This is a genomic window from Microcoleus sp. PH2017_34_RAT_O_A, assembly GCF_020737885.1.
Classification (GTDB): domain Bacteria; phylum Cyanobacteriota; class Cyanobacteriia; order Cyanobacteriales; family Microcoleaceae; genus Microcoleus.
The window spans coordinates 1-89,554 of record NZ_JAEQDD010000008.1; the positions used below are offsets into that span (position 1 = coordinate 1).

70 protein-coding genes, 2 tRNA genes and 1 pseudogene are annotated in these 89,554 nt (G+C 45.6%); 47 read left to right on the forward strand and 26 right to left on the reverse strand.

Features of this window, described 5'->3' with window-relative positions; all coding sequences use genetic code 11:
- Nucleotides 1-289: 289 nt before the first annotated feature.
- The 4 genes from JGK11_RS04740 to rfbB all read right to left on the reverse strand — a co-directional run bounded on the left by JGK11_RS04740 (nt 290) and on the right by rfbB (nt 4,017).
- Nucleotides 290-967: an HpsJ family protein gene (locus JGK11_RS04740; protein ID WP_293181666.1), complete on the reverse strand. Its 678-nt coding sequence runs from the start codon at nt 965-967 to the stop codon at nt 290-292.
- Nucleotides 968-1,135: 168 nt separating this feature from the next.
- On the reverse strand, nt 1,136-1,804 hold the full coding sequence (locus JGK11_RS04745; RefSeq protein WP_293181664.1) for a cyanoexosortase A system-associated protein: 669 nt from the start codon (nt 1,802-1,804) through the stop codon (nt 1,136-1,138).
- A gap of 8 nt (nt 1,805-1,812) precedes the next feature.
- Entirely contained in the window at nt 1,813-2,655 is an 843-nt protein-coding gene (crtA, locus tag JGK11_RS04750) for a cyanoexosortase A (protein ID WP_293181662.1), read from the reverse strand.
- A gap of 255 nt (nt 2,656-2,910) precedes the next feature.
- On the reverse strand, nt 2,911-4,017 hold the full coding sequence (gene rfbB, locus JGK11_RS04755) for a dTDP-glucose 4,6-dehydratase (protein ID WP_293210800.1): 1,107 nt from the start codon (nt 4,015-4,017) through the stop codon (nt 2,911-2,913).
- 494 nt (nt 4,018-4,511) lie between these two features.
- Here rfbB and JGK11_RS04760 point away from each other — a divergent pair, with 494 nt between their 5' ends.
- From JGK11_RS04760 to JGK11_RS04780, 6 genes and pseudogenes are all read left to right on the forward strand, one after another.
- Complete coding sequence (locus JGK11_RS04760) at nt 4,512-5,000, forward strand: hypothetical protein (protein ID WP_293181658.1); 489 nt, start codon at nt 4,512-4,514, stop codon at nt 4,998-5,000.
- Nucleotides 5,001-5,099: 99 nt separating this feature from the next.
- Nucleotides 5,100-5,297, forward strand: coding sequence for a hypothetical protein (locus JGK11_RS04765; RefSeq protein ID WP_293181656.1), 198 nt, complete (start codon nt 5,100-5,102; stop codon nt 5,295-5,297).
- 27 nt (nt 5,298-5,324) lie between these two features.
- On the forward strand, nt 5,325-5,930 hold the full coding sequence (locus tag JGK11_RS04770) for a DUF1517 domain-containing protein (protein ID WP_293181654.1): 606 nt from the start codon (nt 5,325-5,327) through the stop codon (nt 5,928-5,930).
- 123 nt (nt 5,931-6,053) lie between these two features.
- Nucleotides 6,054-6,917 (forward strand): hypothetical protein, encoded by an 864-nt coding sequence (locus tag JGK11_RS04775; protein ID WP_366053408.1) that lies wholly within the window; start codon nt 6,054-6,056, stop codon nt 6,915-6,917.
- A 224-nt stretch (nt 6,918-7,141) separates the two neighbouring features.
- Nucleotides 7,142-7,201: pseudogene (locus tag JGK11_RS32815) on the forward strand (DUF3370 family protein); the annotation flags it as partial.
- 92 nt (nt 7,202-7,293) lie between these two features.
- On the forward strand, nt 7,294-8,310 hold the full coding sequence (locus JGK11_RS04780; RefSeq protein ID WP_293181650.1) for an S-layer homology domain-containing protein: 1,017 nt from the start codon (nt 7,294-7,296) through the stop codon (nt 8,308-8,310).
- A gap of 386 nt (nt 8,311-8,696) precedes the next feature.
- On the opposite strand, the gene JGK11_RS04785 is transcribed toward JGK11_RS04780, so the two are convergent.
- On the reverse strand, nt 8,697-10,289 hold the full coding sequence (locus tag JGK11_RS04785) for a peptidoglycan-binding protein (RefSeq protein WP_293181648.1): 1,593 nt from the start codon (nt 10,287-10,289) through the stop codon (nt 8,697-8,699).
- A 246-nt stretch (nt 10,290-10,535) separates the two neighbouring features.
- Between JGK11_RS04785 and alr the strand changes: the two genes are divergently transcribed.
- The 4 genes from alr to JGK11_RS04805 all read left to right on the forward strand — a co-directional run bounded on the left by alr (nt 10,536) and on the right by JGK11_RS04805 (nt 14,319).
- On the forward strand, nt 10,536-11,738 hold the full coding sequence (gene alr / locus JGK11_RS04790) for an alanine racemase (protein WP_293181646.1): 1,203 nt from the start codon (nt 10,536-10,538) through the stop codon (nt 11,736-11,738).
- Nucleotides 11,739-11,789: 51 nt separating this feature from the next.
- The gene (locus JGK11_RS04795) at nt 11,790-12,812 is read left to right on the forward strand and encodes a mechanosensitive ion channel family protein (protein ID WP_293210802.1); all 1,023 of its coding nucleotides are present in this window, start codon (nt 11,790-11,792) and stop codon (nt 12,810-12,812) included.
- Nucleotides 12,813-12,971: 159 nt separating this feature from the next.
- A complete protein-coding gene (locus JGK11_RS04800) occupies nt 12,972-14,099 on the forward strand; it encodes a patatin-like phospholipase family protein (RefSeq protein ID WP_293181642.1) in 1,128 nt (375 codons plus the stop codon).
- A 131-nt stretch (nt 14,100-14,230) separates the two neighbouring features.
- Nucleotides 14,231-14,319, forward strand: a tRNA-Ser gene (locus JGK11_RS04805).
- Between the two features lie 594 nt (nt 14,320-14,913).
- Here JGK11_RS04805 and JGK11_RS04810 read toward each other — a convergent pair.
- Nucleotides 14,914-15,852, reverse strand: coding sequence for a serine hydrolase (locus tag JGK11_RS04810; RefSeq protein WP_293210848.1), 939 nt, complete (start codon nt 15,850-15,852; stop codon nt 14,914-14,916).
- Between the two features lie 102 nt (nt 15,853-15,954).
- Here JGK11_RS04810 and JGK11_RS04815 point away from each other — a divergent pair, with 102 nt between their 5' ends.
- Both JGK11_RS04815 and JGK11_RS04820 read left to right on the forward strand, forming a co-directional pair.
- Entirely contained in the window at nt 15,955-16,710 is a 756-nt protein-coding gene (locus JGK11_RS04815) for a C40 family peptidase (protein WP_293181640.1), read from the forward strand.
- Nucleotides 16,711-16,839: 129 nt separating this feature from the next.
- Nucleotides 16,840-17,844 (forward strand): glycosyltransferase family 2 protein, encoded by a 1,005-nt coding sequence (locus JGK11_RS04820; protein WP_293181638.1) that lies wholly within the window; start codon nt 16,840-16,842, stop codon nt 17,842-17,844.
- 209 nt (nt 17,845-18,053) lie between these two features.
- On the opposite strand, the gene JGK11_RS04825 is transcribed toward JGK11_RS04820, so the two are convergent.
- Nucleotides 18,054-19,223: an IscS subfamily cysteine desulfurase gene (locus JGK11_RS04825; protein WP_293181636.1), complete on the reverse strand. Its 1,170-nt coding sequence runs from the start codon at nt 19,221-19,223 to the stop codon at nt 18,054-18,056.
- Between the two features lie 95 nt (nt 19,224-19,318).
- Here JGK11_RS04825 and JGK11_RS04830 point away from each other — a divergent pair, with 95 nt between their 5' ends.
- From JGK11_RS04830 to cheB, 12 genes are all read left to right on the forward strand, one after another.
- Entirely contained in the window at nt 19,319-19,966 is a 648-nt protein-coding gene (locus JGK11_RS04830; protein WP_293210804.1) for a hypothetical protein, read from the forward strand.
- A 630-nt stretch (nt 19,967-20,596) separates the two neighbouring features.
- Nucleotides 20,597-21,928, forward strand: a complete 1,332-nt coding sequence (locus JGK11_RS04835; RefSeq protein ID WP_293210806.1) for a four-carbon acid sugar kinase family protein — start codon at nt 20,597-20,599, stop codon at nt 21,926-21,928.
- Between the two features lie 639 nt (nt 21,929-22,567).
- Nucleotides 22,568-23,734 carry a circadian clock protein LdpA gene (gene ldpA / locus JGK11_RS04840; RefSeq protein ID WP_293210808.1) on the forward strand — a complete coding sequence of 389 codons (1,167 nt, stop codon included), beginning with the start codon at nt 22,568-22,570 and terminating at the stop codon, nt 23,732-23,734.
- A 362-nt stretch (nt 23,735-24,096) separates the two neighbouring features.
- Entirely contained in the window at nt 24,097-25,884 is a 1,788-nt protein-coding gene (locus tag JGK11_RS04845; protein WP_293181626.1) for a R3H domain-containing nucleic acid-binding protein, read from the forward strand.
- Between the two features lie 459 nt (nt 25,885-26,343).
- Nucleotides 26,344-26,559 carry a hypothetical protein gene (locus tag JGK11_RS04850; RefSeq protein WP_293210810.1) on the forward strand — a complete coding sequence of 72 codons (216 nt, stop codon included), beginning with the start codon at nt 26,344-26,346 and terminating at the stop codon, nt 26,557-26,559.
- 26 nt (nt 26,560-26,585) lie between these two features.
- Nucleotides 26,586-28,262 carry a CheR family methyltransferase gene (locus tag JGK11_RS04855; protein ID WP_293210812.1) on the forward strand — a complete coding sequence of 559 codons (1,677 nt, stop codon included), beginning with the start codon at nt 26,586-26,588 and terminating at the stop codon, nt 28,260-28,262.
- Between the two features lie 248 nt (nt 28,263-28,510).
- On the forward strand, nt 28,511-29,629 hold the full coding sequence (locus JGK11_RS04860) for a chemotaxis protein CheW (RefSeq protein ID WP_293181622.1): 1,119 nt from the start codon (nt 28,511-28,513) through the stop codon (nt 29,627-29,629).
- 376 nt (nt 29,630-30,005) lie between these two features.
- Nucleotides 30,006-31,466 carry a methyl-accepting chemotaxis protein gene (locus JGK11_RS04865; RefSeq protein ID WP_293181620.1) on the forward strand — a complete coding sequence of 487 codons (1,461 nt, stop codon included), beginning with the start codon at nt 30,006-30,008 and terminating at the stop codon, nt 31,464-31,466.
- 293 nt (nt 31,467-31,759) lie between these two features.
- Complete coding sequence (locus tag JGK11_RS04870) at nt 31,760-33,541, forward strand: methyl-accepting chemotaxis protein (protein WP_293210814.1); 1,782 nt, start codon at nt 31,760-31,762, stop codon at nt 33,539-33,541.
- Between the two features lie 71 nt (nt 33,542-33,612).
- Nucleotides 33,613-35,496 (forward strand): methyl-accepting chemotaxis protein, encoded by a 1,884-nt coding sequence (locus JGK11_RS04875; RefSeq protein ID WP_293196758.1) that lies wholly within the window; start codon nt 33,613-33,615, stop codon nt 35,494-35,496.
- A gap of 59 nt (nt 35,497-35,555) precedes the next feature.
- The gene (locus tag JGK11_RS04880; RefSeq protein WP_293210816.1) at nt 35,556-38,516 is read left to right on the forward strand and encodes a response regulator; all 2,961 of its coding nucleotides are present in this window, start codon (nt 35,556-35,558) and stop codon (nt 38,514-38,516) included.
- Nucleotides 38,517-38,675: 159 nt separating this feature from the next.
- Nucleotides 38,676-39,767 carry a chemotaxis-specific protein-glutamate methyltransferase CheB gene (gene cheB, locus JGK11_RS04885; RefSeq protein ID WP_293181668.1) on the forward strand — a complete coding sequence of 364 codons (1,092 nt, stop codon included), beginning with the start codon at nt 38,676-38,678 and terminating at the stop codon, nt 39,765-39,767.
- Nucleotides 39,768-39,945: 178 nt separating this feature from the next.
- On the opposite strand, the gene JGK11_RS04890 is transcribed toward cheB, so the two are convergent.
- Complete coding sequence (locus JGK11_RS04890) at nt 39,946-40,335, reverse strand: response regulator (RefSeq protein ID WP_293157809.1); 390 nt, start codon at nt 40,333-40,335, stop codon at nt 39,946-39,948.
- 622 nt (nt 40,336-40,957) lie between these two features.
- Complete coding sequence (locus JGK11_RS04895) at nt 40,958-41,140, reverse strand: hypothetical protein (RefSeq protein ID WP_293181608.1); 183 nt, start codon at nt 41,138-41,140, stop codon at nt 40,958-40,960.
- Nucleotides 41,141-41,206: 66 nt separating this feature from the next.
- Here JGK11_RS04895 and JGK11_RS04900 point away from each other — a divergent pair, with 66 nt between their 5' ends.
- Together JGK11_RS04900 and JGK11_RS04905 are read left to right on the forward strand one after the other, a co-directional pair.
- Nucleotides 41,207-43,990 carry a GAF domain-containing protein gene (locus JGK11_RS04900; RefSeq protein ID WP_293210818.1) on the forward strand — a complete coding sequence of 928 codons (2,784 nt, stop codon included), beginning with the start codon at nt 41,207-41,209 and terminating at the stop codon, nt 43,988-43,990.
- Between the two features lie 101 nt (nt 43,991-44,091).
- Nucleotides 44,092-44,163, forward strand: a tRNA-Gln gene (locus JGK11_RS04905).
- 171 nt (nt 44,164-44,334) lie between these two features.
- On the opposite strand, the gene JGK11_RS04910 is transcribed toward JGK11_RS04905, so the two are convergent.
- Entirely contained in the window at nt 44,335-45,456 is a 1,122-nt protein-coding gene (locus JGK11_RS04910) for a serine hydrolase (RefSeq protein WP_293210820.1), read from the reverse strand.
- Between the two features lie 81 nt (nt 45,457-45,537).
- On the opposite strand from JGK11_RS04910, the gene JGK11_RS04915 reads away from it, so the two are divergent.
- The 4 genes from JGK11_RS04915 (at nt 45,538) to JGK11_RS04930 (ending at nt 48,707) form a co-directional block, all read left to right on the forward strand.
- Complete coding sequence (locus JGK11_RS04915) at nt 45,538-45,723, forward strand: hypothetical protein (RefSeq protein WP_293210822.1); 186 nt, start codon at nt 45,538-45,540, stop codon at nt 45,721-45,723.
- A 57-nt stretch (nt 45,724-45,780) separates the two neighbouring features.
- Nucleotides 45,781-46,059, forward strand: coding sequence for a hypothetical protein (locus JGK11_RS04920; RefSeq protein WP_293210824.1), 279 nt, complete (start codon nt 45,781-45,783; stop codon nt 46,057-46,059).
- An 85-nt stretch (nt 46,060-46,144) separates the two neighbouring features.
- Nucleotides 46,145-47,323, forward strand: a complete 1,179-nt coding sequence (locus JGK11_RS04925) for a transposase (RefSeq protein ID WP_293205213.1) — start codon at nt 46,145-46,147, stop codon at nt 47,321-47,323.
- Between the two features lie 268 nt (nt 47,324-47,591).
- Nucleotides 47,592-48,707, forward strand: a complete 1,116-nt coding sequence (locus JGK11_RS04930) for an N-acetylmuramoyl-L-alanine amidase-like domain-containing protein (protein WP_293205211.1) — start codon at nt 47,592-47,594, stop codon at nt 48,705-48,707.
- A 76-nt stretch (nt 48,708-48,783) separates the two neighbouring features.
- Here the strand turns inward: JGK11_RS04930 and JGK11_RS04935 are convergent, their stop codons facing one another.
- The 3 genes from JGK11_RS04935 to JGK11_RS04945 form a co-directional block, all read right to left on the reverse strand.
- Nucleotides 48,784-49,200 carry a DUF2809 domain-containing protein gene (locus JGK11_RS04935; protein WP_293210826.1) on the reverse strand — a complete coding sequence of 139 codons (417 nt, stop codon included), beginning with the start codon at nt 49,198-49,200 and terminating at the stop codon, nt 48,784-48,786.
- 133 nt (nt 49,201-49,333) lie between these two features.
- Nucleotides 49,334-50,689, reverse strand: a complete 1,356-nt coding sequence (locus JGK11_RS04940) for a D-alanyl-D-alanine carboxypeptidase (protein WP_366038647.1) — start codon at nt 50,687-50,689, stop codon at nt 49,334-49,336.
- Between the two features lie 190 nt (nt 50,690-50,879).
- A complete protein-coding gene (locus tag JGK11_RS04945; RefSeq protein ID WP_293181586.1) occupies nt 50,880-51,224 on the reverse strand; it encodes a ribbon-helix-helix domain-containing protein in 345 nt (114 codons plus the stop codon).
- Nucleotides 51,225-51,795: 571 nt separating this feature from the next.
- On the opposite strand from JGK11_RS04945, the gene JGK11_RS04950 reads away from it, so the two are divergent.
- On the forward strand, nt 51,796-52,311 hold the full coding sequence (locus JGK11_RS04950; protein ID WP_293210828.1) for an HNH endonuclease: 516 nt from the start codon (nt 51,796-51,798) through the stop codon (nt 52,309-52,311).
- Between the two features lie 238 nt (nt 52,312-52,549).
- Complete coding sequence (locus tag JGK11_RS04955) at nt 52,550-52,948, forward strand: alr0857 family protein (protein WP_293181580.1); 399 nt, start codon at nt 52,550-52,552, stop codon at nt 52,946-52,948.
- Between the two features lie 162 nt (nt 52,949-53,110).
- Here JGK11_RS04955 and JGK11_RS04960 read toward each other — a convergent pair whose 3' ends face one another.
- Both JGK11_RS04960 and JGK11_RS04965 read right to left on the reverse strand, forming a co-directional pair.
- On the reverse strand, nt 53,111-55,147 hold the full coding sequence (locus JGK11_RS04960; RefSeq protein ID WP_293210830.1) for a ShlB/FhaC/HecB family hemolysin secretion/activation protein: 2,037 nt from the start codon (nt 55,145-55,147) through the stop codon (nt 53,111-53,113).
- A 438-nt stretch (nt 55,148-55,585) separates the two neighbouring features.
- Entirely contained in the window at nt 55,586-56,449 is an 864-nt protein-coding gene (locus JGK11_RS04965) for a DUF928 domain-containing protein (RefSeq protein ID WP_293196753.1), read from the reverse strand.
- 427 nt (nt 56,450-56,876) lie between these two features.
- Here JGK11_RS04965 and JGK11_RS04970 point away from each other — a divergent pair, with 427 nt between their 5' ends.
- Nucleotides 56,877-58,562 carry a transglutaminase domain-containing protein gene (locus JGK11_RS04970; RefSeq protein ID WP_293196752.1) on the forward strand — a complete coding sequence of 562 codons (1,686 nt, stop codon included), beginning with the start codon at nt 56,877-56,879 and terminating at the stop codon, nt 58,560-58,562.
- Between the two features lie 436 nt (nt 58,563-58,998).
- Nucleotides 58,999-59,136 (forward strand): hypothetical protein, encoded by a 138-nt coding sequence (locus tag JGK11_RS04975; protein ID WP_293147539.1) that lies wholly within the window; start codon nt 58,999-59,001, stop codon nt 59,134-59,136.
- Nucleotides 59,137-59,590: 454 nt separating this feature from the next.
- Here JGK11_RS04975 and JGK11_RS04980 read toward each other — a convergent pair whose 3' ends face one another.
- The gene (locus JGK11_RS04980) at nt 59,591-60,481 is read right to left on the reverse strand and encodes an alpha/beta fold hydrolase (protein WP_293181566.1); all 891 of its coding nucleotides are present in this window, start codon (nt 60,479-60,481) and stop codon (nt 59,591-59,593) included.
- 261 nt (nt 60,482-60,742) lie between these two features.
- On the opposite strand from JGK11_RS04980, the gene JGK11_RS04985 reads away from it, so the two are divergent.
- Nucleotides 60,743-60,982 (forward strand): hypothetical protein, encoded by a 240-nt coding sequence (locus tag JGK11_RS04985; RefSeq protein ID WP_293181563.1) that lies wholly within the window; start codon nt 60,743-60,745, stop codon nt 60,980-60,982.
- Between the two features lie 195 nt (nt 60,983-61,177).
- Nucleotides 61,178-61,669 carry an anti-sigma regulatory factor gene (locus JGK11_RS04990; RefSeq protein WP_293205209.1) on the forward strand — a complete coding sequence of 164 codons (492 nt, stop codon included), beginning with the start codon at nt 61,178-61,180 and terminating at the stop codon, nt 61,667-61,669.
- Nucleotides 61,670-61,908: 239 nt separating this feature from the next.
- Here JGK11_RS04990 and JGK11_RS04995 read toward each other — a convergent pair whose 3' ends face one another.
- On the reverse strand, nt 61,909-62,184 hold the full coding sequence (locus JGK11_RS04995) for a DUF6439 family protein (RefSeq protein WP_293181557.1): 276 nt from the start codon (nt 62,182-62,184) through the stop codon (nt 61,909-61,911).
- A 114-nt stretch (nt 62,185-62,298) separates the two neighbouring features.
- On the opposite strand from JGK11_RS04995, the gene JGK11_RS05000 reads away from it, so the two are divergent.
- The 3 genes from JGK11_RS05000 to JGK11_RS05010 all read left to right on the forward strand — a co-directional run bounded on the left by JGK11_RS05000 (nt 62,299) and on the right by JGK11_RS05010 (nt 65,137).
- Nucleotides 62,299-62,664, forward strand: a complete 366-nt coding sequence (locus tag JGK11_RS05000; protein WP_293181554.1) for a DUF2203 domain-containing protein — start codon at nt 62,299-62,301, stop codon at nt 62,662-62,664.
- A gap of 106 nt (nt 62,665-62,770) precedes the next feature.
- The gene (gene asnS / locus JGK11_RS05005; protein WP_293190183.1) at nt 62,771-64,162 is read left to right on the forward strand and encodes an asparagine--tRNA ligase; all 1,392 of its coding nucleotides are present in this window, start codon (nt 62,771-62,773) and stop codon (nt 64,160-64,162) included.
- Between the two features lie 189 nt (nt 64,163-64,351).
- The gene (locus tag JGK11_RS05010) at nt 64,352-65,137 is read left to right on the forward strand and encodes a Uma2 family endonuclease (RefSeq protein ID WP_293210832.1); all 786 of its coding nucleotides are present in this window, start codon (nt 64,352-64,354) and stop codon (nt 65,135-65,137) included.
- A 193-nt stretch (nt 65,138-65,330) separates the two neighbouring features.
- On the opposite strand, the gene JGK11_RS05015 is transcribed toward JGK11_RS05010, so the two are convergent.
- From JGK11_RS05015 to JGK11_RS05025, 3 genes are all read right to left on the reverse strand, one after another.
- Nucleotides 65,331-66,581: an SAM-dependent methyltransferase gene (locus tag JGK11_RS05015; RefSeq protein WP_293196751.1), complete on the reverse strand. Its 1,251-nt coding sequence runs from the start codon at nt 66,579-66,581 to the stop codon at nt 65,331-65,333.
- Nucleotides 66,582-66,693: 112 nt separating this feature from the next.
- The gene (locus JGK11_RS05020) at nt 66,694-68,175 is read right to left on the reverse strand and encodes a pitrilysin family protein (RefSeq protein ID WP_293210834.1); all 1,482 of its coding nucleotides are present in this window, start codon (nt 68,173-68,175) and stop codon (nt 66,694-66,696) included.
- A gap of 305 nt (nt 68,176-68,480) precedes the next feature.
- Nucleotides 68,481-70,076, reverse strand: a complete 1,596-nt coding sequence (locus JGK11_RS05025) for a pitrilysin family protein (protein WP_293181533.1) — start codon at nt 70,074-70,076, stop codon at nt 68,481-68,483.
- Nucleotides 70,077-70,563: 487 nt separating this feature from the next.
- On the opposite strand from JGK11_RS05025, the gene JGK11_RS05030 reads away from it, so the two are divergent.
- Both JGK11_RS05030 and JGK11_RS05035 read left to right on the forward strand, forming a co-directional pair.
- Entirely contained in the window at nt 70,564-71,178 is a 615-nt protein-coding gene (locus tag JGK11_RS05030) for a TetR/AcrR family transcriptional regulator (RefSeq protein WP_293181530.1), read from the forward strand.
- A 282-nt stretch (nt 71,179-71,460) separates the two neighbouring features.
- Nucleotides 71,461-71,982, forward strand: coding sequence for a GNAT family N-acetyltransferase (locus JGK11_RS05035; protein WP_293210836.1), 522 nt, complete (start codon nt 71,461-71,463; stop codon nt 71,980-71,982).
- 8 nt (nt 71,983-71,990) lie between these two features.
- Here JGK11_RS05035 and JGK11_RS05040 read toward each other — a convergent pair whose 3' ends face one another.
- Complete coding sequence (locus JGK11_RS05040; protein ID WP_293181524.1) at nt 71,991-72,356, reverse strand: hypothetical protein; 366 nt, start codon at nt 72,354-72,356, stop codon at nt 71,991-71,993.
- Between the two features lie 236 nt (nt 72,357-72,592).
- On the opposite strand from JGK11_RS05040, the gene JGK11_RS05045 reads away from it, so the two are divergent.
- A complete protein-coding gene (locus tag JGK11_RS05045) occupies nt 72,593-73,426 on the forward strand; it encodes a cobalamin biosynthesis protein (RefSeq protein WP_293210838.1) in 834 nt (277 codons plus the stop codon).
- Between the two features lie 4 nt (nt 73,427-73,430).
- On the opposite strand, the gene JGK11_RS05050 is transcribed toward JGK11_RS05045, so the two are convergent.
- Complete coding sequence (locus JGK11_RS05050) at nt 73,431-73,796, reverse strand: phage holin family protein (RefSeq protein ID WP_293190171.1); 366 nt, start codon at nt 73,794-73,796, stop codon at nt 73,431-73,433.
- Between the two features lie 107 nt (nt 73,797-73,903).
- On the opposite strand from JGK11_RS05050, the gene JGK11_RS05055 reads away from it, so the two are divergent.
- Nucleotides 73,904-74,401, forward strand: a complete 498-nt coding sequence (locus JGK11_RS05055) for a pentapeptide repeat-containing protein (protein WP_293181516.1) — start codon at nt 73,904-73,906, stop codon at nt 74,399-74,401.
- A gap of 336 nt (nt 74,402-74,737) precedes the next feature.
- Here the strand turns inward: JGK11_RS05055 and JGK11_RS05060 are convergent, their stop codons facing one another.
- Nucleotides 74,738-76,939: a transglycosylase SLT domain-containing protein gene (locus tag JGK11_RS05060; protein WP_293210840.1), complete on the reverse strand. Its 2,202-nt coding sequence runs from the start codon at nt 76,937-76,939 to the stop codon at nt 74,738-74,740.
- 190 nt (nt 76,940-77,129) lie between these two features.
- Between JGK11_RS05060 and JGK11_RS05065 the strand changes: the two genes are divergently transcribed.
- Together JGK11_RS05065 and JGK11_RS05070 are read left to right on the forward strand one after the other, a co-directional pair.
- Nucleotides 77,130-78,608: a leucyl aminopeptidase gene (locus JGK11_RS05065; protein ID WP_293181510.1), complete on the forward strand. Its 1,479-nt coding sequence runs from the start codon at nt 77,130-77,132 to the stop codon at nt 78,606-78,608.
- A gap of 993 nt (nt 78,609-79,601) precedes the next feature.
- Complete coding sequence (locus JGK11_RS05070) at nt 79,602-81,824, forward strand: PAS domain S-box protein (protein WP_293210842.1); 2,223 nt, start codon at nt 79,602-79,604, stop codon at nt 81,822-81,824.
- A 17-nt stretch (nt 81,825-81,841) separates the two neighbouring features.
- On the opposite strand, the gene JGK11_RS05075 is transcribed toward JGK11_RS05070, so the two are convergent.
- The 3 genes from JGK11_RS05075 to JGK11_RS05085 all read right to left on the reverse strand — a co-directional run bounded on the left by JGK11_RS05075 (nt 81,842) and on the right by JGK11_RS05085 (nt 88,180).
- On the reverse strand, nt 81,842-85,246 hold the full coding sequence (locus tag JGK11_RS05075; protein WP_293210844.1) for a PAS domain S-box protein: 3,405 nt from the start codon (nt 85,244-85,246) through the stop codon (nt 81,842-81,844).
- A gap of 469 nt (nt 85,247-85,715) precedes the next feature.
- Nucleotides 85,716-86,729, reverse strand: a complete 1,014-nt coding sequence (gene cydB / locus JGK11_RS05080) for a cytochrome d ubiquinol oxidase subunit II (RefSeq protein ID WP_293181501.1) — start codon at nt 86,727-86,729, stop codon at nt 85,716-85,718.
- Between the two features lie 8 nt (nt 86,730-86,737).
- Nucleotides 86,738-88,180: a cytochrome ubiquinol oxidase subunit I gene (locus JGK11_RS05085; RefSeq protein ID WP_293181498.1), complete on the reverse strand. Its 1,443-nt coding sequence runs from the start codon at nt 88,178-88,180 to the stop codon at nt 86,738-86,740.
- Between the two features lie 756 nt (nt 88,181-88,936).
- Here JGK11_RS05085 and JGK11_RS05090 point away from each other — a divergent pair.
- The gene (locus JGK11_RS05090; protein ID WP_293210846.1) at nt 88,937-89,125 is read left to right on the forward strand and encodes a hypothetical protein; all 189 of its coding nucleotides are present in this window, start codon (nt 88,937-88,939) and stop codon (nt 89,123-89,125) included.
- Nucleotides 89,126-89,146: 21 nt separating this feature from the next.
- A partial coding sequence (locus JGK11_RS05095; protein WP_293210850.1) for a transposase occupies nt 89,147-89,554 on the forward strand: 408 nt, incomplete at its 3' end.

The following is an 89,554-nucleotide window of genomic DNA, read 5'->3' on the forward strand; positions in this document are numbered from 1 at the left end:
TATTCCAACCTTAGCAGAACTTGCGAGTGAAAAAGCTACCCACAATTGAGCAACAATGGGTAGATTTGTCCAAGAATCAAGTTACAGTTTCTAGCCCCCTTAAAAAAGGTGGGGACAAGTATCCGAGCAAAGTCCCCCTTCTTAAACGGGATTTAGCAGGGTCAAAGAGTGGCTCGCGTCTGGGACAATAAAACTACCCTGCTTCAGAAGGGGGATGCGAGGGGAATGTGGACTCGGATAAAAGCGAGATGATTCAATCGTTTCAGACTTAAGTTGAGACCAATACTTACTACCTAGCCCAGTCAGTACCGCGCCATATCGTGAAAAACAAGACGCTAGAAATCAACGCGCCCAGCAGCCACTTAACAGCATTTTTAAATAACCCCATGCGCTGATTTGACTGCACCGTGGCCCTTTGCGCCTGCAAGCGTTCCTTAGCCGGAGTAATTCTCGAAAGAATTTGGCTTTTCAATTCCTGCGGGTTTTGCGTATTCGCTTGCACTCCCAAACGGCTAAGTTCCCCAGCCAAAGTCTTTAAATCTTCAGGAGTACCCTTATTCAGCCGTTCTTCTACTTGCTGCAATTGAGCTAATTGTTGGTCGGCTTGAGTAGTAATTTGCTTGTCGTTTTGGTTGTTGACATAGATAGTGCCAAAAATTCCCAAGGGCATCATCAACAGAAAAATCACCGCCAGCAGCAGACAAACCCAAGACAAAACTTTCAAAAGAATGTTTTCCAAACTTCTGCGGTCATATCCTTCGCCAAAAAATATCAGCGCCATTGCCAATAGAGGAACTGGCACCCGTTCCACTACAGCGCCAATTGTCTGCAATTCCCAGACGCGATTGCCAAAATTTGCTGGTATCAAAACTGCGATCGTATCTAATAAAGATAGAATTAATAGACCGTAGCCAATCCAACGCAACCTGTAGATAGAAAAACCTTGCTCGCCTTGTACGTCATTCATAACATCATCACAGTTGTTGTTAACAAAAACAATCTCTCTCGATCCGCTAAAAAACGGATACAAGCTACAGATTGAAGTAGTCGAGTCTCCACATTTTAGACCAAAGTTAGAGTTCCTAGATTCATCTGCTATTGTAAATCTAAAATCTAAAATCTAAAATCGACTGACTTAAGGTTCGGGAAATCGCGGCTGCCACCACCCATACCAAGAAACCCAAGCATTTTCTAGCAGTTTTTGGGCATTTTCTGGAGTTGTTTTATCCAAAGGCACAGACATCTGAGTCCACAAACATCGCTTGTCTTGAATATTTCCCCTACCCAACAGCCAAAACAAAACCCGGTTTGGCTGCCAATCGCGAGTGTTGCGATTGTATCTAAACTGTTCGGCAGTGACTGTAGCACTGCCGCGAGGATTGATACACGAACTCAAATACAATCGATTTTGCTGTTGCAAAATTCCGTGAAACCCCGCGCCTTGAGTGTTTGCTAATGTTAGTTTACCAGGAGACGACTTCAGAATAGTATGTCCCTTCATCATACTTTCCACATCCCCGATGGTGCCTACCACATAGCGCATCTCTATTTCTAGAGCAATGTTACTTTTTTGATATTCATACTTTCTGGCAGCCTTGACTTCTGAAGTATCGCTAATTTTCAGCGGCGCGCTGTTTTGTAGTTTCCACTCTGCTAGAGGCACCGTAGAGGGAAAGTCAAACTGGGTTGCAGAATTATTGCCTTTCGAGGGATAGAATGTCAATTTGCCTGCGACTAATAAAACCCCTGCAAGAGTAACAGCCAAAAGAGAAATCCTAACTGGTTTCCAATAGGTAATAGCCATTATTAATTTTATTGCTCCTGATTTTGTGGTTCGTTTTTTAAGATGGCAAACCAGCAGAATAACCCGAAAATTAATACAGCAATCATCGAAAAGACTACCGAACCATTTCCTTCGTGCCAGTATTTAAATGCTTGGGGTTGAGATAACGATACTAGCACTGCCATGAGAGAAACTCGGGCGGCATTAACTACAAATGCAATCAGGACTGCAACGATCGGCACTAGAATTTTCTGCCCCACAGTTGTCGGAAACATCAGCAAGAAAACCAGGGCTAGTCCTAACAATTGTAGAATTGCATTCACCCCCGAACAGCCGTGATATACTTCGACGCTGCCCTTTTCTAGGATGAGAAAAACTCCTTTGCGTTGAACTTCAAATCCTATATAGTGCAGGATAAAAGTTGAAACTTTTGCTGTGTATAGAGCTACATCAACAAATACTCCGATTAATCCGGGAGGAATAGCTGTATAGGCAAGAATTAGCAGTTCCTGCGAATATTGTTTCAGTCCTTTTGTGCCGGAAGCTAGCAAGGCCAGACTTATTCCTGTCAAGAAAGGCGAAGCCCTGATAAAAAAGTCGTATCCAAATATCGAAGAACTTTTGAGCAAGATGAAAGCAATTAACGATGCCCCAAAGAAACTGGCGAAAATTCCACTTTCAAAGGTTAAGGATTCGTGCCTTTCCCAAATGAGAAATGCTACAACTCCCCAAAACAGTAACATTGTGCCAAATAGGTCTGTGTCGTTGGTTCTGGAAGTCAGAGTCAGTTGCACGGCAATCAAACCGGAGGCGATGCCTAACAGCCAGTATTTCGGTTCTTGGATGTGTTTTAGCCAGTTGATTTCGGTCATTGCTGCTTTCTGTTTTTACTAAAAACTTTTAAAATGCTTAATTCGATCGCTCTTTTGAAATTATCAGCTACAAACAGTTGGTTTTATGGGCTATGGATGAAGTTTAACTAAATCTTCACATACATTGACAATTGTCAATGTATGTGATAAATGCAAAAGTCATTGTTGGTCGTTATTTGTTAGTTGTTAAGTATTAGGTGTTAATTACTGGTTTTAATAACTAATAACGAATAACCAATAACGAATAACCAATAACTAATTAGCGTATATCTTGCTGTAGTAAGTTTGATATTCCTCGGAAAGCAGGGGTTCCCACCACTCGCGATGGGCTAAGTACCATTCCACGGTCTGCCGCAAACCTTCTTCAACTGTGACTGAGGGAGTCCAACCTAACTCTGTTTTAATTTTGTTGGCATCAATAGCATAACGCCGATCGTGCCCAGCTCGATCTTTGACAAATGAGATCAGTTGTTCGCAAGGACGCGCGGGCAAATCAGCAGCTAATTCGTCCATTAGTTGGCAGAGCATTTTGACTAAATCGAGATTTTTTACCTCGTTATTGCCACCAACATTGTAGGTTTCTCCGGGCTGGCCGCGGTTGATAACGGCATCTAAGGCGCGGCAGTGGTCGAGCACGAACAGCCAATCTCGCACGTTTTGACCGTCGCCGTATACTGGCAGCGGTTTGCCCAATAGCATATTGATGCACATTAATGGAATCAGCTTTTCGGGGAAGTGATAGGGGCCGTAATTGTTGGAACAGTTGGTGATAATTGTCGGCAGCCCGTAGGTGTGGAAATAGGCGCGGGCGAGGTGGTCGCTGCCAGCTTTGGAGGCTGAGTAGGGACTGTTGGGGGAGTAGGCGGTTGTTTCGGTAAATGCTGGGTCGTCGGGGCCGAGACTGCCGTAAACTTCGTCGGTAGAAACGTGGAGGAAGCGCATTTGTGATTTCACAGACGAATCATCAATTGCTTCCCAATGCTTGCGGAAGGCTTCTAAGAGTGTGAAGGTGCCGACTACGTTGGTTTGAACGAAGGCGCCAGGCCCGATAATCGATCGGTCAACGTGAGATTCTGCGGCAAAGTGAGCGACTGTGTTGATGTTTTCTTCTTTCAGCAAGGTATCGACTAGGGTACGATCGCAAATATCTCCCTGCACAAACCGAAAATTTTCTCCGCCTTCCAAACTTGCCAGGGTTTGTCTGTTGCCGGCGTAGGTTAAAGCGTCGAGCACGACTACTCGATCGCCCGGATAGCTGCTGCACCAGTGATGCACAAAATTCGAGCCGATAAATCCAGCCCCGCCCGTCACCAACAATCGATGAGGATCTCGCTCCATGCCTTGATTCCCGCTGTTTGTCATAAAAATAAAAGTTTTTCCAATAACTAAGCCTTTTCAAAAGTAGCCTTAAAAGTAGTTTTTCATCAAGTGTGGGTCGCCCTGTGATTAAAATTTCTATGGTCTCATATCATTTCCGGTTGCACTCCTTATGATATAGAGGAGACGGCAGTGCCGTGTCCCTACCGTGATTAATCGTAGGGAGACGGCAGTGCCGTGTCCTAATTTCCGTTAATAATTCCGATGCAACCGGAAACGATATCACTTCAGATTTTCTAATTTGGGCGCGATCGCAATATTGACTCGGTTGACTTTAATTTATAACGGTTTGTTTGTCAAAACGCTTGCTAAACAGTGGTTTCAGCTTTTTTACCTGGCAACTTTAAATTTCAATGGCGATGGGGAGATGTTGGCAGTTGCGATCGATCTGTGATTTTGGTGGCGATCGCCTGTTGATAGATTTGTAAAGAGCTGTTACCATTTATTTTTTAATTATCCTTTACAATCTCCAGAGCACCATGAAGAAGTTTCAAGTGTTAGCTGGCATTGCTTCCACCGTTGCGATCGCGAGCAGCATCGCCATAGGTGACCCTGCATCTGCTTTCCCCTGTTCCTACAAAAAATCTGGGGCTGCTCAATCTGGTTCTGGGCCAACAATCGTGGGTTCCGGCGGCTCGGATCGAATGAATCCGTGGAAATCCAACAAAACAGTAGCTCTCGGTTTCCTAGGCTTGGCTGGGATTTTGGGTGGAGGTGCGGCCTACATGAGCTACCGCGCCGGTCAGCGCGCCTCTGCTGCTTGCGATGCGATGAGCGATAATTTTGAAGTTTTTGAAGAGTCGCTAGATCCGATCGCAGATACAGGTGTAGCTGAGCCAGCAGATGCGGTTGCAGGCGTTCGCGAACACCCGGAAGCTCCGGGCGGCGAGCTGGATTTGCCCGTAGCGCAAGTTGCCGAGGTGAGTTCGGAAAGTGCGATCGAACCAGTCGAAAGTGCGATCGTCTAATAGTTATCTCCAACCAAAGTATTCGCTCAGCAAGCCTCCAATTTTGCCAGATTGGAGGTTTTTTGATTTTAAATTATCGACGGCTACAATTTGCTTTGATTGCGATCGAAACACAGCTTTCCGATCGCAGATCGATCGAGAGCGCGCAATTCGATCGTCGGATTCAAAAATGCTATAAATTTAGATGACTCAAAGCAAGACAGCACGCTACCTTTGGCGATCGCTAAAAATACTCTTCAGATCAATCTGAGGGTAGACGGCAAAAGTTCCAATCGCCTGCTACGGTTTAAAATATAGCCCTACAGATGACAACTATAGGTTTTTATGAATGCTTGGCGCGATCGATTCAATCAATTTACAGGTAAAACTAGACTGGCAGTTTGCCGCGTGTTCGTTCAGCTAACAGGCGAAGAAGTTGCACCGCTGTTAGGAGTTCTCAACCGCACCGCCAGAGAAGGAATTAATGGCGATGGTGACTTAGCAATTTTAGGAGAAGGTCTTGTAGAAATTTGCAATCACCTGTTACAGTACGATAACTACTGGCAAGCCGCCGCTAATGAAGGCGATGTTTTTTGGGATGAAGGCGAAGCTGGCGATTATGTGGATGAAATTTTCACTGATTCAGCCGATCGCTATCTCAGCGAGCCTCAATACAGCACTTCTGTTTCCGATAAAAATTCCCCCTTGTCTTTGCCAGTAACTAGAAATGTGGTGGTGATGCTGACAGTCGCCTATGAAGGCGAAGTTCCGGCTCTCGAAACTGACCTCGCTGATATCGGCGCCCTGAAAGTCGGTTTAAAAGCACTGATTAATTTACATTACCAAGAAAGGCTGCGAGCTGTGCAAGTTCACTTTTCTCCCGCGCAGTTGGGAGACGAACTTACTAACGACCAAGTTTTGGTAAATTTCCCCGAACTCATTCCCCTTTAAGGAAGTCATTAGTCATTAGTTATTAGTCAGTGGTTATTTGTTGGTTATTATAATAATCCATGCCCATGCCCAATTACCAATTACCAAATATTATTTATGCTGCGAAAACTGACAATTTATTTAATGACTTTAACTTTCTTGTGGACGGCAACTGCCTGCGGTTCTCCTACGCCAGAAACTCCTGTAAATGCTCCTGCAAATCCTGCTGCAAATAGGAATGTAAACACGGTGCGTCCTGCACCAAACAATAACTTGGCTCAAGGTCAATATCCCGTACAGCAAGCTACCTACGACGATTCGGATGGCGAATACAGTTTGATGTTGCTAAATACTCCCCCCGGCAGTACCCCAGTTTACCGCACTACCGATTTGCAAATGGCTCGATTAACGGAGGAAGAAATATCGGCAGGGAAGAAAAGTTATCTAAGTCTGGATAACAATAAAGCGAGCTTGCATTTGACAGAAGATTTTAAAATTGAGTACGTTCACAACGTGACTGAAACTGTCAATAACCCTCAAACCAATCAGCCACAAACAGTGGTAGTGAGACAACAATCAGGCTTCTGGGCGCCGTTTGCTGGGGCGATCGCCGGTCAGGCGATCGGCAGTTTGTTATTTACACCGCGATATTATATGCCGCCTCTGTATCAGCCGGGGATTATGACAGGATATGGCGGGTATGGCAATACTTACGTCCAAGCTGTTAACCAATATCAAACTCGCTACCAAGCCCCGCCTGCTGCGGTGAGAAACCGTGAAGTTTTAAGGACGACCGGCCGCTTGCGATCGCCCACATCGAACGTACCAGCAAGACGCCCAGCACAGCCAGGAGCCAATCGATCGACTGGTTCTGGTTACGGCGGCAGCGATTTGAGGCGATCGCAGCCCGGTCAAAATCAAAACAGGCGCAGTCCTAGTTTTGGTAGCGGGAGGAGTTCTCGCCAACCGAGTCGCAATCGTTCTTTCGGAAGTGGCAGAAGGCGCTGATCAAAGAGATTGCAAAATAGCTGGCGATCGCACAATTGCTGAATCATTCCTGCACCTTAAAAAAGGTATGTAGTTGCGCTTGGGCGCTCTTTAAATCTCGGAAAGAGCGCCCAAGCGCAACTACATACCTAAAAAATCTTTAACTATTGTGATAGTTGCGTCCAGAAATATGAATAACTTAGATTGAGACTGTAGCCAAATTTTAGTTTAGCTTGTAGCCAACTTTTATCTATCCTCCCGATGCTACGCCACCGCAGGTGTTGACGGTGAAAACTTTGGAATAGTTGTTTGGAATAGTTGATGGGAGCGATCTCTGCCTCTGGCAGACTCAAAAAATATGTGATTTAATTGCTTTATTGATATGTAGGTGACAAGTATGTCTTCTTCACAACCCCCGTCAGGGAAAAGAAAACCTTTAGGATTTGATGAATTAATTGCGATAGTCGTTGCTTTCGGCACGATGGGAGCAATTTTCTTTTGGGTAACAGGCAGAAATCCCGATCGATTGAATGCCAGAAGTTGGCAATTTCCAGCCGTTTTTTCTCAACCTGCTGCTGAGCCTGGGAACTCTACAATATTAACGCCACCGGAGGCGATTCCCGAAGTGCGATCGCCCGCTAGAACGATCCTTCCCTCGCAACCTGATGTCGTCCCTGTGGCACCTGTAGGGCCACTTTTTCCAGTAGTTCCTCCTATGGGGACGGTTGTTGTTCCCGAAACGCCAAGTGAGCGCGAGGCTGTCCCTCCAGTCATTACCAAACCGAAAGCGGCTAAACCAAAAGCCGGGCCCGTTAAATTCTCCGATGTTCCTGACAAATATTGGGCGCGTCCATTCATTGTAGCTTTAGCCGATCGGCAATTTTTTGCTGATTTCACGGACAACAAGTTTCGGCCAGACGAACCGATTACGCGATCGGAACTAGCGCGCTTAATTCAGGGAATGTCGGACAAAGAACCGCGCCGCAAACCGATTAATTTTAAAGACGTGAAGAATAACAGTCCGATCGCTGGGGCGATCGACCACAGCGTCAAAACTGGATATCTTAAAGGATACCCAGACAATGCCTTCCGTCCCGATAAAGAAGTCCCGCGCGTGGAAGTCATCGCAGCTTTAGCTAGCGGTTTAAACCTGAAACCGTCAGCGAAAGCCAGCAGAACATTACAAGTTTATACAGACAGGAAAAAAGTGCCGAAATGGGCAGTCAACAAAGTAGCAGCAGCCACGGAAGCTGGCATTGTTGTCAACAATCCGAAACCCACTCTTTTGCAGCCTAATAAAATAGCAACTCGTGCGGAAGTAGCAGCCATGATTTACGAAGCGATGGCGAAACAAGGTAAGGTTCCTGTTAAGCCTTCTGACTATGTTATGAAGCCTGTAAAGCCATCGAAATAAGATTTTTGGGTGCAGTCGAACCAACGCCCCAGAATCGGATTTAATCGTTATTGTTTGTAGTAAGGACTTCAGTCCTTTTTTTTGTCTTTCCCGAGGACTGAAGTCCTCACTACGAAACTGGTTTGTAGTAGGGAATGCAAGTCCTTTTTCCAGATTTTCCGGGAGCATCTCAGTTTTGCATTTGTAGTGCTGTCCCCGCTCGCGTATTGTACAATACGCGAGCTCTTAAGCTCGCATTCAAAGAAAAAATGCTTTTTACCAGAATGATATGCTCCCGATTTCCTGCGGACTGAAGTCCTCACTACGAACCTGGTTTGTAGTAGGGAATGCAAGTCCTTTTTCCAGATTTTTCTGCGGACTGAAGTCCTCACTACGAACCTGGTAGATTAATCTTGGAACACCATAATGCTGCCAGAATAACAAGCCACCCAAACCTGATTAGTTTCCGGATCGTAAGTAATCCCGATCGGACTTGAATTAACATTAACTGTTTGCAGCACTTTCAGGTCGCTAGTCCTCACTTTGCTAACAGTATTCGATGAATAGTTAACCACATAAATCAGTTTGCCGTCACCAGAAATCGTCATGCTGCGAGGTGCATTTCCAGTCGAAACCTTATCTATCACTTCACCAGTTGCCAAATCGATCTTTGCCACATTCCCTTCACCGTTCAAAGTGGCATACATATACTTGCCATTGGGATCTATCGTCAAATGACGCGGCGCATTACCAATATTTCTCAACCATTCTACCGAAAAGTCTAGGAGATTTACTTTCGCAATATCGGAAGAACCCATGACGGCAATATAGGCATTTTTTGAATCGGGAGTAACCACAATACCCCGAGGATATGCACCCAGTTTTACCCGCTCGACTTCGCGATTTTTATTGATATCAACTACGCTCAAATCCCAAGTACACCAATTGCTCGCGAGTACGAAGCGATTGTCAGGCGAAACAGCATTAAATTTCGGAACCGCACCTACAGGAATTATCTTTTCTATTTTCAACGTTTGGGTGTTGATGCGGTACAGGAAACTTTGGTCGTGTTTGGCTGATGGAGAACACCTATCGCTCCCGGGATTGTCAAACCCAGAACCGTACATTTGATAGTTCGATACATAGCCATATTTACCATCTGTTGAAAAGGCGGCTTCTACGGGAGAACCTTTGTAATTGCCTTTGAATTTAGAAAAGCCAAATTTTGACAAGTTTACTGTATCGGAAATAGTCTTGACTAATTTAAATTTCCTATTGTAAACGGTGATGCTGTGGCTGTACATCATGTTTTGAGCAAAAAATAAACCGTCTCCCGAATAAACTATTGATTTCGGCGATATTTTGCCGTAAATAGTTTTTTTCAAAGTCATTTTTCCTTCGGTGTTTGCAAGCCTTTTGCCGGGTAATTCATTTTCTTTTTTGTCGGAGGTTGGCGCAGCAGTTTCTGTTTTAAATGGTGGTAAAAATGGTTCTTCAAAAAGAGGCTGTTTGGGCTGATTTTTAGTTGGATCTTCGAGTTGGTTGCTGTTTTCTGTGGGGGTAGGAGATGGCGAAGGTCGATCGACTTTTGACGCTGTTTTTTCCGCAGATTCCTTGTCAGCGCTGGCGGCTGGCGACTTGCCTTTGAGGGCTGACAAGGTTTGAGGGCCGATTATTCCGTCAACTTTCAGCTTGTTGTCTGCTTGGAACTTTTTCACCGCAGCCTGGGTTACGGAACCGTAAAATCCTGTAGCCCTACCGCCAAAATGTCCTGATGCTTGCAGAGTTTTCTGTATTTCGACAACTTCCGGGCCTGAATCGCCTTTTGTCATTCTGATGGCGAGGGCGGGATAGACTAAATTTAAAATTGCGAGAGAGATTGTAAAGAAGAGTAAAGGAGTTGCAGCTAAATTTAGGTGCGTTTTGGAGTTGGGCGATCGAGTTTGAGTTGGGGGCGTTTCCCAAGTTTCAGCTAAATGCAGGTAAGCCAATCCGTCCATAGTTTTTACGGGTATTTTTGATGCTATGATACACCAGCTAATACCATTTTAGATTTTAGATTTTAGATTTTGGATTTGAGATTTGGCAATCACTGATGATATAACGGTTTGGCTCTGGTCTAGTGTTGCAGGATTTTTGTTAACCGGTATAACACATTGATTAAAACGAAAATTTAATTATAATTACACCGAGGGTGCAATCTCCAAGCAGTTTTTAATGGTGCCAGCAAGTAGGAGCGATCGACAATGTTGAGTGAGGAACAAACGGCCGCAGGATCGACAACCCAAAAATCCCGCCAGACGGTGCTGTGGGACGGTGACGGCGGACTTTGCCAGCGGGCTTGGGTAGAAATAGATTTAGCAGCTTTAACTCACAATGTAAAACAGCTTAAGCATCTATTATCTCCCAACACAGAACTGATGGCAGTTGTGAAAGCGGATGCTTACGGACACGGTGCGATCGCAGTTAGTCAAACTGCATTGCAAGCAGGCGCTAGTTGGCTGGGAGTGGCGACAATTCCCGAAGGCATAGAATTGCGGGAAGCTGGGATAGAAGCACCGATTTTGCTGTTGGGGGCAACCAATACACCGGCACAGGTAAAGGCGATCGCCCAATGGCACTTGCAACCCACTATTTGTACTGCCAAACAAGCCCTAATTTTTTCGGAAGTTCTCGTCAGTCTCAACCAATCTTTGCCCGTTCACGCTAAGTTAGATACGGGAATGTCTCGCTTGGGTACTTCTTGGCAAGACGCAACAGAATTTGTGCAATTAGTCAATGGTTTGCCAAATTTAAAATTAGCCAGCATTTACTCTCACTTGGCGACAGCCGACAGTCCCGATCGCGCCGTGATGAGAGAGCAACAGCAACGGTTCAAAAAGGCGATCGCCCAAATCCAAGCAGCAGGAATTAACCCCTGTCACCTGCACTTGGCAAACTCTGCTGCCGCCCTCACAGACCCCGATTTGCACTACGATTTAGTACGAGCGGGTTTGGCTACCTACGGTCTTTATCCTGCTCCTCACTTGCAGGCGATCGCTTCTTTGCAGCCCGCAATGCAGGTCAAAGCCCGAGTAACGCAGGTGAAAACAATTGCAGCAGGCACCGGCGTCAGTTATGGCTATAAATTTATTGCTGGGCGCGAGACACAGATTGCCGTAGTTGGTATCGGTTATGCAGACGGGATTCCGCGCAATCTTTCTACTAAAATGCAGGTTTTAGTTAGGGGTAAATTTGTGCCGCAAGTCGGGGCCGTGACGATGGATCAATTAATGCTGGATGTGACCGATATTCCCGATTTAGAAGTCGGTGAAGTGGTGACGTTGTTGGGGAATGATGGAGAAAATAAAATTACTGCTGACGATTGGGCAGAAATCTTAGGGACTATTTCCTGGGAAATTTTGTGCGGTTTTAAACACCGATTGCCCCGCGTTACAGTAAACTGTTAACTAGCGGGAATACCGATCGCAGAGGTTGATGGCGAGGGAGCATCTCAATGAATGCAAAAAAGCAATTTCTTTACAGTGCTGTCCCCGCTCGCGAGTATAGATCGCGAGCGGGGACAGCACTATAAAATCAAAACATCACAACTGAGATGCTCCCAATGGCGATCGGGACTATATTATAAGTTATACCAATTACCAATTACCAATTACCAATTACCAATTACTAATATGACAACGCTCCGCACAGTAAAACTAATATCTCAAACCTTCACCGCGCAGCTAGATGCAGAGAGAATACAGGCGATGCAAGTAGCTCAAGAATTCTCCAAAAAATTCGTAGAATTGGGGTTTCAGATTGTACCTCAAGTGCTGTGGGCGATCGGCATTTTGTTAATTACGCGATTTGCGATCGGGTTTGCGAGTAACGTGACTCGTCGAGCTCTGGGCCGCACCGAGCCCACGCTGCGGAAATTCTTAGTTCAAGCTGCCGAAATTGCGATTTTGATTGTCGGCGCAGTCGCGGCTTTGAGTCAGTTGGGAATTCAAACTACTAGCGTGGTGGCGGTAGTGGGTGCGGCGGGTTTGGCGATTGGTTTGGCGTGGCAAAATACTCTATCGCACTTTGCTGCTGGGGTAATGTTGATTAGTTTACGGCCTTTTGAGGTCGGAGATGCGATCGAAGCTACGGATGTGAAGGGAGTTGTCGATAGCATCGGGATTTTTTCAACAACCGTCGTGACGGACGATCGCATAAAAATTATTGTTCCGAATAATAATTTATTTAACGGTACACTGAAAAATACCACAGCGATGGGTACGAGGCGGGTAGACTTAAAAATTGATATTGGCGATCGGCCGATTCGTCCGATGATGGCCGAGTTACTAGAAATTGCCCATTCTCACCCGCTGGTGTTGGAAAATCCGCCCCCAACTTGTTTGGTAATCGAGATCTCTCCTGATACAACTATTCTATCTCTGCGACCCTGGTGCGCGTCGGTGGCCTACGAACAAGTGCGATCGCAAATTCAAGAACACGTCAAAGAAGCCATGAATGCCCACAAAAATCAACAACAATAAATAACTCTTTTCAAACAAACGCAGTACAAAAAAACGATTTTCGTAGAGCACTGCCCCCGTGCTGGCACTTCCAGGTTTCTGATATATAGCTGATTAAGCTGGCATCTCCTGTATTAATCAAAAATCCCAAATCCCAAATCTAAAAATCCCAAATCTAAAATGAGTAATTGGTCTCCCCAGCAAATTTTGCAAGAACCCGGTGTCAGGATGTCCGCCACCGAGAAAGAAACAATTCTCAAAAAATTTCCGCCTCCCGACGAAAAAAAACAAATCTATGCCGACGCCATTTTTGAAGGCGGCGGCGTGCGCGGACTTGCATTTTTAGGCGCACTCAGATGCTGCCACGATTTGGGCATCCGCTGGCGAAAATTGGCCGGTACTTCTGCGGGTGCAATTACTGCGGCAGTATTGGCAACAGACTTGTCAATGGACGACTTGGAGGAGTTGTTAGGACAGCTCGATTATAGCCTATTTTTAACTCAAAAAAACAGTCCTCTAATTTTAAATGGCGACCCCGCCGACGACTTGCAATCCCCAGCTTGGACGCTACTTTTCCTCACAATTAGCCGCCAGATGGGAGAATATTCTGCACAACCTTTTCGGCAGTGGTTGGAAGCAACACTTGGTAAAGGTCACTTGCACACTTTTGCCGATGTCAAACAACTGGTAAAAGAGCGGGAATTAAAAGTAGTAATATCCAACCTAACTCGCGGTGAAATGTTGGTGCTTCCCGATGACTTGCGGCGGCAAGACTCTGCCGATTCCGATCCTTTGTACCAGCAGTTGCGGCTCCAAAATCCCGAAGACTTTAGCGTAGCTGAAGCTGTGCGGCTGTCGATGAGTATTCCGCTATTTTTTGAGCCGGGAAAACTGGGCAACGACTTAATTGTCGATGGCGGAATTCTGAGCAATTTCCCGCTGTGGATTTATGACAAACAATCTGTCGGTTCGACTCCCACTATGCCCCGCTGGTTTACCTTTGGGTTTCGATTGGTCGATACTGGCATTGAGAATCAAGTTAAAATTAACACTCCGCTGTCGATGCTGGCGGCGATGTTCCGAACGATGATGAAAGCAAGAGACCGCTATCACCAGCGGGAAATGGATAAAGGGCGAGTTATTAATATTGATGTGACTGAAGCTGGGGTAACGACGACGGATTTTCACCTTGATGGCGATCGCAAGGCTAAACTATATCGATTGGGGTATGTGTCTACTAAGAGATTCTTTTTGAGTTCCAATTTTAGCTGGGAAAAGCACTTGAAGGCCAGGGGCTTTGGGGAATAGGAGAGGGGGAGAATGGGGAAATATCCCTTCCTCCTTCGACAAAACGTATACAGATTAAGGGTTTGAGGAATTTTAAAAATAGGGCTTGGCAAGAATAGGATGTGTGTGCTATAGTAAGTTACTGTCATCTTGGAGAGGTGGCTGAGTGGTCGAAAGCGGCAGATTGCTAATCTGTTAAGGGTGTTAACATCCTTCGAGGGTTCAAATCCCTCCCTCTCCGTTCTAAAACTTCCTTACCTAGCAACGACTCAAAGTCAAAAAAGGTACGTAGTTGCGCTTGAGCGCTCCGGAATTGCTAATCTAAAGCATAAAGGACAGACAAAAAAGGTACGTAGTTGCGCTTGAGCGCTCCGGGCGCTTGAGCGCTCCGGAATTGCTAATCTAAAGCATAAAGGACAGACAAAAAAGGTACGTAGTTGCGCTTAAGCGCTCCGGCATTGCTGCTGCAACGATAGGAACGACTCAATGTGAAAAAATAAAACAAACCAGTCAGTGAATATATAGCCTTTTTCAAAAAGATGAGGTATAATTCACAGCTCGATAACCGCTTAGACGTATAGGGCCCAAGCCCAACAACGTCCGCGAATCTTTGTGAGAACCGCTATAGCTGAATTTTCAAGTTATCCATTTTCCTAACCCTGATTAAGTAATGCTCAGCGCTATTTATAAGATTAGGAAAGAGCGCTGAAGCGCAACTACGTACCTTAGCTCAAGGGGGAAATTACCTTAAACTAACGAAAACAAAATTACCATTTCTCTGCCCGAATCCATACTGTATTTGAATCTATTTAGCAGCAATCATCAGCTACCGAATCTAATCAAGTTCCTTCATTGCTTCCACAAACTGCCGCGAGATAAAAGGCAAAATCTCTTCATTCTTGCTATTCTCTTTCCCCTCGGTAAAGACAACTAACAAATACGGCCGCAAACCCGGTATTTCAATATAAGCAGCATCATGACGAACTTGACTTGTCAACCCCGCTTTTGACCACAATTTTGTATTTTCTGGTAATCCGCCGCCTAAAAAACCTGTAACTTGATTTTCGGGATCTGCTTCTAATGCTGCTGGTTCTAAACTGCGTTTCATCAAACCCATCATGTCTTGCGATGCTTGTGCAGAAACAGCTACGCCACCGATGATAGTATGCAGCAAACGCGCCGCTGCATTTGTAGTCAGCATATTCCTATTTTCCATTAATTCTCCCAGAAATGCTCGCTCGCGACCGTAGGGGCCGTCGCACCAGGTTTTTTGATTGGCGTTAATGTTTTGTAATTCCGGCCAATCTAATGATTGAAAGTAACGGTTGATGAGGTTTCGCTGCTGTTTCCAAGTTTCAAAGGGGCCTGGTGATAATTCGGGGCCGCTGGTGGTGCCGGTGAGGGCGTCTACTACTAAGCTGGTGGCGTCGTTGCTGGAGTCAACTATCATATCTCGGACGGCGCGTTCTAATTCTGGCGATGTTTGAATCATGCCTTTTTGTGTCCATTCCCAGATGGCAACAAGGTAGAATAGTTTGACGATGCTGGCGGGATAAATTCGTTCGGAAGCCCTGGCGCTAAAACCTCGCGGTTGATATTTCCAAAATTCTTGTGGACTTAGGGCGCCACCTGTGTTGACTCGCACTGGCGGATCGTAGACTATCCAGGTTACTGCTGTACGATCGCCCTTCAATCCAGTAAATTCTGCCTGGACTGCATCTATAATGCTACTGCCGAGGGTTTCTAATTGTTCGTCTTTGTGGAAAAATGTCATGGTTAATGGTTGACTGCTGACGATTAACGGCGGTTGGCGGTTGGCTAATGGCAATAAATCGTTAAGTGCGAACAATTAATAGCAAATAATTAGCAATTAGCAATGGTCAATTATCAATTATCTGATGGTGTGGAGTATCGGGCGCGATCGCACATAAATATTTACGATTCCCCAAAGTGCGATCGATTGGCGACTCAAGCGGCGCAGGGGCGACATTTGCTTTTTTTTGACCCCCCCCAGCCAGGGCGGGCACGGGGGCACCGCTACAAGGGGGGGAGAGATGGCATAGATTCCCTTGTGCAGGGGGATACAACGGCTGTGATGGTGCGGCTGTGCGAAGACGATTATCCGGGATGGCTGGATCTTCGAGATATTGAGTTGCTCGAAGTCACAGAAACAGTGTATCATCCTCTGGTGCTTTCTGAAGCCCAAATTAGGGATAAATTGTCGATCGCAATTACTTTTACTCGCGAGGCGATGCACCAATCCAATTATTACCTTTGGGGCGGTACAGTCGGGCCAAATTATGATTGTTCGGGATTGATGCAAGCTGCTTTTGTGGCTGCGGGAATCTGGTTGCCGAGGGATGCTTACCAGCAAGAAGCTTTTACTACATCTATTATTAGTGTTAGCGATGTAGATCCGGGAGATTTAGTATTTTTTGGTACGCCGGAAAAAGCCACTCATGTAGGATTGTATATCGGAGAAAATCGCTACATTCACAGTTCGGGAAAAACTCAAGGTCGCGATGGTATTGGTATCGATGTTTTGTCGGATGATGGGGATGCAGTCAGTCGGGCTTATTACCAGCAATTGCGCGGATATGGTAAAGTTGTGGCAAGTTATCAACCTAGTTAGTAGTTGACAGTTGACAGTTGACAGTTGACAGTTGACAGTTGACAGTTGACAGTTGACTGCTGACTAATGACTAATGACTGCTGACTGCTGACTAATGACTAATGACAACTGATGTTATCTAACAAAACAATGGACGCTGCATTATTTTTGGAAAAATTGGCTGAACAGCAGGCTGCAACTGAGGTGGCGATCGACGTTTCGGTCGTGGTGCCAGTGTATAATGAGGTGGAAAGTTTGCCTCATCTGATTGAGGCGATCGCCTCTGCGATTCAACCATCTGGACTTAGCTATCAAATTATCTGTGTAGATGACGGTTCGTCGGACAATTCTGCTGACCTTCTCAAGCAGCTAGCCGGTAGTCGCGATGACCTTTGTGCTGTGCTTTTGCGCCGCAATTACGGGCAAACTGCTGCCATGTCCGCTGGCTTCGATCGCGCGACAGGCCGTGCTATTGTTACCCTAGACGGCGATTTGCAAAATGACCCTGCTGATATTCCGATGTTGCTGGACAAGTTAAATGAAGGCTACGATTTAGTTAGCGGTTGGCGCAAAAATAGGCAAGACAATACTATCAGCCGCCTGATTCCTTCTAAAATTGCTAACTGGTTAATTGGTCGCGTTACGGGCGTAACTTTGCACGACTACGGTTGTTCTTTGAAAGCTTATAAATCTGAGTTAGTTGCAGACTTAAATCTCTACGGGGAGTTGCACAGATTTTTGCCGGCTTTGGCGTTTATTGAAGGCGCGAGAATTGCAGAGATTCCGGTGCGACATCACGCGCGCCGTTTCGGTCAAAGCAAGTACGGGATTTGGCGGACTTTTCGAGTATTGATGGATTTGTTGACTATTTCTTTTATGAAGAAGTTCCTGACTCGACCGATGCACGTTTTTGGACTTTTGGGAATGAGTTCGATGGCATTGGGAACGGTTTTAGGGATTTATTTGACAGTCCTCAAATTGGGTTTCGGTCAAATTATTGGCAATCGTCCTTTGCTGATTTTGGCTGTGGTGTTGTTGTTGACTGGCGTGCAGTTATTTTGTTTTGGTTTGTTGGCGGAAGTCATGATGCGGACTTATCACGAGTCTCAGGGAAAACCGATTTATAGAGTCCGTGAGGTGTTTGGTTCTAAATAAGACATTGATTTGTATTGAATAAAATTTAGTCCTGTAAACAGGTTTGTAGTGAGGACTTTAGTACGCAAAAATCAAAGGACTGAAGTCCTCACTACAAACCGCAATCAACAGGTTTGTAGTGAGGACTTTAGTCCGCAAAAATCAAAGGACTGAAGTCCTCACTACAAACCAATTTTATTGTAGTCGATCGCCCGGACAAGGTATTATATTTAACTCATGACTTTTTGAGCTTGTCGGAGAGATTGAATAGTTGCGATCGCGTGTTGAGACACTGCATCTATTTCAGCAGCAGTATTGAACCGACCAATCCCAAAGCGAATTGAGGCGTAGGCTAATTTGTCCGATCGCCCGATCGCTGCTAAAACATGAGAAGGAGATATTTTCGCCGAAGTACAAGCAGAACCCGAAGACACCGCCGCCGCCGGTTGCAAACCCAACAGCAGTGCTTGACCGTCAACACCGCCTACACTAATATTAAGATTCCCCGGCAATCTCTTCGTCGCGTGACCGTTCATCACAACATCACCCAATCCACTCAAATTTTCCCACAAATGCTGCCGCAAATTTACAACTCGTGCTGTTTCCACCTCCATTTCCGAAATTGCTAACTCTACTGCTTTAGCAAATCCGACTATTTGCGGTGGGTAGAGAGTACCCGATCGCATTCCCCGTTCGTGGCCTCCTCCGTGCATTTGTAGGGCTAGTTGGACTCTCGGCTTGTTGCGTCGCACGTAGAGGGCGCCGATGCCTTTTGGCCCGTAGATTTTGTGCGCCGTCAAAGACATCAGATCGATGTTCATTTCCTCTACGTCGAGGGGGATTTTGCCGATCGCCTGCGCCGCATCCGTGTGAAACAAAATGTCATTTCCGCGACAAATTGCTGCTATTTCGGCGATCGGCTGAATCACACCAATTTCGTTATTAGCCGTCATCACAGAAACTAAAATTGTCTCGGCCTTAATCGCTTTAATCAAATCTCCAATATCAATTAGTCCGTCGCTTTTCACAGGTAAAACCGTAATGCTAAACCCCAATTTTTCCAAATATTTACAGGGATCAAGAATGGCATTATGTTCAGTTTGTACTGTGATAATGTGCTTTCCTTTACTGAAATAGGCTTCAGCGACGCCTTTAATCGCTAAATTATTTGCTTCCGTTGCACCGCTGGTAAAAACAATTTCTTCGGGAGAGGCATTGATCGCTTCTGCTATGATTTGTCGTGACTGTTTTACCGCTGCTTCTGCTTCCCAGCCGTAGACGTGGTTGATGCTGGCTGCGTTGCCGAATTGTTCGGTAAAATACGGCAGCATCGCATCAACTACTCGTTTGTCTACAGGGGTTGTGGCGTGGTTGTCGAGGTAGATAGGACGTGCGGACATAGTTTGGTTTTGGTTAAAAAGGTGTTAGGTTTATTGTAGACGAGCCCTTTGTTCTACCACAAAACTTTATATTTAACAAATATTTGTGAAGATTTATGCGACCTGACATTCAGGGATTAGAAATTACTGTCGGTGAGCTCAAGCACCTCAGCGGCGCGGGGCCCGATCGCGTATACCGGCCTGCGACTGCTACTAAATTTGCCCGCGAAGCTTTAAAAACAGTCAGTTTAATTGTTTTGGTTCTAATTAGCTGTTGGCTGCTGGTATTGATATTTCCTAGGGCTTATTTGTTGTGGTTGGCCCTGCACTTGGGTGCGATCGCCGGTTTGATCTTGGAAGATGCCTGGAAAATTTGGTGCAGCCGGAACCAAGATTTAATCCATCTTTTTGATGATGTCGATCGCTATAATGGTATAATCAAAGCGATCGAAATTAATGACCGACTCGAAGATGCTGGCAATCCGAACGTCAAAATAGGCGATCGCGCAAAAGTTATTAAAGCCTTGCAGCTCATCAGAGAGGATTTAGTTCGAGCTTTGAAAACCGAGAGGATTCTCAGGGAAAACAAAAAATTTGTCGATACTAACTCAGAACTGTTTGCCAATAATTTAAGAACTTTGAATGCCCTGCAAATTAGCGATCGATCGAGCCAGCCGGGGCGATTGCTCAACGAAGCTTTGCAGCTAGCTGTGGGAGTTCAAGCAGAAATGAAAAAGCTACAAGATCGAAACGCTGCTAATTAAAAAAATGGAAAATTAAGACGGCGGTTGAAACCGCGTCTACACAAACGAATTCCGCCTCCGCGGAATGAAGACAATAACGTAATTTTAAAAGCAGACGGCGGTTGAAACCGCTTTTGACCTGTTACTCGTAGGCGAAGCCAGCGCGAAGCGCTTATGTGGCGAAGCGCCCGTCATCCGAGTAACAGGTCAAACTACACAAACGAATTGAGCCGGACGCCGAATGAAGAGAATAACGTAATTTTAGCCAAATACGGTTCAGTTAAAAAGCTAATTTATCCCCGCACACATCAGTTAATTGATAACTATCATAGTCTCGGCGATGCGATCGTCGCGGATCGCTGCGCTAACCCTAAGATATCTCTTCGGACATTAGCGTTAACCCAACCATATTGAATTTTAACTGCCCGTTCTTCAACCTGCACTCCTCACGTGAATGTCTGTATAGACGCGGTTTCAACCGCCCGGTCTTCTTGGTAGCAACGCGCACCAACCGTGAAGCGATCGAACTCAAACACGTTTTTAAATTTATGATTTATGAGAATTGTTAAGAAAAATCATAATTGTAAATTTTTACCTGTTAGGTAACAGGTAAGGATATCTTGGAAAGGTGACGTTAACAACCAGGTCAGTATGTCTTCTACCAAACCAAAGATTATAGTTCTCGATGACGATCCCACAGGTTCTCAAACCGTGCACAGTTGCTTGCTGCTGACACGTTGGGACGAAGAAACCCTGCGTTTGGGACTGCGGGACAAGTCCCCGATTTTTTTTATACTGACAAATACTCGATCGCTAACTCCCGAAACAGCAGCCTCCGTCACCCGCGAAGTGTGCCAAAATCTCAAAAGGGCGATCGCGATCGAAGAAATCGAAGACTTCCTAATCGTTAGCCGTTCCGATTCTACCCTGCGCGGTCACTATCCGATCGAAACCGATGTAATCGCCGAAGAACTCGGCCCCTTCGACGCTCATTTTCTAATTCCCGCCTTTTTTGAAGGAGGCAGAATTACCCGCAACAGCGTGCATTACCTGATGGTTAACGGTGTCGAAACCCCTGTGCACGAAACCGAATTTGCCAAAGATTCAGTCTTCGGCTACCATCACAGTTACCTGCCAGACTACGTAGAAGAAAAAACCCAAGGTCGCATCCATGCTGATGCAGTCGATCGCATTTTACTCGCAGACATCCGCTACGGAAGTTTAGATAGATTGATGGAGATGACAGACAACCAATGTGCAGTTGTTGACGGCGAAAGCCAAGGCGATTTAAACACATTTGCCAAACACATTCTTGATGCAGCCAGTCAAGGCAAAAAGTTTTTATTCCGCAGCGCGGCGAGTATTTTAACATCCTTAGCTGACCTCGGCAACCAGCCCGTAGCAGCCGACGAAATGGCAGAATACGTGAAAGACGGCAAACCGGGTGCAGTAATAGTTGGTTCCCACGTTAAGAAAACGACAGATCAATTGGAACGCTTGTTAGAAGAACCCAATACAGTTAGCATTGAAATAGATGTATCTCACTTAGTAGAAGATTCGCCAGAGTCTCGCGCTCAAATCCTCAATGAAATCCTCGAAAAAGTTCGCACTGCTCATGCAGATAGCAAAACGCCTGTAATTTATACCAGCCGCCAGGAACTAGAATTTGAAAATGCTGAAGTCCGGTTAAAATTTGGTGCTGCTGTTTCTGCTTTGTTGATGGATGTCGTGCGGGGACTGCCTGCTGACATCGGTTTTTTAATTAGCAAGGGCGGGATTACTTCTAATGATGTGTTGAGTACAGGTTTGTCGCTGAAAAGTATCAGGCAAATCGGTCAAATTATTCCAGGTTGTTCTGTTGTAAAAACCGAGCCAAATCATCCTCTATTTCCCGATTTACCAGTCGTTTTGTTTCCTGGAAATGTCGGTGACAGTAATGCTTTGGCTACGGCTTACAAGCGACTCAGCAAGCATTCTAGCTAGTTGAATCGCTGGCTTAACGAAGATGAATTGAGTTCTATTCAGGGAACACACATTGATATCAACCTAAGCCTAAAACAGTTGAAATATTTCGTTGTCTGCTCGTTACTAGGCTGTGCCTGGTAACACAGATCCGGAGGAAGAGCCTCCTTAATCCTGTGCCGAGGCAGAGCAAGAGTGATATCATGTCCGGTCGATTGACTGCAATAAGTAAGGTTCGTAGTGCGGACTTCAGTCCGCTCTTATGCCGCGGACTGAAGTCCGCACTACGAACCGTTTTTGTTATGGTAATCGACGGGACATAATATGAGATAGGTTCCTTTCGCTGTGCCTGGGAACCAGTTAAATAATCTCTAAAAAATCTCTGGCTGATTCTATCGTTGCTAAAACCGCTCTAATATGCTATGGTAAAAGGTCTACTTTTAAATAAAAGCGATCGCCAGCTCGACAAATTCCCCCTCGGCAACGCCTCTGGAAAAAATCAAATTTAGAAAAAAAAATCAGGTAGCCCTCTACATATAGAGCCAACAGCGCCATAGCTACTGCTATCAGTAGCGTTTCCAGCTTGTATCGACCTAAATGTAAAAATTTTATAAAAATGTTCGCATAGTAATTTTTAGCTGAAAGGATTAGCATATAAGGGTGACAGAACATTATCATCCACTAAACTCATTAAAAGATGGCCATTGGTTCAAGCTGATCTGTGGGGCGAGCTTTCAACACCTGCCGGCGGTTCGGAATCTCACATTGGCTTACACCTTGGCAGGTGCTGACTGCATCGATGTCGCGGCAGATCCCGCCGCCGTCGCAGCAGCGAAAGAAGCCCTACAAGTTGCCAGCGAATTACAGGCAAAAACTCAAAACCGCAGGTTTGGCGGCAAAGGGTTGCCCTTGCTGATGGTGAGTTTAAACGATGGAGAAGACCCGCATTTTCGCAAAGCCGAATTCAACCCAGCCGATTGTCCGGCGGACTGCTGGCGGCCCTGCGAAAAAATATGTCCAGCCTCCGCAATAGTTTTTCAGAGTGCTGGTAGTGGTTTTTCCGGGGTGATAGACCAGCAGTGCTATGGCTGCGGTCGCTGTCTGCCTGTTTGTCCGAGCCAATTAATTTACACTCGTTCTTACGTGTCTGCTCCCGCCGCGATCGCACCTTTAATCTTGCAATCCGGTGCGGATGCCCTAGAAATCCACACGCAAGTAGGCAGAGAGGCAGATTTTGCGAGACTTTGGTCGAGCATAGATCCCTGGGTAGATCAACTTAAAGTAATAGCAATTAGTTGCCCCGATGGAGACGGTTTGATTGATTATTTGCGGACACTCTATCAAATAATTTCCCCCCTGCCTTGTCCCCTAATTTGGCAAACCGATGGTAGGCCGATGAGTGGAGATATTGGAATAGGAACTACTAGAGCAGCGGTCAAACTCGGTCAAAAAGTTTTGGCTGCCCAGTTGCCGGGATACGTGCAACTTGCAGGCGGCACTAACGATCGCACTGTCAGCAAACTGAGAGCCTCTGGACTGCTTTTGGATGGCGGGAAAAATTTGTCAGTTCCTCCTGTCCAATACATTGCAGGTGTAGCTTACGGCAGCTATGCCAGGGTTTTGCTATCGCCAATTTTAGAACAATTAGAAACAATGCAGACCGATCGAGCTTCTGCCGTTCCGGTAGCAGTCCCTTGCGGCGCAGCCGAAGTTCAAACACCTCGGTTGACTCAGCTCGAAGCCGTCCCAGAACTTCTCTCGGAGGCGGTGAGTTTAGCTCGTTCTCTAGTTTCCCAGATCAAAAGTCAGTTGACAGTTGACAGTTGACAGTTGACAGTTGTCAGTTGTTAGTTGTTAGTTGTTAGTTGACAGTTGTCAGTTGTTAGTTGTTAGTTTTTAGTTGTTAGTTGTCAGTTGTTAGTTGTTAATCAAAAAAACTGAAAACTGATAGCTAACAACTGTAGTTTGCGATTTCGCGATCGCACTTGCACCCAGGTGAAACCCGGTTTCTTACTATATTTCTCGTTCCTGTTCGCAAAACTCGTAGAAACCGGGTTTATAACCCCACGCGTAATCCACGAACTGTCAACTGTCCACTGTCAACTGTCAACTGTCCACTGTCCACTGTCAACTGTCAACTGTCAACTGTCCACTGTCCACTGTCCACTGAACCGAACACACCGAGGCGAATGCAGATTACAGACGACCTCAGCAGACTATTAGACATCGTGCCAGATGAGATCCGGCAGCCCTTAGAGCAGCACCCGCAGCGCAACAATCTCATTGAGGTTGTGATGGATTTGGGCCGTCTACCAGAAGCTCGTTTTCCATCCTTGGCCGAACCTCTTTCCCAAACACCAGTTTCCAAAGCAGACCTCAGCTATTGTATCGATCGAGTCGGCAGCTTCGGCGGCGACAATCGAGCCGGTATCGAGCAAACCCTGCACCGAATTAGCGCCCTTCGCAACCGCAGCGGCGAGATTATCGGCTTGACTTTGAGGGTGGGCCGCGCTGTGTTCGGGACGATCGGCATTATCCGCGATTTAGTGGAAACCGGTCAATCAATTTTGATGCTCGGCCGCCCCGGAGTTGGCAAAACCACGGCTTTGCGGGAAATCGCCCGCGTCCTCGCCGATGACTTGGAAAAACGGGTGGTAATCATCGACACCTCCAACGAAATTGCTGGAGATGGAGATATCCCGCATCCGGCGATCGGCAGAGCTCGCAGAATGCAAGTTTCGCGTCCCGAACTCCAGCACCAAGTCATGATCGAAGCAGTGGAAAACCATATGCCGGAAGTGATCGTGATTGACGAAATCGGCACGGAATTAGAAGCTTTGGCCGCTCGGACGATCGCGGAAAGGGGCGTGCAATTGGTCGGTACCGCCCACGGGAACCGGATCGAAAACTTGATGAAAAATCCGACTCTGGCCGACTTAATCGGGGGCATCCAAGCGGTGACGCTGGGAGATGACGAGGCCCGGCGCCGCGGTTCTCAAAAGACAGTTTTGGAACGCAAATCACCGCCAACTTTTGAAATTGCGATCGAAATGCTCGAACGCCAGCGCTGGGTAATCCACGAACGAGTCTCAGATTCGATCGACAGCCTGCTGCGGGGACGCGAACCGAACCAGCAAATCAGAAGCGTCAGCGACAGCGGAGAAGTCACGATCGAGCGCGAGTCAGCATCTCCCCCCGTCCGGTTTCCAGGGATGCCAGCTTCCGCCTCAGGCCCCGCTGCGGTATCAGCAATGCGGCCCGTCACGCCGATTTCTGGGTGGCGGAGTGCCGGGAAAATGGTGCCGATGCCCCCTCAAAACGAGAAATTCGCTGCTGCTACCGCTGCTAACAGCGCGCCGGTACTTCCTGAGACTCGGTATTTCGAGCAACTCCTCGAAGAATCCCTGTCCGTGGAACCTGTACCGCAGCAACGGGGTCGTTATTCCCAGAATGTCGGCCCTAACGGCGAAGATTTGCCCCTCCACGTTTATCCTTACGGCATAGCTCGCCACCAGCTCGAACAGGTGATTTCCACCCTGAACCTGCCGGTGCAGTTGACTAAGGATATTGAAAGTGCTGACGTGGTGTTGGCTTTGCGATCGAACGTGCGGAACCAGTCAAAATTGAGGCACTTGGCCAAAACTCGCCAAGTTCCCCTGCACACAATCAAAGCTGGGACTATTCCCCACGTAGCGAGAGCTTTGCGGCGCCTGTTGGACATGGACGACCCGGGCACCCCGGAAGTGGCAGACCTCGCCTTATTCGCCCGCAGCGGTACTTCTGACGAACTCGAAGCTCTCGAAGAAACCCGCTTGGCTGTCGAGCAAATTGTCATTCCCAAGGGACAGCCGGTGGAACTCTTACCCCGTTCTCCCAATGTCCGCAAAATGCAGCACGAACTTGTGGAACACTATCACCTGAAATCCCACAGTTTTGGGGAAGAACCCAACCGCCGCCTGCGGATTTTTCCAGCGTGAACAGCCCTATATCTAGAATCGGCATCATGTAGGGTGCGCGGGGCGCACCTTACCCCTTGAAGGCAGCAGGTAGAAGGCAAACGGCCGAATTTTTTTCATGTTGCTGTCTGTTTTCTACCTGCTGCCTTCGATCTCAAGCGGGCTCAATTAACCATGATTCTGGTAGCGTGGTACACTGCGTAGACCAGAATCTTCTGGTATATCGACCGCACGTGATATTATTTCCGTTGCTGTGATTTTTGTGTGTAAGTGCGATCGGGCTAATTCCCAATTTCCAACCCCCAATTCCCAACCCTCAATGATGACTAATGACTACTGACTAATTCCCAATTTCCAACCCCCAATTTCCAATTCCCAATGATGACTAATGACTGATGACTAATGACTACTGACTAATTCCCAACCCCCTATAATAACAGATTATAAATAAACATAAAGCGGTTATCAAAAAAATGAGGTATGCCCGATGCCCGATGCCCTATGCCCTATGCCCGATGCCCGATGCCCTATGCCCTATGCCCGATGCCCTATGCCCGATGCCCGATGCCCTATGCCCGATGCCCGATGCCCTATGCCCTATGCCCGATGCCCGATGCCCTATGCCCGATGCCCTATGCCCGATGCCCTATGCCCGATGCCCGATGCCCGATGCCCGATAGTACCTCATCTTTCTGAGAAAGGCTATATTTACCAGAGTTGACATGAATGATGCAGAAATTCAGCTATTTATTGAATTAATTGCCGCTCACACGGGTTTACAAATTCGCCCGCAAGATCGATCGGGTTTGTCTCGAAAAATTTTGACTCGAATGAAAGCTTTAAAAATAGCATTTCCCGACAAATATTATCAAATCTTAGCCGCTTCGAGTCCGGAAAGTCAAAATGAATGGCAGGAACTAACCTTGCTGCTGACAACCAACGAAAGTTATTTCATGCGGGACAAAGGACAGTTTTCGCTCCTAGAAAAAGTGATTTTGCCGGAATTAATCGCACGCAAAATAAAATTGCACGAGACATTGGGAATTAAGCCAAGACTGCGAATCTGGAGTGCTGGCTGCTCGACTGGTGAAGAACCTTATTCTTTACTTATTATTTTAAAACAACTAATTCCTGATTGGGACAAATGGAAAATTTTAATTTTAGGTACTGATATCAATCAAGCAGCAATAGAAAAAGCCCAGCGAGGAATTTATAGCCCTTGGTCTTTTCGCTTAGTTGACCCGGAACTGCAAAATCGATATTTCTCTCAGCGGAAAACCGATTGGGAAATAGACCAGAACTTGCGCCAATTTGTCAGCTTTAGATCTGTAAATTTAGTGACAGATAATTTTCCTAATATTTACACAGATCTTCATAACATGGATTTGATATTATGCCGAAATGTTTTTGTTTATTTTGAAGCTCAGTATATTTCACAGGTATTGAAAAAGTTTGCCAAAACGCTAAGACCTGGAGGATATTTAATGACTGGTCACGCTGAAATTCACAGTCACGTGATGAACGATTTTCAACCAAAGAGTTTCCCGGAGTCGGTTGTTTATCAAGCCAAGAATGTCCTAGAGGAGGAACCAGGTAAAAAAAAGTCTTTGATTGTACCAGAATCTAAAACAAAATCGGCGTTTGGGGAATCGGGAAATAAATTGGAATTGGGCGACCATAGCGGTCAGTTGCTACCGAGGAAAGGGGAAACGGTGCCAGCTAGTTTTGCTAACGGCAATTTTGGGGATGTCGGGTCGCTGTCGCTGTTAACAGCAGGTACCGGGCTGGGAAAGATGCTGCGAAGTCGCTATTTAGAGGGCGATCTGGCGAACAAGAAGATATCTAGTTTATCCCCAAAAATTGCAGCCGAAAAAGCTGATAGCAAAACGCCTCAGATGCTTATATTAGAGGCAAAAGCTTGTTTAAAAAATAAAGCTTATTTTGAGGCAATTGATAAAGCAAAACAGGCGCTCCACCTGCAATCTCAAAATTTTGAAGCTGATTATTTGCTCGCTCAAATTTATGCAAATTTAGGCCAGTATTCTCAGGCGGTAGAATACTGCAAGCGAGCTAGTAAGCTAGATACTATGTCAGTATTTCCTTATTATTTGCAAGCTCAGATTGCTGAAGAACAGGACGACTTGGAAACCGCTAAAATATATTTAAGAAAAGTTATTTATCTTTGCCCATCTTTTGTTTCAGCTTATCTCGAATTCGGGAATATATACCATAAAGAAGGTAAGCTAAATATAGCTATTAAAATGTACAAGTCATCTTGCGATATTCTCAAACAACTGCCGCCCAATACTCCGATCGAGCAACAGGGAAAAATGACAGCGAGTCAAGTATTGATTGATGTTCAAAAAAAATTGGTAAAATTGTACAGCCAAAAAAACTGACGCACTGGGAAAATCTAAAAACCTGGTTTTTTGTGGGTGTGTCGCTGCCAAACCGAATGGGTGCATCTCAATTTTGAAGCCTGAAGAAGCATGACCGCATATAAGTTATTAGTTATAATCCTATATTGACTACGGTCATGCTTCGCCCCTACAAACATATTTGACAAACCCAGATGCACCCAACCGAATCCGATCGCATAAACCATGTGTTTTTTGCAAGTCTTACTAGATAAATTGTCAGAATTAATATGGAAACTAAGCCGTATCTTATATTTGAACATAACGGTTTGCTGTGCGGCGTAGAAGTCGGCTGCGTTAGAGAAATTTTCTTTCTCCCGGAGTTGACACCGATCGCCGAAGCGCCTCAAGATATTGTTGGGGCGATCGATCTTAGAGGATCCATTCTGCCCGTGATGGATCTAAATCTCCGTTTTGGGTACGTTTGGCAGGACTATTCTGTCACAGATAGTGCGATCGTCATAGAATGGCAAGAAATTCGACTTGTCATCATTGTCGATCGAGTTAACGAAGTTAAGCAGATCCCCGCAGATGCCATAACTCCCCAGCTATCTTACGGGCGAGACAACCCAGAAGCCCCCCATCATTTTTTAGCTGGATTTGCCCGCTGCGGGGCCGATATGATTATGCTGCTGGATCTCGATCGGCTAATTCGATATTCTCCCGACAAAACAGAAGCCCAAATCCCAGTGTCTGCAAGCGATGCAGGACTGTCAGCGGCATCCGGCAACCTAGAAACCGCCAATTTGCAGTTAGAAATAGAGCCAAAATTGTTAGTGGAAGATACTAAAGTTTTGGCCAAAATTCACGTTTTTTGTCCGAATGCTACAGCCCAAGAAAAGGCGATTTTTCGAGATAGGGCCCAGAATTTGAGGCAGCAGGGCGATCGCGAAAATTCCGCAGCAATTGATATGTCCCTCGCCGTAGTTGTTTTAAACAGCGAATACTTTGGTATTAACCTAGCTGTAGTGCGCGAATTCACTGACATTCGCCAAGTAACTCCAATTCCTTGCACTCCCGATCGCATTATTGGCAACATGAATTTGCGGGGCGAGATTCTCACCCTAGTGGACATTCGGAATGTTTTAAATATGTCAGGCGACACAAAATCTCTCTCAAAGGCGATCGTTGTTGAAATTGAAGATTTGGTCGCCGGTATAGTCGTTGACGAAATCTTAGATATTATACATTTAAATGTAGCAGAAATTGCGACTATTCCTGCTGCACTAAATTCAGCCAACCGCGAATATCTTCGAGGCACCGCTTTTTACGAGGAAAAACTTATCGCTGTTCTGAACTTGCAGAAACTATTAACAAAAGGAGGAGTTGCTGTTGATGAGGAGGTTTGAAGAAAGATTTTACCATAAAGAATTGTTTGAAAGCCTCTCCCCGATCGGGAGAAACTAAAATCCGACTATTCATTACTCCAATCCTCTTCCTTCTAGGTAGAGGTCGCTCTCAAACTGTCAACTGTCAACTGTCAACTGTCAACTGTTGAAGGCCAAATCGGAATCGCACCTGCAAAAACGATGTCAGCGCCACCCGAAACTAAAGAAAAGAGAGTAAGAGAACAGAATTTGCTATGATACTATTTTCTACTGTCACTGGACGGCATCAGTCCCAGAAGTGGCTGGCCCATTTCCGTTGCCAACGCCGGACTCCCAACCACTATCGCAGGATCGCAACCTTAGTAACGCAAATGCTATCTTAAATTAACGCAAAAATATGTTTTTATCCATTAAAAAACTAAATATTAGAAACAAGATGCTCGTCGGATATCTAGCGCCAGCAGCTATTTATTTAGGGTTGCCAGTCTTAGTTCTCGTTACTACGAGTCAGGTTTTTGAGACTTTCAAAAAAGTGGAAAGAGTAGAAAATGTGATCGGAGAAACAAGTAATATGTCCGTAGGTACGGAGCAAATGGTACGGGGAATGCGCGGCTATTTAATTAATAAAAATCAGCAGTTCTTAAACGATTTTAAAACAGGTGCAGACTTGGCTCGCCAGTCAGGGATCAATCTAGGGCCGATTGTTGAAAATTCCGAACAAAAAGCCCGTTTGCGGAGAATGTTGGATCTGGTCAAAGAATATTATGATGGTTCTAACGAAATAGTTCGCTTATTTCAGCAAAATCAGACAGCCGAAGCCCTCGCTATATTTAATACAGGCAAGTATACCAAATTTGTGAATGAATTCGTGGAATTGAACCGGGAATTTCGGGAAACAGAATTAAAGATTATTAAGCAAGAAACTAAAATCACGAAGGCATCTTTAAGCTTTTTGGTATCGACGCTGGTGTTTGGTTCGATACTGCTACTGCTGCTTGGCGCCACTGTTGCTTGGCTGATTTCGTCAGGAATTGCTCGAACTATCGATCGCACAATTAGTTCGATCGCCAGTTCCTCCGCCCAGATTGCCGCCACAGTTGAAGAACAGGAACGAATGGCAAGCCAGCAAGCAGTTTCAGTCAATGAAACTACTACAACAATGGACGAATTGGGTGCATCTTCTAGGGCGACTTCACAGCAGATAGAAACTGCCGCAAGTCAAGCAATGCAAGCTTTAACTTTAGCTGGTGGCGGTACAAAAGCTGTGGAACAAACCTTAGAAGCAATGGCAATACTGAAAACAAAAGTGCAGGATATGCAAGGACAAATTATGCAGTTGAGCGAGCAAACCGATCGCATTGGCAATATCTCAACCGTAGTTAGCGACTTAGCAAATCAGACTAATATGTTAGCACTAAATGCGGCTGTCGAAGCAGTGCGAGCCGGCGAACACGGCAAAGGGTTCGGAGTTGTCGCGTCAGAAATTCGCAAACTTGCCGATCGCAGTAAAAAATCTGCCGCACAAATAAATCTCTTAGTCGCCGATATTCAGCGCGCGATCAACTCAACAGTCATGGTGACAGACGAAGGAACTAAAACGGTAGAATCTGGCGTAAATATTGCGGAGGAAACTGCCGCAGCATTTGCTGGAGTAGCTGATGCAATTAACAACGTAGTTTTGAGTTCTCAGCAAATTTCGCTGAATGCCAAACAGCAAGCAATCGCGATCGAACAAGTGGTGGAAGCGATGAACTCTCTCAACCAAGCAGCAGCACAAACAGCTTGCGGTATCACTCAAACTAAAATTGGCACTCAAAAATTGAATGAAGCTGCTTTAGATTTAAAAGCAGTTGTTTAGCATAGTTATAAGTTCTGATAGTTTGAAAACAAAATTAAACAGTAAGTCTGTATTCTCAGCCCCGATACTCATTAGTCAATCCCAATTATTCAATCTAAAATCTAAAACGGTGCATCTCACGCAAGGCGAATATATCCGTAGGGGCGAAGCATGACCGCAGAAAATATGGGATTACAACTAATAACTTATATGCGGTCATGCTTCGCCCTCTTCAAAAACCAGATGCACCCATCTAAAATCTCAAGTCTCAAATGGTATGAGTCATTAATAATTATGAAAAACCAATGAAAAAAATGTCTTTAAGAATTAAAGCGATTGTTTTTGCGATCGCCCTCGGAACAATTCCCGTAATTTTAACTGGGGCAATAACTTTTTTCTTAGCCAATCAAAGTATCACTAGCTATGTAATTAATTATCAAGAAACGCGGGCGCTCGCTACTGCCAATGAAGTCAGCAATTTTATGTTAGAACGCTACCAAGATATCAAGCAACTAGCAAGATTAAGCATACTTAACGACCCCAGAGTCAGTCAAACGACTTCAACCATTCAAAAGGAAGCCATGTTAGATAAATATATAGAAGAAGACGAAGGCTACGACAGCATTGCAGTCGCCGATCTCAAGGGAAATACTATTTTGCAATCCCGTGGAGAAAAAATTGTAGATTTGGGAAAGCGGGACTATTTTCAGGAAGTAACAAAAACTAATCAGGCTGTAATTATGCAGCCTATAAAGTCAACAGACGGCAAATATGCCATTTTTACGGCGGCTCCGGTTGTGGATGTCAATACTAACGAAACTATCGCCGTCATCAGGACTCGCACGCCCATAACTTATTTAGAGCAGACTTTTAAGGAAACACAAAACAAGCTAACCAGAAGTTCTGAAGGATTAAAAAAAGAGGAATTCCATTTAATTGATGGCAATGGCAAGTTTTTTTCGGCAACAGAAGCTGAGCAGATCGGCAGAGATGCAGCCTCAGATTTTAGTGTTTTTGCCAAAATGCAAGCTAACAAAAAAATTGACAGTGCCATAGATATCGATCGCATTGATGGAGCTAAGCAATTGCTTACTTATGCTCCTATTGAAGCCTTAGAAAATATGCCAGAATTGGGCTGGAGCGTGATTATTGCTAACGATACAAAAAATGTATTTGCTCCCCAACAAGAGTTACTGTATACTTTGATGTCAGGAGTTGGGTTCACTGCTGCTGTTGTTAGCGCGATCGCAATTTTTTTAGCGAGTCGAACTACTCGCTCGGTTAATCACATTGTACGGGCGATCGCCTCTTCTTCGTCCCAAATTGCTGTCACCATCGAACAGCAGAAGCGCATCGCCAGCCAACAACTATCTGCTGTCGATCGCACTGCGACTACAATGAACGAATTGAGCGAATCAAGCAAAGCTTGTGCCTCCGAAGCCGAAGCTGCCGCTTTTGGGGCAGTCCAAGCTCTTAAACTTGCAGCAGGAGGCAGTCAAGCAGTAGATAATACCTTGAAAGAAATGGCAACTTTGACAGAAAATGTCGGAGCAATTCAAAAACAAATTTTGCATTTAAGCGAGCAAACCGATCGCATTGGCAATATATCCAGTTTAGTCAGCGATTTAGCCAACCAAACAAATATGCTCGCCCTTAACGCTGCTGTCGAAGCAGTTAGAGCCGGTGAAAGCGGTAAAGGATTTGCTGTTGTTGCTAGCGAGATTCGCAAATTAGCCGATCGCAGCAAGGAATCTGCTAGCAACATCAATGCTTTAGTTGCAGAAATCCAGAAAGCTATTACTTTGACAGCAACAGTGACGGATGACGGCACAAAAACTGTAGAAAATGGAGTAAAAATTGCCCGAAAAACCGCAGACGCATTTGCTGGGGTTGCCAGGGCGATCGATCGCATTGCTGCAAACAGCAAACAAATTTCCGTCACATCGAAAAACCAGGCAATCGCCATTCAGGATGTAGTTGAATCCGTCAACTCTCTTCACCTCGCCACTCAAGAAACTGCCGCCAGTATTTCTCAAGTCAAACTCGGCATTGTTCAACTAAACCAAGCAGCCCAAAATCTCAAATCAGCAGTGTAGTTGAAGGAAGTAAGATTTATTTATTACTGATTAGCGATTATCGATTACCAATTAGCAATTAGCCACTCCCCATGATTAATAAATTTTTCAGAAAAATTCAAAACCGACTGCTACTGCTTTTAATTTTAAGTACCTTGATTCCAGTATCTCTTGTTGGCTGGTATGGAATTTCCTCTTCCGAAGCAGCACTCCAAACCTTAGCCTTAACTAATCTTACTGAAAGTGTCACATCCAGCGGAGAGCAAATAGTCAACAAACTAGAAAATATCAGTTACGATCTTTTGTTCTTCAGCAAATCTCCTGCTCTTCAAGGAATAATTAAAGCTAGAGATGGAAATGGAGCAGACAAAGAAACTAATTCAACTTATCAAAATTGGGTCGATCGAATGCAAATCACATTTGCATCAATGATGGCAATTAAGCAATCTTATATGCAATTGCGTTATATAGATGAGAATGGCAACGAACTCGTGCGCGTAAATTCTGACGGCCAAACGCTCAAAATAGTTCCAACTTCAGAACTACAAAATCAGGCTCATAGGGATTACTTTTACTTAACTATGAAGCTAAAACCGGGCGAAATTTATGTGTCTCAATTCAATCTCAATCAGGAGCGCGGTAAAATAGAAATTCCTTACAAGCCAACCATTCGTCACGCCACTCCTGTTTTTAATACCAAAGGAGAAAGAAAAGGCATTTTGATTGCCAATTCTTTGGGAAAGAATCTGATTGATATAGTTAAAAACATGAATCATGATAATTCAGAGAAAGGTTTTATGTTAAATCAAGATGGTAGCTACATCTACCATCCCACTTCTAAAAAAGAATGGGGTTATGAAACAAAAACGAATGAAAATGTCCAAAAAGATTATGTGGCAGAGGTAGTGACACAAATACTTTCTGGTGGCAAAGGCAATATTGACCTCGGCGATCGAGTGATTAGCTATGATACAGTTTTTCTGAGTAAAGAAAACAACAACAAATTCATTGTGATTGTGAATCAAGCACCTAAATATTCGCTGTTTGCTTCTATTTTTGTTCTTAAAAAAATAGCTACTATTATTGCTGTATTGTCCCTGGGTACTGTTCTGGGATTAGGATTTTTGGTGCTGCGACAACTAATTAAGCTGATTCGAGGATTGATCTATCAAATATCGTCATTCTCTATGCAAATATTATCTAATATGAATGAGCAAGAGCAAGTCGTCGGCCAGCAATTTCTCTCAGTCAATGAAACAACTGCAACCTTAGAACAATTGGGCATATCTTCTCGGGAGACAGCCGAGCAAGCTGAGGCTGTTGCCGTCGCCGCTCGCCAAGCTTTAACCCTCGCGCAAGAAGGAACTCAAAAAGTTGAAGAAACTCTCAATCAAATGCTGAGTCTTAGACAAGCTGTGGCAGCAATTTCTCAGCAAAATCAGCGCCTGGGGGATAGCACAAGTCAGATTGGCAATATCTCGACTTTGGCAAATTTAGTTAGCGATTTAGCCACTCAGACAAATATGCTGGCTCTTAACGCGGCTGTGGAAGCTGTCAGGGCTGGTGAGTATGGCAAAGGTTTTGCGGTGGTAGCCAGCGAGATCCGTAAATTAGCAGATGAAAGCCAACAAGCCGCGCAAAAGATTAATGGTATTATTCCAGAAATTAAGGGCGCGATCGACTCGACGGTGAAAGCAACGGAAGAAAGCCGCAAAACAGTCGCGGCAGGGGTGAAAACAGCGCAGGATACAGCAGAAGCTTTTACGGGGGTTCGGGAAGCTTGCAATCTGGTGTTTGCTAGCAATCAACAAATTTCTTTGAATATTAAACAGCAGGCGATCGCGATCGGGCAAGTAGGTGATGAAATGAACTCTCTCAACCGCACTGCATCTCAAACTATCAGCGGCATTACTCAAGTCAAAGTAGGCACTCAAAAACTTAATGAAGCTGCTTTAACTCTTAAGTCTATAGTGTAAGAAGGAAGTTAGGCAACGGATTGTGTAACGGATGTCAAGGATAAAATTACCGATTACCGATGACTAATTACCGATGGATGACCAATTACCAATTCCTAATTCCTAATTACCAATTACCAATTCCCAATTACCAATTACCAATTACCAATTACCAATTACCAATTACCAATTCCCAATTCCCAATTACCAATTCCCAATTCCCAATTACCAATTACCAATTACCAATTACCAATTACCAATTACCAATTCCCAATTACCAATTACCAATTACCAATTACCAATTACCAATTACCAATTCCCAATTCCCAATTCCCAATTACCAATTACCAATTCCCAATTCCCAATTACCAATTACCAATTACCAATTACCAATTACCAATTACCAATTCCCAATTACCAATTACCAATTACCAATTCCCAATTACCAATTACCAATTACCAATTCCCAATTACCAATTACCCATTACCAATTACCAATTACCCATTACCAATTACCAATTACCCATTACCCATTACCACAAACACCTATGATAATTGAAGATGAAGAACTTCGAGATGTATTTAAAATTGCTAGTGAAGAACACTTGCAGAAACTAGACGATGGATTGCTGTACTTGGAACAACACCCCGGGGACTCAGCTAAGTTAGAAGAATTGCTGCGGGAAACTCATTCTCTTAAAGGCGATGCTGGGATGTTGGCGGTAAAAAATGTAGCATCTTTAGCTCATCAAATAGAGCATATTTTGGGAGGTGTCAAGCGGGGAGAGACTCAACTAACTTCAGAAATTAGCGATCGACTTTCGCAAGGTTTAGACGCCATCCGCAAACTCGTTGACGAAGCCGTGACTGGTCAAGATTCCGGTGTCAATACCTTTTACGTGCTCGCTAGCATGATGGGTGCTTCTAACAAGCCCCTGCCCGCCGTCCCCATAGCAGATCCAGAATCTTCAAAGGTACCAGAAGAAGAATTTATACAAACGCAACTTATTGATTCGTCTACTGCGGAACCCGAAACAAATAGTGAAACTTATTCCGCCACTAATTTAGATAAAAATTATTCTTTTTCGACTCTACAATCCGAGCAAGAATTGTTGCTCCAATCTCACAACTTGCGTGGGGCTTCTGCCCCCGCTACTGCATCGGCTTCCCAACCCGCTGTTAGCAGTTCTTCAAGTTCGTCTTACCGCATCGAAACAATTCGCGTTGCTACCAAAAATTTAGACGATTTAATGACTCAAGCTGGTGAACTTACTGTTACAAAAACTAGGTTAGTACACCGACTTGCTGATATCGAAAAACTGACAAATTTGTGGGAAAGTTGGAGCAGAGAAGCTTTTATAAATCGCTTGGCTTTTCATCAGATAGAATCGGACAAAAATGCTTTTCAACAAAATGCCCTCATCATACAGTTACAGAATTATTACCAGCGTACAGAAGAACGTTTAGAACGTCTGGGAACTCTAGTAAATAGATTGAAAAATCGAGTTGATGAAGATACTGCAAGACTCGAATTAATTGCGGAAGAGTTGGAATCAGGAATTCGCACTCTCAGACTGCTGCCTTTGTCTACTATTTTTAATCTATTTCCACGAGCAGTTAGAGACTTGGCTAAGCGGGAAGGGAAAGAGGTTAAATTAGTCATTGAAGGTGGGGAAACTCGAGCTGACAAACGCATTCTAGAAGAAATGAAAGACCCTTTAATGCACCTGATTCGGAATGCGATAGATCACGGAATTGAGACGCCAGCCGATCGCGAAAAGCTCGGCAAGCATCCCGCAGCTACTCTCCGAATTAAAGGCTACCATACTGCTAGCAATATTATTATTGAAGTTGCTGATGATGGTCGGGGGCTGAATCTCGATCGCATTAAACAAACTGCTGTCAAACGCAACATCTGCACGCCGGAAGAACTGGCGGTGATGACAGAAAGCCAAATTCAATCGCTGATTTTTGCTGCGGGTTTTTCAACCAGAACATTTGTTACTGAAATCTCTGGAAGAGGGGTAGGTTTGGATGTAGTTAGGACTAATGTTGAAGCATTAAAAGGTCGCATTCAAGTTGAATCAGATCTCGGAAAAGGATGCACTTTTCGCCTGCAACTAAGTACGTCTTTAGCTACTGCTAATGTATTAATATTAGCGGTTGATGGTATTGCTTATGCGCTGCCAGTCGAGTTTATTGAAACTGCAATATTAGTCCGCTCTTCGGATGTTTTTTCTCTCGAAAGCAAGGCGACGGTGATTTTAGACTCTCAGCCTTTGTCAGTTGCTTATTTGGCAGATTTACTAGAATTAAATGATACAGATTGGTTGCACAATAATCGGGAGTGGAGACAGGAAAGTTGGAGAGAATTCAAGAGAAATACAGAGGTAGAATCGGTGAATCATAATTCTCGGAAAATGCCTTGTATTGTTTTGAAAGTTGGGGAGGAAAGATTGGGATTATTTATAGATGCTTTGATTGACGAACAGGATGTGGTGATTAAACCTCAAAGTCAATTGCTGAAACGGGTGCGAAACGTTTCTGGTGCAACGATTCTGGGGACGGGGGAAGTTTGTATGGTGCTCAATCCCCACGATTTGATAAAATCTGTACGCAAGCAAGTTTTGTTGGGTGGGGTTGGGGGTGCCCGATCGCCAATTGAGACAGTCAGCCGAAAACAAGTTATACTTTTAGCAGAAGATTCGATCGCTACCCGCACTCAAGAAAAGCGCATTCTGGAAGGTGCAGGTTATGAAGTGGTGACAGCAGTGGACGGGTTGGATGCTTTCAATAAATTAAAAACTCGCTATTTTGATGCTCTGATTTCTGACGTACAAATGCCTAATTTGGACGGCTTGGGACTGACTATTAAAATTCGTCAGCTAAAAGAATACAGTGAGTTGCCGATTATTTTGGTGACATCTTTGGCGTCTGATGAAGATAGAAAAAGAGGGGCTGATGCTGGCGCTAATGCTTATATTCCTAAAGGTACTTTCAATCAAGATGTATTAATCGAGACCTTGAAAAGGTTAGTTTGATTGTCAGAGGGGAAGGGAAGAGGGGGACAGGGGGAGAGGGGGACAGGGGAAGAGGGGGAGAATTACCCATTACCCATTACCCATTACCCATTACCCATTACCCATTACCCATTACCCATTACCTAAAAAAATCTAAAATCTAAAATCTAAAATGGTATGATGTTGTCGCCCATTAAAGTATTGTTAGTAGAAGATTCCCCAGTAGCTACGATCGTTCTCAAGCGCATTTTGGATGCTTCGCCAGAAATCCAGGTTGTCGGAACGGCTTCTAACGGGTTAGAAGCCCTAGAATTAATCCCGAAACTTCAACCGGAAGTCATCTGTACGGATTTGAATATGGCACAAATGAACGGGTTAGAGTTCACGCGGGAAGTGATGAAAAAATACCCGCGACCAATTTTAATAATTAGTGCTTCTGTACAAGCAAAGGATACTCAAAATGTATTTGAATTAATGAAAGCAGGTGCATTAGATGTTTTTCCGAAACCCATTGGCGGGTTGGCGTCTGATTACGATCGCCTGGGGAATGAATTAATCGCTAAAGTTAAAGTGTTGTCGGGAGTTAAAGTATTTACGCGACATCAAAGGCTTGGAGGAATCGAAACAGCCGAGGGTCGCCCAAGCAAAAAAAATTATCAATTACCAATTCATAATTACCAATTATCTAGCAAAAATCTCAATTCTCAAACTATTAAGTTATTGGCTGTTGGCGCGTCTACAGGCGGGCCGCAAGCGCTACACTCGATTATTTCTAAGTTTCCGGCTAATTTGCCAGTACCGGTGATTTGCATCCAGCATATCAGTGAAGGATTTTTGCAAGGATTGGTTGACTGGTTGGGTTTTGAATCTAAACTGCCGGTGAAAATAGCGGGTTTTGGGGAATTTCCACAAGCTGGGATTGTTTATTTCCCGCCAGAAAAACGTCATTTAGAATTGGATGCTCAAGGGCGTTTTATTTATTCTGAAGCTGCTCGTGAAGCGGGACATTGCCCCTCTGTAACGGTAACATTTAAGTCAGTTGCTAGTTTTTATGGTCGCGGGGCTGCGGGAGTGTTGCTAACAGGAATGGGGCGAGATGGTGCTGAGGGTATGTTGGCGATCGCCCAAGCCGGCGGTTTGACTATTGCTCAAAATGAGGCTAGTTGTGTTGTGTTTGGAATGCCAAAAGAGGCGATCGCCCTCGGTGCGGCCCAGCACGTTTTACCCGTCAGTGCGATCGCTCCTTTACTGTTGGCGAAATTAAAAGTTTAGGACAAGCGGGAGAATATAGCAGATCGGACGTAAGGTTGAAACCGCTTCTATATAAACGATGTCCGCCGGACGCCGACTGAATAGAATAACATAAAACGTAATTTAAACGGTCTGAGCTTCAACCCGCGGAGGCGGGTTTTGCTGGTATAGACGCGGTTTCAACCGCGCCCGTCTTCTTTTATGATTTGATATTGATAAACTTACCAATTACTTCGCGCAACTTGTCAGCATCAAAGGGCTTAGTTAAATACTCGGTTGCTCCTGCCAAACGCCCCTGTACTTTATCAAATGCTCCATCTCTGGCTGTCAGCATCACGATCGGCAAATTCTGAAACTGAGGCAAGCTTCGCACCGTGCGGCAGAGCTCCAATCCGTCAATCCCAGGCATCGAAACATCGAGCAACAAAACCGAAATTTGTTCGTGATAAATTGTTGACAAAGCATCAACTGCATTGTCTGTCACGAGAACTCGAAACTCTTTGCTTAAGGCTTGTTTGACCAGTCCTTGCATGACGACGCTATCATCAACTGCCAAAATAGTTGGTACTTGACTGCTAGTTGCAGACATATTCTTCTCCCGGTTTATTTATAGTTCTTGAAAATAGAAAACATAATTCCCGCCGTCAGTCGATTGTAGATTGTAGATTGTAGATTGACTGTTCCAGATGAATCTGGGAGCTTGAACTTGAGTCTAAAATTGCGATCTCGACCCTCAAAATTGTCGGCAAGCAAGTATCGGTTTTTGGGTGGGTCATTTTTCAAGAGTGCCTTCGGATAAATAGTGCCCAACTCCGTTGGAGCATTAGCAGAAACTTCACCCCTGTTTTTTTGACCTCAAACTCGAAAAAACAGATTGCCCGAGGGGTCGATCGGCGATGACAACAGTTGCAAAATCTGCATCTCAACCGTCAAACCCTTGATGGTGGAGTTTGAACAACTATTGTTACAAAGTTTAACATTTTCGGTGTTTGTGTAGTCGCTCTCCTAACTTTTGTTGAGTTGCCTGTGCAACAGCCCGGTAAACCGTACTGGTATTGTGGCACAAACCAATTATTTTAATCTACCAGCAAGCCTGCTACCCACGATTAGATCTGTCTGTTAAAATACTATTAAACTTATTAAGAAATTCTCTGTAAGCTATCCGCCATAGATTTTTGAAGGGTGCTTCGTCCCCACGGAGGCTCTTAGATTCACCCAGCCTCTGGCACATCAAAAGCATAGTCAACTCGAAGTATAATTTCTAGAGTATTAGATCTGCGGTGCTCTAACTCCCATAAATCAAAAGTTTCCATGTCAGTCAAGAGGTTGGTCTGAGTTTGGTGCCAGCAGCCTGTGTTCGACTTGCGATCGCAGTCTCCCGGGACAAAATTCATGGCTCGTTTTTCTCCTCGGCCAGTATTGATTAGGGCGGTTGCCAGCAACTAGATGGGCACTTATACATGATGAAAGCACCCTTGCCTCTTGGTAAAACAGTGTTCGATCTCGATCGCACCGACTTGTATCAACTTCTGGGTTCCGATCCAGAGGCTTGCTTTGACGATTTGGTAGGCTTGGCCGCCAGGATGAGCGGAACTCCTATTGCTTTTTTGAGTTTGATTGATGCCTCCGGCCACTGGTTGAAGTCGCAGCTAGGTATCGATCGAACTTTGGCACACCGTTACCTGAATTTTTGCGATCGCTGCTATATCGACCAAACTCCCGCACAGTTGGGCGCGAGTTCCAACTCTAACTCGGAATTTGACCGGGACATTCCCCTACAAAAACCTGCGGTTGCGGCGGCAGATGCGATCGCACCCTTTGCAAATTCCTGCAATAAACCGCCTGCCATCATTGTCCGAGACGCTTCCACAGACGTGCGATTTGCCCAGCATCCGCTAATTGTTTCTTACCCCTTCATCAAATTTTACGCTAGCATCCCAGTCGTCACCTCAGATGGGCAGATGCTGGGCGCGATCTGTGTCATGGATTTCGTACCTAAAGGCTTGACAAAAAATACGATTGATGGTATTGAGATTTTAACTCGGCAAGTTGCGAGTTTGGTGGAGCTGCGGTGGCAATTAGTCAAAGCCAAGAAAGAGGTGGCAGAGGTAGAAGATATCGCTTCACAGGGCCAGCAAATCTCGGAGTTAGCTCGATCGAACCAGGAGTTTTTCTGGGCAGTACAGACTTCAGAGAAGGACACAAGAATATTCCCAACAAAAAAGCTGCCGGTGCTCGAAACAGGCAAATCTCAGGATTTGCGGGAAACTTCAGCGGGCATGAGGCGCGATCGCGATCCCAAACAAATTCCCGAAATAGTGACAGAGGGGCAATCAATGGCAGACTTGCTACAGGAGCGATCGCGCTTGGCAATGCTGCAAGCTAAAGTTGGTGCAGCTCTCGGACAAGGCGGGACAATACCGGCCACCCTCAACCGCTGCACCGACGCAATGGTAGACCATCTCGACGCCACAGCAGCCAGCATCTGGACGTTCAACCCGCAGATAGAGCGGTTAGAATTGCAGGCCGATTCAGGAGTCAGCAGCCAAGATTGGGAACGGCTAATAGAAGATTGGCTGCGAGAAGAAACGGGAAAACTCGAAACGGCTCCTCTGTGCTTGCTGTCGAACCCGTCCCTCTGCGCCATTGCCTATCCCCTGATTGTGGAGGAACGACTGGTGGGAGTGATGGCTGTATGCAGCAGCGCTGCTGCCACGGAGGGGGCGCTAGAAGTTCTGGGGTGGATGGCTAATGCCATTGGCGTGGCGATCGATCGTGTCAAGGCCCGAGAAGAATTGTTGAGCCGCCGGGAAAGTCTGCTGTTTGGCCTCGCCAGTCAGATGCGGAATTCTCTAGACCTCGACAAAATTTTAGATACGGCTGTTAATGAAATTCACAGCTTGTTGCAGGTTGACCAGTGCTACTTTTTGTGGTATTCAGTATCGCGGCAGGGGCAGCCGAGTTTTGCGATTACCCACGAGGCGGCAAATCCTGAACTCACAGATCTGCTCGCAGAATATCCGATCGCACAAGTAACGCTACTAGCCGAGAAAATTCGCGATCGCCAAACGCTCCGCATCGGCGACACTGCCACAGCAGCCTGCATAGATTCCGCCACGCGAGCTTTTTTAAGGGGTGTCGGGATCGTTTCTAAGCTGCTGCTGCCGCTCAAGACTCACTCCGGTCAAATGGGGGCGATAGTTTGCAATCATTACAGCAGCCGTTCCTGGGCGGCAAGCGAGGTAGAATTGCTGCAAGCGGTGGTGGATCAACTGGCGATCGCGATCGACCAAGCCGAACTTTACGCCCAAACTCGGGCGGCAGCCTTAGCAGCTCAAACTCAAGCCCGACAACTGACTGAAACTTTGCAGAGTTTGCAGCAAAAAGAAGCTCAGCTCATTCAAAACGAAAAAATGTCCTCTCTCGGTCAAATGGTTGCCGGCGTCGCCCACGAAATTAACAATCCGGTTAATTTTATTTACGGCAACTTGACTTATTGCGAGCAGTACATGAAAGATCTGCTGGATTTGCTGCGCTTGTATCAAAAGCACTACCCCGAACCTTGCGAGGAAATTCTCGACAAAAGCGAAGAAATCGATGTGGATTTCGTAGTGCCAGATTTGCTGAAAATTCTTTCTTCGATGGAGATGGGAGCCGAACGCATCCGGCAAATTGTCCTTTCCCTGCGGAACTTCGCGCGGCACGACGAAGCCGAGAAGAAACCTGTGGACATTCACGAAGGGATTGACAGCACGCTGCTGATTTTGCAGAGCCGCTTGAAGTCAAACGGGCCAATACCGGGAATTAAGGTAATTAAAGACTACGGCGACTTGCCGAAGGTAGAATGCTATCCCGGACAGCTCAACCAAGTATTTATGAATATTTTGGGAAATGCGATCGACTCCTTGGAAAATCAGCCCGCACCCAAGACGATCGAAATCTCGACGGCGGTGGTGTCCCAAGACTCGGATCGAGGTGAGTCACGAAAGTCGATCGGTCAACTTGTGCTGATTCGGATTCGGGACAGCGGGCCGGGATTGACCCAAAAAGCTAAATTGTGCTTGTTTGACCCTTTCTTTACCACTAAACCAGTGGGCAAAGGCACGGGACTCGGCTTGTCCATTAGCTACCAGATTGTGGTGGAAAAACACGGCGGCAGTTTGAAGTGTATCTCAGAACCCGGACAGGGAGCGGAGTTCTGGATTGAGATCCCGCTGTCTCGCCCCGCTGCTGTCAAAGAATAAACTGGCGGGCGATCGGTTTGGCAAACATTTTTTAAACTTTATTGTGAAAGTGCTTGACAGATTCTGGTGTTTGAGTGTTAATATGATAAAGGTTAAGACGTTGGGGCGTCGCCAAGTGGTAAGGCAGCTGGTTTTGGTCCAGCCATTCAGAGGTTCGAATCCTTTCGCCCCAGTTAAATAGTTTTTAATGTTTTCGATGAAAGGGCGGTTGAAACCGCATCTACACAGGCAAAACCCGCCTCCGCGGGTTGAAGAGTGGGTCGTTAAAATTACCTTATCCTCTCTTAGTCCACAGAGGCGGACATAGTTTGTATAGACGCGGTTTCAACCGTACATGCGCTCTGCTAATTGCTGGGCCCGCGAGCATTTAATCGATCGAATACGTATCGAGAAATTGCCGGAAATGCTGTTTCGTCCTTGGTATAAGCCACATCGTCTGCGAAAACGACCAAGATGTAAATCGCGCGATCGTCTAAAGTTCTGACAAAAGCCGCTTCGCTGCGGGATTTGGAAGTATAGCCAACTTTGGAACCAAAATAAATATTAGTTGGTAAAGACTCGCCGAGAAATCCTTTTATTGAGTTGCTAGGGTCATTTTTCCAGGCTTTAGGGTCTAAATCTCTCGTCAGCAAGTAAGCCATTTTGCGGCTGGCGAGACTAGAAACAGCTTGCCTAGTATAGATTTCATATATTAATCTGCCGGCTTGGTCAGTAGTTGCTTGATTGCGAATCGGCACAGAATCATCGCCCCGCAATTGCAAATCGCGACCGACTGGGCCTTCTTGCCTTAAATAGTATATGGGATAATTTTTGGTGCTTATACGAATATCATTGTAGCCTGCTGACTGGAAAAACGTGTTAATTTGCGTGCGCTTTTGCAGCCATGTTTGCAACTCTTCTCCTCCGAGCCGTCCGCCGGATTTTGTATCGGTGATTTTATCTAAAATCCTGCTAGCAGCATCGTTGTTGGAGATGCGAATCATTTGTTCTAAGTCGTTTTTAAATGCAGATTCTCTTTCCGTAATCATGCCTTTTTCTATAGCTGAGTAAAAGGCTGCCATCCAAAATAACTTGGCAACGCTAGCAGGAAATCTGAGAGTTTGATTTTGATATCCGGCGAAGGTGTGATTTTTGGGATTGCTGACATCAAACAAGCTAATTGATAGCTTATCTGCTGGTAATCCTTGGCTGGTGGCAATGTTCACAGCTTCATCAACAATCCCTTGCAATTCTTGAGAATAAACTGGATTGGGAGGTGTTTTGATGTTGTAGGTGAAGGTAGGATCGCTTTTACTATCGACTACATTTTGGGATGTTGGAATTGTCGGTGGCGAGATAGCTTCTTGAGACAATATGACGGGTGGCTCTGGGGCGCGGCGAGTTCTGAAGGGCATTGTTAGGAGCCAAAAAAACGCGATCGCCCCCGCAATTAAACACAAAATGTTGCGGTATTTGAGCCGAGACAATTTTGCCCTCAGTCGCCGGCGAGATGGCGCTGGACGATCGGTGATGAGGCGTCGGGGTTCAACTGGACGATCGCCGCTGATTTGCCGTCGAGGTTGGACTGGACGATCGCTAATTTGCCGTCGTGGCTCAACTGGACGATCGCTGATTTGCCGTCGTGGCGCGACTGGACGATCGCTAATTTGGCGTCGGGGCGCGACTGGACGATCTGTGATGACGCGTCGGGGCGCGACTGTACGATCGGTGATGAGGCGTTGGAGCCAGATTGAGATTTGGAGCCAGATTGGGCGTTGGAGCAAGATGAGGCGTTGGAGCCAGATTGAGATTTGGAGCCAGATGAGTCGTTGGAGCGAGATGAGGCGTTGGAGCCAGATTGGACGATCGCCGATCGGGCGTCGGGATTGGATAGGACGTTGGGGTTTGACTGGGCGATCGCTGCTTGCGCGTCGGGATTGGACTTGAGGCTCGCTGCTTGGGCGTCGGGGCTGGATGGGGCGTTGGGGCCCGATTGGGCTGCGTCGGCGGTCTACTTGCATTACAGTGTTTTGGTATCAAACTCGCAGGATCAGTTTATCAGGACATCGGGGTTTAAAACCCCGTCCTAAAAGGACGGCTTTAATTGTAAATCTTTGTTGCAACACCAGTCAGTTTTGTGCTAGGAGGTCTAGCATAAGAAAGGAGGTAAATGCTATGCTAGTTTTTGAGTTTAAAGCCTACGGAAATAAGAGTCAGTTTGCCGCAGTAGATGAAGCAATTCGTACAGCTCAATTTGTCCGAAATAGTTGTTTGCGCTATTGGATGGACAACCGGAAAATAGATAAGTACGACTTAAATAAATACTGTGCGGTACTGGCGCATGAATTTCCGTTTGCCGACGAACTTAACTCTCAAGCTAGACAAGCTAGCGCCGAACGAGCCTGGTCTGCTATCTCCCGATTTTACGAAAACTGTAAGAAAGGAATTCCTGGTAAAAAAGGATATCCAAAATTCCAGAAAGATTGTCGCTCAGTTGAGTATAAGTCAACTGGATGGAAACTGGCAGAAGATCGAAAGTCAATCAAGTTTACCGACAAAAAGGGAATTGGCAAGCTTAAACTAAAAGGAACGCGCGACTTACATTTCTACTCCTTCAACCAAATCAAACGGGTGAGATTGGTGAAACGGGATTCGGGCGTATACGTTCAATTCTGTATTGATGTTAACCGAAAAGAAAACATAGAACCCTCTGGAAATACCATTGGGTTAGACGTAGGACTAAAGGAATATTACACCGATTCCAACGGAGTGATGATTGAAAATCCGAGATTTCTCCGCAAAGGCGAAAAAGTCCTCAAGCGTTGTCAACGTCGTGTTTCCCGAAAAGTTAAGAGTTCAAAGAATCGAGGCAAAGCTAGACAGATTTTAGGAAAACGCCACCTCAAAATAAGTAGGCAGCGCAAAGACCATGCAATCAAACTTGCGCGGTGCGTAGTTCAGTCAAACGACTTGATAGCCTATGAAGATTTGAGGATTAAAAATATGGTGAAAAATCACTGTTTGGCTAAGTCTATTAACGATGCTTCTTGGTATCAGTTCCGGATCTGGCTTGAATATTTTGCCAAAGTATTTGGGAAAGTAACGGTTGCGGTAAATCCGCAGTATACTAGCCAAGAATGCTCTAGCTGCGGTGCAATTGTCAAGAAAACGCTATCTACTAGAACACACGTTTGTCAGTGTGGTTGTACGCTCGATAGAGATTTCAATGCAGCTAGAAATATCCTCAGGAGAGGATTAGGTACGGTAGGGCATACCGGAACCTTTGCATTAGATGCAAGCAACGCTTTGGGAGATGAGTCCTCTACTTTAACTGGAGAAATCCTGTTTAAGTAAGTCATGTCGTAGATCAAAGAATCCCGCGGTACGGCCGGGGAGTGTCAAAATAGGGCGGTGTCTAATAGAATTTTAGATTTTAGATTTTAAATTTTAGATGTGGAATAACTGATTGTATAAGGGTTTGGAACTTGCCAACAGTTGCATTATTTTTTGAAACGGGTCTACACTTTCGTCAATTTAATCTACCTGCTAGGCTGATTAAGAGTTCGAGTAATCGTAAAGATTTCAGGATAGCACTGAGTTGAAGCAAAATCCTTGGGAAAACATGAGAAATTTTTGGAGTCTGGCTGTTTTGGGATTTGCGATCGCCTGGGTGAATAATTATTTGATACCTGATGTTTGGGCATTGCAGTCTCAACCTGCTGTCGCTGTTGTCGATCGACAAACAGAAGCACGCGGCGCGGATGTAGCGGCTGAGTCGATCGCAGACAGCGAAAATCGGGAACCCAAAAATAAGCAAAGTGTTTCTAGTTTGCTCAGTCTGTTTCGGGACTTGAACAACTTACCTGAAATTCCGTATTCCCAATGGCTAGAAGTGCTGGCGAGACGACCAGACTCAGAGAATACTGCGACAGAAACCGCGATACTACCCGAAGACATAGCACGTTTTGAAAAGATTGTACAGTATGCCAAACAGGAAAATTTGCCCGATCGCCCGATCGGACAAATCATCCAGGCGATCGGCGATAACTTCCAAGGATTGCCCTACGTCGAGGGTTTGCTGGACAAATCCGGCGAAGAAAAGTTGATCGTAACGTTGAATAAATTTGATTGCGTTTTGTTTGTAGAGACGGTTTTGGCTATTTCCCGAGGCGTAGCAGTAAAAGATTACGAATATCAAAATTTTGTAAATCGCATAGAAGAACAACGGTATTTAAACGGTAAAATGAACGGCTATTGCAGCCGGCTGCACTATTTTTCAGAATGGATTAAAGACAATCAAAAACGGCAAACCGTAGAAAACATTACCGCTCAATTGGGCGGAGTGCCGATGAATAAAACACTAAATTTCATGAGCCAGCACCGCAGCAGTTACCCGCAAATGGTAAAAGATGAAGCAACTTATCAGTGCATAGTCAGCCAAGAAGCAGAATTAGCCAAAACTACGGTTAATTACATCCCGACAAATCGGATCAAAAGTGTTTATTCCCAGTTAAAGCCTGGGGATATTGTGGCGGTAGCCACGGATGTTAAAGGATTGGATGTCACCCACACAGGTTTTGTGTACAGGAATGCAGACGGGAATCTCGGCTTAATTCACGCTTCGCCGGCTGGGGCTGTGACAGTTGCTTACGACTTGCAGAGATATATTAGCAGAGTCGAAAGTGCGATCGGCATTGTAGTTGCTAGAGCAAAAACACCTAATCCAATTCGTTCGTAGTGAGGACTTCAGTCCGCATTCATGAAGGACTGAAGTCCTCACTACAAACCATATCGAAGTTTGACAAAAAATCAAATTATCTAAATTTCCGCTTCAGCCCTACCACCAAAACCCACCCCAAAGTACATCCCAAAATATAGCCAATAAAATCCTCCCACGAAAAGCCACTACCCAGAAACAAACGCCCAAATAATGTAGCGCGAATAGCTTGCAAAAAAGGAGGTTTCCACAGTTGGTTAAATTCAATGAGACAGTTAAAAATAAAAACTCCCCAGGCAATTTTAGTCGGAGAAACTTGGGGAAACATGAAAACAATTAGCAGAATCAAGAAAATTTGGTAGAGAAAATCACCAAAATAATCATTAAAAAACTCTCGCCCCGGCCCGGAATAGAATTCGCTGCTTAAACCGACAATCAAAATAGGGATGATAGTCAATAAAAGAGCAACTCGATAGTTAAAAAAGCGATGCGCGCGATTAAAAGGTGATGCCATTTTAGGTATTAATAGTAGGGTGCGTCAGTTGGCACAATTTTAGATACCCATTGAAAATCTCTGTGCCGATCCACCGTACAACTATTGACTACTCGCCAAGAATCGAACATAATATTATTCATCAAATCAGTTATTATTGAACAAGTTCGCTGCGAGATACCTTACTACTTCTAGCAGGATTTGGCGTTAATTCCGGTGGCGAAACTTGAACGCTTCCCCATTCAGTCAAAAAGCTTTTCAACAAAACCTCTTGCTGAGTGCGAAATGCCTCGACATTTGCCCCTCGATTCATAATCACAAACCACACGGTTTCTTGTTTTTGAGTTGGTAGCGCTCCGCCCAAAGCGCTAACATTATCCAATGTGCCAGATTTGACTACTGCTAACTTTGGTAGCGCCCGTTCTGATAGTATTCCTTTATCTTTGCCAACTACTGTTAAGACATCAGCAACTGTCATGCTGTAAGGTTGCAGGTAGCGTTCTAAAGCTATAAATAACCCGCACGCAGCCCTAGGAGAAATGCGATTGTCGTCGCTCAATCCGGAACCGTTGACGAGTTGAATTTCTGCGGGAGGAACTCCAGTTGCTGCTGCTGCTTTTTGCGCGACTGTTTTGGCGCCACCAACAGTATCAGCTAGCATATCTGCCATGAGATTGTTGCTGTACTGATTCATTTTTTTGATAAGTTCGGCGAGGGGTAAAGAATAATGTTTGGCTAAGGGTACGGCGCTGGGACGTGCTGGCAAAACTTTGACAGTACCATCAATTACTATTTGGGGTTTCGGTGTATTGGGAGGAAGTGTTTGATACTGGGCTGCGGCTTCGCCCGGCCAGATTTCACTGTTCAATGCTTGTTTGAGCAATTCTCCTGATTTAAGGGGATTTAATTCAAAGTTCATGTAAAATTTACCGACAATAATTAAAGTGCCAGTGACTCGTTTGATGCCTTTTTTATTTAAGATGTTACCGAGGGCGATCGCCTCTTCCCACACAAACAACGGATCTTCGCTGCCCTCAATCACTAAATCGCCTTTTAATACACCGTCTTTGATGGTGCCGTTGGTACTAATTTCGGTGATAAATTGATGTTCCGGCCCGAATTGTTGCAGCGCTACCAGAGATGTTGCTACTTTGGTAATGGAAGCGGCTGACAGAGGAACTGTACCTTGATGATTGGCGAGTAATGTATTGCCCGATTGCATCCAGATGCCTTGGTCTTCTTTGGCAGAACCTTGGGCCGTCAATGCGTTGAGATATTGCTGGATTTTGGTATTTGTGGCGGTTTCGGGATTGTTGAGAGAAACTGTTAACGGCTGATTGGGTTTAACTGGCGGCGGGGAAGATTCGGCTACAGGAGAGGGAGTTGCAAGTTGGGGTGATTCGGTAGCGGCGCATCCGGCGATCATTGTGAGAAGGGCGATCGAGCTTACAGCACTCAAGTAGCGGTTTTTCAGCATTACCTTAATCTTTTCCATCAAATTTACCATCATCTTTCGGCATACCCGATGGAAAGTTTAGCATTAGTCCGCGCGTCTTCCTTCTGGGATCTTTCTTCGCGAACTTAGCGTCTTCTTGCTTTCTTTAAATATAGATATCTTGGAAATGCTTCGGGATTTGATCTTCAGCGCCTGGGGTTCTCACCCCAGGCCGATCGCAATCGCAAATTCTCGGTAAACTGGTTTATCCAGCCATACTGCCCATACTCCCCATACTCAGGGGCACCATTTCGCCGTGCATCGTCAGGCCTAATAACATCGGCTCATTAACTCGAATCAACTCTCCTGTAAGGGCGCAGCGTTCCTCCTGCTGTGCTGTGGCGTTAATGCTGGCTCGAATATCCGATCGACAAAACATCTGACGATACTCTCCAGACTTCTGCTGGACGTAATTCCAGAGCAAATCTCGAATCAAAGCTTGATAGCCTTGATTGCCAGCGAGCTCTTTGAGTCTCTCCTTGAGCTCTCTTTCCAATCGAATGCTGGTGACTTCCATTTCGGTGGTTGAGGTTCTAGGTAGGGTATGCATAATTTTTCTCCGTGACGGGTGGACATATCTGTAATATCAGTGTAGTATGTTTAAAGCTAGATTTAAAGGTCTCAGATCACTTTCTGCCTACTGTGAAATTTTTCCCCACCTACTCTACTTATCAACTCAAGTGCGATCGCCCCAGGGGTCGCGCTGAGTCCTCACGGCAAGTCTTTATGACAGGTTTGCTAACCCCTACAGCGACCTCGTGGGCTGGGACAAGCCCAATTAAACCCGGTTATAGTGGATTAGGACTAATTTCAGAAATTAATTACAACGAGGTAGACCGGGACGGTCTGGGAGTGGCACGGCCACACCATAAAGATAGGCGAAGCGGGAGGTACAGCTAACGACTGTACCAACATAAGATGAAAATTTGCATGAAAGCAGTTTTTCTAGCCCCCGCTTCACTCGTAAGAGAAGCGGGGGCATTTGATTGGAGATTGGAGCAATTTGGCAAGGCTTGGGGAACTCGCAAAAACTAGATGTAGCCAATGCTGGGAAGCATTCCAAATCTAAAATCTCAAATCTAAAATCTCAAATCTAAAATCCAAATGAGGAGGAGCAAGCCGTGACCGTAGTAACTGATGTATTGAGGCAATCTGTTGTGGTATTTTCTCAAAATTACCTACCGATGAGCCGTGTCAACATCAAACGGGCGATCGTACTTTTGGTAACAGGCAAGGCTGAACCTCTGGATTTTAGCATCGGCAATGGCTATCTAGTGCGATCGCCCAGCACCAGCATCCACGTACCCGAACAAATCCGCTTGACTTTTGGCAACAGGGAACGGCTGTGGAAAGTGCCGCCGGTCAATCGGCGAGAAGTTCTGCGCCGAGATGCCCATGCTTGCCAATACTGTGGCAACAACCGGCATTTGACGCTGGATCACGTGATGCCCCGATCGAAGGGCGGGACGCATACTTGGGACAACGTGGTGACTGCTTGCGAACGGTGCAACTCTCGCAAGGGCGACAGAACTCCCATAGAAGCTGGAATGTCTCTGCGAACCAAGCCGAAGGCTCCCATTCACCCCACTGTTGCTTTTGCCGAAATGTTTTGGCACGAATACCAAATTGGGGAATAGGGAATGGGGCATGGGGAATGGGGCATGGGGAATAGGGCATGGGGCATGGGGCATGGGTAATAGTTAGTGGTTTTTCTAATAACCAATTCCCTATTTGACCAATTCCCAATTCCCAATTCCCAATTCCCAATTCCCAATTCCCAATTCCCAATTCCCAATTCCCTATTTGACCAATTCCCAATGCCCAATTCCCAATTCCCAATTTTCAATTTTCAATTCCAAATTTAAGGCTGTCAATATGCTGAAGTTGACTTACACTGAAACGGGCTTTAACCTAGAGCGTTTGGCTCAATCTCCCGAACAGTTAGTGGCGCTGCGAGTTGTGCTGGCTATGCGAGTTGGTCAAAGCATCAGCGTCGAACCGAGCACTGCGGCATTTTTGCTGCCCGCGAATTTGCCGGCGCTTTCTCTGTTGGAATCTGAGGCCCGCCGAGATGATACCGATTCGATCGCTCTTTGTGTTGCTGATGCTGATTTTGTCGAAGTGACCCTGCGCGGTACGTGGATTGGAGGGGCATCTGAAGGCGCTGATGGGGTGTTTGCGACGGTTTTGAGCGATCGGGCGGAGCGGTTGTTGCTCGGACTCTGGCTCGAAACTCAGGCTGCTGCCGAGGTTGTCGGGGAAGTCGGCGATTAAGATCCGATCGAGAAAGTTCGGCAGGGAGCATCTCGGCGCCAGCTTTGATAGCAGTGCGAGCGTCCCCGCTCGCGAGTGATAAAATACGCGAGCGGGGACGCTCGCACTGCTGTAAAAAAAATGCTTTTTGCAATCAGATGCTTTCTCCATCCCCCACTCTCGTTAAGGCGTGTAAATGATGTTGAAGTAAATGCCATTATCTTGCAGGTTGTTGCCTTTATCGGTAATTCTCACCAAAGGAAAAGCATAATCTACACGCAAGTTCACCCGCCGTATCGGTTCCCAGATTACCCCCAAACCCATACCTGCTAAAAATGTCTGATTGGTTAATTTATTAGGATTATTGGGAGCGTTCCACACCGTACCCGCATCCAAAAAAGGAGCTAATTGAAGTTTGGGATTTCCCGAAGCATCCCGCTGCAAAGTAATCCGATCCTCGATCGACAGTCGGAAGCCGTTATCGCCAGAACGCACATTTTGGCGGTAGCCGCGCAGAGATTGCCCGCCGCCAATTACAAATTGCTGCGAAGGTAACAAACTATTAGCAGAAAGTTGTAAGTCTGACTGCAAAATTAATAAATGTTTATCATTTAATCGCTGTACTCGCTGCACTTGACCCAGCCAACTCAAAAATTGTCCGTCAGGGACAGAACCTTCATTTTGAGTAGCATCAAACAAGCTTGTGCCGATCGTAAATTGCGATCGCAAAGCCCAAGCACCCTGGGGATCCCGCCGAATGTAGTCCTGTCCCAGCTTGATCGCAGTCGTAGTCGTGACACCATTGGAGTCAGGGCCCGAGCCAAATGGAGTCGGTACACCGGCGACAAAAGTTCTGCCTTTCTGATAAGTAAGACCGGCAGATAAGGCAAATTCTTCGATCGGCGTTCTCCGCAGCGGCTGGCGGTAACTAACTTCAAATAAATGCGATTTTCCCGAAATGTCAAAAGCATCAAAAGGTTCTTGTACTATACTGTTGCGGTTCGGCGCTGCCCTCAATTGCAACGTGCCGTTCATCGCATTTAGCGGCAAGCGATAGCTGAAATCGAAGACATCTGAATCGCCGAGCGATCGATAATAAGCACCCGCAAGTTCATCGCCATTTCCTGTGAGATTGCGGTGCCGCAAACTAACACCCAATCTTTCAGAACCGACGCTGGGAGGCGAATAATTGTCAATGCTGAAACTAGATTGAAATGGATTAGCTTCCGTAACTCTGACGATCAGAATGCTCTCTCCTTCATTATCCCCAGCCCGCAGGCTGGCTTCAACATTGTCAAATAAAGGATCGACTCGCAGCAGCCGGAGTTGGTTTTCTAATGAAGCTGTACTTAAAGGCATTCGGGCACCGAGTCGAATCCGGCTGCGGATGTAACTTGGATGCAATCTTTTAGCTCCTTCTACCTCAATTCGAGTCAGCTTGCCTTCGATAACTTGAATTTTGACTACTCCTGCGGTGATAGTTTGGGGCGGCAAGACGGCTCTCGAAGTGATGTAGCCGCGATTGAGGTAAATTTCGGTAATTTTGTCGGCGATTTGTTTGAGCTGTTCTAGCGTGGTAGAACGGCCCTCTAACGGCTTGACTAAGGCATTAATTTCGTCTTGGCTTAAAATTGTGCTGCCAACTACTTGAATTTTCTCCACCTGAATTACCTGATTCGGCAGCGGCAGGGGAACTGGGGACGGGCGCTCCGGTGCAACTGGTTGCGGTATTTGAGGAGGTTCTGGGGAAGGCTGCGGGGCCGGTTGCAAAAATCGATCGCGATTTGGATCTGGCTGAGTCGGTGGCGGGGGCAGGTTTGGAGGGGTATTTTGTGGGTTTTGGGCTAAAACATTGCTATGTAGCTGGTTAGGGAATATCGGTTCGCTGTCAACTAGATTTTGTGCTTCGGGTTCCGGGTGGGCATCACAACCAGTTTCATTAATTGTGGAACAGCGATCGGCCTGGTTGTCAAGAGGGTTGTTTTCGGCAAAATCCGGCAGTTGATTGAAGTTAGTTGCAGTTTCATCCTGCTTGATTTCGAGTTTTTGCAGTGCTAATACTCCGTTGGCCGGATCTGCTAAGTTGTCAGCGGCGGCGGGCAACTGAGAAATATCGTCCGTTTGGGATATAGCTTGATGGGCATCAAAGCAAGCAATGGGGAGCGCAGTTAGAAGTGAAATCCCCAACCGAAATATTGCAATATTTGCTCTCGGGCGCATAATTAATATTTTTGTAAAATAATTTTGCTTGCTGCTTGACTATGCAAGTTTACCATTTAGTATTGGGCGCAATTTGAACATAAAATTTTCAATAGTCCGGCTTTCCAGAGACAAGGGGACTGGGAGCATCTCAATTTTGCTATCGAAGTCGATCGATCTTTTAGATTTTAGATTTTAGATTTTAGATTTGGGGGATTGGGGGATTTAGTCGCGAGGATCGGGACTCTAGTAGCATCTGAAGTGCAGTCGCTTCAATAAAAATGCCCAGTTGCAACCTCCCAGATCCTCCTAGCGAATCCTTATGCTGGTCAGCGCAAAAATTTTAATTTATTGAGGACGATCGACCAAAAAACCCGAGACAGGCAAAAATCATCTGTGGCGCTGCCAAATACCGCGCGCGATCGCCACGGGTTTTTGGTACTTGCTGCACAAGTCGAATTATTTTTTGGCGATGGGTGTTAACTGACTGGGGATTAATGGTTCTCGGGCAATTTTGCCGAGTTCGACTGCACTCAACACTTCTGACCACTCGAACGCTAAACTGGCATCGCTGGGAGACTCCACGCGCAATTGAGCTAGAGCTGCCAGGTACTCGTACCAGAGACCTTGTTTGCCGAAGATGCTCAGCTTGGCGCGACCCTCGGGCGATCGATCCAACTCTGTTTTCAAGGTTGGGGCCACTGCGATGCGGTTTATCCACCCCGAAACGAGAACCTCATCTCTATAGTTTTTTGGGTTGCATTTGATAGTAAAGTACCATTGATAGTTTTTGCCAACTTCCAGGGCTGGCGAGTTGCCGTCGGAGCCGAGGTTGATGCTAACGATACCAGGACGGCTCGTTACCATCCGAAAACTTTTTTTGTATACCGTTTTGTCGCTTTCGTCTGCTAACTCAAACTGAACTGTTTTGTCGATGGCTACGGGAACGTAGTAGAAAAATGTCGGCTTTGCTGATATTGTTTGCCCCATAGTTGATTGGGGAATCAAGGCAGTTAAGGCATTTGTGGCAGTGCATTCTAAGCCGCGGGTTCCTCCCCCTTCCCGTCTTCCGGGTACTCCCTGCTCCGGCGGTTGAAAGTTATTCCACGTGCCTCCCAATTGCTGGTTGTTCGGTCTGCTTCCAGTTAGTTCCGGGGGTTGAACTGTTTGCCAGTTGAGTGGTAGCTGCGGTTGTGAGGGGCGGCGGACATTGTTACCGGGGCTGTTGAGAGCAAGAGCTGGTATTAAACTACCAACGGCAACTCCCTCTAGAGACAGAATTAAGGAAAGAGCACCGATGTTTAGAGCAGACTTCCAAGCCATGACGAACCTGCCTTCTAATGAACCTAGGAACTTAAACACACGATTTTATTCTACCCAAGGTTTTGACGGATCTAGTAATCTGTTGTACTTAATTTATATCTTCCAACAGATACGATTAGTTTGGCCCTTCTGAGCAAGATGGAATTCTGTGTCGCGTTTTTCAGTGGTAGCTTGGTAGTTATACTTACTTGCCTGCACGACAGCAGGTTGGGTTGAGCTTGTCAAAGCCAATGTTCAGAAAGACTAATATTCCGGTTTTTTTACTGCGATCGCAGGCTAAAAAGCGTCTTTTCGTAAAAAAACCGGTTGATGCGTCAGTTCAGGATATCAGGAACCTCGGCAATTTTGCTGATGAGCCTAAAGCGATCGGCTACAAGTGAGCAAATTAAGTTTTCTGTACAATACAATAGCGGCAAAAAAATTTAGCATGAATCTCGATTCACCTGTTCTCTCGGACAAACAGCCTTCGGGGCTGCGGATGGTAAGACCGATCGGGGTCTTGGCGCTGCACGGCATTACTTTTTTAGGAAATAGGTTATTCGCGGTCGATCGCACCGAAGGGCTACTATTGGAGATCGATCGAGAAACTGACAACACTACTGTTTTGAATCCTCATCAAACGGCTAAGTTTGCAGGCGCAACCGGGCTGGCGATTTGGGAAGATACTCTCTGGTTTTCGCGAGATGAGGATATTTGTTGCTGTCCGGGCGCAATTCGGGATGGGGCAATCGCTGAACTCAAACCGGAACATTTTGTTTCCCTTTCTTATCCCGCTGACGGGATTGCAGTTTGGAAATCTACGCTGTATGTGACTTGCCAGAGATTGGGCTATATTCTGGTTTTTGATGTAAAAACTGGTCGGGAAATTACTCGGTTTTATGCTCCCGGTATTGGGATAGAAAATATCACTGTCCGGGATGAGGAACTCTGGGTTTGCGACAAGACTGAGCAAACTGTTTACTGTTTGGAACGGGCAACTGGGGAGATTAAATTTAGCGTTTTGACTCCCTTTGAATGGCCTTCGGGTTTGGCTTTTCACAAAGATTCCCAGACGGGCGAAGAGGTTCTGTATGTGGCTTATGCCGGGGATGAACTTTATATTCGGGACGATCCGAATTCGGAAGATCCTTTTCAGTTGACGAAGCGCGATCGCACTTTTGTTCACCCTTTATCTTTTCACTACAATGAAGCCGAACGCTTCGCTCTGTCAAATGGTTTTTTGATGGAAATGTCCTATGTGGAGGAACTTTCTCCCCTGGATGAGGTAGAAATCGATAATTTGGAGTGGCGGATTGCTTTACCTTCGGACACTCACCGACAAAAGGTCAGGAAAATTACGCCGATTGGGATGCCTTTTACTGAGGAAATTCAGGAAGGGGAACGGGTGGCGGTGTTTAAGTTCGATCGCCTCCAGAAGGGGGAACGGCGAGTTTTTGGCTGGAAGGCGTTGTTAGAAGTGCGATCGATTAAGTATCAGTTGTCACCTCGGAATGTAGAAAAGATACCGCAACTATCGCCGGAGTTTGCAGCGAAGTATTTGGTGGACAATGATAATTTGGCGATGGATACGGAGATTGTGCGATCGGCTGCGGTGGCCTCCATTGGCACAGAAACTAATATTCTGAGGAAGTTACTGAGCATTCGCAATTTTGTTTACGACCAACTTTCTTACGGGATTAGACCTCACATTGACACTCCCGATATTGTACTGCGTCGCGGCGTCGGTTCTTGCGGCGAGTATGTGGGGTTGTTGTTGGCTTTGGCAAGGTTGAACGGAATTGCTTGTCGCACAATTGGGCGTTATAAGTGTCCGGCTTTTGCTGACAGAAAAGGTTTGCCGCTGGAACCCGATTTCAATCACGTTTGGCTGGAGTTTTACATTCCAGGTTTTGGCTGGGTGCCGATGGAATCTAATCCTGATGACATTCAAGACAGAGGCCCTTATCCTTTGCGGTTTTTTATGGGTTTAGCTTGGTATCACGTGGAAATTGGCAAGGGAATTCGCTTCCAAAGTCTCACCAGCGGGGGTCTGCCTTTGAAGAAGGAGGATGTTTCCGTGGGAAGTCTGGCCATTAATCATGTCCGGTTTACAATTTTGGAAGAGTTGTTTTAAGGAAGAGTTGACTGTTGACTGTTGACTGTTGACTGTTGACAGTTGGCAGTTGGCAGTTGATAGTTGACAGAGGGAAGACTCGGAGTATCTCACTTTTGTAAAAAAGCAATTTCTTTACAGTGCGAGCGTCCCCGCTCGCGAGTGTTAGATAGATCGTAGATCGCGAGTTCTTGAAGTGGTCGCACTATAAAATCAAAACTGAGATGCTTCCGGGAAGACTTTTCTCATCTCCCCCTCTCGGACTCTCCAAGTCTCCCTCTCACCCAATTCAAAACACGTTCGGTACAATAACCGTTATCAGGTTTGTAGTGAGGACTTTAGTCCGCAGAGTTTGATGAAGATTTCCATTCCTTGCTACAAACTAATTTTATTGGGGTTGTGCGATCGCACATAATCTCAAGTCTAAATCTCAAGTATAAGGCAAGCAGGAGGGGTTGTGGAATTTTCGATTGCTAATTTGCTGGTTTTGGTAGCCTTTGTGCTGTTGCTGACAGTGACTGGCGGGGTCGCTTATTTGACAGCAGTTGAATGGCGCGATCGCAGGCGCTTAGATAACGCCAAGCGTAAAAAATAGTCGCTATTTGCTGTTGACAAATTGCATTTTTCATGATAGTAAACAAGGCAACCCAAATAGGTCGCCTTTAGAGGTTTGTAGTGAGGACTTTAGTCCGCAGAAATTGATGCGGACTGAAGTCCTCACTACAAACCTATTTGATTTAGTAGGATTCACGGGCGGGACACCCGCGCCACAATCAACACACTTGAAGTCATTGGTTATTGGTTGTTGGTTGTTGGTTGTTGGTTATTGGTTATTGGTTATTGGTTGTGCATTTAAATTGTATCTTTAGGGCGGGCAAGATGCCCGCCCCACAAAAGTTTAACTTTATTCGGACGTGCAATTTAAATGCCTCGGAGCTGATTTGTCCTATGTTTCTTGTTAGTTGTTCGTTCTAATAACCAATAACCAGTAACTCATGCCCTATGCCCTATGCCCTATGCCCCATGCCCTATGCCCTATGCCCTATGCCCTAGTCAATTATCCACGCGCGAATCAGTTCGTTTACCTCTTCTGGTACTTCGTCGTGGGGACAGTGACCGGCTTTGATAAAGTGTTCTGTCAACTGCGGATAATGTTCGCGGAATTTGGCGCTTCTGTTGGTAGAATTCATCCACGGATCGCCCTCTCCCCACAGCATTAGCAGCGGGCAATTTAATTGACTCAACAATACGTCGATTTTTTCACCTTGGGGTGTTCGGAAGACGGAGGCGAATACTTTGGGTGCACCCCGATCGCACGAGGGTTGGTAAATTTCTTCTACTAATTGGTCTGTGACGGCGCTTTGGTCGAGATAAACTTTTTGTAGGGTTTTCCGAATTGTCGATCGCCCTCGTACGTATTGGAACAGCAGAAAACTTGCCCAATCTTGCTGGAATAAGGTTTTAGCTACGGTAGATATGGCTTTTTGCAAGGGCGGGGCTTCGGGTGCGGGCTGAGGTTCGCTGAAGGGGCCGGCGCTGTTGATTAAGATGAGTCCGGTGGCTGATTCGGGACGCTGGGCTGCTACGCACAAGGCGGCGTAGCCTCCGAGGGAGTTCCCGGCTAGTACGGCGGGCCGGCCGATGACGTTGGTGATGAAGTCGTGGAGTTGGTCGCGCCAGAGCTCGCCGCTGTACTGGATTTCGGGTTTTGCCGATCGCCCGAATCCGATCAGGTCGATCGCCCACACTTCAAATTCTTTGCTCAGCCCGCTGATATTTTTGCGCCAGTGGTCTGTGGATGCTCCAAAACCGTGAATTAACAGCAGGGGAGGGCGTTCGAGATGTCGATCGCTCGACCGCACATAGTATACTGAATGGCCCCGCCATTGCCAGTATGTGCCTGGAATGGGGGTTGCAGTGATGGCTGGGGTTGTTTGCATAATGTAAAGAAATAAGTATTTACTTTAACTATTGTATCGTGAGGTTCAGATTTATAAAGTTTTGCCAACGCGCTGGGGTTTTGCCAGTAAGGGATACGTCAAGTTGGTCGAGTTGGGCTAGTTCGGGCGATCGCACTCATAATCAATAAGTTTTGTAACAAATATTGATTTGGTAAAGGTCGCAGCAGTCGGATTTTCAGTATTCGATCGGCATTTTGGAAATATATCTGGTTTCGACTGCAACACACCTAGGTAAGATCCTTGCGATCTTTGGTACAAGTAGGAGATCTAGGCGATCGGGCCCAAGCTGTGGTGGTGGGAGTCGATCCCCATTGGCTAGGAGTCAAGGGATCGACTTTTTTGGACGGATTTCCGATCTTTTCAAGGTGGGGATCGTTTGGTAAGCGAGCTGTTGACGGCTTGGGATGCAGCGGGTTCAGCTTCAGTGCCCTAGCAAAAGCCGACCTCAAAAATCAGGATGCGGGTAGAAGTTATAAGTAAAATTACTGGGAGTTCTTGGCAAAAGTTTCTGAGAATCGCAGAATATTTTGTGATGTTCTTTGCTTTTCTTAACGGCTTTGATACTCTAAGATAGAAATAGAGCTGCGCCGCTCAATTAATGAGTATTTTGAATACTAGGGAGCCAACTATGCAGGGTGTGAACTTTATCCACCTGAAAGTTAGGGAGTTTTCTGAGTGATTGCTATCTCACCCCGTCCGGTCGTCGGACGCAATTGGATTACGATTAGCTTCGCTTCTACCCTATACCTTTGTCCTATTTTGGATCTGCTCCTAGCAGAGATTCCGCATCACTGGCAAGCGGAATTACGGTTGGGGCTTCAAGAAGCTTTGGTAAATGCAGCTAAGCATGGAAATAAGTTAGACCCCAGTAAAACTGTTGGAGTCCGTTTTTCGATCGTCCAAAACGAATATTGGTGGGTGATATCAGACGAAGGTTGTGGCTTTAAAGCACCTTGCGGTTGCGACCTTTATACCGATACTTGCGACAGTCTCATAGCAGAGGATGTTGCAGATAATTCTGCATTCCCCCATGTTGAACAAGAATGTGGTAGGGGGCTGTTTATCCTTTACCAAATATTCGATCGGGTTGAGTGGAATTCTCAAGGCACAGAGTTACGGCTGTGCAAAGAACTTCCCAGTCGCTACCGGCTGCCTCGCTTGCGCTAGAACTGATATTTGGCGACGTTTTTCAGATCAGCTCGACCTGCATTTTTTTTCGTTTCCTCGCTGAACCGAGGATGGAGAATTTTGAGTATCAGGCTATTGATAGTAGATGATAATGCAAAATGTGAGTTTTGAGTGAGAAAAGTATAAATCTTTTTTAGCTCGCAATCGCGCTGCTCGATCGAGCAGCGCGATTCTTTGAGTTTTGGACTCTAGTCAAATATTTAACTCAAGAGTCAAAATTATTTGCCGTGAGTCGGGCACGGAGGTGCACAGATCGATCGATCCAGCCATCCTGCTGCTTGGTTTAAGCGCGGCAGAGCTTCTTCGGGCTGATTTTTCAGCAAAAAGACCAAAGCGGCCGCGGCTTGCTCTCCGGCCCGGGCGGAACGGTTGGCTTTGAGGCGGTGCCAATCTCTTTCGGAAATGGCGAGGCGGGCTGCGAGGGCTTGAGCCAGTTCTACTGTGCTCAGCTCGTTGAGGTTGACAGTTTGGGTTGTTTGTGTAGTTTCAAGCATAGATGGCAATTATAGCTATTTGGCTGCGGTTTCTGAATTGAAAAAATATACTGCATATAATAACAAGTTAATTGGGAATTGTTTTTTTAAGTATTGTCGGGTTTGCAGATCGAAATGCCTCAACAGCCGTCAGAGTTAAATCGGGAAGATTCAGAAAATGAGTTTGTGCAGGCGATCGCAGCAGTGGAGCGATCGCTCGCAGCAGTCAAAGAGCGTTACACTCAGATTCAGTGCGATCGCCAGCGCCAAGCCGAACTCGGCAACCGGCGAGAAGATGTCCGCCAGTCTCTGCGCCAAAACCCATTACCGCAACTCAAGAAAGAATTGCGGGAAATTGAGCAAGAATTGGAAACGATCGAGTTAAATTTAGAAAGCAGCCTGTTTTCTTGGGGAAGCATAAAACAACCTTTTTGGCAAGCGGTTCGCTTTGGGGGACTCGGTATTTTGCTCGGTTGGATTTTGAAATCCTATGTCGGTTGAATTATGTTAGGAGTTATGATTTTTTTTACCGCAGAGGGCGCAGAGGGCGCAGAGGAAGAGAAAAGAGAGAATTATGGTGCAAAATATTAAATAAACAGGATTGGATATGACAAATCAACGAATTGCAGCAATTTTGCGCGCCGGCGAACCAGACGAAACTGTAACCATTCAAGGCTGGGTTCGTACTAAACGCGAGTTAAAAGAATTTGCCTTTGTCGAAGTCAACGATGGTTCGGCGATGGCTAACTTGCAAGTAGTCATTAATGCTGATTTGCCCGACTTTGAAAATATACTCAAACAAATCAATACAGGTGCATCTGTAGAAGTTTCAGGAGTGCTGGTGGCATCTCCCGCGAAGGGACAGCGAATTGAGTTGAAAGCTTCACAAGTACAAGTTTACGGCGAAGCAGACCCGCAAACTTATCCGCTCCAGAAAAAGCGCCATTCCTTGGAATTTTTGCGGACAATCGCCCATTTGCGGCCGCGCACAAACACCCACGGCGCTGTTTTTCGAGTCCGCAATGCTTGTTCGGCGGCGGTACACCAATTTTTTCAAGAGCGCGGTTTTTTGTGGGTTCACACTCCGATTTTGGCTGCTAGCGACTGCGAAGGTGCGGGGGAAATGTTCGCCGTTACTAACTTCGATTTAAAGAATGTGCCGCGTACTGATTCGCAAGAAGTTGATTATGCGAAAGACTTTTTTGGGAAGCGCGCCTATTTAACAGTTAGCGGCCAGTTGGAAGCGGAAGTTATGGCAATGGCTTTCGGTAATGTTTACACTTTTGGCCCGACTTTCCGAGCGGAGAATTCCAATACTTCGCGGCATTTAGCTGAGTTTTGGATGATTGAACCGGAGATGGCTTTCTGCGATTTGCAGGGTAATATGGATTTGGCTGAGGCGTTTTTAAAGTACATTTTTAACTTTGTTTTGGAGCATTGTCCGGAGGATATGGAGTTTTTCAACGAGCGGATTGATAAGACTGTTTTGGCGACTGCTGAAAATATTATTAACAATCAGTTTGAGCGAATTACTTACACGGAGGCGATCGCACTTTTGGAAAAAGCTGACAAAAAGTTTGATTTTCCGGTAAGCTGGGGCTTAGATTTGCAATCGGAACACGAGCGCTATTTGGCTGAGGACTTGTTTAAAAAGCCGACTATTGTCAGCGATTATCCCGTCGGGATTAAAGCATTTTATATGCGCTTAAATGAGGACGAGAAAACGGTGCGAGCGATGGATGTTTTGGCTCCGAATATTGGGGAAATTATCGGCGGTTCGCAGCGGGAAGAACGGCTCGATGTGTTGGAGCGGCGCATGGACGCGCAGGGTATGAATAAGGAGGAGTTGTGGTGGTATTTGGATTTGCGCCGCTACGGTACTGTACCTCACGCTGGCTTTGGTTTGGGGTTTGAACGGTTGGTGCAGTTTATGACTGGGATGGGGAATATTCGGGATGTAATTCCGTTTCCGAGAGCACCTTTGACTATTGATTTTTAGATGCAGACGGCGGTTGAAACCGCGCCTACAAAAACAAAGTCCGCCTCCGCGGACTGAAGACAATAACATAATCTTCACAGCGCGTTATTTAACCCCTCTGAGCTCGGGTTTGGTCTGTATAGACGCGGTTTCAACCGCGAGCGTCTTCTTTTCCCATCTCAAATCTAAAATCTAACATGGTATAGGCTCATGGTTCTTCAAATTCCGTCGAGTTCCAAAGCACCAACTGTCACCTGGGAAGCCCTACCAGCCGACTTTATTTTACCGGACGATCCTGTGGAAAATATTCAACAACCGCCCCTTGCTGCCTCTCTCACCGATGCTCTGGGGGCCGCCGGACTTATTGGACTCGCCCTAATTGGTTCCAATTTTGGACTGGTAGCGACTATCAATCAGAAAACTGTAGTTAAAGCACCGGATTGGTTTTACGTGCCACAAGTGCATCCAGTTGCAGAGGGTACGATTCGCCGCAGTTACACGCCGAATCTGGAGGGTGCGCCGATATCGGTAGTGATGGAGTTTTTGTCTAATGAAGATTACGGCGAATTGTCTGTGCGATCGACTCCTCCCTACGGTAAGCTCTACTTCTACGAACAGATTCTGCAAGTTCCTACCTATGTTACTTACGACCCCTACGAGCCCAAGTTGGAAGTGCGGTATCTGCAAAATGGGAGCTATGTAACCCAGACTGCTGATGCACAGGGACGGGTGCGGATTCCAGAGTTAGATTTATGGCTGGGGATTTGGCGGGGGGAACGTTTGGGGCAAACTATGAATTGGCTGCGCTGGTGGGATTCGCAGGGAAATTTGCTGCTGTGGAGTTCGGAACAAGCCCAACAGGAACGCCAGCGGGCCCAACAGGAACGCCAGCGGGCGGAACAAGAATGCCAGCGGGCCCAACAGGAACGCCAGCGGGCGGAGGTATTGGCGGCAAAGTTGCGGGAGTTGGGTGTCGATCCCGATCGGCTGACATGAATCGGGCGATCGGGCCGCTACTCAATCCAAATTGACCCTACGGCGCTTCAAACCCAGCCTTACTGCTTGAATGCGATCGGGTTCAAATTGGTATTATAGCAATCCTTGCAGGAGTCGTAAAATTTTTACCCCACCCCAACCCTCCCCGAAGCCGCGGGGAGGGAGTAAGAAATTCACAAATGATTTAGGATTGCTATATAGCCCGATCGCCTACCGACTCAGTATTAATTATAGTAGCTAGATCGGGGGAAAGAAAGAGATCGGGAAATAGTAAAGTTTCTAAATAGTGAAACTTTATTCCATAAAGTTTTTTAATTTCTTGGATTTGTCCAAGAATCTGCTCCTTGTTGATACTCTGATTGCTTTTGATTCCCACAATCATTATATTCTTACTCGTATGTTCAGCCGCTATAAACTCAAAAACCTTGGTCTTGTAGCCAGACAATTCAAGTAAAAGCGCTCTTAATCCATCAGTCACTATTTCCGATTGCCTCTCTAGCAAAATGCCAGACTTCAGCAGATCCTTCAAAACCATATTCGGATGAATTTGTTTCCTAACTTGCTTGTGACAGCATGGTGCTAGGATAATCAAAGAAGAATCAGATTGTATCCCTTTATAAATTGCATCATCTGTTGCAGTATCACACGCATGAAGTGCGATGGTTATGTCTGATTTTTCTGCGCTATAGTTACTGATATTGCCTTGTTTGAAATGTAAATTTTTAAACTCAACTGATTGGGCGACTGAGTTACAAAAATCTACTAAATGTATTCTGCTTTCTATACCAATAACTGATGCTTCTTTGTCTAAAATATTGTTCAGAAAATCATAGATTGCGAATGTTAAGTATCCTTTGCCTGAACCCATGTCAACTACAGAGATATGACTTTTCGCTGCCAATCCTGATGATTCAATTAAGCTATTTATAATTTCTACAAACTTATTTATCTGTCTAAACTTATCTTCCATTGTTTTTACGATATTACCTTGACTGTTGGTAATACCTAATGCTGTGAGATATAAATTGTTTTCTGATTGAATATACCGTTTTTTATTGCGATCGTGTTCCTGCGGAACCGTATCAACAGGATTGGTGAAAGTAGGCTTAATAAATTTAAGTTTTGGTTTTTTATCTTTGCCATATTCAAGTTGGACATCCTGCGTCAGCGAGAATAATCTAATACTCATAAATTCACTTCCCGTCAGGGTTTTGATTAAATTTATTCCCTCTGCAATTAGGTAATTTTTTACTATTTCCTTAGTTTTGTAGCTATAGGTAAAAGAAAGTTTTATGCTTGATTTAAATTGTACGCTTCTCACAATGATTTTAGTTAAGCCGTCTTCTTTTCCTCGATATTTTCCTAAAGTTAATCTGATAAATTCTTGATTTTCTATACTAGAACCTAGAATTAACTCGAATTGCTCTTGCGTGTTGATATTCATTATATTATTCAGTAGCGGTAGCGTGCGTCGCAGAAAGAAAATTTACAAATTAAAGTCAAAATATCACAGCAACGCACCACACAATAGTCTGGTGCGTCACACGAATTATTGATTAAGTCGCCGATGGAATTGTGATATCAACAGATTGCACTTTTACCGAAGTTCCTAAGCTCGATAACGGCGGTTGAATTCCCGCAGTATTTCCCACTACTAATGTTACCAAATTCTCAGGTTTTAAGTAAGTCTTGGCAACGCGCTGCACGTCGGCAATTGTGGCTGCTTCGACGCTGAGGCGGTAGCGAAAAATGAAATCTTCGGGATAACCGTAGTATTCGTAGCGCATTAGTCGCGACAATGTTTGACTGGGATTTTCAAATTTGAAGATGAAAGAATTGAGGGTGGAATCTTTCGCAAAAGCTAATTCTTCGGCGGTAATTGGTTCGGTGCGAATTCGATCGATCTCAGCGCGGATTGCTTTGATAAACGGTACTGTCGCGTCCGATCGCGTTTGGCCTCCAGCCACAAACGTCCCTGGATAGTCAAATCTCGGACTCCAAGCCGCGTAAACACTGTAGGCTAAGCCTTGGCGCGATCGCACATTATTGAACAAACGCCCGCCAAAACCGTTCATAACCCCATTCATCACGTCCAAAGCACCGTAATCTGGGCTGTTCAACATCCCGCCCAAATGCCCCATCTGCACGTAACTTTGACTCAATTGCGGTTGATTTACCAAAAATATGCCGCCTTGATTCGCCGGCGTTACCGCTGGTAGCGCAGGCATTTCTGCACTCTGAGTCGGTACCCAGTTGCCGAATTTTTGCTCAACGAGCGATCGCATTTTAGCCGTATCAAAATCGCCAGAAATACCCAAAATCATATTCTTCGGGTGGAAATACTTCTGGTAGAAACCCACCAAATCGTCGCGGGAAATATTGGCAATAGTCTTGTATTCTGCTGTGCGCGCGTAGGGACTGCGATCGCCATAAATCAACTTTTGAAACTCGCGGCCCGTAATATCGTTAGGATCGTCGTTGCGACGGGCGATGCCACCTTGCTCTTGATTCTTAGCTAAATCCAACTTTTCCTTAGCAAAAATTGGCTCCCGAATCACTTCAGAAAACAAGTCAAATACAGGTTCCACATCTTCAGCTAAAGCGCTAAAATTAGCGTTGCCAGAAGCAACATCAATCCCCGTTTCTACAGAAGCTGCCCGCTGTTCTAGCAACTGATTTAATTCATCAGCCGTATGGCGACTCGTGCCACCAGTTCGCATCACTTCTCCCGTCAAACCTCCCAATCCAATTTTATCAGCAGGTTCAAAACGATCGCCCGTGCGAAATAGCGCCGTTCCCCCGACTAGCGGGAGTTCTCTATCTTCCATCAGATAGACTCGGATGCCATTTTTTAGCTCGAAGCGAGTGTATTTAGGCAGTTTAATTTCTGCCAGCCCCGGGAATTTTAATTCGTCATAGTGCTTCGGCCCAGCCGCTAGGGAAGGTAACAAATTAAACGTGCCAAGTGAAACAGTAAAAAAGCAAAGTGCCAGCAGAAATAACTTGACTTTTTTCAGTCTCAATCTAGTCCTTTTCATTCTTGCTCCTAATTTTCATCTATTGACCATTGGACGAGGCAGAGCCTCGGGATATGCGTTCCCAGGCAGAGCATGGAAACCAGTAAATCTCGCTTTTCTCCGAGGCCAGATCCCCCTAAATCCCCCTTAAAAAGGGGGACTTTGAGAATACTCCTGTCCCCCCCTTCTTAAGGGGGGCTAGGGGGGATCTAGACCTAATCGCCAGACAGAATATCGGCACTAGGTTTCAGCTTAAATTGACACTAATGCCCTCTTCCTTCTTCCTTCTTCCCTCTTCCTTCTTCCCTCTTCCTTCTTCCTTCTTCTTACAGCGACAAAAGCTTGCCAATCGTGCGATTTTCCGGGCGGAAAGTTGCCTTGGCTACTCGCTGAATGTCAGCGGGAGCAACAGCAGCGATCGCATCTAATTGCTTAAACAGATTTTTCCACGAACCAGTTTTTACTTGATAGTCCAGCAGCGAAAATGCCATGCCCATATTAGAATTGAGCGATCGCAATAAACCAGCCCTCGCCTGAGTCTTCACCCGTTCCAACTCCAAAGCAGACACCGGATCAGTTTTTAGGCGATCGATTTCCTTACTCAAAGCCACCGCCACCTCATCAACCGTCTTACCCGGAGCAGTTTGAGCGTAAAACAGCATCAAATTCGGGTACTTTTCCCCCGGATAACCGCTAAAACCTTGAGCAGCTAGCGCCAATTGCTGTTGTTCAACCAAAGACTTATAAAGCCGAGAAGTGCGGCCGCTGCTGAGTAAAGAACCAATGATTTCATAAACCGCATTGTCAGGATGATTCATCGCCGGCCTGTGGTATCCTTCCAAATACCAAGGTTGAGTTTTTAACTTCAGCGTCACTTCCTTCGTTTGTGTTTGCGGAGGCTCCACAATTTGCAATTCAGGAGGCGCTGGTTTCGCCTTGTAGCGGCCGAAATAAATTTGAGCAAGACGCTTCACCTCCGCAGCTTTCACGTCTCCTACCACCGCCACAGTCAGCTTGCTGGGGATATAGTGACTATCGAAAAAATTCTGCACCTGGCTGCGGGTGAGGTTCTTAATATCTTCAGTGTAGCCAATCACCGGGCGACGGTAAGGATGAACAGAGAAAGCTTTGTCAGCAAAAACTTCGACCATTTGCCCGATCGCCGAATTCTCAGTTCGCAGCCTCCGTTCTTCTAAAATTACCTGTTTTTCCTTGTAAAATTCCCGAAAAACAGGCTCTAAAAAACGCTCGGATTCTAGCGACATCCACAGCTCTAACTTGTTAGCGGGGAGACTGTAAAAATACATAGTCGAGTCGATAGAAGTAGCGGCATTTAGTCCAACTCCGCCTGCTTGTTCGACAATTTTACCGAATTCATTGCGCTTGACAAATTGCAAAGCTTCGGATTCAACCTTGTCAAATTCTGCTTTGAATTTGGCGATTTCTTCAGTTTTGCCGATCGCCTTCGCTGCTTGCATTTGCTCGAAGAGTTTATCTTGTTTTTCTAGCAGCGGCTTTTCGGCTTTGTAGTCGGTTGTGCCGATTTTGGGCGTACCTTTAAAAGCTAAATGTTCCAGGTAGTGGGCGACTCCAGTTTGACCCTCTGGTTCGTTGGCGCCTCCCACGTCGGCGTGAATCAGAAACGATGCTACCGGAGATCTGGGCCTTTCGAGCACCACGAATGTCATGCCATTGTCGAGCTTAAATTCGGTGACTTGCTTGATTACGCGATCGAGCGACGGTTGCACAGACACTAATTGCGAGCCGCTAGCGGGGTTCTCGCGAGCGAGGGCGATTTCGGGGGAAATTCCCCACCACAGCAGCACAGCGGCGAGTAGGGAGGCAATGAATCGAGTTTTGGGTTTGGGCGATTCCCTAAGGGATCGCTTCGCCGCGCGTGGTTTTTGGAACTGCGGGATCATTCGATTTTAGATTTTAGATTTTAGATTTTGGATTGTCAAACCTGAGGTTTGTGCCGAATACAAGAGATTCTTGTTTAAGGATAAAGATTTTTTGAGGCATAAGCGATCTGTTGCGCCACAGATGTTAGGCTGATACAGCAAATCTCAAAAAGGGTCATTCGATTTTAGATTTTAGATTTTGGATTTTGGATTGTCAAACGGCAAGAAGTTTATGCCGAATAACAAGAGATGCTTTTTAAGCATAAAGATTTTTGGGGGCATAAGCGATCTGTTGCGCCACTTCCAGTTTAAGATTAAAGTCGCGCACTACTTAAAACTTAACATTATTTCGCCCGCCCGCCCCAAACCCGCAGTTCCAAGTGCATGAACCTAATCAAACGTAAAATACGGCTCGCTTAAAAGCTTGCTGTGTATGTCTTCCTCCTTCTTCCTTCTTTCTTCTTCCTTCTTCCTTCTACTTAAATCGCCAATTACCCATTCCAAAGCCATGCGAATTTTTAATCAGTCTCCTCCTTCAGAAACAGAAACCAAGAAACGAATTTTACAAGCAGCTCAGCGGTTATTTGCCCGCAGCGGATACGACGGTACGACAACTCGGGATTTAGCAGCGGCGGCGGGGGTGGCGGAGGGTACGCTATTTCGGCATTTTGATAATAAAAAAGCGATTTTGGTTGAGGTGGCGACGGAAGGATGGGTGGAGTTGCTGACAGATTTGCTGACGGAATTGAGCGAGATGGGTAGTTACAAAGCAGTGGCTCAAGTGATGCGGAGGCGGATGCTAAATATCCGCGAGAATAGCGATATGATGCGGGTATGTTTTTTGGAGGCGCAGTTTCATCCCGATTTGCGCGACAAAATTCAGTTGGAAGTCATCGGAAAAATGAGTATTGTGGCTGAGGCTTTTTTTGAAACGGCGATGGAAAAAGGAGTTTATCGGAAGATGAATCCAAAAATTGTCGCTCAAGTATTTTTGGGAATGTTTGCCGTCGCCGGTTTCAGTCAGAATACAATTATGGAGCCGAATGCTTCCCCGCAGGAAATGCAGGAAATGGCGGAAGGATTGGCAGAGATTTTTCTGAATGGGGTTTTAGTTAAGGATTAGTCAGTTGGCAGTGGTTAGTTGTTAGTGGTTAGTGGTTAGTGGTTAGTGGTTAGTTGTCAGTTGTCAGTTGTCAGTTGTCAGTTGTCATTAGCGCGATCGTCCCCGCTCGCGAACGTCATTAGCGCGATCGTCCCCGCTCGCGAACGTTATTAGCGCGATCGTCCCCGCTCGCGAACGTCATTAATCATTGGTCATTAGTAGTTCGGTTTTTTTCCTTCTTTATTCTTCCACGCATTTGTTAAATCCGTCGAGCGAATCCTTTGCCTAACTTTCTTCTACCTTATGGAAAAAATCTTAGACTATTCTATTAGGCCGCTAACGCAGGAAGACGAGCCTTTTTTGTGGCAAATGCTGTACGAAGCGGCGCACATGGCAGAAGAAGGTGAATCAACGGTGGAAGCTGTTGTGAATCATCCTTTAATTGCGAAATATGTCAAGCATTGGGGACGTGCAGGCGATATGGGCTTCCTAGCAATTGAATTGAATGGCAGCCAGCCAGTAGGAGCGGCGTGGCTGCGTTTATTTCCAGGGGATGACAAGGGATTTGGCTGGATTGACGATACTATCCCGGAATTGGCGATCGCGGTTCTTCCAGAATACACAAATCAGGGTGTAGGAACTCAATTGCTGGCTCATTTGTTGCCAGCAGCCAAAGCATCTTATCCAGCGGTATCCCTGAGTGTCAGAAGCTCAAATCGGGCCCTGAATTTGTACGAGCGATCGGGATTTAAAGTAATTGAGGGAAGCGAGATAATTAACCGCACAGCCGGGACATCATTGACTATGAAAATAGATTTTGATTGAGTAAATTATTACTCATCGTTAAACTCGTACATTTGCCTGGCCCAATTATCCCGATTTTCCTGCCATTCATCAATAAATGCTTCCCAAGTTGTATTGCTTTCTAGTTCCAGCAATAAACTTGATACTTCTTCAAGAGTCGATGCTGCTTGACATTCTTCTACCCAACTTTCCCGGCGCCGTTTCCATTGATTTTGCACCGCTTCCCACTCGATGTCTGATTCCAATTCAACTAGAAATTTTGCTAACTGTGACGGATCGACTGCTGCTTGCACGTCGCTCACCCAACTGTCGCGACGTTCTTTCCATTCTTGCGTCACTGCTTCCCATGCGAGGTTGCTTTCAAACTCTAACAGTAATTGGTTCAGTTCTACCATATTAAATGTTTAATTGTTTGCAGTTTGTGCTAAGGTGATTATACAAAAAAAAATCAACAAAGAGTGTTAAAAAATTTTTAAGATTGGATTCTCAGTGAAACTACGGAATATATATCAATACGGTTAACTTAAGAGATGACAACAGGGAAAACTCATGAAAAATATACATTGCGATTGCTTCGTTCCTCGCAATGACCATCTTAAGTGAACCGTATTGGAATATATATAATTGCATAATGAGCGATGAATTTAGGTTAGATAGGCTAGATATTCCCAGGAGTTGGAATCGCGGGACAGGCGACTGGACGGGAGTGGCGGCTGCGATGCAGAGAGGGGAAACTGTAGAAGTAATTCAAGAAGTTGGTTCGACTTTGTGGCGAAACAGTCTGCCGGAAAAACATTGTTTGTATTGGGATGGGGAAAATATATCACCTATCAAAGGGCGAATTTGGATTAGTTTTACCCAGAGAAGATTTGCGCCGGAATCTGTTTTGCCGAAGGTTCAGTGGCATCCGAGAGTGTTGTGGGTAGGGATAGGTTGCAAGGCCCGAACTTCGCGAGAATTAATCGAAACTGCGATTCAAAGTGTCTGTCGCAGTTATCATTTAGCGGAAAGTGCGATCGCAGGTATTGCTACAATAGACGCTAAAGCAGGCGAAATCGGCTTGCTGGAACTTTGTCGATCGCGAAATTGGCCGTTAAAAACCTTTGCGGCTGATGTTTTAAGTTCCGTTGAAGTCCCCAATCCTTCAGATGTTGCAGCGAAAGAAGTCGGAACGCCCAGCGTAGCAGAAGCCAGTGCACTTTGCGCGATCGAACCAACAGATTACACAATTATCAGCAACAGGCAAGATGCCTGTTCCACAATTATCAGCAACAGGCAAGATGCCTGTTCCACAAAGAGTGAATATTCTGCTTGTGGGGTGGGCATCCTGCCCGCCCATAACAGGCTTTTAGTGCCAAAAAAAATATTTTCAACTAAAAATCCCCCCCCTTTACAAGGGGGGGTTAGGGGGGGTTCTGCGGTAACTGTAGCCGTTGCAGTTTGCCCGATCGACTATCCAGGATAATATCTTACTGCTCGACACCGGTATTCACAAATCGGCCAATCAGCCCAGAAACCAACGACAACACAATTGAACCGAACAAAGCAGGCCAAAAACCGTTAATCGCAAAACCGATACTGAAAGCACCAGCCAACCACGAAGCCAAGGAAAGCGAAATCGCATTCACCACAAACAAAAACAAACCTAAAGTCAGAATGCTGAAAGGCAGCGTCAGCAATGTAATAATCGGCCTGACAACCGCGTTTACAAATCCGATAACTACAGCAGCCAGCATCGCCGCCGGAAAGCTCGTCACCGCAATACCTGGTACAATGTTAGCGGTAATGATCAGCGAAACGGCCGCTACTATCCAAGTTAAGAAAAAACTTAGCATATCTTTTTTCATCTCCATCACTATTAATTAAGATTGTAGCTGTTTAGGCGATCGACCAAAGTTCGGGATACACTACCAAATACCCACCTTGCGACCACATCAGATTTATGAAACTCCGGCAACTAGCAGCATTCCTATTGGCGCTAACCATCTTCATCCTGCCGCGCGCAGCCCAAGCTCAATCTAAATATTACCCACCGCCGCTGTCCTTTAGCAATGCCGAACTGACCAGACGCGATTTTTCTGGCCAAACACTGCGCGCCGCTGAGTTTTCTAACGCTAATATGGACTTAACTAATTTTTCTAATGCCGATTTGCGGGGAGCAATCATGAGCGCTTCGGTGATGACTCAGGCGAATTTACACGGCGCAAATTTAACTAATGCCATGATAGATCAAATTAAATTTACTAAGGCTGATTTAAGCGATGCCATTTTAGTCGAAACAATTTTGTTGCGTTCTACTTTTGATGAAGCTGATATTACTGGTGCTGATTTTACTGATGCAATTATGGATGGCGCACAAGTTAAAGAATTGTGCAGTAAAGCCAGCGGAATTAATTCTCAAACTGGGATTTCCACTCGCGATTCCTTGGGATGTCGTTGATTTATTTTATAATCCCATTATTTCAATTTGTGGAACAGAAGGTACGTAGTTGGGCTTTAGCCCTGTTTAATATATACGCCTAAAGAGGGCCCAAGCCCAACTACGTACCTATTTTTATACAGAAGGTACGTAGTTGGGCTTTAGCCCTGTTTAATATATACGCCTAAAGAGGGCCCAAGCCCAACTACGTACCTATTTTTATGATAATAAAACCACTCTGGGGAAAGCTTGTTCCGGGCGGGCTAGAAGCCCTCCCCACAAGTTATAAACAGACAAAATTAATGTGATTGTGGAACAGGCAGGAAAGCCTGTTCCTGACAGCTCAAAACAGATTTATTAAGGCTTGGCTTTTTTCTGAGCAGCCTGATAATGTTCAGTCATCAACTGATTAACTTCTGGATTGTAAATCCGCAGATAATTCCAGTAATTCTCAAACACCGATTTCACATATCCTTTCGTTTCAGGAAACGGAATCTTTTCCGCAAAAGCATCCGGATCGCTAAAACTAAACCTCTTCAACCAATCTGCTACCGCATTCGGCCCTGCATTGTAACTCGCCACAGCTAACATCGAATTATTCTTGTACTCGTCGTGAGTATGATCCAAATACCAAGTTCCGAGTTTAATATTGTCGTCCACATTCTCCAGTGAATACTTTTTGAGGTTAATTTTTGCTGCTACCCAAGTAGCCGTTTCAGGCATTACCTGCATTAAACCAGTGGCGCCAACTGCTGATTTAATTCCGGGCATAAACCGCGATTCTTGCCGGATTAATGCTGTCACTAAAACAGGATTTATTTTCCGTTCTTGCGACCATTTCGTAATGTTTTCTAAGTACGGAAAAGGATAAAGTGCTTGCCAATAAGCTGGCTGCTGTGTGAGTGCTTGGTATTGGGCTCTATCATCGGGTTTTTCCCGCTGGCGCAAACTCCCCACCATCCACAAACCGTCTAAATTGTCTCCGACTCCAATTCGCATTAAACCGTCGGTAAACTGTTCGGCTATAGTTGGTTCGACGCGGTTGGTAAATTCTATTTGCCACAACGTCCAAGCATCTCTATCTTGACCTAATTGATACAGTTCTTTTAATGCAGGAGATCCGGCGGTTGGTTCGGGGCGCTGAGGCTGTTGCACTACCTTGGGAGATAAGTCTCGGACTGTGGTAAAGTCGCCTACTGGCCAGCCTAGAAATACTGCCGATCGCCATGCGAAATATGATTCTGGATAGCGTACAATGGTGTACTCAAAGGATGTCTTGGCATCCTGTTCGCGGCCGAGTTGCATAGCCCATTTGCCGACCCAAAATGCTGCTTCTGGTGCTTGTTCGCTGTCGGGATTATGGGTGGTTAATTCCCTCGCCCACTGCCAAGCTGATTTTAAATCTCCGCCTTTGGCATACTGTTGGGCGATCGCCCAACGCAATTCGGCTGCTGTATCAGAATTGTTGTATTTTGTCAATAGCAACTTGCGGGTTTGTGAGGCGGATTCACCGCTACCTGCTTTGTCGAGAAGTTTGGATTTATCTAGCAAAGCTTCGGGGGCACGATCGGGGAATTTGCCGATCGCGCGATCGAGATACACGATCGCATCCTTGGGCTCGCTCAGCCGTGACAGCCGGATTAAACCCATACCAGTATCTTCGTCATTGGGGAAATCCCGCACTAATTCTTGATAGGCAATTCTCGATTCCGGGATTTTGCCGTCTAGCCACAAACCGCGAGCTTTGCGGTAAACATTTTTGGCGGTGCGGGGAGCTTTTCCGTAAGCAATCGCTCCTTTGCCGTAATCCTGTTTTTCCCAATAGCCAAAGGCAATTTCTTCCCAATCTTCGGGTTTCAAAGTGGCGCTGTTTTGCTGCGCCAGTTGTTCTAATAATGTACCGTAATCTTTGACATAATGACCGTGCTTTGCTACTAACAGCATTAACTCGGGCTGATTGGGATTTTCTTTTAACTTCTTCCGGGCTATTTCTACACTGCGCGGATGTGCGGGAAATTCAGTAATTGCTTGCTTCCAATATTCGGGTTTCGACTTGCCTAGAACATACAAAGCTTCGGCAGATACTGGATCGCTAGAATAATTTTTAAGCAGTTCTTCCCAAGCTTTTTGTGCTTTGCCTTTGTCGCCGCTCAATTCGTAAGCTTGCGCGCGTTTGAGGGCAATTTGAGCAGCTAAAACTGGATATTCTTGCTCTAAATTTTCCAGTAACTTTAATGCTTTGGTGGCATTTCCTTGCTGGATTAAATCGCTGGCAAGTAAGTAGCGGGCGCGGCTTTGAGGGGAGATTTGCTGCTTGTCGTTTGAATTCTCAGATCGATCGCCCGCGAGTTCGACTAATTTTGCCGATCGCTCATTGGGTGACAGCGATACCAACATTTTGACTTCAGAGGCGGAATTCGCTGCATCCCGAGGCCGCTGAGCCTTCTGGAAGGGGCCGACACCCATCCATTTCGCCGCACCAACCACAGAGGCGATCGCCATTATGCAAACTGAAACGCCAATTAAAACAGAAACTCGGGTTTTTCGTCGCTTTAGCATGGGAAAATTTAAGAAAATAACAATAGAAAATCGATCGCCAGCGGACTTGGCTGATATCGTACCAGAATTTATTTAGATGTGTAGCGGAGAATTTAGGCGATAGATTTATTTACTCGATCGAAGGAAAAACGACAAACCAGCAAGGACAAAGTACAATCAAAAATCTAAAATCTAAACTGTAAATCAAAACATGGAATTTCTAGTCACCGATACGCTCCCCTCTGCTTGGACGGGAGATGCCCTGGCAATTGGTCTATTTGAGGACGCTCTCTCGATCGCCGGCGACTTGGCACAATTAGATGAAAAGCTTGCAGGCACGTTGAAAGAGCTGCTAATGGAAGTAGATTTTAAGGGCAAAGCGGGCCAGAGTGCGATCGCCCGTGTCGGCGGCAATAGTCCGATTCGCAAAATTGCGATCGTCGGTTTGGGGAAAGCCGCAGACTTAAAATTAGAAACCGTGCGGCAAGCTGCGGGCGCGTGCGCCAAGTTAGCCAAAAAGGAGAAATGCAAAACCCTCGGAATTAGCCTTCCGGTGTGGCAAAGTGCGCCGGATGTTACAGCAAGTGCGATCGCCGAAGGTGTGGAACTCTCGCTGAATCAAGACAACCGTTTCAAATCGGAACCCGACGAAAAAAGCCCGCAAGTAGAACAAATTCATTTACTCGGTTTCGCCGGTACCGAAAGTGCGATCGCCCGCGCCCGCCAAATCACAGCCGGAGTTATTTTAGCACGGGAATTAGTCGCAGCACCTGCCAATTATGTCACCCCGATTACCATGGCCGAAACCGCTCAAAGTCTAGCAGCAGAATGCGGTTTAGAATTAGAAATATTAGAGCAAGAAGATTGCGAAAAACTAGGCATGGGAGCCTTTCTCGGCGTTGCCAAAGCATCCGACTTGCCGCCGAAATTCATCCACCTGACTTACAAACCCGCAGGCACACCCCGCCGCAAAATTGCGATCGTCGGCAAAGGATTAACCTTTGATTCCGGCGGTTTGAACATCAAAGGTGTCGGCAGCGGTATTGAAATGATGAAAATAGATATGGGCGGTGCCGCTGCTACCTTGGGAGCCGCAAAGGCGATCGGACACATCAAACCAGATGTCGAAGTTCACTTTATCAGTGCCGTCACCGAAAACATGATCAGCGGCCACGCCATGCGCCCTGGAGACATCCTTACAGCTTCCAACGGCAAAACAATTGAAGTCAACAATACCGACGCCGAAGGTCGTTTAACCCTCGCTGATGCTTTGGTATTTGCTGATAAGTTGGGAGTTGACGTAATTGTCGATTTAGCCACTCTAACTGGCGCCTGCGTCATTGCTTTGGGCGAAGATATCGCCGGTTTGTGGAGTCCTCAAGATAGTGTCGCAGCCGAAATAGTCGCGGCTTCTGAATTGGCAGGTGAAAAGTTTTGGCGAATGCCGATGGAAGAGAAGTATTTTGATGGCTTGAAGGCTTTGCACGCTGACATGAAAAATACAGGGCCTCGTTACGGCGGTTCGATTACGGCGGCGCTATTTTTGAAGCAGTTTGTTAAGGACACTCCTTGGGCACATTTAGATATTGCTGGCCCAGTTTGGAGCGACAAGGAAAACGGTTATAACGGCGCTGGAGCAACTGGTTTTGGAGTTCGGACTCTGGTGCATTTGGTGCTTGGTGGTGCTTAATTAACTGTGGATTGGCTAGCGCAAAAATAGAGATTTTTGCTGCTGGCAATCTGGGTCATAGCAATCCTAAATCATTTGTGAATTTGTAACTCCCTCCCCGCAATTTCGGGGAGGAAGTCAGGGCCGTTTGGTTGTCGTCTTAGGTACGTAGTTGCGCTTCAGCGCTCTTCATAATCTCAGCAAAAAGCGCTATTATTTATTATCATCTTAGGTACGTAGTTGCGCTTCAGCGCTCTTAACAATCCCAGCAAAAAGCGCTATTATTTATTATCATCCTAGGTACGTAGTTGCGCTTCAGCGCTCTTAACAATCCCAGCAAAAAGTGCTATTATTTATTATCATCCTAGGTACGTAGTTGCGCTTCAGCGCTCTTAACAATCCCAGCAAAAAGCGCTATTATTGATTATCATCCTAGGTACGTAGTTGCGCTTCAGCGCTCTTCATGATCTAAACAAAAAGCGCTAAGTTCGCAACTACGTATTTGCGTTCATCTCATTTAGGCAAGGGCGAAGCATTTCGGTACATAATTTATAGCCTTTCTCAAAAAGATGAGGTATAACTGACAGCTCATATAACTACTAAACTCACAGGGCTAAAGCCCAACAACATACCTTATCTTTCTGAAAACCGCTATATCGAAAATTATTCTAGAAGCACCAGGGATCGGAAACACTGCGCGCGATTATTTTTACTCCCAGAAACTTCAGTCAGCTTACAGGAACTACCAATTGCCTTTTTCCCCATTACCACCCTTTGATATCGTTTCCGGTTGCATCGGTATTGTTTAAACCGTCAACTGTCAACTATCACAGGGCAACTGTCAACTGTCAACTGTCAGCCGAAGCTATACAGTTTTGACATTCCATGCAAAAATAGCTGTTTCATAAAAAATGAAAAAAGTATATAATTATGTAAACATTTTTCAGCCACCGAAATCAAATAATTATATTTGATGGATTTGGATTGCTGCAAATAACTTTTTTCTTGAAATTTATGCAAGAATTATTAACATTTTTTTATGCAACACTGCCTGCATCTTCCGCACTTGGCTGCGACGGGCTGGCCCAGTTGCGACTGTACGCTGTTTTTGACTCGCTGACGGCACTCGCTTATTGCTCTCTGGCGCTATCTTTGGTTTATTTTACCCGCCAAAGTTCTCACAGCAAGATTGGAGGGCTATTTGCTGTCGGTTTTTTGGGCTGCGGCGCTGCTCAATTAACGCAAGTTTGGACGCTTTGGCATTCCATTGATTGGCTGTCGGTAGATCTCAAAGCTGCAAGTGGTGTGATTTCTTTGCTCTTAGCCGGATTTGCGATCGCCCTGATGCCGAAAGCATTTACCGAATCTGACTTAAATCTCACAGAAGATATTCCACAACAGCCGTTAAAACAGCTAGCAGAAAATCAGCAGCAAGATGATACACAGACAGCAGAATTGGCAAAACCACCGACAGATGATATTGTCGATCGCGCTTTAACTCTCAGTTCGTTAAGCGAACTGTTACAAAAAGAAATTGCCGATCGCCACCGGATTGAGGAAAAGTTGCAATTGGCTCAATTTGCGATCGACCGATCGGCAGATGCGGTATTCTGGATGGGAGCGGACGGTAAATTTTTGTACGTCAACGACGCCGCTTGCAGTTCATTGGGATATTCTGCCACAGAATTGCTCGATCTAACTGTGCACGACATCAATCCCGATTTTCCTGAAACTGCTTGGAATTTGCACTGGAAAGTCTTAAAAAGGTGCGGTTCCGTTAATATTGAAGTTCACCACAGCACTAAATACGGTCGCATTTTTCCAGTAGAAATTACGATCGACCATTGGCAATTTAACGGTAAAGAATATCAGTGCGCTTTTGCTCGCGACATTAGCGATCGCAAGCGGATTGAGGCAGCTTTGCGGGAAAGGGAACAAGAATTTAGATCGTTAGTTTCCAATATTCCCGGCGCAGTTTACCGTTGCAGTGCTGCGGGGCGATCGAGCTTAACTTTTATCAGCAGCGGCATAGAAGCTATTTCCGGCTATCCGGCAGATAACTTTATGCAAAAACCCGTGCAAGCTTTTTCTAGTATAGTTCATGGCGATGACGTGGGGCAGATCGATAAAATTGTCGATCGGGCGATTAAGACAAGACAACCTTACGCGATCGAATATCGCCTGATTCACAGCAACGGAAACGTGCGGTGGGTTGCAGAAAAAGGTCAAGCTATTTTCAACCCAGACGGTCAAATTTCATCCCTCAACGGCGCCATTTTTGACGTGACAGAGCGCAAAGCAGCGGAGGATGCTTTGCGACTCTCCGAGGCGATCGCCAACAACAGAGCCCAGCAGCTAGAAATAGCTCTCAAAGAACTCCGAGAAACTCAAGCTCACCTAATTCATACCGAAAAAATGTCAAGTCTCGGTCAAATGGTAGCAGGAGTCGCCCACGAAATCAACAATCCCGTGAGTTTTATCTACGGCAATATTTCCTACGCCAGCCAATATATGAGAGACTTATTGCAGCTTGTGGAACTGTACCAAACACACTATCCTCAACCACAAGTAGAAGTTCAAGAATATATTGAAAACATAGATTTAGAATTCCTGAAAGAAGACTTATTAAAAATATTCTCTTCGATGAAAATGGGAGCAGATCGCATTCGCGAAATAGTTCTGAGTTTGCGAAACTTCTCGCGTTTAGACGACTCGGTAAAGCAGCCTGCCAATCTTCATGAAGGCATAGACAACACACTGCTAATTTTGCACAACAAACTGCGAGCTAGATCCGAATATCCCGAAATTAAAGTCATCAAAGATTACGGGAAAGTACCCTTAATTGAATGTTATCCAGGTCAGCTAAATCAGGTATTTATGAATCTGCTTAGCAACAGTATTGACGCCTTGGAAGATGCTTGGAAGCAAAAAAAGCGTTCCTCTCCTAGGGCTTCGCTAACGGGTAGTGGCAACTGGAAACCAACTATTAGCATTCACACAGAAGCCCTTAACGAAAATATTATTTGCATCCGGATTGCCGATAATGCGATCGGCATGACAGAAGACGTGCGCCACCAATTATTTGATCCGTTTTTCACCACAAAACCGATGGGGAAAGGCACCGGTTTGGGCTTAGCCATCAGTTACCGAATTGTGGTGGAAAAACACGGCGGAACCTTGATCTGCCATTCGGTTTTGGGCGAAGGGACGGAATTTGCGATCGAGCTTCCATTATAAACTAGCTATAGATAATTTTACTTGCAAGTTGGCAACTCGATCGCCAACTCCGTCCCCTCTCCGGGTGTCGAAAAACACCACAACTTCCCCCGATGATTTTCCGTGACAATTTGATAGCTAGTTGCTAGCCCCATCCCCGTACCTTTACCCACCGGTTTAGTCGTAAAAAAGGGATTAAATATTTTTTCTTGAACTTCGGGAGTTATCCCGCAACCGTTATCATGAATCGAGATCGACACGCGATTGTCAGCAGCGAACGAAGTGGCGATCGCGATCCGACCAATATAATTTAATTTGGCGCTGGGTTCTAGGCTTTCTCGCCTTTGTTCGATCGCATCGATCGCATTCACCAGCAAATTCATAAATACCTGATTTAACAAACCGCCATAACATTCAACCAGAGGTACTTCACCATAATATTTGGCGACATGAATTTCTGGTTTTCCCGCCCTACCGTTCAAGCGATTTTGTAAAATCACTAAGGTACTTTCGAGATTCTCGTGAATATCTGTGCTTTTTAAATCCGCTTCGTCCAACCGCGAAAAAGTCCGCAGCGACTTAACAATATCGCTGATGCGCGCGGCTCCAGTTTTCATCGATTTCAACAGCTTATAAAAATCATTTTCTAGATACTCAAGCTCGATATCTTCGATAAAATCGGCAATCGCCTGGGGCGGAATCGGATAATGCTCTCGGTAAAGATGAATTAGTTGAATTAACTCGCTCGCACAATCGGTAGCAGGTTGAATATTGCCATAAATAAAACTGACTGGATTGTTAATTTCATGGGCAATTCCGGCAACTAATTGACCCAAACTAGACATTTTTTCCGCTTGAATTAACTGAGTTTGGGTATCCTGCAACTTTTTCAGGGTTGCTTCTAATTCTTCAGTTTGCAGCCGCAGTTGAATTTCTGATTGACGCACTGCTGCTTCCGCCTGCATCCGTTCCATTTCCGCAGCCGCACGGGTGGCAAATATTCTCAAGATAGCTGACTGCATTTCTAGATATTTCACCATCGGCTCAGTATCCATCACTACGAGCAATCCCCAACAATTTCCAGCGGCATCTACAATCGGTACACCCGCATAACTTTGGGCTTGGAGACTTGCTAAATTATCATCTTTGGGGAACCAGCAGTGCAAGAGATTGGGATACCGACATATCTCGGTACACCGCTCGACATTTTGACAGGGTGTCTCGGATAGATGGTAAGTAAAATTATCCCCAAATTCATCTCCCGCCCAAAATGCTAGAGTTGTGGCGATCGTTTTTTCAGAGTCACCAAATTCAGCAATCAAAGCATAGCGAACTTCTAGTGCCTTGGCGAGATATTGAACGCAGCTTTTGAAGAATGCTGCGCCGGTTTTTGCCGCCGTACCTTCGACTACTAAGCGGAGAGCTTGCTGTTGGCGTTTGCGATCGGTGATATCTCTGGCGACAAACACCACTTGCTCTTGAGACATGGGAGAAATCCTGGCATCAAACCAGACTGAGCGATCGCCAATTGGTAATGAGTATTCCAACTGCGTCACGCATTGATTGGCGATCGCTTCTTGAATCGACTCTAGGAAAAAATCTGCTGATTCTTTGGGTAAAACTTCGTGAAGAGTTTTACCTAAAATTTGAGCGGTAGGTTTGTACAACAAGGGAGCCGAGCTGGGGGATATTTTGAGATAGCGTCCCTCTGCATCCAGCACCATAATCACATCCTGCATGGCGTTAAATAGTGCGATTAATTCTGCTTGAGAGGCAGCTAACTCTAATTCTGCGGTTTTGCGATCGCTGATATCGCAATGAGTGCCGATAAACCGCATCGGTTCAGATTCTTCGTCCCATTCCACCACCTGACCCCGGTCTAAAATCCACTTGTAAGAACCGTCTTTGCAGCGCAGGCGGTGTTCGTTGCGACAGGTAGAAGTTTCGCCGCGAAAATGTTTGGCAAAATCTATATAGCATTGAGCTTTATCCTCTGGATGTACCCGACCGTCCCACTCTGCTAAATCATTCACAATTTCGTGTTCTGCATAGCCCAGCATCGCTTTCCACTGCCTGGAAAAGATGACTTCATTGGTTTTGAGGTTCCAATCCCAAGTGCCATCTCCCGCTCCTTCTATAGCCAACTGCCAGCGGCTGTTACTTTCTTCTAAAGCGATTTGTGCTTGTTTTTGAGGGTGGATGTAACGCGCTATTCCCAAACAGGCAACGAATTCTCCAGCGTCATTTACGATCGCGGATACATTGGCAGAGTGCCAGTAATAGTTGCCATCTCGATGCAAAACTCGGTACTCAGATCCCCGCAGTTTCTCACCTTGCAAAGAGCGATCGAGAGTATTTTTACAAATTGGTAAATCTTCTGGATAAACCCAATTAGCAAAACTCTCATGTAACATTTCTGCTGCTTCATATCCCATGATTTCTTTTAATTGGGGACTGACATAGCTGAAGGTGCTATCGGGATTGACGATATAAACCATATCGTTGAGATTTTCCACGATCGTGCGGAATCTGTTTTCACTGGTTTTGATGGCAATTTCTGCGGCTTTGCTCTCGGTATTGTCCCGAACATAGCCATGCCAAATAGTGCTGCCATCGGGTTGTCGCTGCGGTGTAGAATCGCCGCGCAACCACCGCAACCGCCCGTCGGGAAAACACAGCCGGTATTCGCAACACCAAGGTGTCTGATGTTGGGCAGAATCGAGAATCGATTGATAAACGCGATCGAAATCTTCAGGATGGAGGTGATTGAAAATACAAGTCGCATCTTGTTGCACTTGTTCTCGGGTAACGCCGTAAATCTCTTCCAGTCTGCCGCTGGCATAGGGAAAATGGAAACCACCATCAATATCCATGCGAAACTGATAAATAACGCCCGGGATGTGGCGGGCAATTTGCTCTAAAATACCAGTATCTGTGGGACTGATGGGACTCTCCGGTGCGATACCTGCTTCCCGAAGTTGAGCTTGGGTTTGGGCGAGTTGGCGGGTAAGTTCTTCGACTTGTGTTTCGGCTTGTTTGCGCCCTGTAACATCTCGCATGACTAACAAGTAGCGGTGAGGCCAAAAGTTGAGCGTTATTGCATATTCGACGGTGCGAATCTCTGCATCAGCCCGCACTAACTCAAATTCACCCTGCACTTTTTCCGGTTTCTGGCATTCTTCCCACACCTGTTGAAAATTCCAGCTTGGTTTTGCAAACTCCCAGATCCAGCGCCCGAGGAGTTGTTCTCTTTTTAGTCCAAGCAATTCGCAGGCGGCGGGGTTGACATTGAGGTATCGCCCTTTGTTATCGGCGATCGCGATCGCATCTAGAGCAGTTTCCCAAATAGTCCGCAATTTCCTCTCTCTGAAACAAATCAAAGTGCGATCGTCTGCTGCTGATGGGGGATTGATTTCTCGATCGCCGTCTAAAAATTCAGACATAAATTATTGAATCAGGTGTAAAATAATACATAGTATTTGCGTAATATCGCCAACCAACTTACGAGTTACTCTATTTCTACTAATTCTCAAAACTCACAGAACAATAAGGTTCCTCGTACCGGAACACCCTTAAATCCTGAAAAAAAGTGACAATCTCGCCTCGACGCACCTGAGACAATAGTTAGGCAAACACAGCCAAAACTTGTAACTGTTGCCAGACAAAAAGAGCATAGAAATCATTTTCTATACTAATTATACAGAAATTTTCAGCATTCTTATAAGTAGATTCACTTAAATTCGCGGGCGAAAACAAAAAGTTTTATGTTTTTTTGATTAATAAATCAGAACCCTGACGCTCAGAAATCGATATTTGTCAACAGCAAAGACACGCAAATATCCGCAGATCGGATTAATTTTAAATCTGGGGAGATTTGGGTGTCTTTACTTGGATTTGCGGTGTTATGCTGCTTTATTCGCCGTAATGGCCACCAGCAACCTTACCCCGAAATACTACGTAGTTGTAGATGTTGTAGAAAATCATGATCGGGATCAGAAAGCCGATGAACACAATCATAAATACCAGGGCGCTGGGTGCCGCCGCCGCTTGGTAAATCGTGAGTTGTGTCGGAATAATGTAGGGAAAAACAATCAATCCCAAACCGATGAAACTGAGCAAGAAAATCATAATCGTCCAGACAAACGGCGTGCGTTCTTGTTTTTGTTCCAGGCTTCTGAGCAAGAGTCCAACCAGCAGCAATCCCAGCACGGGAATCGCCGCAAAAACATAAACTAGCGGTTTATCGAACAATCTTGCTCTGGTACTTTCATAAAAAACCGGAGTGGCGATGGTAATCAAAATTGCTCCGATTAATGTTGTCACCGCCGCAATTTTAGCGGTGCGGTAGTGATTTGTTTGCAATTCCCCATCGGTTTTCATAATCAGATAGGTGGAACCGATCAACACGTAGCCTTGAACCAGTGTCAAAGCCACCAAGATCGATCGCCAATCCAGCCAATCCCAAGTAGTCCCCACAAAGTGACCCGCTTCATCCACCGCAATGCCTTCAAGCACCGCGCCGAGGGCAAATCCTTGAGCTAAAGCTGCCAAAAAACTGCCCGCACCGAAAGCATAATTCCAAAACAACTTGCGGTTAGAATGCTCGCGAAATTCAAAGGCTACAGCCCGAAATATTAAACCGAAAAGCATCATGCAAATCGGTATGTACAAGGCAGTTAAAATTGTGCCGTAAGCCAAAGGAAATGCACCAAATAAAGCGCCTCCCATTAAAACCAGCCATGTTTCGTTAGCATCCCAAACATTGCCCAGACTGGTCATTAAAATGCCTCGGCGCTCGTCATCAGAAGCAGTCAAAGATAATATTCCCACCCCTAAGTCAAAGCCATCTAGCATGACATAGAGCAAAAGAAATAAACCCAAAATGATGAACCAGACTTGCGGGAGAAAATGCTCCAAAGCTTGCATAAAATCTCCTATTGTTGTGCTTCTACAGGGCGTTGATCGGGAATGTGTTCTGCGAGTTCAGTTTCGATCGCAGGTTGATTGCCTAAACCAGGTACTGACAGATTTAAATTAGGGCCTTTGCGGATAATGCGGCTGCCAAAATACAAGGCGCAAACAAACAAAAAGCTGTAAATAATCGCAAAGAAACTCAGAGAAGTTAAAACATTGCTAGCGGGGATATTTGATACGCCGTCAGCCGTGCGAATTTGCCCGTATAAAACCCAGGGCTGTCTGCCTACACAGCGCACAATCCAACCCGATTCTACAGCGATATATCCCAGGGGTGCTGCTAAGATCCAAGCGCGCATCAACCAAGGTTGACTGCTAATATTTTCAGCAGAAAGTTTGCCTCGCATCCACTGAATTGTGCTGAACAGCATCAATCCTACAAAGAAGAATCCAATCCCGGACATGATGCGGAAACAATAGTAGATTAAACCTACCATCCGGGGTCGATCTTCTGGTTTCCACTCTTTTAAACCGAGGACTGGTTCGGAAAGTTTTTGTTTGAATTCTAGAACGTATCCTAAGCCATTGGGAATTTTAATTTCCCAGTCATTTTTTTGGGCTTTTTCATTAGGCAAAGCTAGCAAAGTCCAATCGGCTGATTCTCCGGCTGCTGAGGTTTCCCATTTAGCTTCGATCGCTGCTAATTTTGTCGGCTGATAGTGATAGACTTGTTCGGCGCTCAAATGTCCGATGAATATCTGCAAAGGTGCAACTGCGATCGCCGTCGCTATGGCAATCTTTAAAGATTTGGAAAAGAAGGCTTCGTTGCGCTTATTTAGAATGTACCAAGCGCTAATTCCACCAATTACAAACAGGGAAGTTTCTAACGTCGCAAAAAACATATGTAGAATGCTGTTTAATGCGAAGGGGTTCATAATTGCTTGAAAGTAATCGGTGACAACAAACTTGCCATTGACCATTTCTCCGCCTGCTGGAGTTTGCAGCCAAGAGTTAGCGACTAAAATCCATACAGTGGATAGGTTTGCGCCGAAGGCTACCATGATGGTAGCGAAATAATGGACGATCGGGTGAACGCGCCCCCAACCGAATAGCATAATTCCTAAAAAGCCAGCTTCTAGCATAAATGCCATTGAAGCTTCAAACCCTAAAATGCTGCCAAAAAAGTCACCCACGGCTTCGGAAAATGGTGCCCAATTCGTCCCAAATTGAAACTCCATGGGAATGCCGGAAGCTACACCAATACCGAAGTTGAGAACGTATAGTTTCGACCAAAAACGAGCGTGGTGGTAATAGTCAGGATTGCGAGTTTTCAGCCACATTCCCTCAACAATTACCAGATAAATTCCCATTCCCGTTGTCAAAACTGGCCACAGCATATGGAATATGGCGGTTAGCGCAAATTGCATCCGCGATAGCGCCACGGTATTAGATAAGATATCCATGTTTGTGTCCTTTGGTCAGTTCAACAGAGATTAGTTTGCACAATTTTTAGAATTGACATTAACTACAATGTAATGTAAAAATTCGTGACATTTTGTATGGTTGGCAATTTTTAAGGTTTTATACAGATTTGATTTGTGTTTTTTAATACGTTTATCGGTTGTTTTTATTGGAAAATAGGTACATTTGAATTTATGGTTGGGTGGGCGGGTTTACCAGATTATTGGTTTTGGGCGATTATTTCGGTGAACCAGCCCTTACAAGATTGATATTTGTTGATGCGGGGATACGATTTTAGTACATTTGAATTTATGGTTGGGTGGGGGCGGGTTTTTGAGATTGTTTGTTTTGGGCGGTTATTTCGGTGAACCCGCCCCTTGTATCTTAAAAGAGTCAGGCGATCAAACCGTAGACCGCAGGCTATAGAACCGAAGACACGGTTGTAATCAAACCGCAGACACGGTTGTAACTGAATCCTAACACGAGTAAATATAAAGAAACCATTAAAGTTTCTTGCCTATAGGTACAAATGACAGTAGAAAGTGTTGTGATCGGACATCAGAAATTGGTGAAGTTGGCCCGCCCCTTAGACACTCACAAGTCTGTTGCGTAGATAAGCTCCCATGACTGATGACAGGCGCATATAAAAAACTGGACAGTATCTTAGGCGCTCGTTTTCACGGGACAGCCTGCATTTATAAGGTTAGTTAAATTGCCTGTCATGTTCTTTCATACAAACAGGGAGCTTGGAGCAAACAATGACACCGACATTTTTAGGCATAGATATCAGTAAAAAAGACTTTCATGTTTTTTTACTGAAAGAAGAACGTGGCTCAAAACCCAAAAAGTTCACGAATAATACCGAAGGGTTTGAGAGCTTAAATCAGTGGCCGGGAAAACAAGGTGTTGAAGAACTTCATGCTTGTATGGAAGCCACGAGCAATTAGGTCGATGCCCTAGCTGAGTTTCTGTATGAAGCAGGCTACCAGGTGAGTGTGGTTAATCCGGCTCGGATTAAAGGGTTTGCTAAAAGCGAACTTTTACGTACCAAAACTGACTCTGTAGATGCAGCATTGATTGCTCGTTTTTGTGCGGCGATTAAACCGTCATTTTGGAAGCCAACTCCGCTCGAAGTCAAGGATTTACAAGCTTTATTGCGACGACTAGAATCTTTAACCGAGATGTATCAACAGGAAGAGAATCGTTTGGAAACAGCTACAGAAACCGTAGCTAAACTTACGAAAGCTCATTTGGAATACATTAAAGAACAACAAGCCGAAATCAAAAAAATGATTAGCGATCATTTTGACCAACATCCGCATTTAAAACAGCAGCGCGAGCTGTTGACTTCGATTCCAGGTATTGGAGAACAGACG

Bases quoted from the DNA above. Each gene is read 5' to 3' on its own strand.
- JGK11_RS04740 (WP_293181666.1), bottom strand. From the start codon at position 967: ATGAATGACGTACAAGGCGAGCAAGGTTTTTCTATCTACAGGTTGCGT.
- JGK11_RS04745 (WP_293181664.1), bottom strand. From the start codon at position 1,804: ATGGCTATTACCTATTGGAAACCAGTTAGGATTTCTCTTTTGGCTGTT.
- crtA (WP_293181662.1), bottom strand. From the start codon at position 2,655: ATGACCGAAATCAACTGGCTAAAACACATCCAAGAACCGAAATACTGG.
- rfbB (WP_293210800.1), bottom strand. From the start codon at position 4,017: ATGACAAACAGCGGGAATCAAGGCATGGAGCGAGATCCTCATCGATTG.
- JGK11_RS04760 (WP_293181658.1), top strand. From the start codon at position 4,512: ATGAAGAAGTTTCAAGTGTTAGCTGGCATTGCTTCCACCGTTGCGATC.
- JGK11_RS04770 (WP_293181654.1), top strand. From the start codon at position 5,325: ATGAATGCTTGGCGCGATCGATTCAATCAATTTACAGGTAAAACTAGA.
- JGK11_RS04775 (WP_366053408.1), top strand. From the start codon at position 6,054: ATGACTTTAACTTTCTTGTGGACGGCAACTGCCTGCGGTTCTCCTACG.
- JGK11_RS04780 (WP_293181650.1), top strand. From the start codon at position 7,294: ATGTCTTCTTCACAACCCCCGTCAGGGAAAAGAAAACCTTTAGGATTT.
- JGK11_RS04785 (WP_293181648.1), bottom strand. From the start codon at position 10,289: ATGGACGGATTGGCTTACCTGCATTTAGCTGAAACTTGGGAAACGCCC.
- alr (WP_293181646.1), top strand. From the start codon at position 10,536: ATGTTGAGTGAGGAACAAACGGCCGCAGGATCGACAACCCAAAAATCC.
- JGK11_RS04795 (WP_293210802.1), top strand. From the start codon at position 11,790: ATGCAAAAAAGCAATTTCTTTACAGTGCTGTCCCCGCTCGCGAGTATA.
- JGK11_RS04800 (WP_293181642.1), top strand. From the start codon at position 12,972: ATGAGTAATTGGTCTCCCCAGCAAATTTTGCAAGAACCCGGTGTCAGG.
- JGK11_RS04810 (WP_293210848.1), bottom strand. From the start codon at position 15,852: ATGACATTTTTCCACAAAGACGAACAATTAGAAACCCTCGGCAGTAGC.
- JGK11_RS04815 (WP_293181640.1), top strand. From the start codon at position 15,955: ATGGTCAATTATCAATTATCTGATGGTGTGGAGTATCGGGCGCGATCG.
- JGK11_RS04820 (WP_293181638.1), top strand. From the start codon at position 16,840: ATGGACGCTGCATTATTTTTGGAAAAATTGGCTGAACAGCAGGCTGCA.
- JGK11_RS04825 (WP_293181636.1), bottom strand. From the start codon at position 19,223: ATGTCCGCACGTCCTATCTACCTCGACAACCACGCCACAACCCCTGTA.
- JGK11_RS04830 (WP_293210804.1), top strand. From the start codon at position 19,319: ATGCGACCTGACATTCAGGGATTAGAAATTACTGTCGGTGAGCTCAAG.
- JGK11_RS04835 (WP_293210806.1), top strand. From the start codon at position 20,597: ATGTCTTCTACCAAACCAAAGATTATAGTTCTCGATGACGATCCCACA.
- JGK11_RS04845 (WP_293181626.1), top strand. From the start codon at position 24,097: ATGCAGATTACAGACGACCTCAGCAGACTATTAGACATCGTGCCAGAT.
- JGK11_RS04850 (WP_293210810.1), top strand. From the start codon at position 26,344: ATGCCCGATGCCCGATGCCCTATGCCCTATGCCCGATGCCCGATGCCC.
- JGK11_RS04855 (WP_293210812.1), top strand. From the start codon at position 26,586: ATGAATGATGCAGAAATTCAGCTATTTATTGAATTAATTGCCGCTCAC.
- JGK11_RS04860 (WP_293181622.1), top strand. From the start codon at position 28,511: ATGGAAACTAAGCCGTATCTTATATTTGAACATAACGGTTTGCTGTGC.
- JGK11_RS04865 (WP_293181620.1), top strand. From the start codon at position 30,006: ATGTTTTTATCCATTAAAAAACTAAATATTAGAAACAAGATGCTCGTC.
- JGK11_RS04870 (WP_293210814.1), top strand. From the start codon at position 31,760: ATGTCTTTAAGAATTAAAGCGATTGTTTTTGCGATCGCCCTCGGAACA.
- JGK11_RS04875 (WP_293196758.1), top strand. From the start codon at position 33,613: ATGATTAATAAATTTTTCAGAAAAATTCAAAACCGACTGCTACTGCTT.
- JGK11_RS04880 (WP_293210816.1), top strand. From the start codon at position 35,556: ATGACTAATTACCGATGGATGACCAATTACCAATTCCTAATTCCTAAT.
- cheB (WP_293181668.1), top strand. From the start codon at position 38,676: ATGTTGTCGCCCATTAAAGTATTGTTAGTAGAAGATTCCCCAGTAGCT.
- JGK11_RS04890 (WP_293157809.1), bottom strand. From the start codon at position 40,335: ATGTCTGCAACTAGCAGTCAAGTACCAACTATTTTGGCAGTTGATGAT.
- JGK11_RS04895 (WP_293181608.1), bottom strand. From the start codon at position 41,140: ATGAATTTTGTCCCGGGAGACTGCGATCGCAAGTCGAACACAGGCTGC.
- JGK11_RS04900 (WP_293210818.1), top strand. From the start codon at position 41,207: ATGATGAAAGCACCCTTGCCTCTTGGTAAAACAGTGTTCGATCTCGAT.
- JGK11_RS04925 (WP_293205213.1), top strand. From the start codon at position 46,145: ATGCTAGTTTTTGAGTTTAAAGCCTACGGAAATAAGAGTCAGTTTGCC.
- JGK11_RS04930 (WP_293205211.1), top strand. From the start codon at position 47,592: ATGAGAAATTTTTGGAGTCTGGCTGTTTTGGGATTTGCGATCGCCTGG.
- JGK11_RS04935 (WP_293210826.1), bottom strand. From the start codon at position 49,200: ATGGCATCACCTTTTAATCGCGCGCATCGCTTTTTTAACTATCGAGTT.
- JGK11_RS04940 (WP_366038647.1), bottom strand. From the start codon at position 50,689: ATGATGGTAAATTTGATGGAAAAGATTAAGGTAATGCTGAAAAACCGC.
- JGK11_RS04945 (WP_293181586.1), bottom strand. From the start codon at position 51,224: ATGCATACCCTACCTAGAACCTCAACCACCGAAATGGAAGTCACCAGC.
- JGK11_RS04955 (WP_293181580.1), top strand. From the start codon at position 52,550: ATGCTGAAGTTGACTTACACTGAAACGGGCTTTAACCTAGAGCGTTTG.
- JGK11_RS04960 (WP_293210830.1), bottom strand. From the start codon at position 55,147: ATGCGCCCGAGAGCAAATATTGCAATATTTCGGTTGGGGATTTCACTT.
- JGK11_RS04965 (WP_293196753.1), bottom strand. From the start codon at position 56,449: ATGGCTTGGAAGTCTGCTCTAAACATCGGTGCTCTTTCCTTAATTCTG.
- JGK11_RS04970 (WP_293196752.1), top strand. From the start codon at position 56,877: ATGAATCTCGATTCACCTGTTCTCTCGGACAAACAGCCTTCGGGGCTG.
- JGK11_RS04980 (WP_293181566.1), bottom strand. From the start codon at position 60,481: ATGCAAACAACCCCAGCCATCACTGCAACCCCCATTCCAGGCACATAC.
- JGK11_RS04995 (WP_293181557.1), bottom strand. From the start codon at position 62,184: ATGCTTGAAACTACACAAACAACCCAAACTGTCAACCTCAACGAGCTG.
- JGK11_RS05000 (WP_293181554.1), top strand. From the start codon at position 62,299: ATGCCTCAACAGCCGTCAGAGTTAAATCGGGAAGATTCAGAAAATGAG.
- asnS (WP_293190183.1), top strand. From the start codon at position 62,771: ATGACAAATCAACGAATTGCAGCAATTTTGCGCGCCGGCGAACCAGAC.
- JGK11_RS05010 (WP_293210832.1), top strand. From the start codon at position 64,352: ATGGTTCTTCAAATTCCGTCGAGTTCCAAAGCACCAACTGTCACCTGG.
- JGK11_RS05015 (WP_293196751.1), bottom strand. From the start codon at position 66,581: ATGAATATCAACACGCAAGAGCAATTCGAGTTAATTCTAGGTTCTAGT.
- JGK11_RS05020 (WP_293210834.1), bottom strand. From the start codon at position 68,175: ATGAAAAGGACTAGATTGAGACTGAAAAAAGTCAAGTTATTTCTGCTG.
- JGK11_RS05025 (WP_293181533.1), bottom strand. From the start codon at position 70,076: ATGATCCCGCAGTTCCAAAAACCACGCGCGGCGAAGCGATCCCTTAGG.
- JGK11_RS05030 (WP_293181530.1), top strand. From the start codon at position 70,564: ATGCGAATTTTTAATCAGTCTCCTCCTTCAGAAACAGAAACCAAGAAA.
- JGK11_RS05035 (WP_293210836.1), top strand. From the start codon at position 71,461: ATGGAAAAAATCTTAGACTATTCTATTAGGCCGCTAACGCAGGAAGAC.
- JGK11_RS05040 (WP_293181524.1), bottom strand. From the start codon at position 72,356: ATGGTAGAACTGAACCAATTACTGTTAGAGTTTGAAAGCAACCTCGCA.
- JGK11_RS05045 (WP_293210838.1), top strand. From the start codon at position 72,593: ATGAGCGATGAATTTAGGTTAGATAGGCTAGATATTCCCAGGAGTTGG.
- JGK11_RS05050 (WP_293190171.1), bottom strand. From the start codon at position 73,796: ATGCTAAGTTTTTTCTTAACTTGGATAGTAGCGGCCGTTTCGCTGATC.
- JGK11_RS05055 (WP_293181516.1), top strand. From the start codon at position 73,904: ATGAAACTCCGGCAACTAGCAGCATTCCTATTGGCGCTAACCATCTTC.
- JGK11_RS05060 (WP_293210840.1), bottom strand. From the start codon at position 76,939: ATGCTAAAGCGACGAAAAACCCGAGTTTCTGTTTTAATTGGCGTTTCA.
- JGK11_RS05065 (WP_293181510.1), top strand. From the start codon at position 77,130: ATGGAATTTCTAGTCACCGATACGCTCCCCTCTGCTTGGACGGGAGAT.
- JGK11_RS05070 (WP_293210842.1), top strand. From the start codon at position 79,602: ATGCAAGAATTATTAACATTTTTTTATGCAACACTGCCTGCATCTTCC.
- JGK11_RS05075 (WP_293210844.1), bottom strand. From the start codon at position 85,246: ATGTCTGAATTTTTAGACGGCGATCGAGAAATCAATCCCCCATCAGCA.
- cydB (WP_293181501.1), bottom strand. From the start codon at position 86,729: ATGCAAGCTTTGGAGCATTTTCTCCCGCAAGTCTGGTTCATCATTTTG.
- JGK11_RS05085 (WP_293181498.1), bottom strand. From the start codon at position 88,180: ATGGATATCTTATCTAATACCGTGGCGCTATCGCGGATGCAATTTGCG.
- JGK11_RS05090 (WP_293210846.1), top strand. From the start codon at position 88,937: ATGACACCGACATTTTTAGGCATAGATATCAGTAAAAAAGACTTTCAT.